This window comes from Ruegeria sp. AF8 (assembly GCF_056541825.1).
In genome coordinates this window covers 1-114,175 of sequence record NZ_JBQFYW010000003.1, presented here as the reverse complement: position 1 = coordinate 114,175, position 114,175 = coordinate 1, and the positions used below count along the sequence as shown (strand labels likewise).

General features: G+C 58.7%; 109 protein-coding genes, 2 tRNA genes, 2 pseudogenes and 1 riboswitch (1 of these 114 cut by a window edge). Of the genes and pseudogenes, 46 read left to right on the top strand and 67 right to left on the bottom strand.

What is annotated here, in order from left to right:
* The 4 genes from nusA to pip all read right to left on the bottom strand — a co-directional run.
* A protein-coding gene (gene nusA, locus ACR0AO_RS07835; RefSeq protein WP_480602096.1) for a transcription termination factor NusA crosses the window boundary here: on the bottom strand, nt 1-1,488 show its 5' portion. The gene continues 129 nt to the left of window position 1, outside the view; the window shows 1,488 of its 1,617 coding nt (coding positions 1-1,488); it begins with the start codon at nt 1,486-1,488; the stop codon falls past the left edge of the window.
* A complete protein-coding gene (gene rimP, locus ACR0AO_RS07830) occupies nt 1,488-2,081 on the bottom strand; it encodes a ribosome maturation factor RimP (RefSeq protein ID WP_480602094.1) in 594 nt (197 codons plus the stop codon). Before rimP ends, nusA begins: the two co-directional genes overlap by 1 nt.
* Nucleotides 2,082-2,252: 171 nt before the next feature.
* Nucleotides 2,253-3,074, bottom strand: coding sequence for an ABC transporter substrate-binding protein (locus tag ACR0AO_RS07825; protein ID WP_480602092.1), 822 nt, complete (start codon nt 3,072-3,074; stop codon nt 2,253-2,255).
* A complete protein-coding gene (gene pip / locus ACR0AO_RS07820; RefSeq protein ID WP_480602089.1) occupies nt 3,071-4,048 on the bottom strand; it encodes a prolyl aminopeptidase in 978 nt (325 codons plus the stop codon). The genes ACR0AO_RS07825 and pip overlap by 4 nt, the downstream gene beginning before the upstream one ends.
* Nucleotides 4,049-4,096: 48 nt before the next feature.
* Here pip and ubiG point away from each other — a divergent pair, with 48 nt between their 5' ends.
* Together ubiG and ACR0AO_RS07810 are read left to right on the top strand one after the other, a co-directional pair.
* Complete coding sequence (gene ubiG / locus ACR0AO_RS07815) at nt 4,097-4,846, top strand: bifunctional 2-polyprenyl-6-hydroxyphenol methylase/3-demethylubiquinol 3-O-methyltransferase UbiG (protein WP_480602085.1); 750 nt, start codon at nt 4,097-4,099, stop codon at nt 4,844-4,846.
* A gap of 10 nt (nt 4,847-4,856) precedes the next feature.
* Entirely contained in the window at nt 4,857-5,291 is a 435-nt protein-coding gene (locus tag ACR0AO_RS07810) for a hypothetical protein (protein ID WP_480602082.1), read from the top strand.
* Nucleotides 5,292-5,505: 214 nt separating this feature from the next.
* Here the strand turns inward: ACR0AO_RS07810 and ACR0AO_RS07805 are convergent, their stop codons facing one another.
* The 4 genes from ACR0AO_RS07805 to ACR0AO_RS07790 are packed head-to-tail and all read right to left on the bottom strand — an operon-like array spanning nt 5,506 to nt 7,814.
* Nucleotides 5,506-5,946, bottom strand: coding sequence for a MarR family winged helix-turn-helix transcriptional regulator (locus tag ACR0AO_RS07805; RefSeq protein ID WP_480602080.1), 441 nt, complete (start codon nt 5,944-5,946; stop codon nt 5,506-5,508).
* Nucleotides 5,947-5,960: 14 nt separating this feature from the next.
* Nucleotides 5,961-6,791 (bottom strand): carbon-nitrogen hydrolase family protein, encoded by an 831-nt coding sequence (locus tag ACR0AO_RS07800; protein WP_480602077.1) that lies wholly within the window; start codon nt 6,789-6,791, stop codon nt 5,961-5,963.
* Nucleotides 6,791-7,048, bottom strand: coding sequence for a glutaredoxin 3 (gene grxC / locus ACR0AO_RS07795; RefSeq protein WP_480602074.1), 258 nt, complete (start codon nt 7,046-7,048; stop codon nt 6,791-6,793). Before grxC ends, ACR0AO_RS07800 begins: the two co-directional genes overlap by 1 nt.
* Before the next feature lie 37 nt (nt 7,049-7,085).
* Nucleotides 7,086-7,814, bottom strand: a complete 729-nt coding sequence (locus ACR0AO_RS07790; RefSeq protein ID WP_480602071.1) for a double zinc ribbon domain-containing protein — start codon at nt 7,812-7,814, stop codon at nt 7,086-7,088.
* A gap of 16 nt (nt 7,815-7,830) precedes the next feature.
* Here ACR0AO_RS07790 and ACR0AO_RS07785 point away from each other — a divergent pair, with 16 nt between their 5' ends.
* Together ACR0AO_RS07785 and hemH are read left to right on the top strand one after the other, a co-directional pair.
* The gene (locus ACR0AO_RS07785; RefSeq protein ID WP_480602068.1) at nt 7,831-8,661 is read left to right on the top strand and encodes a methyltransferase domain-containing protein; all 831 of its coding nucleotides are present in this window, start codon (nt 7,831-7,833) and stop codon (nt 8,659-8,661) included.
* A 54-nt stretch (nt 8,662-8,715) separates the two neighbouring features.
* The gene (gene hemH / locus ACR0AO_RS07780) at nt 8,716-9,765 is read left to right on the top strand and encodes a ferrochelatase (RefSeq protein WP_480602066.1); all 1,050 of its coding nucleotides are present in this window, start codon (nt 8,716-8,718) and stop codon (nt 9,763-9,765) included.
* 75 nt (nt 9,766-9,840) lie between these two features.
* On the opposite strand, the gene ACR0AO_RS07775 is transcribed toward hemH, so the two are convergent.
* On the bottom strand, nt 9,841-10,023 hold the full coding sequence (locus ACR0AO_RS07775) for a hypothetical protein (RefSeq protein WP_480602063.1): 183 nt from the start codon (nt 10,021-10,023) through the stop codon (nt 9,841-9,843).
* 139 nt (nt 10,024-10,162) lie between these two features.
* Nucleotides 10,163-10,762, bottom strand: coding sequence for a L,D-transpeptidase (locus ACR0AO_RS07770; RefSeq protein WP_480602061.1), 600 nt, complete (start codon nt 10,760-10,762; stop codon nt 10,163-10,165).
* 170 nt (nt 10,763-10,932) lie between these two features.
* Here ACR0AO_RS07770 and dalA point away from each other — a divergent pair, with 170 nt between their 5' ends.
* Nucleotides 10,933-11,460: a divisome-associated lipoprotein DalA gene (dalA, locus tag ACR0AO_RS07765; protein ID WP_480602057.1), complete on the top strand. Its 528-nt coding sequence runs from the start codon at nt 10,933-10,935 to the stop codon at nt 11,458-11,460.
* A 111-nt stretch (nt 11,461-11,571) separates the two neighbouring features.
* Here dalA and ptsN read toward each other — a convergent pair whose 3' ends face one another.
* The 7 genes from ptsN to ACR0AO_RS07730 form a co-directional block, all read right to left on the bottom strand.
* Nucleotides 11,572-12,036: a PTS IIA-like nitrogen regulatory protein PtsN gene (gene ptsN, locus ACR0AO_RS07760; RefSeq protein ID WP_480602055.1), complete on the bottom strand. Its 465-nt coding sequence runs from the start codon at nt 12,034-12,036 to the stop codon at nt 11,572-11,574.
* 61 nt (nt 12,037-12,097) lie between these two features.
* Nucleotides 12,098-12,661, bottom strand: a complete 564-nt coding sequence (gene hpf / locus ACR0AO_RS07755; protein ID WP_480602053.1) for a ribosome hibernation-promoting factor, HPF/YfiA family — start codon at nt 12,659-12,661, stop codon at nt 12,098-12,100.
* 252 nt (nt 12,662-12,913) lie between these two features.
* The gene (gene lptB, locus ACR0AO_RS07750) at nt 12,914-13,672 is read right to left on the bottom strand and encodes an LPS export ABC transporter ATP-binding protein (RefSeq protein ID WP_480602050.1); all 759 of its coding nucleotides are present in this window, start codon (nt 13,670-13,672) and stop codon (nt 12,914-12,916) included.
* A complete protein-coding gene (locus ACR0AO_RS07745; RefSeq protein WP_480602047.1) occupies nt 13,672-14,163 on the bottom strand; it encodes an LptA/OstA family protein in 492 nt (163 codons plus the stop codon). Before ACR0AO_RS07745 ends, lptB begins: the two co-directional genes overlap by 1 nt.
* Nucleotides 14,164-14,166: 3 nt before the next feature.
* Nucleotides 14,167-14,766 (bottom strand): LPS export ABC transporter periplasmic protein LptC, encoded by a 600-nt coding sequence (lptC, locus tag ACR0AO_RS07740; RefSeq protein WP_480602041.1) that lies wholly within the window; start codon nt 14,764-14,766, stop codon nt 14,167-14,169.
* Nucleotides 14,767-14,776: 10 nt separating this feature from the next.
* A complete protein-coding gene (locus ACR0AO_RS07735) occupies nt 14,777-15,745 on the bottom strand; it encodes a KpsF/GutQ family sugar-phosphate isomerase (RefSeq protein ID WP_480602038.1) in 969 nt (322 codons plus the stop codon).
* Nucleotides 15,742-16,356 carry a ribonuclease D gene (locus ACR0AO_RS07730; protein ID WP_480602033.1) on the bottom strand — a complete coding sequence of 205 codons (615 nt, stop codon included), beginning with the start codon at nt 16,354-16,356 and terminating at the stop codon, nt 15,742-15,744. Before ACR0AO_RS07730 ends, ACR0AO_RS07735 begins: the two co-directional genes overlap by 4 nt.
* 271 nt (nt 16,357-16,627) lie before the next feature.
* Here ACR0AO_RS07730 and ACR0AO_RS07725 point away from each other — a divergent pair, with 271 nt between their 5' ends.
* The 8 genes from ACR0AO_RS07725 (at nt 16,628) to ACR0AO_RS07690 (ending at nt 25,011) form a co-directional block, all read left to right on the top strand.
* Nucleotides 16,628-17,056 (top strand): Lrp/AsnC family transcriptional regulator, encoded by a 429-nt coding sequence (locus ACR0AO_RS07725; RefSeq protein WP_480602027.1) that lies wholly within the window; start codon nt 16,628-16,630, stop codon nt 17,054-17,056.
* Between the two features lie 114 nt (nt 17,057-17,170).
* A complete protein-coding gene (locus ACR0AO_RS07720; RefSeq protein WP_480602024.1) occupies nt 17,171-18,277 on the top strand; it encodes a saccharopine dehydrogenase family protein in 1,107 nt (368 codons plus the stop codon).
* 3 nt (nt 18,278-18,280) lie between these two features.
* A complete protein-coding gene (amaB, locus tag ACR0AO_RS07715; RefSeq protein WP_480602021.1) occupies nt 18,281-19,792 on the top strand; it encodes an L-piperidine-6-carboxylate dehydrogenase in 1,512 nt (503 codons plus the stop codon).
* A 129-nt stretch (nt 19,793-19,921) separates the two neighbouring features.
* Nucleotides 19,922-20,638: a transglycosylase SLT domain-containing protein gene (locus ACR0AO_RS07710; RefSeq protein WP_480602017.1), complete on the top strand. Its 717-nt coding sequence runs from the start codon at nt 19,922-19,924 to the stop codon at nt 20,636-20,638.
* An 8-nt stretch (nt 20,639-20,646) separates the two neighbouring features.
* Nucleotides 20,647-22,734 (top strand): flagellar biosynthesis protein FlhA, encoded by a 2,088-nt coding sequence (gene flhA / locus ACR0AO_RS07705; RefSeq protein WP_480602014.1) that lies wholly within the window; start codon nt 20,647-20,649, stop codon nt 22,732-22,734.
* Complete coding sequence (locus tag ACR0AO_RS07700) at nt 22,731-23,504, top strand: flagellar biosynthetic protein FliR (RefSeq protein ID WP_480602011.1); 774 nt, start codon at nt 22,731-22,733, stop codon at nt 23,502-23,504. Before flhA ends, ACR0AO_RS07700 begins: the two co-directional genes overlap by 4 nt.
* Nucleotides 23,501-24,589 (top strand): flagellar type III secretion system protein FlhB, encoded by a 1,089-nt coding sequence (gene flhB / locus ACR0AO_RS07695; protein WP_480602008.1) that lies wholly within the window; start codon nt 23,501-23,503, stop codon nt 24,587-24,589. Before ACR0AO_RS07700 ends, flhB begins: the two co-directional genes overlap by 4 nt.
* A gap of 29 nt (nt 24,590-24,618) precedes the next feature.
* Nucleotides 24,619-25,011 carry a hypothetical protein gene (locus tag ACR0AO_RS07690; RefSeq protein WP_480602005.1) on the top strand — a complete coding sequence of 131 codons (393 nt, stop codon included), beginning with the start codon at nt 24,619-24,621 and terminating at the stop codon, nt 25,009-25,011.
* 17 nt (nt 25,012-25,028) lie between these two features.
* On the opposite strand, the gene ACR0AO_RS07685 is transcribed toward ACR0AO_RS07690, so the two are convergent.
* From ACR0AO_RS07685 to ACR0AO_RS07645, 9 genes are read right to left on the bottom strand one after another with little or no spacing between them, the layout of a single operon-like run.
* Nucleotides 25,029-25,559, bottom strand: a complete 531-nt coding sequence (locus tag ACR0AO_RS07685; protein ID WP_480602002.1) for a flagellar basal body-associated protein FliL — start codon at nt 25,557-25,559, stop codon at nt 25,029-25,031.
* 9 nt (nt 25,560-25,568) lie between these two features.
* Nucleotides 25,569-26,306 (bottom strand): flagellar basal body L-ring protein FlgH, encoded by a 738-nt coding sequence (gene flgH / locus ACR0AO_RS07680; RefSeq protein ID WP_480601999.1) that lies wholly within the window; start codon nt 26,304-26,306, stop codon nt 25,569-25,571.
* Nucleotides 26,306-26,722: a flagellar basal body P-ring formation chaperone FlgA gene (gene flgA / locus ACR0AO_RS07675; protein ID WP_480601997.1), complete on the bottom strand. Its 417-nt coding sequence runs from the start codon at nt 26,720-26,722 to the stop codon at nt 26,306-26,308. Before flgA ends, flgH begins: the two co-directional genes overlap by 1 nt.
* Nucleotides 26,722-27,507, bottom strand: coding sequence for a flagellar basal-body rod protein FlgG (gene flgG, locus ACR0AO_RS07670; RefSeq protein ID WP_480601995.1), 786 nt, complete (start codon nt 27,505-27,507; stop codon nt 26,722-26,724). The genes flgA and flgG overlap by 1 nt, the downstream gene beginning before the upstream one ends.
* Nucleotides 27,508-27,528: 21 nt before the next feature.
* On the bottom strand, nt 27,529-28,239 hold the full coding sequence (locus ACR0AO_RS07665) for a flagellar hook-basal body complex protein (protein ID WP_480601993.1): 711 nt from the start codon (nt 28,237-28,239) through the stop codon (nt 27,529-27,531).
* On the bottom strand, nt 28,239-28,511 hold the full coding sequence (locus tag ACR0AO_RS07660; RefSeq protein ID WP_480601991.1) for a flagellar biosynthetic protein FliQ: 273 nt from the start codon (nt 28,509-28,511) through the stop codon (nt 28,239-28,241). Before ACR0AO_RS07660 ends, ACR0AO_RS07665 begins: the two co-directional genes overlap by 1 nt.
* Nucleotides 28,512-28,514: 3 nt before the next feature.
* Nucleotides 28,515-28,805, bottom strand: coding sequence for a flagellar hook-basal body complex protein FliE (fliE, locus tag ACR0AO_RS07655; RefSeq protein ID WP_480601988.1), 291 nt, complete (start codon nt 28,803-28,805; stop codon nt 28,515-28,517).
* Between the two features lie 12 nt (nt 28,806-28,817).
* Nucleotides 28,818-29,204, bottom strand: coding sequence for a flagellar basal body rod protein FlgC (gene flgC, locus ACR0AO_RS07650; protein WP_480601986.1), 387 nt, complete (start codon nt 29,202-29,204; stop codon nt 28,818-28,820).
* Nucleotides 29,205-29,218: 14 nt separating this feature from the next.
* Nucleotides 29,219-29,608 (bottom strand): FlgB family protein, encoded by a 390-nt coding sequence (locus ACR0AO_RS07645; RefSeq protein WP_480601983.1) that lies wholly within the window; start codon nt 29,606-29,608, stop codon nt 29,219-29,221.
* Between the two features lie 87 nt (nt 29,609-29,695).
* Between ACR0AO_RS07645 and ACR0AO_RS07640 the strand changes: the two genes are divergently transcribed.
* The 6 genes from ACR0AO_RS07640 (at nt 29,696) to ACR0AO_RS07615 (ending at nt 36,949) form a co-directional block, all read left to right on the top strand.
* A complete protein-coding gene (locus tag ACR0AO_RS07640; protein ID WP_480601980.1) occupies nt 29,696-31,033 on the top strand; it encodes a FliI/YscN family ATPase in 1,338 nt (445 codons plus the stop codon).
* Between the two features lie 95 nt (nt 31,034-31,128).
* Nucleotides 31,129-31,971 (top strand): OmpA/MotB family protein, encoded by an 843-nt coding sequence (locus ACR0AO_RS07635; RefSeq protein ID WP_480601977.1) that lies wholly within the window; start codon nt 31,129-31,131, stop codon nt 31,969-31,971.
* Nucleotides 31,972-32,068: 97 nt separating this feature from the next.
* Entirely contained in the window at nt 32,069-33,364 is a 1,296-nt protein-coding gene (locus ACR0AO_RS07630; RefSeq protein WP_480601974.1) for a flagellar hook protein FlgE, read from the top strand.
* 40 nt (nt 33,365-33,404) lie between these two features.
* Nucleotides 33,405-34,844, top strand: coding sequence for a flagellar hook-associated protein FlgK (flgK, locus tag ACR0AO_RS07625; protein ID WP_480601971.1), 1,440 nt, complete (start codon nt 33,405-33,407; stop codon nt 34,842-34,844).
* A gap of 3 nt (nt 34,845-34,847) precedes the next feature.
* Nucleotides 34,848-35,855, top strand: a complete 1,008-nt coding sequence (locus tag ACR0AO_RS07620) for a flagellin (RefSeq protein WP_480601969.1) — start codon at nt 34,848-34,850, stop codon at nt 35,853-35,855.
* On the top strand, nt 35,852-36,949 hold the full coding sequence (locus ACR0AO_RS07615; protein ID WP_480601966.1) for a flagellar basal body P-ring protein FlgI: 1,098 nt from the start codon (nt 35,852-35,854) through the stop codon (nt 36,947-36,949). Before ACR0AO_RS07620 ends, ACR0AO_RS07615 begins: the two co-directional genes overlap by 4 nt.
* Before the next feature lie 92 nt (nt 36,950-37,041).
* Here the strand turns inward: ACR0AO_RS07615 and ACR0AO_RS07610 are convergent, their stop codons facing one another.
* Nucleotides 37,042-37,656, bottom strand: coding sequence for a helix-turn-helix domain-containing protein (locus ACR0AO_RS07610; RefSeq protein WP_480601963.1), 615 nt, complete (start codon nt 37,654-37,656; stop codon nt 37,042-37,044).
* 169 nt (nt 37,657-37,825) lie between these two features.
* Here ACR0AO_RS07610 and lpdA point away from each other — a divergent pair, with 169 nt between their 5' ends.
* The 8 genes from lpdA to ACR0AO_RS07570 all read left to right on the top strand — a co-directional run bounded on the left by lpdA (nt 37,826) and on the right by ACR0AO_RS07570 (nt 47,618).
* Complete coding sequence (lpdA, locus tag ACR0AO_RS07605; RefSeq protein WP_480601961.1) at nt 37,826-39,208, top strand: dihydrolipoyl dehydrogenase; 1,383 nt, start codon at nt 37,826-37,828, stop codon at nt 39,206-39,208.
* Between the two features lie 11 nt (nt 39,209-39,219).
* Nucleotides 39,220-40,161: a lipoyl synthase gene (gene lipA / locus ACR0AO_RS07600; RefSeq protein WP_480601957.1), complete on the top strand. Its 942-nt coding sequence runs from the start codon at nt 39,220-39,222 to the stop codon at nt 40,159-40,161.
* Nucleotides 40,162-40,185: 24 nt separating this feature from the next.
* The gene (locus ACR0AO_RS07595) at nt 40,186-41,592 is read left to right on the top strand and encodes an alanine/glycine:cation symporter family protein (protein WP_480601954.1); all 1,407 of its coding nucleotides are present in this window, start codon (nt 40,186-40,188) and stop codon (nt 41,590-41,592) included.
* A gap of 71 nt (nt 41,593-41,663) precedes the next feature.
* Nucleotides 41,664-42,077: a universal stress protein gene (locus ACR0AO_RS07590; RefSeq protein ID WP_480601952.1), complete on the top strand. Its 414-nt coding sequence runs from the start codon at nt 41,664-41,666 to the stop codon at nt 42,075-42,077.
* Between the two features lie 29 nt (nt 42,078-42,106).
* Nucleotides 42,107-43,204, top strand: coding sequence for a glycine cleavage system aminomethyltransferase GcvT (gene gcvT, locus ACR0AO_RS07585; protein ID WP_480601948.1), 1,098 nt, complete (start codon nt 42,107-42,109; stop codon nt 43,202-43,204).
* A 16-nt stretch (nt 43,205-43,220) separates the two neighbouring features.
* Nucleotides 43,221-43,586 carry a glycine cleavage system protein GcvH gene (gcvH, locus tag ACR0AO_RS07580; protein ID WP_480601946.1) on the top strand — a complete coding sequence of 122 codons (366 nt, stop codon included), beginning with the start codon at nt 43,221-43,223 and terminating at the stop codon, nt 43,584-43,586.
* A gap of 72 nt (nt 43,587-43,658) precedes the next feature.
* The gene (gene gcvP / locus ACR0AO_RS07575; RefSeq protein WP_480601943.1) at nt 43,659-46,517 is read left to right on the top strand and encodes an aminomethyl-transferring glycine dehydrogenase; all 2,859 of its coding nucleotides are present in this window, start codon (nt 43,659-43,661) and stop codon (nt 46,515-46,517) included.
* A 102-nt stretch (nt 46,518-46,619) separates the two neighbouring features.
* Nucleotides 46,620-47,618, top strand: a complete 999-nt coding sequence (locus ACR0AO_RS07570) for a helix-turn-helix domain-containing protein (protein ID WP_480601939.1) — start codon at nt 46,620-46,622, stop codon at nt 47,616-47,618.
* Here ACR0AO_RS07570 and ACR0AO_RS07565 read toward each other — a convergent pair.
* The 8 genes from ACR0AO_RS07565 to ACR0AO_RS07530 form a co-directional block, all read right to left on the bottom strand.
* Nucleotides 47,612-49,240: a bifunctional aspartate transaminase/aspartate 4-decarboxylase gene (locus ACR0AO_RS07565; protein WP_480601936.1), complete on the bottom strand. Its 1,629-nt coding sequence runs from the start codon at nt 49,238-49,240 to the stop codon at nt 47,612-47,614. The genes ACR0AO_RS07570 and ACR0AO_RS07565 overlap by 7 nt on opposite strands.
* A gap of 13 nt (nt 49,241-49,253) precedes the next feature.
* The gene (gene aspT, locus ACR0AO_RS07560; protein ID WP_480601933.1) at nt 49,254-50,939 is read right to left on the bottom strand and encodes an aspartate-alanine antiporter; all 1,686 of its coding nucleotides are present in this window, start codon (nt 50,937-50,939) and stop codon (nt 49,254-49,256) included.
* A gap of 27 nt (nt 50,940-50,966) precedes the next feature.
* Complete coding sequence (locus ACR0AO_RS07555) at nt 50,967-54,110, bottom strand: efflux RND transporter permease subunit (RefSeq protein ID WP_480601930.1); 3,144 nt, start codon at nt 54,108-54,110, stop codon at nt 50,967-50,969.
* Nucleotides 54,111-54,114: 4 nt separating this feature from the next.
* Nucleotides 54,115-55,251 (bottom strand): efflux RND transporter periplasmic adaptor subunit, encoded by a 1,137-nt coding sequence (locus ACR0AO_RS07550; RefSeq protein WP_480601928.1) that lies wholly within the window; start codon nt 55,249-55,251, stop codon nt 54,115-54,117.
* Nucleotides 55,252-55,520: 269 nt separating this feature from the next.
* The gene (locus ACR0AO_RS07545) at nt 55,521-55,778 is read right to left on the bottom strand and encodes a hypothetical protein (RefSeq protein ID WP_480601925.1); all 258 of its coding nucleotides are present in this window, start codon (nt 55,776-55,778) and stop codon (nt 55,521-55,523) included.
* A 405-nt stretch (nt 55,779-56,183) separates the two neighbouring features.
* The gene (locus ACR0AO_RS07540; RefSeq protein WP_480601923.1) at nt 56,184-56,357 is read right to left on the bottom strand and encodes a hypothetical protein; all 174 of its coding nucleotides are present in this window, start codon (nt 56,355-56,357) and stop codon (nt 56,184-56,186) included.
* Between the two features lie 353 nt (nt 56,358-56,710).
* Nucleotides 56,711-59,131, bottom strand: coding sequence for a GcvT family protein (locus tag ACR0AO_RS07535; RefSeq protein ID WP_480601919.1), 2,421 nt, complete (start codon nt 59,129-59,131; stop codon nt 56,711-56,713).
* A complete protein-coding gene (locus ACR0AO_RS07530; RefSeq protein ID WP_480601917.1) occupies nt 59,128-60,624 on the bottom strand; it encodes a trimethylamine methyltransferase family protein in 1,497 nt (498 codons plus the stop codon). The genes ACR0AO_RS07535 and ACR0AO_RS07530 overlap by 4 nt, the downstream gene beginning before the upstream one ends.
* A gap of 150 nt (nt 60,625-60,774) precedes the next feature.
* Between ACR0AO_RS07530 and ACR0AO_RS07525 the strand changes: the two genes are divergently transcribed.
* Together ACR0AO_RS07525 and ACR0AO_RS07520 are read left to right on the top strand one after the other, a co-directional pair.
* Nucleotides 60,775-61,218 (top strand): SRPBCC family protein, encoded by a 444-nt coding sequence (locus tag ACR0AO_RS07525; RefSeq protein ID WP_480601913.1) that lies wholly within the window; start codon nt 60,775-60,777, stop codon nt 61,216-61,218.
* Nucleotides 61,211-61,912, top strand: coding sequence for a maleate cis-trans isomerase family protein (locus tag ACR0AO_RS07520; protein ID WP_480601911.1), 702 nt, complete (start codon nt 61,211-61,213; stop codon nt 61,910-61,912). The genes ACR0AO_RS07525 and ACR0AO_RS07520 overlap by 8 nt, the downstream gene beginning before the upstream one ends.
* A 152-nt stretch (nt 61,913-62,064) precedes the next feature.
* Here the strand turns inward: ACR0AO_RS07520 and ACR0AO_RS07515 are convergent, their stop codons facing one another.
* The 7 genes from ACR0AO_RS07515 to ACR0AO_RS07485 all read right to left on the bottom strand — a co-directional run bounded on the left by ACR0AO_RS07515 (nt 62,065) and on the right by ACR0AO_RS07485 (nt 67,050).
* Nucleotides 62,065-62,370: a hypothetical protein gene (locus ACR0AO_RS07515; RefSeq protein WP_480601908.1), complete on the bottom strand. Its 306-nt coding sequence runs from the start codon at nt 62,368-62,370 to the stop codon at nt 62,065-62,067.
* A 24-nt stretch (nt 62,371-62,394) separates the two neighbouring features.
* Nucleotides 62,395-62,994, bottom strand: coding sequence for a cob(I)yrinic acid a,c-diamide adenosyltransferase (gene cobO, locus ACR0AO_RS07510; protein WP_480601905.1), 600 nt, complete (start codon nt 62,992-62,994; stop codon nt 62,395-62,397).
* A gap of 58 nt (nt 62,995-63,052) precedes the next feature.
* Nucleotides 63,053-63,988 (bottom strand): DMT family transporter, encoded by a 936-nt coding sequence (locus ACR0AO_RS07505; RefSeq protein WP_480601902.1) that lies wholly within the window; start codon nt 63,986-63,988, stop codon nt 63,053-63,055.
* 53 nt (nt 63,989-64,041) lie between these two features.
* A complete protein-coding gene (locus ACR0AO_RS07500) occupies nt 64,042-64,704 on the bottom strand; it encodes an HD domain-containing protein (protein ID WP_480601898.1) in 663 nt (220 codons plus the stop codon).
* Nucleotides 64,688-65,788 (bottom strand): chorismate synthase, encoded by a 1,101-nt coding sequence (gene aroC, locus ACR0AO_RS07495; protein ID WP_480601896.1) that lies wholly within the window; start codon nt 65,786-65,788, stop codon nt 64,688-64,690. Before aroC ends, ACR0AO_RS07500 begins: the two co-directional genes overlap by 17 nt.
* 95 nt (nt 65,789-65,883) lie before the next feature.
* Complete coding sequence (locus ACR0AO_RS07490) at nt 65,884-66,324, bottom strand: 6,7-dimethyl-8-ribityllumazine synthase (protein ID WP_480601893.1); 441 nt, start codon at nt 66,322-66,324, stop codon at nt 65,884-65,886.
* A gap of 72 nt (nt 66,325-66,396) precedes the next feature.
* Nucleotides 66,397-66,546, bottom strand: a riboswitch (FMN riboswitch).
* A 57-nt stretch (nt 66,547-66,603) separates the two neighbouring features.
* Nucleotides 66,604-67,050: a c-type cytochrome gene (locus tag ACR0AO_RS07485; RefSeq protein ID WP_480601890.1), complete on the bottom strand. Its 447-nt coding sequence runs from the start codon at nt 67,048-67,050 to the stop codon at nt 66,604-66,606.
* Nucleotides 67,051-67,557: 507 nt separating this feature from the next.
* On the opposite strand from ACR0AO_RS07485, the gene petA reads away from it, so the two are divergent.
* From petA to ACR0AO_RS07470, 3 genes are read left to right on the top strand one after another with little or no spacing between them, the layout of a single operon-like run.
* Complete coding sequence (petA, locus tag ACR0AO_RS07480; RefSeq protein ID WP_480601887.1) at nt 67,558-68,118, top strand: ubiquinol-cytochrome c reductase iron-sulfur subunit; 561 nt, start codon at nt 67,558-67,560, stop codon at nt 68,116-68,118.
* A 12-nt stretch (nt 68,119-68,130) separates the two neighbouring features.
* Nucleotides 68,131-69,462, top strand: coding sequence for a cytochrome b (gene petB / locus ACR0AO_RS07475; protein WP_480601884.1), 1,332 nt, complete (start codon nt 68,131-68,133; stop codon nt 69,460-69,462).
* 18 nt (nt 69,463-69,480) lie between these two features.
* A complete protein-coding gene (locus ACR0AO_RS07470; protein WP_480601881.1) occupies nt 69,481-70,275 on the top strand; it encodes a cytochrome c1 in 795 nt (264 codons plus the stop codon).
* A gap of 577 nt (nt 70,276-70,852) precedes the next feature.
* Here ACR0AO_RS07470 and mtaB read toward each other — a convergent pair.
* Both mtaB and dapF read right to left on the bottom strand, forming a co-directional pair.
* Nucleotides 70,853-72,118 (bottom strand): tRNA (N(6)-L-threonylcarbamoyladenosine(37)-C(2))-methylthiotransferase MtaB, encoded by a 1,266-nt coding sequence (gene mtaB / locus ACR0AO_RS07465; RefSeq protein WP_480601878.1) that lies wholly within the window; start codon nt 72,116-72,118, stop codon nt 70,853-70,855.
* On the bottom strand, nt 72,115-72,957 hold the full coding sequence (gene dapF, locus ACR0AO_RS07460; RefSeq protein WP_480601876.1) for a diaminopimelate epimerase: 843 nt from the start codon (nt 72,955-72,957) through the stop codon (nt 72,115-72,117). Before dapF ends, mtaB begins: the two co-directional genes overlap by 4 nt.
* Before the next feature lie 207 nt (nt 72,958-73,164).
* Here dapF and ACR0AO_RS07455 point away from each other — a divergent pair.
* Nucleotides 73,165-73,240: transfer RNA gene (locus ACR0AO_RS07455), tRNA-Lys, on the top strand.
* Between the two features lie 179 nt (nt 73,241-73,419).
* Here ACR0AO_RS07455 and ACR0AO_RS07450 read toward each other — a convergent pair.
* The 4 genes and pseudogenes from ACR0AO_RS07450 to ACR0AO_RS07435 form a co-directional block, all read right to left on the bottom strand.
* Nucleotides 73,420-73,704: pseudogene (locus tag ACR0AO_RS07450) on the bottom strand (transposase); the annotation flags it as partial.
* A gap of 313 nt (nt 73,705-74,017) precedes the next feature.
* Nucleotides 74,018-74,467 (bottom strand): hypothetical protein, encoded by a 450-nt coding sequence (locus ACR0AO_RS07445; RefSeq protein WP_480601870.1) that lies wholly within the window; start codon nt 74,465-74,467, stop codon nt 74,018-74,020.
* An 18-nt stretch (nt 74,468-74,485) separates the two neighbouring features.
* Nucleotides 74,486-78,313 (bottom strand): hypothetical protein, encoded by a 3,828-nt coding sequence (locus tag ACR0AO_RS07440; protein WP_480601867.1) that lies wholly within the window; start codon nt 78,311-78,313, stop codon nt 74,486-74,488.
* Between the two features lie 163 nt (nt 78,314-78,476).
* Nucleotides 78,477-79,322, bottom strand: a complete 846-nt coding sequence (locus ACR0AO_RS07435) for an SDR family oxidoreductase (protein ID WP_480601863.1) — start codon at nt 79,320-79,322, stop codon at nt 78,477-78,479.
* Between the two features lie 87 nt (nt 79,323-79,409).
* Here ACR0AO_RS07435 and ACR0AO_RS07430 point away from each other — a divergent pair, with 87 nt between their 5' ends.
* Nucleotides 79,410-80,042 (top strand): class I SAM-dependent DNA methyltransferase, encoded by a 633-nt coding sequence (locus tag ACR0AO_RS07430; protein ID WP_480601860.1) that lies wholly within the window; start codon nt 79,410-79,412, stop codon nt 80,040-80,042.
* 6 nt (nt 80,043-80,048) lie between these two features.
* On the opposite strand, the gene ACR0AO_RS07425 is transcribed toward ACR0AO_RS07430, so the two are convergent.
* Genes ACR0AO_RS07425 through ACR0AO_RS07415 form a run of 3 tightly spaced genes read right to left on the bottom strand, consistent with a single transcriptional unit; the run spans nt 80,049 to nt 84,045 of the window.
* On the bottom strand, nt 80,049-80,828 hold the full coding sequence (locus ACR0AO_RS07425) for a carnitinyl-CoA dehydratase (protein ID WP_480601858.1): 780 nt from the start codon (nt 80,826-80,828) through the stop codon (nt 80,049-80,051).
* Entirely contained in the window at nt 80,825-82,882 is a 2,058-nt protein-coding gene (locus ACR0AO_RS07420) for an acetate--CoA ligase family protein (protein WP_480601856.1), read from the bottom strand. The genes ACR0AO_RS07425 and ACR0AO_RS07420 overlap by 4 nt, the downstream gene beginning before the upstream one ends.
* A 2-nt stretch (nt 82,883-82,884) precedes the next feature.
* The gene (locus ACR0AO_RS07415; RefSeq protein WP_480601854.1) at nt 82,885-84,045 is read right to left on the bottom strand and encodes an acyl-CoA dehydrogenase family protein; all 1,161 of its coding nucleotides are present in this window, start codon (nt 84,043-84,045) and stop codon (nt 82,885-82,887) included.
* 75 nt (nt 84,046-84,120) lie between these two features.
* Between ACR0AO_RS07415 and ACR0AO_RS07410 the strand changes: the two genes are divergently transcribed.
* Nucleotides 84,121-85,059: a GlxA family transcriptional regulator gene (locus tag ACR0AO_RS07410; RefSeq protein ID WP_480601851.1), complete on the top strand. Its 939-nt coding sequence runs from the start codon at nt 84,121-84,123 to the stop codon at nt 85,057-85,059.
* Here ACR0AO_RS07410 and queF read toward each other — a convergent pair.
* The 6 genes from queF to ACR0AO_RS07380 all read right to left on the bottom strand — a co-directional run bounded on the left by queF (nt 85,056) and on the right by ACR0AO_RS07380 (nt 89,245).
* Nucleotides 85,056-85,523: a preQ(1) synthase gene (gene queF, locus ACR0AO_RS07405; RefSeq protein ID WP_480601849.1), complete on the bottom strand. Its 468-nt coding sequence runs from the start codon at nt 85,521-85,523 to the stop codon at nt 85,056-85,058. The genes ACR0AO_RS07410 and queF overlap by 4 nt on opposite strands.
* A gap of 10 nt (nt 85,524-85,533) precedes the next feature.
* A complete protein-coding gene (gene queE / locus ACR0AO_RS07400; protein ID WP_480601846.1) occupies nt 85,534-86,247 on the bottom strand; it encodes a 7-carboxy-7-deazaguanine synthase QueE in 714 nt (237 codons plus the stop codon).
* Nucleotides 86,244-86,600 (bottom strand): 6-carboxytetrahydropterin synthase QueD, encoded by a 357-nt coding sequence (gene queD, locus ACR0AO_RS07395; protein ID WP_480601841.1) that lies wholly within the window; start codon nt 86,598-86,600, stop codon nt 86,244-86,246. The genes queE and queD overlap by 4 nt, the downstream gene beginning before the upstream one ends.
* On the bottom strand, nt 86,600-87,292 hold the full coding sequence (queC, locus tag ACR0AO_RS07390; RefSeq protein WP_480601839.1) for a 7-cyano-7-deazaguanine synthase QueC: 693 nt from the start codon (nt 87,290-87,292) through the stop codon (nt 86,600-86,602). The genes queD and queC overlap by 1 nt, the downstream gene beginning before the upstream one ends.
* A 181-nt stretch (nt 87,293-87,473) precedes the next feature.
* Nucleotides 87,474-88,463 carry a sterol desaturase family protein gene (locus ACR0AO_RS07385; RefSeq protein ID WP_480601836.1) on the bottom strand — a complete coding sequence of 330 codons (990 nt, stop codon included), beginning with the start codon at nt 88,461-88,463 and terminating at the stop codon, nt 87,474-87,476.
* 26 nt (nt 88,464-88,489) lie between these two features.
* Entirely contained in the window at nt 88,490-89,245 is a 756-nt protein-coding gene (locus tag ACR0AO_RS07380) for a class II aldolase and adducin N-terminal domain-containing protein (RefSeq protein ID WP_480601833.1), read from the bottom strand.
* Nucleotides 89,246-89,370: 125 nt separating this feature from the next.
* On the opposite strand from ACR0AO_RS07380, the gene ACR0AO_RS07375 reads away from it, so the two are divergent.
* Nucleotides 89,371-90,246 (top strand): LysR family transcriptional regulator, encoded by an 876-nt coding sequence (locus ACR0AO_RS07375; RefSeq protein ID WP_480601830.1) that lies wholly within the window; start codon nt 89,371-89,373, stop codon nt 90,244-90,246.
* Between the two features lie 101 nt (nt 90,247-90,347).
* Here ACR0AO_RS07375 and ACR0AO_RS07370 read toward each other — a convergent pair whose 3' ends face one another.
* Nucleotides 90,348-90,776, bottom strand: a complete 429-nt coding sequence (locus ACR0AO_RS07370; RefSeq protein ID WP_480601828.1) for a VOC family protein — start codon at nt 90,774-90,776, stop codon at nt 90,348-90,350.
* A 110-nt stretch (nt 90,777-90,886) separates the two neighbouring features.
* Here ACR0AO_RS07370 and ade point away from each other — a divergent pair, with 110 nt between their 5' ends.
* The 6 genes from ade to msrA all read left to right on the top strand — a co-directional run bounded on the left by ade (nt 90,887) and on the right by msrA (nt 96,681).
* Nucleotides 90,887-92,689 (top strand): adenine deaminase, encoded by a 1,803-nt coding sequence (gene ade, locus ACR0AO_RS07365; RefSeq protein WP_480601825.1) that lies wholly within the window; start codon nt 90,887-90,889, stop codon nt 92,687-92,689.
* Nucleotides 92,686-94,149, top strand: a complete 1,464-nt coding sequence (locus ACR0AO_RS07360; RefSeq protein WP_480601822.1) for an AMP nucleosidase — start codon at nt 92,686-92,688, stop codon at nt 94,147-94,149. Before ade ends, ACR0AO_RS07360 begins: the two co-directional genes overlap by 4 nt.
* Nucleotides 94,150-94,279: 130 nt before the next feature.
* The gene (locus tag ACR0AO_RS07355) at nt 94,280-94,567 is read left to right on the top strand and encodes an HU family DNA-binding protein (RefSeq protein ID WP_117871130.1); all 288 of its coding nucleotides are present in this window, start codon (nt 94,280-94,282) and stop codon (nt 94,565-94,567) included.
* A 147-nt stretch (nt 94,568-94,714) separates the two neighbouring features.
* Nucleotides 94,715-95,593, top strand: a complete 879-nt coding sequence (locus ACR0AO_RS07350) for a DMT family transporter (RefSeq protein WP_480601820.1) — start codon at nt 94,715-94,717, stop codon at nt 95,591-95,593.
* A 129-nt stretch (nt 95,594-95,722) separates the two neighbouring features.
* On the top strand, nt 95,723-96,169 hold the full coding sequence (msrB, locus tag ACR0AO_RS07345; protein WP_480601817.1) for a peptide-methionine (R)-S-oxide reductase MsrB: 447 nt from the start codon (nt 95,723-95,725) through the stop codon (nt 96,167-96,169).
* Entirely contained in the window at nt 96,169-96,681 is a 513-nt protein-coding gene (msrA, locus tag ACR0AO_RS07340; RefSeq protein WP_480601814.1) for a peptide-methionine (S)-S-oxide reductase MsrA, read from the top strand. The genes msrB and msrA overlap by 1 nt, the downstream gene beginning before the upstream one ends.
* 41 nt (nt 96,682-96,722) lie before the next feature.
* Here msrA and ACR0AO_RS07335 read toward each other — a convergent pair whose 3' ends face one another.
* The 7 genes from ACR0AO_RS07335 to ACR0AO_RS07305 all read right to left on the bottom strand — a co-directional run bounded on the left by ACR0AO_RS07335 (nt 96,723) and on the right by ACR0AO_RS07305 (nt 108,064).
* Entirely contained in the window at nt 96,723-98,726 is a 2,004-nt protein-coding gene (locus ACR0AO_RS07335) for a hydantoinase/oxoprolinase N-terminal domain-containing protein (RefSeq protein WP_480601810.1), read from the bottom strand.
* Nucleotides 98,727-98,798: 72 nt separating this feature from the next.
* A complete protein-coding gene (gene queG, locus ACR0AO_RS07330) occupies nt 98,799-99,836 on the bottom strand; it encodes a tRNA epoxyqueuosine(34) reductase QueG (protein ID WP_480601807.1) in 1,038 nt (345 codons plus the stop codon).
* Nucleotides 99,837-99,902: 66 nt separating this feature from the next.
* Entirely contained in the window at nt 99,903-100,568 is a 666-nt protein-coding gene (fzlA, locus tag ACR0AO_RS07325; RefSeq protein ID WP_480602619.1) for an FtsZ-binding protein FzlA, read from the bottom strand.
* 58 nt (nt 100,569-100,626) lie between these two features.
* Nucleotides 100,627-101,367: a monofunctional biosynthetic peptidoglycan transglycosylase gene (mtgA, locus tag ACR0AO_RS07320; protein ID WP_480601804.1), complete on the bottom strand. Its 741-nt coding sequence runs from the start codon at nt 101,365-101,367 to the stop codon at nt 100,627-100,629.
* A 272-nt stretch (nt 101,368-101,639) separates the two neighbouring features.
* Complete coding sequence (gltB, locus tag ACR0AO_RS07315) at nt 101,640-106,172, bottom strand: glutamate synthase large subunit (protein WP_480601801.1); 4,533 nt, start codon at nt 106,170-106,172, stop codon at nt 101,640-101,642.
* On the bottom strand, nt 106,169-106,603 hold the full coding sequence (locus ACR0AO_RS07310; protein WP_480601799.1) for a GFA family protein: 435 nt from the start codon (nt 106,601-106,603) through the stop codon (nt 106,169-106,171). Before ACR0AO_RS07310 ends, gltB begins: the two co-directional genes overlap by 4 nt.
* A gap of 27 nt (nt 106,604-106,630) precedes the next feature.
* Nucleotides 106,631-108,064, bottom strand: coding sequence for an NAD(P)-dependent oxidoreductase (locus ACR0AO_RS07305; protein WP_480601796.1), 1,434 nt, complete (start codon nt 108,062-108,064; stop codon nt 106,631-106,633).
* A gap of 231 nt (nt 108,065-108,295) precedes the next feature.
* Between ACR0AO_RS07305 and ACR0AO_RS07300 the strand changes: the two genes are divergently transcribed.
* Nucleotides 108,296-109,099, top strand: coding sequence for an undecaprenyl-diphosphate phosphatase (locus tag ACR0AO_RS07300; RefSeq protein WP_480601793.1), 804 nt, complete (start codon nt 108,296-108,298; stop codon nt 109,097-109,099).
* On the opposite strand, the gene ACR0AO_RS07295 is transcribed toward ACR0AO_RS07300, so the two are convergent.
* Nucleotides 109,100-110,083, bottom strand: a complete 984-nt coding sequence (locus ACR0AO_RS07295) for a complex I NDUFA9 subunit family protein (RefSeq protein WP_480601790.1) — start codon at nt 110,081-110,083, stop codon at nt 109,100-109,102. It abuts the gene before it with no gap.
* Between the two features lie 212 nt (nt 110,084-110,295).
* Between ACR0AO_RS07295 and ACR0AO_RS07290 the strand changes: the two genes are divergently transcribed.
* The 3 genes from ACR0AO_RS07290 (at nt 110,296) to ACR0AO_RS07280 (ending at nt 113,444) form a co-directional block, all read left to right on the top strand.
* Nucleotides 110,296-110,382 (top strand) — tRNA-Leu (locus ACR0AO_RS07290).
* A gap of 530 nt (nt 110,383-110,912) precedes the next feature.
* A complete protein-coding gene (locus tag ACR0AO_RS07285) occupies nt 110,913-113,048 on the top strand; it encodes a tetratricopeptide repeat protein (RefSeq protein WP_480601786.1) in 2,136 nt (711 codons plus the stop codon).
* A 198-nt stretch (nt 113,049-113,246) separates the two neighbouring features.
* Entirely contained in the window at nt 113,247-113,444 is a 198-nt protein-coding gene (locus tag ACR0AO_RS07280) for a nitronate monooxygenase (protein ID WP_480601783.1), read from the top strand.
* Between the two features lie 513 nt (nt 113,445-113,957).
* On the opposite strand, the pseudogene ACR0AO_RS07275 reads toward ACR0AO_RS07280, so the two are convergent.
* Nucleotides 113,958-114,175 (bottom strand): annotated as a pseudogene (locus ACR0AO_RS07275) (IS110 family transposase); the annotation flags it as partial.

The window sequence follows — 114,175 nt, the reverse complement described above, 5'->3', positions numbered from 1 at the left end:
GCCAAAGGGTTCCAGAATGCCGTCATCCTTGACGCGCTGCCCATCGACCGTGGTCCAGCCCCCGGCCAGTTCCCAGTCGGCGCAGGTGGCGAAATCTTCGAGCGTCTTGACGTCATCCTTGGCCAGCGCTTCGACCATCTGGGGTGTCAGGCCCTCGAATTCAATGAGGCTGTCCTCGGCGCCCAGGCTCCGGGCGCTGTCCAGCGCCGCCTTGGCCTGTGCTTCCAGATAGTCGCGCGCGCGGGCCTGCAATTCGTTGGCGGTGCCTTCGTCGACACCGTCGATCACCAGCAATTCGTCCAGTTCGACATAGGCAACCTCTTCGAGGTTGGTGAAACCTTCCGAAACCAGCAACTGGGCAAAGAACTCGTCCAGATCGAGGCTTTCCATGAACAGCTTGGTGCGCGCCTCGAATTCCTTCTGGCGCCGCGCGGATTCTTCGGCCTCGGTCATGATGTCGATGTCCAGGTTGGTCAGCTGGCTGGCCAGACGCACGTTCTGACCGCGGCGACCAATGGCGAGGGACAGCTGTTCTTCAGGAACAACAACTTCGATCTTGCCGGCTTCTTCGTCCAGAACCACCTTTGAGACCTCGGCAGGCTGCAGAGCATTCACCAGGAAAGTCGGCTGATCTTCGTTCCACGGGATGATGTCGATCTTTTCGCCCTGCAACTCGTTCACAACGGCCTGCACGCGGCTACCGCGCATACCGACGCAGGCGCCCACAGGGTCAATCGAGCCATCATACGAGATAACGGCGATCTTGGCGCGCGAGCCGGGGTCACGGGCCACGGCCTTGACCTCGATGATGCCGTCATAGATTTCCGGCACTTCCATCTTGAACAGCTCGGCCATGAATTCCGGCGCGGTACGCGACAGGAAGATCTGGTGGCCGCGCACTTCGCGGCGGACTTCCTTGATGTAAGCACGAACGCGGTCATTCGGGCGATAGCTTTCACGGCCGATCTTGTCGTTGCGGCGCAAAACGGCTTCGGCCCCGCCCAGATCGATGATGACGTTGCCGAATTCCTCGCGCTTGACGACACCGTTGATGATGGTGCCCGCGCGGTCCTTGAATTCTTCGTACTGACGATCCCGTTCGGCTTCGCGGACTTTCTGCAGGATCACCTGCTTGGCCGACTGTGCAGCGATCCGGCCCATTTCCACCGGCGGCACCTCTTCCACGAAAACGTCACCGACTTCGGGATTTTCCATATACTGACGCGCCTGTTCGACGGTCATCTCGGCCTGATAGTTCTCAAGCTCTTCATCCTCGACCACTGTACGGACGCGGGTAAAGGTCGCCTTGCCGGTCTTGCGGTCGATGGAGACACGGATATCCATCTCGGCGCCGTAGCGGCTCTTGGCGGCGCGGGCGAGACTTTCCTCCATCGCCTCGACCACCAGACCGGGGTCGATCATCTTTTCGCGGGCCACGGCCTCGGCGGTTTGCAACAGCTCCAGCTGGTTTGCAGAAGTGATTGCCATCAGTTCGTCTCCTCTTCGGACCCTGTTTCGGTCACGATCTCGTCGAATTGGTCTTCGTTCAAAGCGCCGCTTGCCTTGCGCTGGCGCAGCATTTCCTTGATCAGGTCATCGGTCAGAACCAGTTTGGCGTCGCTCAGCCAATCGAATTGCAGGCCGATGGTGATCGTTTCGTCCCCTTCGGGGATGTTGATCAGAACCTCGTCACCTTCGACCCCGGCCAACTCGCCCTTGAACCGGCGGCGGCCGTCGATCAGCTCGGCGGTTTCCAGCTTGGCCTCGTAGCCTTCGAACATCTCGAAGTCCTTGAGCCGGGTCAGGGGCCGGTCGATGCCGGGGCTGGACACTTCCAGCGTGTAGGCGTCGAGGATCGGGTCTTCGACATCCAGCGTCGCACTGACCGCGTTCGAAATCTCGGCGCAATCGTCCACTTCGATACCGCCATCGGCCTTGTCAGCCATGATCTGCAGCGTCGTCTGCTTGCCGCTCATCAGACGGATGCGGACGAGTTCAAACCCAAGATCTTCGATCACGGGAGTAATGATCTCGGCCAGTCGCCGGTCAATGGCGGCTTTTGCAATCAGGTCGTTGGTCATGTCGTCCAAACACAAAAAAACGGGCGCGCGGCCCGTCGATCTTATCCGGTGGAGCCCCGAGCCTTAGGCCCGACGCGCCGCTGTTGAAAGGGCATATACGCGCCGGAAATCGAATCTGCAACCCCTGCCGTAGTTCGAAAGCGATTTATCGGAAACAGGCGGGGTCGAAAGTCAGACGATCCACCACCGCTCTGCAATGCGCCCGTCGTCGAGAACGCCGCGCTGCCCGATCTGGCGGGGTATCCCAACCGTTGGGGCGACAGCAAGCGCCATGTCTTTGTCGGACGGAAAAAAGCGCAACCCCCGTCGGGCACGCAGGCCGTCGGGCAGAGGCAGAGCGGCCACGTCGACATAGCCGTCCCGCAACGCCTCGGCGCGGACCCGGGCGTCGGAGATCACGATGATCTCGATCCCGTCGACCCATCCGGCCTGGCCTTGCTTGTAATGTCCGACGACCTTGCGCCCCAGAAAATGCCGCCCGTCCTGCGCCCGCTCGACCCGGTAACAGCCGGTGCCGTTCGCATCTTGCAAAGGGGAAACGCATTGCCCCTCGCGGGTGATGGCAAAGCGGCTGTCGGCGAGCAGGAAGGGCAGGCTGGGATTCGCCTCGGCCAGTTCAAGGCGCAGACGGTTCGGGGCCAGGGCTTCGGCGCGGCCGAAATCGGCCAACGTTGCAAGCACGTCCGCCGCGAACAGAGATGCGCCGTCATGGAACCGCGCATCGTCACGCAGATCGAATGTCCAGGCCCGGGCTTTGGCATCTGTCTGCCAGCCGGTGGCCAGCTCTCCGCGCAGGGTGCCGTCGGGCGCGACTTCGGTCAGCGTGTCGAACACCGCGCCGCGAATGACCTGTTCCAGACTGTCATCGCGCGGAACGGCCAGCCGCAGAGTGCCGCCTGCCTTTGGCGATCCGGCCTGCGCGACACCGGTTGCCGCCAGCAGCGCGGCGGCTGCACCGGAGGCAAACAGAGCGCGGCGGTCGATCCGGGTCATGCCACGCCCTCCGCAATGCTGTCCATGATGCGGATGAGTTCGGCGCTGATACCCGGTTCGGACAGGGCATGACCGGCGTTGCGGATCATCCGCAATTCGGAATTGGGCCAGGCCTGATTGAGGTCCCAGGCAGAGTTGGGCGGGCAGATCATGTCATAGCGTCCCTGAACGATATGGCCGGGAATATGCGCGATCCGATCCATGTTGGCCAGGATCTGACCGTCGGAGTCCAAGAAGCCATTGTTCAGGAAATAGTGGTTTTCCAGACGCGCGAACGCACGGGCATAGTCGCCGGGGCTTTCGCCCGTCACGCCATTTGTATGGATTGAGGCCAGGGCGTTCTCCCAGTTTGACCAGGCGCGGCCATAAAGGATTTCGGTTGCCCGGTCGCCTGAGAACAGGCGCTTGTGATAGGCGTGGATGGGGTTGTCGCGCTCGTGCCTGGGCAGAAGTGTGACGAATTTCTCCCACGGTTCCGGCCAGAACTTGCCCGCGCCGCCGCCATAGAACCAGTCGAGTTCAGCCTGTGTCATCAGAAACACGCCGCGCAACACCAGACGGTCAACGCGCTCGGGATGGGCTTGCGCATAGAGCAAAGCCAGTGTCGCCCCCCAGCTGCCGCCAAAGGCTGTCCAGCTTTCGATATCGAGTTCGCGGCGAATCCGCTCGATATCGGCGACCAGATGCCATGTCGTGTTGTTTTCCACCGAAGCGTGGGGCCTGGACCGCCCGCATCCCCGCTGATCAAAGAGAATCACCCGATAGATCAGCGGATCGAAATACCGCCGCATCGCGGGGCTGCAGCCGCCGCCGGGGCCGCCATGCAGGATGACAACCGGTATCCCGTTGGGATTGCCGCATTGTTCCATATAGATACGGTGCCCGTCGCCAACATCCAGCATCCGCTGATCGAAAGGTTCAACCGGCGGGTAAAGATATTGAACTGCGCGCTTTTGGTCCGGGTACTTGTCCATTATGGGCCTATATAGTCCTTAATCGTAAAAGAGCATACGGAGACAGGAATGCAAGCGCATCCGAACACGGTGGACCCGTCCGAAGTGGCAAAATTCGAGGCCATGGCCGCCGAATGGTGGGATCCCCATGGGAAATTCAAGCCGCTGCATATGCTCAACCCCTGTCGTCTGGATTATATCACGCAACAGATCGCGGGCGAGTTTGACCGCGATCTGACATCCCCGAACCCGTTTTCCGGCCTGCGCCTGTTGGATATCGGCTGCGGCGGCGGTTTGCTGAGCGAGCCGATGGCGCGGCTCGGGGCCGAGGTGGTCGGGGCCGATGCCGCCGAAGGGAACCTGCCTGTGGCCCGTGTGCACGCCGAGCAATCGGGGCTGGCGATCGACTATCGCCACACCACGGCCGAGGCGATGGCTGAGGCGGGCGAGCAGTTCGATGTGGTGCTGAACATGGAAGTGGTCGAGCATGTGGCCGATCCGCTGAGTTTCCTGTCCGCCACAAAGGATCTGCTGCGCATAGGAGGGCTGCAGATCTGCTCGACCATCAACCGTAACCCGAAATCCTATGCGATGGCCATTGTCGGGGCCGAGGTGGTGATGCGCTGGCTGCCGCGAGGCACGCATGACTGGTCCAAATTCATCACCCCGGACGAGCTGTTCGATTTTTTGCGTCAGGCCGGGCTTGACCCTGTGGATCGCAAAGGGTTTGTGTTCAATCCCATAACCTGGAACTGGTCGATTTCCGATCGGGATCTGAGCGTGAACTATGTGACGGCGAGTGTGAAGCCGGTGTCGTAGGATCTACCACATGACAGTTGCCCGTTTCTTGAAGTGCATTGCACTTGCAGTATCGGTAATCGTTTTCTCAGCTTCGGTTTACAAGAGTAAAAGGCAGGTCGAGGGGTATTGTATCGAGACTGGGCGAAGACTTTCAGATGCAGATAGTCTGGAGCGCGCGAGGAGTTATGCTTTGCAAAGTAATCCTTTAAGAAAGGATCCAGTACTTAAATCCGCTGATTTCAAAATTCGCCTGCTTTCTCCATCGGAAGTCCGGGATGAAGAAAAAGTACCGTTTTGGGTGAAGCGTTCCGGTGGATTCCGAGCATATACGCTGGTAAATTATGACAAGGCGGGGCTCGAAAAACTCGATCTACAACTTTTGAAAAAAGGGCGCGTACTATACGTATCCAACTGTGGCGCGGTAAGATCCAACGTTCGAGAATTTAAATGGAGATTATTGTGATATCGTTTAATGAAACTGGCACATGATACACTTGGGGTGCAAATAGTTTGGCTGCCACCTGATGGCGCGGAATTGCTCACCTGGCCCTTCAGGGAAATCGTCGATCACAAACATCCGAAATGGTTTCTGCAGGTCAAGCTCAACGGTTATGTCAGAATCCCAAATTTCATTTGCCCTATGTTTTGCTCCTTCGACGCAGTCGGCGCTAAGTCCCTCACTCCTCCTCCAGCCTGATCCGCAGATCGCGCAGCACCGGCAGCGTTGCGCGGACGCGTTCCAACCCCAGCTCTCCGACCACCCGGTTGATCAGCGGGCCGATGGCCGAAATCGCCTGATCGCGGGCCTGCCGTCCGGCGGGGCTGATGGCGACCATCTTGCGGCGAGCATCGTCCCAATCGGGGCGGATATGGATGTATCCGGCCCATTCCAGCTTCGCGAGCGTATTGGTCATGGCCCCGCGGGTCACATGGAAAGCGCTGGCCAGTTGCGCCGGGCTGCGTTCGTCCCCGACAAAGGCCAGATGATTCAAAACGGAGAAGTGAGAAATTTCCATGCCCTTGGGCAGAACACGGCTCAGCCGGTTCCGCAACAATTGATCTGCGGTCAAAATCTCGCTGAACAGCGCGACCGCCAGGGCATTGGTATCGTCAGGCATATTTCCAATCTGGATCAGGGACCGTCGAACGGACGGAGATGGGTCAGAGACGGCACGCGGCGCCGTGCTTCTGTAACAGCATTATCATCCAGCTCAAAATAGTGAATACCGGGTTCGGTGCCTGCGTCGATCAGCACCTCTCCCCAAGGAGCGACGACCAGGCTGTGCCCATGCGTGAAACGGGTCTTGCCGCGCGTCTTCGGATGTGTGCCGGTCTGGCACGGCGCGAGGACCCAACAACCCGTTTCGATGGCGCGGGCGCGCAACAGCGAGTGCCAGTGCGCAGCGCCGGTGACCGGCGAGAACGCCGCCGGAATGGTCAGAACATGCGCACCGGCTTGGGCCAGTGCGGCATAAAGATGCGGGAACCGCACATCGTAACAGATGGTCATCCCGATCTTGCCGAATTCCGTATCGGCGATGACTGCTTTCGATCCCGGTCGATAATTCGCCGATTCGCGGAAGGTTTCCGATTCGGTTACCTGAACGTCGAACATATGGATCTTGTCGTATCGGGCAACGATCCTGCCCGTTGGGTCGATCATGAACGAGCGGTTGGCAAATCGTCCATCCGTGTCATGGGTCTTGATCGCCAGAGATCCGATCAACAGCCAGACGCCAAGTTGCGCGGCATGCGCGCGCAGACCGGACAGGGTTATGTCGTCTTCTTCGAGTTGCAGCACCTCGCGCTGGCGCGTGGTGCTGGTCGACACGCAATTGGTCACCTCGGGCGTCAGGATGAATTTCGCACCCTGCCGCGCCGCCTCGGTCATCATGCCGCACACCATCTCTAGGTTCGCGGCAGGGTCATCCGACGAGGTGATTTGCAGCAGGGCAGTTTTCATCAGGCGGCCAGAAGCGGGTCAAGCTTGCCCGCGCGCTCCAGTTCATAGAGGTCGTCGCACCCCCCGACATGCGTCTCCGCGATAAAGATTTGCGGCACGGTCCGGCGTCCGTTCGCCCGCTGGACCATCTCGGATTTGCGACCCGGGTTGGCCAGCACGTTGATCTCGGTGAACGAGATCCCTTTTTGGTTCAAAAGCCGTTTGGCCGCGTGGCAAAAGCCGCATAGCGGCGAGGTGTAGATTTCGACCGTTTTCATTTCCGTTCCCCAGAGATTTGACGCAATCTAGGAGGAATTAGGTATTCTTGGCAACGCGTGCCAGTACCAACACGCAAATATGATTTGCGCCTGCGTCAAGGCAGGCGCGCGCGCAGGCCTCCAGTGTCGCACCCGAGGTCATTACGTCATCGACTAGCAATACGTCCCGCCCCACCATACGGCCTTTGTGCCTGGGATGGGCTGAAATGGCCTTGGCTAGGATTTGCGCGCGCGCCGCACTGGTTTTGCCGTCCAGAATCGGAGTGCGCCGGGGACGGACCAGAAGATCGGGACACACCGACAGCCCGGTTTCGCGGCTCAGGTGCCGGGCCAGCAATGCAGATTGGTTGTATCGGCGCTTCACCAGCCGCGACCAGTGCAGCGGGACCGGCGCAATCAGCATGTTTTCGCGAAAGATTTCACGCCCTGCGCGCGCCATCCACAGCGCCGCAGGGCGGGCGAGTTCCGGTCGGTCGCCGTGTTTCAGCGCAAGGATCATCCGCTTCGCGCGATTCTGATACAGCAGGGCCGCGCGCCCGTCGGCCCATGGTCGTGGGGATCGCATGCAGTCATCGCATTCAATTCGGTGGCCATCCAGTTCGCCGGGCAGCGGGATGCCGCAGCTCTCGCAGATGGTTCCGCCGATGAATGGCGTGTCGCGCCAGCAGCGTCCGCACAGACCGAAATCCGAGGTGACCAGATCTCCGCAGCTCAGGCAGCGTGGCGGATAAATCAGTTCGACAGCGGTTTGAATCCGGGTCCACATGCGTTAACTGCGCCTCATGAAGATGCCAGCGCCCAATGCACCAGCCCTGTTCGACCGGGCAGCCCTAGCCGCCCATCGCGCCCGCGCAGAGGATGAGGCCCTGTTCCTGCACCGTGCCGCGATCGACGAAGTGCAGGATCGGCTGTCTATGGTTAACAGATCGTTCACGTGCCCGGCGGTCGTGACGCCGTTTCCGCACCTTTGGCAGAAAGCGATCGCCGGGGCAAAGATCGTCACAGACAAGACACTTTTGGATTTGGAGCCCGGCTCGCATGATCTCGTCGTTCACGCGATGGCATTGCATTGGGCGAACGATCCCGTGGGGCAGTTGATACAGTGCGCCCGGTCGCTGAAAGCGGATGGGTTGATGCTGGCTGTGTGCCTTGGCGGCGCAACCCTGAACGAGCTTCGGACGGCGCTGGGACAGGCCGAAATCGAAGTAACCGGTGGTCTTAGCCCGCGGATTGCGCCAATGGGTGAAATCCGCGACATGGGAGCATTGTTGCAACGGGCGGCTCTCGCGTTGCCGGTTGCGGACAATCTGACCCTGACGGCGGAATACCGGGACATATGGCATCTTATGCGGGATCTGCGTGCGATGGGCGAAACCAACGCTCTGAGCAACCGGCTGAAACACCCGACACGGCGCGCCGTATTCGAACGCGCGGCCAGCATCTATTCCGAGAATTTCGCCGGACCCGCTGGCAGGCTGAACGCGACGTTTGACATGATCTGCCTGACTGGCTGGGCGCCCGACGAAAGCCAGCAGAAACCACTACGTCCCGGGTCCGCCCGGACAAGTCTGGCGCAGGCGCTGGGCACGAGCGAGAACAAACTGTCCGATTGACCAGCCGGAATTTCCCTTTATCCCAGGCGAAACTGAAAATTCAGGAAGTTCGATATGTCCGATGCTACCCGACCAGCGCATGCCCCGACGGAACATCCCAAGGTAAAAACGGGACGGGTTGGTATTCTGCTGGCCAATCTCGGAACGCCCGATGACTATTCTTACTGGCCGATGCGGCGATATCTGAACGAGTTCCTGTCGGATAAGCGGGTCATCGACTATCCTGCGTGGAAGTGGCAACCCATCCTGCAAGCCATCATTCTGAGCAAGCGGCCGTTCAGCTCCGGTGCCGCCTACAAGTCGATCTGGAATCATGACAAGAGTGAAAGTCCGCTGATGACGATCACCAAGAACCAGACCGCCAAGCTGCACGCGGCGATGGAAGCCCGCTATGGCGATCGTGTGGTGGTGGATTTCTGCATGCGGTATGGAAATCCGTCAACGAAATCCAAGGTGCGCGAACTGGCGGCGGCCGGTTGTGACCGCATCCTGTTTTTCCCTCTCTATCCGCAATATGCCGGTGCGACCACGGCGACCGCGAACGACCAGTTTTTCCGCGCCCTGATGGAAGAAGCCTGGCAACCGGCCAGCCGCACCGTTCCCGCCTATTTCGGCGAGCCGGCCTATATCGAGGCATTGGCGCAATCGGTCGAACAAGCCTATGCCGGGATGGAGAACAAGCCGGATATCCTGGTCTGTTCCTATCACGGTATGCCCGAGCGGTATCTGCAGCAGGGTGATCCATATCATTGCCAATGCGCCAAGACCACGCGGTTGCTGAAGGAGCGGCTGGGCTGGTCGGAAGATCGCCTCGTTTCAACCTTTCAGTCGCGGTTCGGTCCCGAAGAGTGGTTGAAACCATATACCGTCGACCATGTGGCGGAACTGGCACGGCAAGGAAAAAGAAACATTGCCGTCATCGCCCCGGCCTTTTCTGCCGACTGCATCGAGACGCTGGAAGAGATCAATGAAGAGATCCGCGAAAGCTTTGAAGAGGCGGGCGGGGAAACCTTTACCTATATCCCCTGTCTTAACGAGGAGGACGCACATATTGCGGCGCTGGGTAAAGTTATCGAGGACAATCTCAAGGGCTGGTTGGATTGAGCCAATCAAAAAAAGGTCATGAAAAAAGGCGGTGGAAGCTCCACCGCCTTTTTCCGTCAGATGACTTGCGTCGTCTTAGCTTGCAGCAACAGCCGCGCCAACCAGAACCAGCAGGATCAGGGGCAGTATGATGCCGCTCGAAGAACCCTGAGTTTCTTCGACGATGACAGGTGCCTCAACAACCGGCTCTTCCAGGTTGCCGGCAAATGCGGTCGAAGCAGCAGCGGTCAGCGCAGCGGCGAGAACGAGTTTTTTCATTTTAACCTCCAGAATTCGCGCGATTCCCAATATTTGAACCACGCACCCAAGACTTACCTCGTGGCTTTTTCTAAGCAGCAAAGCGAGGGGATTGCAAATGCTACTTGCGTGTTCAGCGACTTAGCGGACGAAAATGTCGTCAAATTAGCAACACCTGAGTGCCCACTTTTGCCATGCCGAACAGCTCTTCGATATGCTGGTTATACAACCCGATACATCCGTTCGAAGACCGCCGTCCGATTTTGCGCGTGTCGTGCGTTCCGTGAATACGATAGTATTTCCAGCTCAGATATAAAGCGTGAGTTCCCAATGGGTTGTCGGGGCCTGGTGGGATGTAGTCTGGCCATTCCGGGTTGCGCTTCTTCATCGACGGCGTTGGTGACCAGCCGGGGCCTTCAACTTTTCGAATGACGCTGGTTCGGCCCCTGCGGGTCAACTCATCCGTTAGTGGCACCGAAGAGGGATAGAGCTTGTACACCGACTGATCCTCGGACCAGTAGTGCAGCGCCCGGGAAACGGTATCGACCAGAATCGCACCGTTCCTGGTGTCAGAGAAATAAGGTTGCCATCTAAGGGCGCGGAAGCCTGAAATATTGCGGCGCACTGGCGCTTCCGGCTCGGGCGCGGGCCTCAGCGGGTCGCCGGGGATATATTGCGCGATTGCCGGGGTTGCCAGAACCGATGCAGCCCCGGTCAGGAAATTGCGCCGCGATGGCAAGTGAAACCGTTTTTTAACCATGGTCCAGGACCTTTGTTGAGTTCATCTCATGGAAATTTTAGGCAGTTTATTGCCAGAAAGCCTCAGTCGCAAATCAAACCGGCATTTTCCAGCCAGTTTGCTCAACTGGACGTTTGCCCAGACGTCTCTACCGCGCTATGCCCTTTCCGATGCAAAGAACCGGATTGAACATGGCGCGATTAATTTCTCTTTTGTTGGTGTGCTTTGTGGCCCTTGCCGCCTGTACGGATACGAGCCAAACCCGTCTGGGTGCCGATGGCAGGCCGTTGCCGAAACCGTACAAAATTCGGGGAAGCGCCGACAAACTACAGTTTCGGATGCTGGATTCGGTCAATGCCTTGCGGCAGGCGTCAGGCTTGCAACCGGTACAGTTGAATGCACAACTCAACGCCGCCGCCGAAACCCATGCGCGCGATATGTCCAGACAGAATCGGCCCTGGCATTTCGGCTCGGACGGGTCATCGCCGTTGGACCGGGCAATAAGGGTTGGATATACAGGCACATTTCTGGGCGAGGCGATTTCCGAAACCTACGAAACCGAGCTTGAGACCCTTGCCGCCTGGATGGATGCGCCCGGCCCCCGCTCGGTGATTATGAACCCCGACGCGACACAGATGGGATTCGCCTGGCATCAGGAATCCGGTGGCAAGCTTTGGTGGGCGCTGGAGATGGGAGCGGGCGGTTGGACCGGTTCGTGATCGTTCGCGCGTCGGAAATTTGAGACTGTCCTGCCGCCGCGCGGGCCGGTTTCCATCCTGCTGCTGACTGCGGCTCGCGATAGCGCCCAGAGCTGTTTGAGTGTCCCGTTTTCAGGCGGCCTGCACTGAATGCGGCTCGGTCAGGATGGTATACAGCTTATCCGGAACGGGATTCGACCGGAGTTTCGTGCAAATTGAGGTATCCCTCAACGTGCGCGAAACCAGGGCCAGCGCTTTCAGGTGTTCAACGCCGGCCTCCTCGGGCGCAAACAGTGAAAACGCGAGATCGACAGGCTGCCTGTCGACCGCACCGAAATCGATCGGTTTTTCGAGCATCACGAACACACCGGCGACATTTTCCAGCCCCGCCATCCGGGCGTGAGGCAAAGCGACACCGTGTCCGACGCCCGTCGGCCCAAGGCTTTCCCGCTCGAGCAGAGAATCGACCACTGTCTGAGCGTCAAGTCCAAGTGCCGAAGCCGCGACGTCACCGATTTCCTGAAACAGCCGCTTTTTGCTGGACGCGGCGGACAGGACACGGACTGCCTTTGGGGCGAGGATGCTCGAAAGCTCCATTGATTTTGCTCCACGGATGTGCCGCCGGATTTCCGGAGGCACATCTCAATTATCTTGCCTATTACGGATCGATCCAGCCGATATTGCCGTCATCGCGGCGATAAACGACGTTCAGTCCGTCCTTGTTCTCATTCCGGAACACCAAAACCGGGGCGCCCGCGAGTTCCATCTGCATTACGGCCTCACCCACGCTCAGCGACGGGATTTGGGTTTCCATTTCAGCGACGATCATCGGCTGAAGCGACTCCGGCTCTTCAGCCGCACCCGAGTCGTCCGACGCGAGGATATAGGATGACGCACCAAAGAGTTCAACCGGCTCGGACCGATCCTTGTGGTGGTCCTTCAGGCGGCGCTTGTAACGGCGCAGCTGTGTTTCCATCTTGTCGCAGCACCCCTCGAATGCCGCATAGATTTCGGTGGCGTGCGCCTTGGCCTGGGCTGTCAGCCCTGTTGATAGATGTACGGTCGTTTCGCATACATACTCATGCGCTGAACGGGAAAAGACGACATTGGCGTCGGTCGGCCGTTGGGCGTACTTACCCACGACCTCGCCCAGCTCAGTCTGCACGTGGGTCTGCAGCGCTTCGCCGATGTCGATCTGTTTACCGCTGATTTGATAACGCATGTGATCTCCTTCACAATTCGCACCCGTTCTGACACCACGCAAGATGGTGGCCTGTGACTTATCGGGTGTGGGATAAAGACATTTCCGAGGATAGTCTACTATCGTACCCCTTCGTGAAGGGACATCGAGATCCGGACTGGAACCGAAGAAATGCCATAACCCAATTGAGGCAAGAGACGCGCGGAGAGTCAATCAAAACAGATGTGCAATTTCAAGATTTCTGCCCTGCACGGCGCGATGATCTGCCATCGGTCAGGAAATCCGGAAGTTTTCACCCAGATAGACCCGGCGCACATTTTCGTTTTCGACGACTTCCGTGGGGGTGCCGGACATCAGAACCTGACCGTCATGCAAGATATAGGCGCGGTCCACGATTTCCAGCGTCTCGCGCACATTGTGATCAGTGATCAAAACACCGATTCCCCGTTTTTTCAGATCGGCCACAAGGTGACGGATATCGCCGACACTGATCGGGTCCACGCCTGCGAAAGGTTCGTCCAGCAGCAGATATTTCGGATCGGCGGCCAGGCAGCGCGCGATTTCGACACGGCGTCGCTCACCGCCTGAAAGTGCCAGAGCAGGGGCGCGGCGCAAATGCTCGATCGAGAAATCCGAAAGCAGTTCCTCCAGGCGTTCCTTGCGCTTGTGAGCGTGCTTGACCGTGATATCCAGCACGGCGGCGATATTGTCTTCGACGCTCAGGCCGCGAAAGATCGACATTTCCTGTGGCAGATAACCGATGCCCATTCGGGCCCGACGATACATCGGCAATGTCGTCGCATTCTGCCCATCGATGGTAACTGTTCCCGCCTCGGGAAAAACCAAACCGGCCACCGTATAGAACGTCGTTGTTTTACCAGAGCCATTTGGCCCCAGCAGGGCAACCACCTCGGACCGGTCGAGCGACATCGAGACGTTCCGGATCACCGTCTTTTTGCGATAGGATTTTCGCAGCTTCTCGATCTTCAGCCCGGAAGAACCTTCGGCAACTGTCAGTTTCGGGCGATTCATCAGTTGCTGCCCGTGTTCAGGATCGTTTTCACCCGGCCCGCCATCCGGGCGGTACCGGTCTTGAGATTCACCGTCATCTTGCTTGAGGTCAGCGCGTTTTCGCCTTGCGTCAAAAGCACATCGCCACTCATCACGATGACACCGGTATCGATGGAATAGTCGGCGCGCTGCGCCTGGGCCGCATCCGGCCCGCTGACCAGAACCACGTCACCTGTGGCCTCCAGCCGTTCGATTCCTGACTTCTCCTGATTGTAGATGACCAGAACCTGCTGTGCGGAAAGCCGCATTTCGCCTTGTCTGATAAAGACGTTACCCTTGAATTCTGCCGACCCGTCTTTCTGATTGACGTCCAGCGTGTCGGATGTGACCTCAACCGGCAGGGTTGGGTCCGCCTTGACCGATCCGAATGCGACATTGGCCTCTTGCGCAAATGCGGGAGCAGCCCCGAAACCCAGGGCAAGACAAAGTATCAGCACACGAAAAACGGTCACGAGTTATCTTTCCGGTTTTTGAGGGTCATATATCAGCTTCACCCCGTCTGTAAAAAGAATATGGAGCGGCGCATCCTTTTTTTCAGCCCCGAACTCCATCGCACCGGCGGTAAAATCGCCGATCGGTCCGGTTCCGGTGATTGTTGTCGGAGAGCGTCCCCGAATTTCATCCAGTGAGGTGTTCAACTGTTCCGTGGTCACCCGGATCCCGTCGGATGTTGTGATGACGACATTGCCGGAAAACGTGGCCGTTCCCCGATCCGGGCGCAGGGAGCCGAGTTCAGAGGCCAATGCCATTTCGTTTCCATTCGCCAACCGGTATCGCGCCCGCAGATTGCTCGCTTCGGCGGGGCGGTCGTCGGTGCCCGGATGGGCGACGCTGGCAGATATCAGGATTTCCTCACCCTTGTCGGTCACACCGGAAAAAAACGGCTGTGTGATCTGCTGCCCGCTCAGCCGTTCGTCCATCTCGCGCCCGGAAAACGGGGTCGAGACATTGGTGTCGACACTGCGTGACAGCAAAAACACGGTGGACAGCAAAGCAATGGCCGCAAGCGGCAGCAGTACCTTGAAGAACTGCACCCTGCGGGAATAGCTGTCCAATTTCGCCTCCTTAACCCAGGCCCACGCGCAGGCAGTCGTGGATGTGCAGCAGCCCCAGCGCCTCGGGCGGCCCGTCTTCCTCGACAACAAAGAGCGACGTGATCTTGCGCTGGTTCATGATCGCGACGGCCTCTTCGGCCATTGCGTGCGGGGCAATCGTGGTTGGATCGGCGGTCATGACATGCCGGGCGGATTGACCCAGCAGACCGTCCATGTGACGGCGAAGGTCACCGTCGGTGATGATACCGACCAGATGGCCGTTCGTATCGTGCACGCCGGCCACACCAAAGGCTTTCTGGCTGATTTCTATCAGCGCGTCACTCATGGGCGTGTCGAGGGAAACCAGCGGCAGTGCATCGCCGGAATGCATCAGGTCGCGAACCCTGCTCAGCCGCGCGCCCAGCTTGCCGCCGGGGTGGAATGCGCGGAAATCTTCGGGCTTGAAATCGCGGTATTTCATCAACGCGATCGCCAGCGCGTCGCCCATTGCCAGCGTCAGCGTGGTCGAGATCGACGGGACCATGCCAAAACCGCAGGCCTCGCCTAGCGACGGGATCAGCAGATGCACGTCGGCCTGTTTCATCAGCGTGCTTTCCGGTTTGCTGGACAGGCCGATCAGCGGGATGCCGAAGCGGCGGGTGAAGGCCAGCAGGTTTGCCAGCTCGGGCGCCTCGCCCGAATTCGAGATTGCCAGTACCACGTCGTCTTTCGACACCATGCCCAGATCGCCATGGCTGGCCTCGGCCGGGTGCACGAAATAGGCGGGTGTGCCGGTGCTGGCCAGCGTGGCCGCGATCTTGTGGCCGATATGGCCCGATTTGCCGATGCCACTGATGATGATGCGGCCCGTTGCCTGCAGAATCAGCTGCACGGCCTCGGCAAAATGCTCGTCCAGCCCTTCGGCCAGAACGTCCAGCGCGCGGGCTTCGTCGGTGACAACCTGTCGGGCGGTTCTCAGAAATGCTTCGGTATCGGTCATGAGTGCGCAAAAATATCCGTTTCGGGCCAGCCGGCGAGGTCAAGCTTCGCACGCATCGGCAGGAAGTCAAAACAGGCCTGCGCCATTTCGACCCGGCCTTCGCGATCCAGCCGCTTGTTCAGTTCTTCGCGCAAGCGGTGCAGGTACAATACATCTGAGGCGGCATAGTCCAGCTGCGCTTCGGTCAGGGTTTCCGCGCCCCAGTCGCTCATCTGCTGTTGTTTGGAAATATCGACCGCGATGAGTTCCTGGCACAGGTTCTTCAGCCCGTGCCGGTCGGTATATGTCCGCACCAGACGGCTGGCGATCTTGGTGCAGTATACCGGAGCGGCCAAGGCACCGAACGTGTGATACATGGCGGCGATATCGAAGCGGCCAAAGTGGAACAGCTTGAGTACTTTGGGGTTTTCAAGCATGGCACACAGGTTCGGTGCTTCGGTCCGGCCCTTTTCGACCTGAATGATGTGACTGTTGCCGTCACCGCCGGACATCTGGATTACACACAGCCGGTCGCGATGCGGGTTCAGCCCCATCGTTTCGCAATCAATGGCCACCACCGGGCCCAGCTCCAACCCATCGGGCAGGTCGTTTATGTACAGGTTGTTTGCCACGGAGATGTCCTTTGTGCCGTCACGGACCCGAGATAGGCGGTTTGACAGGCAAACTCAACTCTGGCGAAGGACGAGCATTCGCGCCCTTCGAACAGCTGATGCCGGAACGGTGTTGCATTCTCCGGGCTGAGTTTGACATTTTCTGAACGGCGTTTGGGTTTTGCAATAACCTTGCGGGCGGCTTATGTGGAACCGGTTGTGCCGGATATCCGGAAAAGCCGGGCGCATCGGTGCCGTTGGGTTGATATATGACGATGTCAGGAGAGCCTGAATGGATAATTTGGACCGCCGGATAGTCGCCGCATTGCAGCACAACGCGCGCGAGTCGACCACCGGGATCGCGGCCAGGTTGGGTGTCGCCCGTACGACCGTGCACGAACGTATCACCCGGATGGAAGAGCGCGGCGAGATCGCCGGATATTCCGTGGTTCTGCGGGAACCGCAAGACGAAAGCAAAGTGCAGGTCGTGGTTCTGCTGGAGGTGCAACAAAAGGAAACGTCCAGAATCATCAAACGGCTGGAGACCTATCCGGAGGTCAAGCTGTGCCTGTCAATTAATGGCGAGTTCGATCTGCTGCTATCGGCAGAAGCACCCCGGATCGAGGACCTGGATGTGCTGGTCGATGAACTTGCCGGGATTCCGGGCGTGCTGCGCACCAACACCAGCGTGGTGTTTGGGCGCCGAATTGACCGAAGATGACAGATTGAAGGATTTTTCGTCAATTAGACGGTTATAGGATTCATTTCGTCAATCTGCTCCCTACAGATCGAACAACGGTTACGTCACACTTTCCGGCAAAGAAGGAGACGTGCCATGCAATGGAATATCTGCGTCGTCGGGGCCGGGAAGATCGGCCAGATGATCGCCACTTTGCTCAAGACCTCGCCCAACTATTCCGTCACCGTTGCCGATCACGATCTGGCGGCGCTGGCGGTGCTTAAGAAGATGGGCGTTGCCACCAGACAGATCGACGCCTGCGATGAGGCCGGGCTGGCCGAGGGGCTGAAAGGCTTTGACGCGGTGGTCTCTGCCGCGCCGTTTTTTCTGACACCGGCGATTGCCAAGGCGGCCAGCGACGCGGGCGCGCATTATTTTGACCTGACCGAGGACGTGGCGGCCACCAACGCTGTGCGCGAGCTGGCCAAAGACAGCGAGACTGCGTTCATGCCGCAATGCGGTCTGGCGCCGGGCTTTGTCGGTATCGCGGGGGCGGCTCTGGCCAGTGAATTCGACACGCTCGACAGCCTGCACATGCGGGTAGGCGCACTGCCGCTCTATCCGACCAACGCGCTGAAATACAATCTGACGTGGTCGACGGATGGTCTGATCAACGAATACTGCAATCCCTGCGATGCCATCGTGAACGGCGAGCGGGTCAAGACTGCACCGCTGGAGGATTACGAAATCCTCGGCCATGACGGGGTGGAATACGAATGCTTCAACACCTCCGGCGGTCTCGGCACCCTGCCCGAAACGCTTGAGGGCAAGGCGCGTGCGGTGTCCTATCGCTCGATCCGGTATCCGGGTCATCGCGACATCCTGAAACTGCTGCTGGGCGATCTGGGGCTGGAGCGCCGCCGCGACCTGCTCAAGGAGATTTTCGAGGCCGCCCTGCCGCGCACCGATCAGGATGTGGTGCTGGTATATTGCACCGCCAAGGGCAAGATTGACGGGCAGCTGCGGGAAAAGAGCCTGATCAACAAGTCCTTCAGCCGCATGATCGACGGTCAGGTCTGGAGCGCCATCCAGATCACCACCGCCGCCGGTGTGCTGGGTGTGGTTGACCTGATGCGGACCGGCGCGTTGCCTTCGCGTGGCTTTGTCCGGCAGGAGCAGGTGAAGCTCTCCGATTTCCTGAATACCGAATTTGGCCGCCTCTACCGGGCGGGAGACGTATCCGAACAGAACAAGGCAGCCTGAAACATGAAAGACGTCGTTATGACCGCTGAAACCACCCTTTCGAACCTGGGCCTGACCGCTGCCGAACTGACCGGCGGTACGCTCAAGATACATTCCCCCATCGACGGCAGCCTTTTGGGCGAAGTGCACGAAACACCCGTGGCCGAGATGGGTGCGATCATCGCCAAGTCAAAAGCCGACTTCAACGCCTGGCGTACCGTACCTGCCCCCCGCCGGGGTGAATTGATCCGTCTGCTGGGCGAAGAGCTGCGCGCCGCCAAGGATGACCTCGGCGCGCTGGTGAGCTGGGAGGCGGGCAAGATCACCTCGGAAGGCCTGGGCGAAGTGCAGGAGATGATCGACATCTGCGACTTTGCCGTGGGCCTCTCGCGCCAGCTCTACGGCCTGACCATCGCCAGCGAGCGTCCGGGCCACCGGATGATGGAGACCTGGCATCCGGCAGGCCCCGTGGGCGTGATCTCGGCCTTCAACTTTCCGGTTGCCGTCTGGTCGTGGAACGCAGCGCTGGCGCTGGTATGTGGCGACCCGGTGATCTGGAAACCGTCCGAGAAGTCCCCGCTGACCGCACTGGCCTGCCAGAAGATCTTTGAACGCGCCGTGGCCCGGTTTGGCGATGCGCCCGACAACCTGCTGCAAACCCTGATCGGCGGTACCGATCTGGGCAAGGCCCTGGTCGAATCGGAGGATGTGCCGATCATTTCGGCCACTGGCTCGACCCGCATGGGCCGCGCCGTGGCGCCCATCGTGGCGGCGCGATTCGGCAAGTGCATTCTGGAGCTTGGCGGCAACAATGCCATGATCGTCGGCCCTTCGGCGGATCTGGAAATGGCCGTGCGCGCCATCGTGTTCTCGGCCGTCGGCACCGCCGGTCAGCGCTGCACCACGCTGCGCCGTCTGATCGTGCATAACTCGATCCGTGAAGAATTGGTGGGCCGTCTGAAAAAGGCCTATGCCGGTCTGCCCATCGGCAACCCGCTGGCCGAAGGCACGCTGATCGGCCCATTGGTGGACGAGGCCTCGGGCGCGGCAATGACCGCGGCGCTGAAAGCGGCAGAAACCGAAGGCGGCACTGTGTTCGGCGGCAACCGCGTGACCGAGGGCGTGCCCGCCGGTGTCTACATGGAACCCGCCATCGTCGAAATGCCCGGCCAGAGCGATGTGGTAAAGACCGAAACCTTCGCCCCGATCCTCTATGTGCTGGGCTATGACGATTTCGGACAGGCGCTGGAAATTCAGAACGACGTGCCGCAAGGCCTGTCGTCGTGCGTCTTTACGCTGAACATGCGCGAAGCGGAGCAGTTCCTGTCCGCGGCAGGCTCGGACTGCGGCATCGCCAACGTCAATATCGGCCCCTCTGGTGCCGAGATCGGTGGTGCATTCGGGGGAGAGAAGGAAACCGGCGGCGGGCGCGAAAGTGGCTCGGACGCGTGGAAGGCCTATATGCGACGTCAGACGAACACGGTGAACTATTCTGCCGAGTTGCCGCTGGCACAGGGCGTCAAGTTCGACATCTGATTGTCACCCGTCGCAATCAAACCCGCCTCGGTATGCCATCGGGGCGGGTTTTCTTTTTCACGATAACCCTCTGTAAACAGGTGGCTGGGTAGCGTTCCGGAGATCGCAAGAATCCCCGGAACCGGCAGAATGCCCTATATCCATGTTTTTCGACTGCTACTGACGTTGCTGATCACTTCGGTGGGGCTGATCTGGGTTGCCGCATCGGGTCAGGCGTCGACAAACACTGCCGATTCCGCAACTTGCGATGTGGCGGCAAAACAGGCGGCGCGGGTCGAGGGCGTTCCGCTGGATGTGCTGCGCGCCATAACCCGCGTCGAAACGGGGCGGACGCGAAACGGGAAGCGGATGCCGTGGCCCTGGACCGTGAACCTGGAGGGCAAGGGGTTCTGGTTCGATACCGAGGCCGAGGCCAAAGCATATGTCGCCAAGGTGGTCAAAACCGGGGCGCGCAGTTTCGACGTCGGTTGCTTTCAGATCAACTATCGCTGGCACGGTCACGCGTTCCGGTCCGCCGAATCCATGTTCGACCCGCAGGACAATGCCCGATATGCGGCCCGGTTCCTGAAAGAGCTCCATGCCGAACTTGGCTCGTGGCGCGCGGCGGCTGGTGCCTATCATTCACGCACGAAATCACTGGCGGCCGCATATACCAAACGGTTTGAGGCAACTCTGGCGGCGCTGGGCGACGCGCCCCATGTGCAACCGGCTGCGCCTTCCGCCGATCCTTTCACCCGCGCGGCCAATCCGTTGTTTGCCGCCCCCGGTGCCGACGGTGGCGCGACCGCATTGGGATCGCTGGTTCCGGTGGCAAACAGGCGAACCGCCTTTATCGCATTGAACTAAGGGTGCACATGCCGAAACTTGATCTCAGCGCTGTGTTTTCTCCCACCGTCCTGCTGGCGCTGGCGTTGATGGCAGTTATCGTCATGATGATCCTGCCGATGCCGGCCTGGGTGTTGGACATCGGGCTGGCCGCCTCATTTGCCTTGGCGATTCTGATCTTCACACTCACGTTGTTCATCGAGCGGCCGCTGGATTTTTCGTCTTTCCCAACGATCCTGCTTGCCTCGCTGATGCTGCGTCTGTCGCTGAACGTGTCCTCGACCAAGCTGATCATCGGGCAAGGGCATTCAGGCCCGAACGCTGCCGGAGATGTCATACAGGGCTTTGCGCAATTCATTATGAGCGGCAACATCTTCCTGGGCCTTGTCGTGTTCGGTGTCCTGCTGATCGTCAACTTCATGGTGATCACCAAGGGCGCTGCGCGCATGGCCGAGGTCGGCGCCCGGTTTGCACTGGACGGGATGCCCGGCAAGCAGCTTGCCATCGACAGCGACATGTCGGCAGGCGCCATCGATCACAAGCAAGCCAAAGAGCGGCGGGAGCTTGAGCAACAGGAAACCACTTTTTTCGGTTCGCTTGACGGGGCTTCGAAATTCGTCAAGGGCGATGCCATTGCCGGTCTGCTCATCACCCTTCTCAATCTCGTCATGGGGTTGATCATGGGTGTTGCCGTTCATGGAATGCCCCTCTCCGCCGCTTTTGAAACCTATGCGATTCTGACCGTGGGCGATGGGTTGGTATCCCAGATTCCGGCAGTAATCATTTCAATCGCATCAGCCCTGTTGCTGGCGCGCGGGGGCGCACAGGGGGCCACGGACAATGCCATTTTCTCGCAATTGGGACGCCACCCTCCTGCATTGGCGACGGTCGCCGTTCTGATGGTCCTTTTTGCGCTGGTGCCGGGCCTTCCGTTCGTCCCTTTCATTCTGGGGGCCGGTGTTCTTGGATTTTCCGCGTTTTCAATTCAGAGACAGCGAACGGTCGAGGCCGAGCGAGTCAGCCGGGCTCCTTCTGCCGAACAGCAGCCGGCCATTCCAGCCATCGGGGATGTGCTGGACCTTGACGACATTCATCTTGAATTCGCACCCGATCTTGTCGCGATGGTTCTGGATCCGGGGACCGGGCTGGATGCCCGGATCGCCAATATGCGCGTTCATGTCGCCACGGTCTTTGGTCTGATCCTGCCTGAAATCCGTTTGACCGATCAAAGCGAATTGCCGACAGGAACCTATGTCATTCGGGTGCATGGGGTGGAACAGGCCCGCGGCGTCTTGAATCCGGATCTCGTACTGGCGCTGGTGCAGGAAGGCTCAGATGCGTTGCCGGACGGCAAGGATGTGACAGAACCGGTTTATGGGGCGCCGGCGCGCTGGCTGCGGCCGCAGGACCGAGAGGAGGCCGCCATGTCGGGTGCGACCATCGTGACGCCGCCCGAAATTCTCGCCACGCACTTGCTTGAGATCATAAAACAGAACTTCGCCCGGCTTCTGACCCTGAAATCCCTGCGACGGATCCTGTCGGAAATGACGCGCCTCAGCGACCCCGTCCGTGCCGAGGCCAACCGCAAACTTCTTGACGAACTGATCCCGGACAAGGTGCCGATCGACACGCTTCACGCTGTTCTGCGGTTGCTGCTGGAAGAGCGCGTCTCGATCCGCAACATGCCGTTGATATTGGAGAGCGTGGCCGAGGCGCGCCTTCTGGTGACGCAACCCGAATCGATCTGTGAGCATGTCCGCCAGCGGCTCGGGTTCCAATTGGTGGCAGAGATGAAACGCGATGACGGCACGATCCCGCTGATCCAGCTTGCACCCGAGTGGGAGGACACATTTGCCAGCTACCAGATCGACGCAAATCCGGTGGGTCTGGATGTCGCTCTGCCACCGGATCTTTTCAACAAGCTGGCCGATGGTGTGGCCGACCGGATGATGCGGTCTGCGGACCAGGGAGTGTATCCGGCATTGGTTACGTCTTCACAGCGCAGACGGTTGCTGCGCACGATACTGCGTGCGCGAGGGGTGTCGAACCCTGTACTGTCTTTTGAAGAAATCGGATTTGAGGCACGCCCTGCACTGGTCGGCATGGTGGCCACATGATCGTAGTGGAATCCGTATTGCTGCGTGAATTGGCGGGCGGGCTTTGGCACCTGTTTGCAATCTTTCTGAGAGTGTCTGCGGTGGTTTCGATGATGCCGGCATTTGGCGAACGTATGATCCCCGCGCGCGTCAAGTTCGCCACTGCCGTGGTTTTTACACTGATTGTGGCGCCCGCCACGGAAGTCGAGGTTGATCACTCAGGGTTGCGGGGGCTGGCTGCTCTGGTCGGAGCCGAGATTGGCATCGGCCTTGCGCTGGGCGTCGCTTTGCGCCTGTTCGTATTGGCGCTGCAAACCGCCGGATCGATTGCGGCACAGGCTACGTCACTGTCCCAGATTCTGGGTGGCGCGGCTGTCGAGCCGGTCCCGGCAATGGGGTATCTGCTGGTGATCGCAGGCCTTGCGCTGGCCGCGATCATGGGGCTTCACGTGCGGGCGGCCCAGTTTCTGATCCACAGCTATTCGATGTTTCCTGCCGGGGCGTTGCCCGTTGCCGCGGACCTGTCGGCGTGGGGTGTGCGGCAGGTCTCGCAAAGTTTCTCGCTGGCGTTTGGCCTGGCTGCTCCGTTCGTCATCGCGTCGTTGGTCTATAACCTCGCGTTGGGTGTCATCAACCGGGCGATGCCGCAATTGATGGTGGCTTTCGTGGGTGCGCCGGCCCTGACCTTTGGCGGGATTCTGCTGTTGTTTCTGTGTGCACCCCTGATCCTGACCGAATGGTCCGATGCGTTGTTTGTGTTCATGTCGAACCCTTTGGGTGGCAGCCCGTGAGTGGCGCGGATGACGATACGGACAAGTCCTTCGACCCGACGTCTCAAAAACTGCGGAAGGCGCGCGAAAAAGGAGAAGTTGCAAAATCCACCGACGTTTCGATCGTCGCGGGCTATGCCGGGTTGCTGCTTGCCTTGGCGGCAATCGGCGAAGTGTCAATGAATCAATTGGGCACGCTGTTTGCGGTTCTCATCGATCAGTCCGAACGGCTTTCGGATTTGTTGCTGTCCGGTCCGTCTCAGGCTCCGGTCTCGGGCATTATGGGGCGCATTGCGCTGGCGGTTTCGTTTTTGTTCGTCATCCCGGCCGCAACCGTGTTGCTCAGCACCATTGCGCAGCGGGCCTTTGTGGTGGCGCCGGACAAACTCAGACCCAGGCTTTCGCGCATATCCGTTCTGTCAAACGCCAAAAACAAGTTCGGTCGCGGCGGTCTGTTTGAGTTTTTCAAAAGCTTCTCCAAGCTTTTGATCTATTCGATATGCCTGGCGCTGTTCTTGCGGGCAAATCTTGTGGAAATCGTTGGTTCCAGCGCCATGCCGGCGCGGGGTTCGATTGTTTTCATGGCCGGGATGCTGACCCGTTTTCTGTCCATAGTGATTTCCGTGGCCCTGGTGATCGGGGCAGTTGACTACCTTTGGCAGCATGCCGAGCATATCCGCAAGAACCGCATGTCGCGCAAGGAGATCATGGATGAAACGAAGGACGCAGAAGGCGACCCTTACATGAAGCAACAGCGCCGGCAACGGGGGCAGGAAATTGCCATGAACCGCATGTTGGCGGAGGTTCCGGCAGCGGATGTGGTGATCGTCAATCCGACTCATTTCGCGGTCGCGTTGAAATGGTCCCGTGTGCCCGGCTCCGCTCCGGTTTGCGTGGCAAAGGGAGTCGATGAAATCGCGGCCTCCATCCGTGCCACCGCAACCGATTCCGGTGTCCCGATTCATTCCGATCCGCCCACGGCCCGGGCATTGCACGCGTCCGTCGAGATCGGGCAGGAAATCCCGGAGGAACATTACAGACCGGTCGCCGCTGCAATCCGTTTTGCCGAAGCGATGCGCAGAAAGGCGAAAGGGCAGGTCAGGTGAATTTACGGCAAACAAGAGACGCGAAAACCGTGAGTGAGGCTCTGTTCCTGTCCGAACTGGAAAAGGTACGGCCCGTTCTGGAAGAAGAACGGAAAACACTGCGCCAACTGGCCCTCCTTGATGCTCAAAAGGCAGAGATCCAGGAAACGCGGTCTCAGCCTTCGGAATATCAAGCGGTAGGTGCCGATCTTCTTTGGTTTGGCTGGGAATCCCGGACACGGCAGGAACTGAATATGGCGTTGGCGCGTGTGCGGGCCAAAAAGCTGGCTGCCTTGGACCAGCTTCGTGACGCTTTCGGGCGCAAGACAGCGCTCGCAGAGCTTGCGCAAAGGCGAGAGCAGCAAGTGCGTCGGCGTGATCAAGACGCGCAATTCGAAGAGCTTGCCCGGTTCGCATTGACCAATATTTGGTCCGAGAAATAGGAAGTCCGGCCCGACGCTCAGGTGTCCTGCCGGGCGATGCTCATGATCAAAACGCGCGATACATCATCTCCCAGGTCTTGCCTGGCGACGTTCAACAATGTGACCTTGAGATAATCAAGATTGTCTGACGCCGTGAAGATACCGTCAAATCCGCCCTTGTTGGAGTGATCGAAAAGGACCTGCAGGAACCCATCCCTCAGCTTTGGCTCCAGGGCATAGAATTTTTCGCTGATGCCCGGTTTGGCCTCAAGGCCAAGCGAAACCGTAACGAGGGCGGCAATCCGATCCTGTTCAACCACCGGAACAACGAATTGCCTGGTCAATTTCAGATATTCGGCGTCGCCAGTTTGCGCGGGCAGCTTGTCGTTCGATGTGCTCTTTTTATTCATCTGCCCAGAGTGGTCAGATTTTGGGGTTCCTTCCTGACCCGCATATTCTGTTTCCGGCACCACGCCGTCAGGTTTTGTCGGACCAAGGATCAACCCCGCGCTCGCACCCGCGCCCAACCCGGCGATGAGAAAAAGTAAAGGCAGCAACTTTCTTGTCATTCGGAAACCTCAGAAAGGAAGCAATGCGTCCAGGATCTGTTGGCCGTATCGCGGCTGCTGGACATCGGTGATTTGACCACGGCCGCCATACGAAACACGTGCTGACGCGATTTTGTCATAGGTAATCTCGTTTTGCCGCGAGATATCCTGAGGGCGAACGAAACCCGAAACCAACAGTTCACGCATCTCGAAGTTCACCCGCAGCTCCTGCGAACCAGAGATCGACAGCACGCCGTTGGGAAGGACATCGACAACTGTGGCGGCCACTCGCAGGGTCAGTTTTTCTTTACGCTTGACCGATCCCTTGCCTTTGCTCGAGCTTTCGGAATCGACCGACACCGCCTCGTCAAAGGAAAACCCCTCGGGCACTTTGTCCGCTGCGCGTTGCGGCAACCCCAAAAGCTGGGGAACGGCCAAGGTTTCGGATCCGGTTCGCGAACGGTTGGTGTCGTTGGAAATTTCGGCTTTTTCGTCAATCTCGATGACTACTGTCAGAATGTCACCTTTTTTGATGGCGCGTTGATCACCCAGCAAAGAGTTTTGCCCGCCGCTCCAAAGCGAAGACCGGTCCACTGACCGTTGGGGTTGGCTGTGTGTCGGCAAACCAGGCCATAGCATCGCAACATGCTCGGGGGATTTTTCATTTGGCGTGAAGCTGGGAGGCTTGCCGAGATGATCCATCCGGCCGCAGGCGGAAACCGCAAGCGCAGACAGCAGGACGGTTCTGAGAACGGGATTGAAATCCATTATTTCACCTCGATTTTGCCATCCGCTCGGATCAGGCCGTTCAATGTGGTGCGGGATGACAGATTCATGACCCGGATGAATTCGCCGACCGCCCCACGCCCCAATGCCCGGCCCTCGGCGGCGATGGAAAGCGACCCGCGAACAAACACGATGGTTACCAGTTCGTTGCGATCTACCACGGCAGGCAGGCCGATATCGGAATTCCGGATGGGTCGGCCAGGATACAAGGCCACGCGCGCCTCTTTGCCGATAACTTCGACCGGATCGTGGGCCATCCCGCTGATCTCTCCGGGTTGCAACGTGATGTCTTCCACCTGGATGATTTGCTTGGCACGGATGGTTCGGGTGGGTGCAACCGTATCTGCCCAGCCGAGATTGGCGAACGCGAGAACGAGTATGAGAACGGCGCTTCGCATCAGCGTACCTGGGTCGTCGCGCCCATCATCTGATCGATGGCGGATATCACTTTGGCGTTCATCTCATAGCCCCGTTGCGCTTCGATCAGCTCCGTAACTTCGCGCACCGCATCGACAGAGCTATCCTCAAGGTACCCTTGGCGCAATGTGCCCAGCCCGTCCTCGCCCGGTATTCCAATGACCGGCGCGCCGGAGGCTTCGGTCTCTTTGAACAGGTTGCTTCCGATCGCTTCGAGCCCCTTGGCGTTCGAGAAACTTGCAAGCATCAACTCTCCCAGCAGTTGCGCTTCGGCCGCATCGTCGAAAAAGGCATAGACCTGACCGGAAGCGTTGATGGAAATCGACCGGGTGTCATTCGGAATCGTAATCTCGGGCGAAACAGCGAACCCGTCGGACGTCACGATCAACCCTTCGGCGGAGCGTTTCAGGCTGCCGTCCCGGGTATAGGCCGATTGCCCGTTCGGCATCGTCACTTCCAAATATCCGCCTCCGTCAATGGCGATATCCAGATCGCTGCCGGTTGCCGATAATGTCCCCTGCGCCAGTTCCACCGTTACCGCCGCGGATCTGACGCCAAGACCAAGCTGGACGCCCGTTGGCAAGACCGTGCCATCCGCCGCATTCACAGTTCCTGCGCGCGTCATCTGCTGATAGTGCAGATCCGCAAATTCGGCCCGCCGGGCGTTGTAGCCGGTGGTGTTCATGTTGGCGAGATTGTTCGAGATCGTCTCGACCCGCATCTGCTGGGCCGTCATGCCGGTGGCGGCGATCTTCAAGGCGCGCATCGTGGATTCTCCTCACAAAGTTCAGCGCATCAGGGATTTGATGGCACTGCGAACGCGTTCGTTTTCGGATTCGAGAAAACTCTGCCCCAGTTCGTAAGCCCGCTGGATTTCGATCAGGCGCGTGGCCTGTTCGATGGCGTTGACATTCGAGCCTTCGAGAAAACCATGAAGGATTCTGGGATCATCGACGGGCGCCAACTCGCCTTCGACCTTGAAAGCCACGCCGCTTTCGCGAGTCATGGTGCCTGGGTTCTCTGCCATGTAGACACCGATTTGCCCCAAGGGCTGCCCGTTGATACTGAGAGTTCCATCACTGCCGACATTCAGGGAAACCGTGTCCGGAGGAATGAAGATCGGGGCGCCGTTGGTATCGAGGACACGATTGCCATCGGGCGATACAAGGTCGCCGCTGGCATCGGGAGAGAAGCTGCCGGCGCGGGTCAGACGATTGCCCGATTGCGTTTCCAGCATGAAATACCCGTCGCCCTCGATTGCGAAATCAAACTGCCCGTTGGTCTGCGTCAGGACACCCTGATGTGTCGCGGTGTTGCGAACCTGCGCGCGCGCCATCGATAGCGAAGGGTGGCGTCCGTCGTTTTGGATGAATTCAGAAAACACCAGACCCTGCTGCCTGTATCCGGTAGTGTTGGCGTTTGCGATATTGTTTGCGACGACACGGATTTCGTTCATCAAGCCGGATTGCCGGGACAGGGTGACATAGGACGTGTCCATCAAAAACCTCCCGAGATAAGGGGGACGAGTGTGGCCTGAAAATACGTCACAAGCGTCTGGGTCATGAATCCCATCGAGATCCAGAACACCGCAACGATAGCGATGAGTTTCGGGACGAAAGTCAGGGTCATTTCCTGAATAGACGTCAGTGCCTGAAACAAACCCACCGCCAGACCGGTGACAAGAGCGACCGCCAGGATAGGGACCGAGGTGATGACCGCGATCCAAAGCGCCTGGCGCACGAGGTCGAAAAACAACCCTTCGCTCAACATTGTTCAGACCGGCATGCGCAGGATTTCCTGATAAGCCTCAACCACCTTGTTGCGTACGGTCACGGCGGTTTCGACGGCCAGCTCGGTCTGCGCCAATGCCTGAACCAGTGAGTGTGGGTCGGCCTGTCCGGTCATCGCCGCCTGCGCCATCTGTTCGCTGTGCTGCAAGGTGGCGGCAAAATCCATGCCCGTCTTGCGCAGGCTTTCCATCGCACCGTCGTGAGATGGATCGGCCTGTGTGGCCGGGCGTGCCGAGGCATAGTTCTGCGCAGCGGTCAATGAGCGGATATCCATTCTGGTCGTCCTTTATTTTCTCAACAAATCCATCAGGCTGGCCGACATTTGCCGCGCCTGGTCGAACAATTTCAGGTTGGCCTCATAGCCGCGCTGAGCTTCGCGGGCGTCAGCGATTTCAATCATCAGATCCACATTCGAGCCCTGGTAGTGACCGGATTCGTCTGCCATCGGATGGTTTGGATCATAGATGCGGCTCGGCTCTCGGCGATCCAGGCGAACGCGCCCGGTCCGGACCATGTCACCATCCTCTGCCCGGACGGCTTCGAAAGGCACGGTCTTGCGGTGGTATCCGGGGGTGTCGGCATTCGAGATATTTTCTGACACGTGACGCAAACGGGTGGCCTGTGCGCGCAATGCGCTGGCAGATACGGCAAGAGATTTTGATAGTTCACTCATTTTCCGGGCTCACCTCAGACTTTGCCGAGACTGACACGGAGTACGTTGAGAGAAGACCGGTAAATCGCCAGAGCACGGTCGTGTTGGCGTTTGACATCGACGGCTTTCAGCATCTCCACTTCAATGGAAACGTTGTTGCCATTCGGATCCTCCGGAGTGCCAGTCCTGAATTCAGGCCAGTCCTGGGCTGAGGTGCCGCCGCCGTTCAGGTGCCTGGCGCGCGATGCGCGCATCTCGCCGTGCAAGAACGGTGCCTCAAACGCTTTGTCGAAGGTCTCGATATCCCGGGCCTGAAAGCCGGGCGTATCGGCATTGGCCATGTTTCGGGCGACGACGGCCTGCCGTTTTCCGGCATGTGATGCCATGGCGTACGCTGTCTTAAAGACGTTCAGGTCAGAGAACATCGGGGCTTCTCCCTCGATCGGTTTCAATCAAGGCTTAACCCCGATTCCTTTAGAAACCGTTTTCGAACATCAAAGGAACAACCCGGCATGAAAGCACCAGATCCTAAGTTGTTGAAAGCGGAGTTTGAGAGGCTGACTTGCGTGCGGCGAGTGGGCCGGGTGGCCGGCGTAGCCCGTGGCGTGATCGATGTGGAAAACCTCGCTGATTCCGCATGTATCGGTGATCACCTGGTTTTGCGGCGAAAATCCGGCACACCCCTGACCGGCGAAGTCATCTATGTCGGCCGTGGATCGGTACACATGCTGCCCCACACCGCGCCCGAAGGGGTCAGCCTTGGCGACCGTGTGGCGCTGGAACCCGGTACCGACTTTGCGCCGGGCATGCATTGGGTTGGCCGCGTAATCGACGCCTTTGGCAAACCATTGGACGGCAAGCCGCTGTTGCGTGGCGAACGGGCGCGCGACCTGATGCAGTCCCCTCCGCCCGCCGTTGAGCGCAGGGCGTTGGGCGCGCGCATGGCAACCGGGCTGGCGGCCCTCAATACCATATTGCCGGTTGTGCGCGGCCAGCGGCTCGGATTGTTCGCGGGGTCCGGCGTCGGCAAGTCCACGTTGCTCGCGACACTGGCCAAATTCATGCAGGTCGATGTCGTGGTCGTCGCACTGATTGGCGAGCGCGGGCGCGAGGTCAATGAATTCGTGGACAAGACCCTGGGCCGCCAGGGCATGGCGCGCGCAGTTGTCGTTGCCGCGACCTCGGATCAATCCGCGCTGGTGCGCAGGCGTTGCGCCTGGGCCGCCATGTCTGTGGCCGAGTTTTTCCGGGATCAGGGCCTGAACGTTTTGTTTCTGGCCGATTCGGTCACCCGTTTCGCCGAGGCACATCGTGAAATCGCAATTGCGGCCGGAGAATCGCCGGCGTTGCGAGGCTACCCTCCATCGGTGACATCCCTGATTTCGGGATTGTGTGAACGCGCGGGTCCGGGAACCGAAGGACAGGGGGATATCACCGCCGTGTTCAGTGTGCTGGTGGCGGGTTCGGATATGGACGAACCTGTCGCGGATATCCTGCGCGGCATTCTTGACGGGCACATTGTGCTGAGCCGTGACATAGCGGAACGCGGGCGATTTCCTGCGATTGATGTCAGCCGTTCGGTGTCGCGCAGTTTGCCCGATGCCGCCAATCCCGAAGAAAATGAGCTGATTGCCGAGGTGCGGAAGCTGGTTGGCCGCTACGAACAATCCGAAGTCATGATAAAGGCGGGTCTGTACAATGTGGGTTCGGATCCTCAACTTGATCAGGCCATTAGCGCGCATGAAGAACTTGATGCGTTTTTTGCCAGAACCGATCCGAATGATTCTGCCGCCGGTTTTGAGCGGTTGTCGCTCATTTTGCGGCGCTCGAAATCGCATCAGACAAAGTGAGCGGAGCCATGCAGAAACCCGACATTTTTATACGTTAGATATGCCTTAATACTCATTCTGCTATCTCTGTTTTCGGGTGAAAAAAGGTGGTGGATATGGGTGCGCGAACAAATGCGGCGCCAATCATCATCAAGAAGAAACGCGGTGGCGGGGGTGGTGACAGTCATCACGGCGGCGCGTGGAAAGTCGCTTATGCGGATTTCGTGACGGCCATGATGGCCTTCTTCATGTTGATGTGGCTGTTGAATGCGACAACCGAAAAGCAACGCAAGGGGCTGGCGGATTACTTCTCGCCAACCATTCCGGTGAATCCTGTATCAGGCGGTGGCGATGGCGCATTTGGCGGTGACAGCATGTTTTCCGAAAAGACCCTGGTTATGGACGGATCAGGTGCAACCCGCCGCAATCCGGCGGATGCAAAACGTGCGCGCGGATCGAGTGGTGTAGCCCAAGAAGGCGCCGACCTGCAAAAAACCGAGGACTTCACAACTCTCGAAGCCAGATTGCTTGGCAAAAGCGGCGAAAGCCTGCTGTCCAAGAAACAGTTGGAGCATATCGTGACGAAGGTCACCGACGAGGGTCTGGTCGTCGAATTATTCGCCACCGAGGGCACGCCGTTGTTCAAGACGGATTCGGATCAGCCCACCCGATTGATGCAGGATCTGGTTCGGGCGGTGGCAAGGTCATCCGATGTCGTCACCAATGGGATTGCGATCGGGGGTCACACCCGGACGTATCCGGTGATTCTCGTAAAAAACCCGGTCTGGGGCTTGTCATCGGCACGCGCGGGTCAAACGCGCGAGATGCTGGAACGCTTTGGCGTGGCACCGGCGCGGATTCAAAGAGTCACCGGACATGGCGAGAGAAAACCAGCCGATTACAATCCGATGGCGGCTCGGAACAACAGGATCGAAATAATTTTTCTGCGCGATTCATAATTTGAACTAGACGCAGTTTTTTCATTAGCGCGCTGTTAAGGCCCGGTGCGCTAAGCGTTGCAACACAGTTCAAGAAAGGCAGCAGAAGGGCGCGCTGATGACCATTTCCTCTTCGTTGAATGCCGGTGTTGCGGCGTTGAAGGCCAACGCCAACAAATTGGCGACCATTTCGGACAACATCGCGAATTCGTCGACCTTTGGTTACAAAAGGGTCGAAACGGATTTCCATTCCATGGTCACGTCAAGTTCGGGCGGTACATATTCCGCAGGTGGCGTTCGCACGACGAGCCAGCGTCTGATCGACCAGAGAGGCTCGTTGGTCACCACCGGCAACTCCACCGATCTGGCGGTGCGGGGGCGCGGGATGCTGCCGGTTGCACCCAGTTCGCAGATTTCATCCGGCACAACTGATATGTTGCTGACGACCACCGGCTCTTTCCGAACCAATGAGGATGGGTACCTGGTTACGGAATCAGGGCTGGTGCTTTTGGGGTGGCCAGCAGCTGCTGACGGTTCGATTCCAAACTTTCCGCGGGACACGCCGGCGGGGTTGCAGCCCGTGCAGTTAAGCGTGAACCAGCTTTCGGGTTCTCCGACCACGGAAATGACACTCAGGATGAATTTGCCGGCAACCGCGACCGAAGCGGATTCTCCAGGTGAAACGCAACCCCTGTCGGTCGAGTATTTCGACAATCTGGGTAAATCCGAAAGCATCGACATAGAACTGGTGCCCACGGTTCCGGCATCCGGTGTCAGCAACGAATGGACGATGACCCTGCGAGACACCGGATCGGGTGGGGTAGTGATCGGAGAATATACGCTGACCTTCGACGACAGTCGTACGACCGGCGGGACGCTTGCAAGTGTCGCTGCGGTGTCGGGCGGAGCTTATGATCCGGCGACTGGCAGCGTTCTGGTCAACGTTGCCGGCGGGGCGATGGAGATCAACATCGGCCAATTGGGGGATTCGAACGGGATCACCCAGCTTTCTGATACGTTCGCGCCGGTGTCAATTACGCGGGATGGCTCTGCCGTGGGAACGATGACCAGCGTCGAGGTGGATGAAAGCGGTTATGTATACGCGTTCTATGATACCGGGGTCAGCCGCCGCATGTTTCAGATCCCCCTTGTCGATGTACCAAATCCAAATGGATTGAACGCGCTCGACAGCCAGACCTATGCGCCGTCGCGTGAGAGTGGAACTTATTTCTTGTGGAATGCGGGCGAAGGCCCGACGGGTGATCTTGTTTCCTTCGCGCGCGAGGAATCGACCACCGACGTGGCCACTGAACTGACCGCGATGATCCAGACACAACGTGCTTTTTCTTCCAGTGCCAAGGTCATTCAGACCGTCGACGAGATGCTGCAGGAGACGACGAACATCAAGCGCTGAAACTCATCAATCTGAGGGGACCTGAGAAATGAGCCTTTCCATGGCATTGCAGAGCGCGCTCAGTGGCCTGACCGCCGCCAGCCGCGGGGCCGCGGTTGTGTCTGACAATGTTTCGAATGCCCTGACCCCGGGGTATTCGCGGCAATCTCTGGAACTCGCGAGCAGTCCGAATTCCGGCAGTGGCGTTCATGTGGTCGGCATCACCCGTCACGACGACCCGGTTTTGACAGCAAATCGAAGGCTGGCCGACGCAGGTTACGCCAACACTTCGGTCACGGGCGACTTTTTCAGCTCGTTTGAAGGCCTGGTTGGAACGGCGAATGATCCCTATTCCGTCGCAAGCCGCTTGGCGAGCCTGGAAAGCAGTCTTATTGCTGCGGCCAGCGCGCCCGATTCCAAAACCCGTCTCGATCAGGTTGCAGCAAGCGCGCGCGCGTTGACAGGCGTCATCAACGACGCATCGGCAGGGGTGCAGGATCTCCGGTCGGGTGCCGACAAGAGCATCGGGCAACAGATTGATCAACTCAACTCCGCACTCAGGGAAATCGAAACACTCAATGCGCGAATTCCGGCGATCCAAAACTCCGGCGGAAACATCTCGGCCTTTCTGGATCGGCGGCAATCACTAATCGATAAGGTGAACGAGATCATTCCCGTGAAAGCCATCGAACGCAAAAACGATCAGATTTCACTTTATTCGAGCGGTGGGGCGGTTCTTTTGGATGGCCGGGCAGCGCAACTGACCTTTTCATCTGTGGGCGCAATTCTGCCGCACATGACCGTCGATAACGGCCTTTTATCGGGACTGGAGATCAACGGTACTCCGGTTCGCACATCGGGTAAAAACTCCCCGATTTACGGCGGCAGCCTTGCCGCTTTGTTCGAGGTTCGCGATGATCTCGCGGTCGAAGCGCAGGCAGATCTTGACACGGTGGCGCGCGACCTGATGGAACGGTTCGAGACGTCCGGCCTGGACCCGACGCTCGGCACAACCGATCCCGGGTTGTTTACCGACGGCGGGAACAGGTTTGATCCCGGTTCTGAAATCGGTCTGGCCGGAAGAATTCAGTTGAATTCCGTTGTTGATCCCAACGCGGGCGGCGAGAGTTGGAAGCTGCGCGACGGACTTGGCGCTGTGTCACCGGGAGAGCAGGGCGACGCGCGGTTATTGAACATGTTTTCTGATGCATTGACCGATTCCCGGACCATGCCGTCCTTGCGGTTTGGCACCGGCGGGATGTCTGCTGCGGATATCAGCGGGGCATTGCTGTCAAAAACCGGGCAGGGGGTGCAGGACGCCGCCGGACGGGTCGCTTACACGACAGCGGTGCAAACCGAGTTGCAGCGCATCGAAGGCGAGCAGGGAGTGGATACGGATGTGGAACTGCAGGATCTGATGAGGATCGAACAATCCTATGCTGCCAATGCTAGGATGCTTCGGGTCGTTGATGAACTGATGGATACGCTGTTGGGGTTGTAGATCATGGCTTTGAATTCGATTGGTGATCTTGCCAGAGGGTACACGCTGAAATCGCGCAGTACCGCCATCAAGCAAGAAATTGAAACTCTGTCCCATGAGTTGTCTTCGGGTCAGGTTTCGGACTTGTCCGCAAGGCTGAGGGGGGACTACTCCCAGATTGCGGCCATCGACAGCAGCCTGGAACGGTTGGATGGGTTTCGCGTCGCCACAGCCGAGGCCGGGCTGATCGCGAGCGGAATGCAAAAAAGCCTGTCGGTCATTAATGACAGTGTTTCGGATTTGTCCGCAGCGCTTCTTTCCTTTGGCTCTTCCAATCAGACGGTCACCTATGAGCAAGCGAGTGTTCAGGCGCAGAACGATCTGGATGCTGTTTTGTCGGCGTTGAACACGCGCATTGGCGGGCGTTCGCTGTTTGCTGGCATGGCGACGGATACAACGCCGATGGAATCGACCGAAACGCTTCTGACGGCGTTGCGCGCAGAGATTTCAGGGCTGACGATTGCAGCCGATGCCCAGCAGGCCGCGCAGGACTGGTTTGATGACCCCGCCGGCTTTCACACCACGATGTATCGTGGATCCGATACAAGCCTGGCTTCGATGCGTTTATCCGACGATGATCAGGTCAATCTTCGGGCAAAAGCGGATGATGACGTGTACCGGGATGTATTGGGTGCCATGGCGCTGGCGGCATTGGCCTTTGACCCCGCATTGGATCTGCCGCCCGATCAAAGGGCTGAGTTGCTCACATCGATGGGTGTGGAACTGGCCAATTCAAAGGATTCCGTGTTGAATGTTCGCGCCGAAATCGGAGCAGCCGAAGCGCGTGTGGAGCAGGCGCAAACCAGGAATTCCGCAACCCGGACCAGTCTGGAATTTTCCAGGGGGGGGTTGATCGGCGCGGACCCCTATGAAACGGCCACGCGGCTTCAGGAGGTGCAGTACCAACTCGAGGCCCTGTACTCGGTCACAGTTCGAAATGCCAACCTGTCTTTGGTGAATTTTCTGAGATGAGGGTTCTTCTTTTTCTTTTTACTCTGCTCTTGCCGGACCTTGCTGCGGCGAACGCGATCCGGCTCAAGGATCTAGTCGAATTCGATGGGGTCCGGGGGAATGATCTGGTCGGATACGGTCTTGTGGTCGGATTGAATGGCACCGGGGATGGGTTGCGCAATTCGCCTTTCACCGAAGAGATCATGTCGAACATACTGGAGCGTTTGGGTGTTAATGTGACTGGTGAGCAGTTTCGCCCGAAAAACGTAGCCGCGGTATTGGTGACGGCGAGCCTGCCGCCGTTCTCGCGCGTCGGGGGCCAGATCGACGTAACGGTTTCAGCCATCGGAGATTCCAAAAGTCTGCTGGGTGGAACCTTGATCATGACACCACTCAATGCCGCGGACGGGCAGATCTACGCGGTTGCCCAGGGAACGATCCTGGCCGGTGGAGCGTCCGCGGAGGGCGACGCCGCATCGGTCGTACAGGGCGTTCCGACATCCGGCGTCATCCCCTCAGGGGCACGGGTTGAGCGTGAAATCGAGTTTGACCTGAATTCATTGACGCAACTTCGGTTGGCGTTGCGCGAGCCCGACTTTACCACTGCAGGCCGAATCGAGCTTGCAATCAATCGCGAATTCAACAGGAGGGTGGCCATCATGCGCGACTCTGGCACTGTCCAGATTGATGTATCCGCGACGCGGTCGCTTTCCACGGCTCATGCCATAGGTCAGATCGAAAACATTCTGGTCGAACCGGAGCGAAAGGCGCGTGTTGTTGTCGATCAGCGCTCGGGAACGATCGTCATGGGGGATGACGTGCGGATTTCCCGCGTCGCGGTCTCTCAGGGAAACCTGACACTGCGTGTCGAGGAATCGCCGATCGCGGTACAACCGAACCCGTTTGCCAATGGTCAGACTGTGGTTGTGCCCCGTACGACTGCGGATATCGAAGAGGAAGAAGGCACTCGCCTTGCCGAAGTTCCCGACAGCACGTCGTTATCTGATGTGATTGCGGGGCTAAACGCATTGGGGGTTTCACCACGTGACATGATCGACATTCTGAAAACGATCAAGGCGGCGGGCGCGTTGCATGCGGAGTTCGTTGTGCGGTGAAATCATAGCTTTCGGTCTGATGTGAAAAAACCAAAAATCACACTTGACGATCCTTCATGCTCCGGTGGGTTGCGGGGAAGGTGACTGCACGGTCAATCCGCCAAAGAAACCCAAAGAACACGAGCATCTTCTTTACTGGTCGACACGCAGCCGTGCCCCATGCCGCTATCATAGTAAACACAATCTCCGGCTTTCATATGCAGGGGTCTGTAATGTTCGGTAAATAGCGTTACCTCGCCACTCATGACGAGCATGAACTCTTCGCCACGGTGGCGCACCCAATTGTCGAATTCGGTCACGTCGCGGGCCTTGATGGTGCTGAAATAAGGCAGCATGCGTTTGCTGGTCAGTTCTGTGCACAGCAGTTCATGATCGTAGGTGCGAGTTTCCTGATGTTCGCCGTTGCCGGAGCGGGTGAAATCGCGACGCCCCGAGATGTCGCTTTTGGCGGATTGCACAAAGAGCTGAGGGGTTTCCAATTCCAGCGTTTGCATCAGCCGTCTGATGATATCGAAACTCGGTCGCGTCTGGTTGTTTTCGATCTTTGACAAGGTTGATCGTCCGATCGCCGCCGCCTTGGCCGCCTCTTCGAGCGTCAGACCCTTCTCTTTGCGGGCGTCGCGAATCATTTTCCCTAGTATTTCGCCGTCCGGCGCCTCAGCCGCTTCGTTTACAATTCCGATTTCCTCGGTTTGAACGGGTTCCATCGTCAAAATCCCCTTGTTTCCCTGCAATCTTAGCTTTGATGCATCGCTTAGTCAAAATTTCCCGATGAAATCATATGTTGCTTAAAGGGAAAAAGTTTCCTATAGGAGACATGCCGCTGCATACAATGGCGACATTCCAGAATTGAATCTTGTTTTCGGAGGGGAATCTGTGAGCGTGTACGATCTGGTGATCATCGGTGGCGGACCGGGAGGTTATGTGGCGGCAATTCGCGCCGCGCAGCTTGGTATGAAGGTGGCCTGCGTCGAAGGCCGTAGCGCTCTGGGTGGCACTTGCCTGAATGTCGGATGCATTCCCTCCAAGGCACTGCTGACTTCTTCGGCCAAATACGCCGAGCTCTCCCATCTCTCCTCGCACGGTATCGCGGTCGAGGGGGCCAGCATTGATCTGCAATCGCTCATGGCACGCAAGGACAAGATTGTCGGGGATCTGACCAAAGGGATTGCGTTTCTGTTCAAGAAAAACGGCGTCGATCTGATCGAAGGATGGGCGTCGATTCCGGAGGCTGGGCAAGTTGCGGTCGGGCAGGAAGTGATCGAGGCAAGGAATATCCTGATCGCAACGGGATCCGAGCCGACGCCGCTGCCGGGGATCGCGTTCGACGAAGAGAATGTGCTCAGTTCAACCGGGGCCTTGGCGCTCGAGACGGTTCCGGACCATCTGGTTGTCGTCGGCGCGGGTGTCATCGGCTTGGAGCTGGGCCAAGTTTGGGCGCGGCTGGGCGCAAAAGTGACCGTTGTCGAGTACCTGGACCGGGTGTTGCCGGGCATCGACGGCGAAATCGCGAAACTGGCACAAAGAGCCCTGAGCAGGCGCGGGCTGAAGTTTCAATTGGGGCGTGCCTTGAAGTCTGTTGAGAAGGCGGGTGACAACCTGTCTTTGACCCTGGAGAGGGTTGGCAAGGACAAGGAAGACGTCATTGAGGCCGATAAGGTTCTGATCGCGGTCGGCCGCCGCCCTGTGACGCGTGGCCTGGGATTGGAGGATCTTGGCGTCGCTGTGAACCCGCGCGGGTTTATCGAGGTGAGCAAAACCTTTGAGACCACGGTCCCGGGAATTTACGCCATTGGCGACTGTGTGCCGGGGCCGATGCTGGCGCACAAAGCGGAAGAAGATGGCGTTGCGTGCGTCGAAATGCTGGCGGGTCAGGCGGGGCATGTCGACTACAACACAGTCCCCGGCGTGGTCTATACGGACCCCGAAGTTGCGTCCGTCGGTCAAACCGAAGAGGCGCTGAAAGAGGCCGGCGCGGAATATAGCGTCGGAAAATTCGCATTCATGGCCAACTCCCGCGCGCGCTCGACCGGGGAAACCGATGGCGCGGTCAAGGTTTTGGCGGACGCGGACGGGAAAATTCTTGGCGCCCATATCTGCGGCGCGCATGGCGGCGATCTGATTGCCGAACTCGTACTCGCGATGACCAAGGGCGCGACCGTGGCCGAGGTCGCGGCCACCTGCCATGCGCATCCGGCGATGGGTGAGGCCGTCAAGGAAGCCTGCCTTGATGCCATGGGCCGGGCCATTCACGCGTGAAGGTCTGACAGATGAACGTACCCCGTCTCCGCCATCCCGAGAAAGCCAAAAAGGTTGACAGTGCGATCCCGCGTAAGCCTAAGTGGATACGCAGGAAAAAGATCGAGAGTGGCGAGTATTATGAAACCCGTCGTCTGATGCGCGATCACGAGCTGGCAACAGTTTGCGAGGAGGCCGCCTGTCCCAATATTGGTCAGTGCTGGTCCAAGCGGCACGCCACGATGATGATCATGGGCGAAATTTGCACAAGGGGATGTTCGTTCTGCAACGTGGCGACCGGCCGCCCAGATGAATTGGATATGTTTGAACCGGGCCGGGTGGCGGCAGCGGTCAAAAAGCTCGGTCTCCGCCATGTCGTGATCACTTCGGTAGATCGGGATGATCTGCAAGATGGTGGAGCCGGGCACATTGCCCAGACCATTCGTGCTGTGCGTCACCAGAATCCTGAAACAACGATTGAGGTTTTGACGCCCGATTTCCTTGGCAAGGGCGAGGCGGCCAACGCCGTTTTCGACGCCGTGCCGGATGTGTTCAATCACAATCTGGAAACCGTGCCACACCTCTATCCGACGGTGCGCCCGGGCGCTCGTTACTATGCGTCCCTGCGTTTGCTGGATGATGCAAAACGTGCGGCGCCTGACATTTTCACCAAGTCGGGGTTGATGGTCGGTCTCGGGGAAACCCTCAATGACGTGCGCCAGGTGATGGACGATCTGCGGGCCGCAAACGTCGATTTTCTGACCGTCGGCCAGTACCTGCAACCGACCCCGAAACACCACCCGATCGACCGGTTCTGGACCCCGGAAGAATTCGCCCAACTGGAACAGATCGCCAGGTCCAAGGGCTTTTTGCACGTGTCGGCCACGCCGCTGACACGGTCGTCTTTTCACGCAGACGAAGATTTCGCCGCCCTGAAACGCGCTCGTCAGCAGATGCTGGTGGCAAGGGCATAAACTTAACGCAATGGGAGGGAAACCATGGAAGCGTTAAACTCAATAGTCGGCTGGATAAACGGCATCGTGTGGGGTGTACCCATGCTCGCTCTTATCCTCGGTGTCGGCTTTTTCTTGCAGGTCGGGCTGAAATTCATGCCGATCCTGCGCATCGGCACCGGCTTTCGCCTGCTGTTCCAAGGCCGTGAGGGTCAGGGCGCGGGGCAGATCAGCCCGTTCAACGCACTGATGACCTCGCTTTCGGCGACCATCGGGACGGGCAATATCGCAGGCGTGGCGACTGCTGTCTTCCTGGGCGGTCCGGGAGCATTGTTCTGGATGTGGATGACCGCCCTGGTGGGCATGGCCACAAAATACGCCGAGGCCGTCTGCGCCGTAAAATACCGCGAGCAGGACGAGTTGGGCAACTTTGTCGGTGGCCCGATGTACTACATCAAGAACGGGTTGTCGTCGAACTGGCACTGGCTGGGCTGGGCATTCGCCCTGTTTGGCGGGATCGCTGCATTCGGCATCGGCAATGGCGTTCAGGCCAACGGTGTGGCACAGGTTCTGGAAACGAATTTCGGCCTGAATACCTCGGTCACCGGTGTGATTTTGATGGTCCTGACCGCAGCCGTGATCCTGGGCGGCATCACCCGCATCGGTGCGGTTGCCGGTAAGCTGGTTCCGTTCATGGCCATTGCCTATATCATCGCAGGTCTGCTGGTACTGCTGCTGAACATTGGTTCGATCGGTGCAGCAATTGCCGACGTCTTCGCATATGCCTTCACGCCATGGGCGGCAAAAGGCGGTGCGGCGGGTGCAGCGGTCTGGCTGGCGATCCGTTTTGGTGTGGCGCGTGGCGTCTTTTCGAACGAAGCCGGTCTGGGGTCCGCCCCGATCGCTCACGCAGCCGCCGAAACCAAAGGCCCGGTGAACCAGGGCCTGATCGCGATGCTGGGTACGTTCATCGACACCATCATCGTCTGCTCGATCACCGGTCTGGCGATCATCTCGTCGGGTGCGCTGGACGCGTCGGTCGAGCTGTTCAATCAGGATCCGGAACTGGGTATCTCCGGCGCGGCCCTGACCTCGTTGGCTTTCGAGACCACCCTGCCGGGCATCGGTGGCTATCTGATCGCCATCGCTCTGTCGATTTTCGCCTTCACCACCATCCTGGGTTGGTCGTTCTATGGCGAAAAATGCGTCGAGTTCCTGCTGGGCGTCAAGTCTCTGATCCCCTACCGGGTGCTTTGGATCGTCATGATCTATTTCGGTGCAACGGCCGATCTGGGCTTCATCTGGCTGCTGGCCGATACGTTGAACGCGATGATGGCACTGCCGAACCTGATCGCACTGGCGCTGCTGAGCCCGATCGTCTTCAAGCTGACGAAAGAGTTCTTTGCCAGCGGCGGAAAATCGGAAGAGCCGGGCGGTTCCCCTGCCGAATAATCAATGACCGGGGGGCCTTTTTGCTGGCCCCCCGCTTCCTGAAATCGAATTCAACTTCGAGGACCTGACCGATGGCCAAGAAAATCCTGCTTCCGATTGACCACACGGACGAAAATTCGTGGAAAAAGGCGCTGCCGCTCGCATTGGAGCAGGCAAAGTTCTATGGCGCCGAGCTGCATGCGGTTTCCGTCGTTCCCGAGATCATCAAATTGCCTAACCTGCCGGCGAATTACGGTTCTGGCGCCAAGGAACATGTCCGCAACGCGGTTCAGGCAATTCTGGACAATGGAGGGGCTTCCGAAGTCGCGGTTCATATCCAGGAAGGCAGCGTCTATCGCGAAATCCTCAAGCTTGCTCACCAGGGTGGGTTTGACATGATCGTCATGGCCTCGGCGGAAGGCGATTTCCCCAATTTCGAGATTGGACCAAACCTTGCCCGTGTTGTTCGCAACGCTCATTGTACGGTCATGGTCGTTCGCGGCTGACCCGGATTAGACACTGAAAGGTTCTTGTCATGACTGACGCGCCCAAACGCACCCCACTTTATGACCTGCATGTCGAACTTGGCGGCAAGATGGTCGATTTTGCCGGCTGGGAAATGCCGGTGCAATATCCCATGGGCATCATGGGCGAGCACAAGCAATGCCGTGAAAATGCTGCTGTTTTCGACGTATCTCACATGGGTCAGGTAGTCCTGCGCGGCGAGAACGTGGGAGAAAAGCTGGAGTCGATATGCCCGCAGGCCTATGCGACGCTGAAGGAAGGCAAAGCACGCTATGGCTTCTTTACCAATGAAGAAGGCGGGATCATGGATGACCTGATCGTGTCGAACGCGGGCGATCACTACTTCGTCGTGGTGAACGCCGCGTTGCGCCATCAGGACATTCCGCATATGCGCGACAATCTGGACGGCGTCGAAGTGACTGAGATCTTCGACCGCGCATTGGTCGCCGTACAAGGCCCCAAGGCCGAAGACGTTGTCGGCTCCCTGTGCCCCGCCGCCCGTGAACTGAAGTTCATGGAAACCACCGTTGCGGACATTAACGGTGTCGAGTGCCGCATCTCGCGTTTGGGTTATACCGGTGAAGATGGGTACGAGATCTCGATTCCCGAGGACAAGGCCGTCGAAATCACGCGGGCCTTTCTCGCGCATGATGATTGCGAACCTGCAGGCCTCGGCGCGCGCGACAGCCTCCGGCTTGAGGCGGGGCTTTGCCTTTATGGCAACGATATCGATCAGACGACCTCGCCGATCGAGGCAAGCCTGTCCTGGGCGATCCAGAAACGCCGCAAGGAAGAAGGCGGCTTTCCCGGAGCGGCGCGCGTTCAAAAGGAATTGGCAGAAGGTGCCACGCGCAAATTGGTCGGTATCAAACCCGAAGGCCGTGCGCCAGCGCGCCAGGGCGTCGAGATTCAATGCGCTGACGGCAACATCATCGGCCAGATCACGTCGGGCGGTTTCGGCCCAACCGTGGGCGGCCCGGTTGCGATGGGCTATGTCTCAGCAGGCCACGGCGAGCCGGGCGAAAAAGTGAACCTCATCATTCGTGGCAAGGCACAACCAGCGGAAATCGTCGCCCTGCCTTTCGTCACCCAGAACTACAAGCGCTAAGCCAGGAGAAAGACTAATGGCAACCTATTACTCGGAAGAGCATGAATGGATCACGGTCGACGGTGACATCGCCACATTGGGCATTACCCAGCACGCGGCAGATCAGTTGGGCGAAGTCGTCTTTGTCGAACAGCGCGATGCGGGCGAAGAGTTCGAAAAGGGCGGTGAAATCGGTGTGATCGAATCCGTCAAGGCCGCGTCAGAGCTTTATGCGCCGATTGACGGTGAAATCGTCGAGGTCAATGAGGTTTTCGCAGACAATCCGGGCGCGCTCAACGAAAGCCCGGAAGGCGATGCATGGATTTACAAGATCAAGGTGGCGGATGCTTCGCAGCTTGAGGATCTGATGGATCTTGATGCCTACAAAGCGTTGATCGGTTGATCGTCGCGTCAATTTCCTATTTTCCCGGCGGAAAATTCCGCCGGGGCCAAGTTTCGAAACAGGAGTGCTGACATGGCCTTCAAACTGACCGATTACGAAGCCTATGACTTTGCCAATCGCCGTCACATCGGACCGTCCCCGCGCGAGATGGCCGATATGCTTCAGGTGATCGGCTTCAAGACGCTGGACCAACTGATCGACGCGACCGTTCCGCCGGCAATTCGCATGAAAGAGCCGCTGGACTGGGGGCCGGCGATGACCGAGCGCGATGCGATGTTTCACATGCGCGAGGTTGCGTCCAAGAACAAGGTTCTGACGTCTTTGATCGGGCAAGGCTATTATGGCACGACAACCCCGGCACCAATCCTGCGGAACATTCTGGAAAACCCTGCATGGTACACGTCGTATTCACCCTATCAGGCGGAAATTTCGCAAGGCCGTCTTGAGGCGATGCTGAACTATCAGACCATGGTCAGCGACCTGACCGGTCTGGACATCGCCAACGCTTCGCTGCTGGACGAAGCCACTGCCGCCGCCGAAGCGATGACCATGGCCAAGCGCGGCGGACGGTCCAAGGCAAACAACGCGGCGTTCTTCGTTGACAAGAACTGTCACCCGCAGACCATTGCAGTAATCAAGACCCGCGCACAGCCGCTTGGTATCGACGTGCAGGTCGCGGACCCCGACGATCTGGACCCGGGCGCCGTTTTCGGCGCGATCTTCCAGTATCCCGGAACCTATGGCCATGTACGTGATTTCACGAAGGAAATCGCCGCGCTGCACGAGCACAAGGCGATTGCCATCGTGGCTGCGGACATTCTGGCGCTGGCCCTGTTGAAATCGCCGGGTGAAATGGGTGCGGATATCGCTATCGGCTCGACCCAACGGTTTGGCGTGCCCATGGGTTATGGCGGACCACACGCTGCCTATATGGCGACCTCGGACGCGCTCAAGCGGTCGATGCCCGGCCGTATCATCGGCGTTTCCGTCGACGCGCGCGGCAACAAGGCATACCGTCTGGCACTGCAGGCCCGCGAACAGCATATCCGCCGCGAAAAGGCCAACTCCAACGTCTGTACCGCTCAGGCGCTGCTTGCGGTTATCGCCTCGATGTATGCGGTTTATCACGGCCCCGACGGCATCAAGGCGATTGCCCAATCGGTACACCGCAAGACCTCGCGTCTGGCGGCAGGTCTGGAAGAGCACGGGTTCAAGGTCGAACCGGAAGTGTTCTTTGACACTATCACGGTTGAGGTTGGTCACCTGCAAAAGGTCGTCATGGAGGCTGCTGTCGCGCGCGGCATCAACCTACGAAAGGTCGGAGAGGACCGTGTCGGCATCTCGCTTGACGAACAGACCCGCCCGGAGACCATCGAAGCCGTCTGGGGTGCATTCGGCGTCGACAAGAAAGACGACAGTCAGAAAAACCGTCTGTATCGCCTGCCCGACTATGCATTGCGCGAAAGTGAATATCTGACTCACCCGATCTTCCATCTGAATCGGGCCGAGGCGGAAATCACCCGCTATATGCGGCGTCTCGCCGACCGCGATCTGGCGTTGGATCGGGCGATGATCCCGCTGGGATCGTGCACGATGAAGCTGAACGCGACCATCGAAATGATCCCGGTCACCTGGCCGGAATTCGGAAACCTGCACCCCTTCGTTCCCGAAGATCAGGCGCAGGGCTATCACGAAATGATCGCCGATCTGAACGACAAGCTGTGCCAGATCACCGGCTATGACGCCATTTCGATGCAACCGAACTCGGGTGCGCAAGGTGAATATGCGGGCCTGCTGACGATCCGCAACTTCCACGCGGCCAAGGGTCAGGGGCATCGCAACATTTGTCTGATCCCGACCTCGGCGCACGGAACCAACCCTGCGACCGCAAATATGGTGGGTTATCAGGTTGTGCCGGTGAAGTCAGATGACAACGGCAATATCGACGTGGCCGATTTCCGCGCCAAGGCCGAAAAACACTCGGATCACCTCGCGGCCTGCATGATCACCTATCCTTCGACGCATGGCGTGTTCGAGGAAACGGTACAGGAGGTCTGTCAGATCGTTCACGATCATGGCGGTCAGGTCTATATCGACGGGGCCAACATGAACGCGATGGTGGGTCTGGCGCAGCCGGGCAAGATCGGGGGCGATGTGAGCCACCTGAATCTGCACAAGACCTTCTGCATTCCGCATGGCGGCGGCGGCCCCGGCATGGGTCCGATCGGTGTCAGATCACATCTGGAACCCTACCTGCCCGGGCACCCCGAGTTGAATCAGGCCATCGGCCCGGTTTCGGCTGCGCCGTTTGGATCACCGTCGATCCTTCCGGTCAGCTGGGCGTATCTGCTGCTGATGGGCGGTGCGGGCCTGACGCAGGCGACCAAGGTGGCGATCCTGAACGCCAACTATATCGCGGCGCGGCTCAAGGATGCGTACAAGATCCTCTATACCTCGGAATCCGGACGTGTGGCGCATGAGTGCATTCTCGATACCCGGCCGCTCGCGGATGATGGCAATGTGTCCGTGGATGACATCGCCAAGCGTCTGGTTGACAGCGGTTTCCACGCACCGACCATGTCCTGGCCGGTTGCGGGCACGCTGATGGTGGAGCCGACCGAGTCCGAGCCCAAGGCGGAACTGGACCGTTTCTGTGAGGCAATGCTGTCCATCCGGCAGGAGGCCCAGGATATCATCGACGGAAAGATCGACCCGGAAAACAATCCGCTTAAGAACGCACCGCACACGGTTCGCGATTTGGTGGGGGAATGGGATCGTCCCTACACCCGCGAGCAGGCGTGCTTCCCTGCGGGCAGCTTTGTCGTCGACAAATACTGGTCGCCGGTGAACCGGGTCGACAACGTGTTCGGTGACCGCAATCTGGTGTGCACCTGCCCACCGATGTCGGACTACGAAGACGACGCGGCCTGATCCCTGGCCGCTGGTCCCGCCGGAGCGATCCGGCGGGGCGATTTATTGCAACAGGCATGAAACGGTCGACCCGCCGCGCGACTTCCGTGAAAGGAGGCAGACATGATCTACTGTGAATCGAGTCCGCAACTCTCGTCTCCGGTGTGCGGACTGGCAACGTCGAACCCCCGCGCGAGTGCGATCGATATTATCGTGCCGGGCAATTCGCCCGTAGCCTCGGCTCAGATGGTCGTTGACCTGTTTCGGGCAGCGAACGAATTGGTGCATGGCACCCCTTACGAGATCACGGTGCAGAAATTGTCGTCGCAATCGGCCGAGGATGCCCGATACTGGGCAAACCGCTCGGTCATTTTTCTTGGCGACATTCACGAACGCTGGCATCTGACCCCGGATGAGCGAAATCGGACATGCCAGATCCTGCGACTGGCAAACCGATCGGTTCTGATCGGTGGGGCAATTTTTCTGTTGTGTGAAACCGGATTGCAGGAACGTCATTCCGTTGCAATCCACCCGAACTTTTCTGCTGCCGCCGCCGAAGAGCAATTGGTCGAACGTGTTCCGGGCGCACATTCCGCGATGTCCGGGTCGGTGTGCACTGCCGTCAGCAGCTTCGCGGCCCTACGGCTTTTGCTGGAATTTGTCGGTGAGGATCACGGTCAATTCACCGCCGGGGCCTTGAGTGATTATTTGGGGTTGAGCGCGGAAGTTCGCCAGCAGCAAAGCAAGGTTTCGATGTCGCTGGTGCACCTTGCGCAGGGGGACCACCTGATCGAAAATTGCCTGGAGGTGATGCGCCACCATCTGGAGGAGCCGCTGAAGATTGGCGAGCTGGCCCACCAGCTTGGCGTTTCCACCCGGAAGCTACAGCGACGCTTTCTGGACCTGACCGGATCAGGACCTCTGAGCGCCTATCGCGCCCTTCGGATCGAACGGGCGTATCAGTTGCTGGAACATACAAACCTGCCGCTTTCGGAAATTGTTGTCGCCACCGGATTTGGCACCTGTTCCAATCTGGCCCGGTGGTTCCGCCGTGAATATGGCGAAACCCCACAGACCGTACGCCGCCGCTCGTTCCGGGGCAGGCGGGCTTCAAATCACTGATCGGGTCCGCCGTGCAGAGGTTGATTTTGCGCGGCGCGATAAGCCTGAACATATCCCCGGGCAACGGCCCTGACGGCGCGCCCGATCTTGGCATAGGCTTCGTCCGGCAAGTTTGCGAATGACACACGCGCCGACCAGTCCGGCGCGTCGAAACCACCTCCGTTGAGCAGAACGATGGCATGATCCTCGGCCAGCTTGAAGGCGATATCCAGCGGGTGAACATTCTGCTTGATCCACTGAACCACGTCTTCGCCGATGTATTGGCGCAACCAATACTCGAAATCGATGATACCGTAGTAGGCGTCGTAGTGTTCGTCAGGGGTTACATCAATGCCAAGTGACTCGGTCAACAGTTTGAACCGCCGATGGACGATTTCTATACAGGCGGATTGATACGCTTTTTTGGTGTCCACCAGTTCGCATAGGGAAAATAGGCACATCATGACTTGCTGCGGCAGCGACAGACCCGCGGTGTGATTCAGTGCCACGTCGCGGCTGTCCGCAACGATCCGGTCAATGAAACGGATACTCCGTGGTGTCAGGCTGAGCGTCCCATAGCGCCGGTCCAGTATCTGCTTGGTCTCTTCCGGCAACCGGGCCAGTTTTTCATCCAGAATGTTGTCCTGTGCCACGGCAATCAGGCCGAGGCGCCATCCGGTACAGCCGAAGTATTTCGAATAGGAATAAACCCCGATCGTATTTCGAGGCAAATGCCCCAGCACGGACTGAAAGTCATGTACGAATGTACCATAGACGTCATCCGTCAGAATGATCAGATCGGGCCGGTGGTTGGTGACCAGATCGTCCAGCTTGGCAAGTGTTGCCGAATTCATGGCGACAGAGGACGGATTGCCCGGGTTGACCAGAAAGAAGGCTTTGATCCGGGGGTCCTTCAGCTTGTCGATCTCGGCGTCGGAATACTGAAATCCGTCCTCTTCGCGGGACGAGACGTGAAGGACCTCGAGGTCATAGTCTTCAAGCTCGGGCATTTCGAGATATGGGGTAAAGATCGGAGTACCCAGCGCGATCGTATCACCCGGATTCAACAGGCGGTTGTTCTTGAGCGCTTTGAAGATATAGCACATCGCAGCTGTTCCGCCCTCAACCGCGAACAAGTCAAGCTTTTCCGTGGGGCGGTGGCCGGCGCACATCGACCACATCAGATATTCATGCGCGACAACCGCGTTGTGGTGCAGAATCCGGTCGGGAACCGGATAGTTGTCGCCGATAATCGAATCCGTAAGCTCGTGAACAAACGCGTCCGGATCGAATTCAAAGGCCGAGATTGCGTGTTCGACAATCTCTGCCAGCGTATCGGCGCCCGGCATATCGGAATGATCGGCCAGCCAAGCCCGTAGCCTGTCGGCGCAACCCGGTTGTGCGGGCATGCCGCCAATTCCCGCCGGGTTGTCCATCACCCGTTTCGCTTCGGTAATCGCGAATTGTCCCAGCAGGAAAAAGGCCTCGCGCGGGCGGGTGGCAATCCAGTTCGGATTGCCACGCCCGGCATTCAGAAAGGCATGGTTCGAGCGGCGCGAATCGTCGCTGGCCAGTTTTATTAGTTCATCCTTGATCTCGAACGGGCTGAGGGCTTCGAAATCGTGCAGTTTCAATTTGTCCATATCGAATTTCCTTTTAAATTCGCGCCATCACGATGACGACGATCATGCCAAAAATAGTCAGAAGCGTGTTGCCGATGGCATAGGGCATGCCATAGCCCAAGGCGGGAATTCGGCTTTGGGCGGCTTCCTGAATCATGCCCAATGCGGCTGTCGTGGTTCGGACACCGGCGCAGGCCCCGAACAGGATCGCCGGGTGGAACCTGAAGACGTAATGGCCGATGTAGACCGAAAAAATCATTGGAACGGATGTCGCCACGATCCCCCAAAGCAACAAAGCGATGCCCGCCTGACGCAGGCCGTCAACAAAGCCGGGCCCGGCGGAAATTCCCACCACGGCGATAAAGACATTCAGACCCAACGTGTTCATCAGCCACAATGCGGGCGAGGGGATGCGGCCAAAGGTCGGGTGAACGGTGCGGAGCCAGCCAAGCAGCAATCCGGCCAACAGCGCGCCGCCCGTGGTCGACAGGCTGATGGGCAGGCCGTCATATACGTAAACCAGCGTACCGACCAGGCCGCCCAGAAAGATGCCCCACCCGACGAAAGCCAGATCGGTCGTTTCAACGGGGCGATCGGCATAACCCAGTGCATTGACCGCAGCCTCGACGTGCCGTTTGCTTCCGGTCAATGTCAGTATGTCACCGCGATGCAACTCGGTTTTGGGCAGGATCGGCAGTTCCACCATATTGCGTGTGATCTTGGTCAGGTATACGCCTCGGGCCACCGAGGTCTTGCCAAGCTCTTCCAGATTTTTGCCGTGCACGCGCCTGTTTGTGACAAGAACATCCAGCTTTTCCGTTTCGTAGCTGAGAAGGCCGGGAACGTCGGCTTCGTCCATGGTTTTTTCCAGATGCTCGACAAGATCCTCTCGATGACCCGAGAAAACCACGACATCCCCGACCTTCAGCTCGGTTGCCCCGTCGGCCTCGATCACTTTGCCGTCCCTGCGAAGCCGTTCCACAAAGATGCGCTCATCAGAAAGCAGATCGTGTAAAGGTTTGCCCAAAAACGGGCTGCCTTCGGGTATCACAAAGGCGCGCGCCTCAATTGCGTGATAGGCGAAATGATCATCCGTTGTGTCGCCGTTTTGTCCGCCGCCCAATTGTTGTTCGTATTCCTTACAGGCCGCCACCAGATCGATCCTCAGCAGACGTGGCCCGAACTTGGCCAGAATCAGCGCCGACCCGATGGTTCCATAGATATAGGTCACAGCATAGGCTATAGGGATCTGGTCCGTGTATTTCGAGACATCCTCACTCGAAAATCCCATCTGGGTCAGCTGGTCCGATGCAACGCCAATCGCGGCCGAGATCGTTTGCGACCCGGCATAAAACCCGGCGGCATAACCGATTTCCAGTCCGGCAACTATTGCCGCCAGAAGTGGGACCAGAAGACAGACGGCCAACACGCTCAGCGCGAACAGGACCTGCCGGAAGCCGTCAGATTTGAAGCCGCGCATGAATTGAGGGCCAACGCCATATCCGACGGCGAAAATGAACAGAATGAAAAAGGTGGATTTCAGCTCGGGCGCAATATCGATACGCGCCTGGCCGATGACAACGGCGGCAAGCAAAGTCGCTGTCACGGTTCCCAGGCTGAACCCCTTGAAGCTTTTCGGGCCGAACAGAAATCCGATACCGATGGCCAGAAAAACTGCCAATTCGGGATGATCCCGTAACGTGCTCAGCAACCATTGCATATTGTCTTTCTCCCTGTGCGGAGGCGGTTAGCTTTCCGCCTCTTGTGCTGCGGTTCGGTCCGGCTTGCCGTGCACTTTTTCCCGGAACCATTGCGCGATTACATAAAGTGAGGGGATGATGAAAATACCGACCAGTGACGCGGCGATCATGCCTCCGAATACCGGTGTCCCGACGCCTCGGCGGGCCAGTTCCGACGCACCTTCGGCCGCAACCAGCGGATAGAGGCCGGCGATGAAGGCAAAGCTGGTCATCATGACCGCCCGGAAACGCGCTTTTGCGCCGTCGATTGCGGCCTCGACGATGCCCATTCCATGATCATAACGGTCCATGGCAAACTCGACGATGAGAATTGCATTCTTTGCCGCCAGCGCGATCAGAACGACAAGACCGATTTGAGCATAAAGATTGTTTTCCAGCCCAAGCAGCAAAAGCGCCCCCATCGCCCCGCACATGGCGAAGCTCACGGAAAGCAAGACGGCCAGGGGAATGGTCCAGCTTTCATACAAGGCCACGAGGAACAGATAAGCAAACAGCACCGCCAGACCCAAGACGACCTGTGTTTTGCCCGCTGCCTCGATCTGTCGTTGAGCGGTGCCGGTCCATTGATAGCTGTAGCCTTGCGGCAGGGTCTTGGTGGCGACCTGGTCCATTGCGGCAATGGCCTCTCCCATCGAGTGCCCGGGTGCGGGGCCACCGGCAATGGTAACCGAAAGGAAGTTGTCGTAGCGCACCAGAAACTGCGGCCCCAGGATCAGGTCCGACGTCGCCACGGCCCGGATCGGCACCATATCGCCGTCTTTGTTTCGTACGTGTATGCGGGCGATATCATCCACATTGTCGCGGAATTGTTCTTCGGCTTGCAGATTGACCTGCCAGGTCCGCCCGAACAGGTTCATGTCGTTGACATGATAGCCGCCCAGATTGACCTGCATCGCGCGGAATACGGCATCAACATCCACGCCGAGGGTCTGAAGCTTCTTGCGGTTGAGATCGAGATGCAGCTGCGGCGTTTGCGCCGAAAACGTTGTATAGACACCGTTCAGACGCGGGTCTTCGTTGGCGGCGGTGATCAGGCCCTTGGTTGTCGCGCCAAGATCAAGCACATCGCTTCCTTGCAGATCGAGCAACTGAAACTCGAACCCGGCACCGGTGCCAAGCCCCATTATCGGGGGCAGGTTGAAAGGAACGGCAATGCCTGCTTCAAGTCCCGCGAATTTTGTCCGAGCGTACCGCAATGAGGAGTGAACGGACAATGACGCGTCGGTCCGCTCCTCAAACGGTTTCATGATCGCGATCGCAAATCCTCCGTTGGATTTGTTCAGCCCGTCAACAAAGCTGAATCCGGTGACGGTCATCACATCCTGTACGCCGGGGGCGTTTTTGAGGATCTCGTAGACCTGCCCCATCACCTCGTCCGTGCGGTTGACGGACGCGCCTTCGGGCAAAATGACTTCGGTGAAATATGCGCCCTGATCCTCGACCGGCAAAAAACCGGACGGGGTGATCCTGAACAAAGACCCGGCGCCAAAGATCGCAAGGCCAAGAAGCAAAATGGCAAGAACAGAGCGCCGGGCCAGCCGCGTCACGATGTATGCATAGCCATCGCGCGCATTGTCGATACGTCGCGACAGCCACGCCAAAGGCCCTCGGCTGGGCTCCGAGTGCCGTTTCAGCAAAAGTGTGCACAAGGCCGGGCTGAGTGTCAGTGCATTCAGTGCCGAGATCAGCATCGAAAACGAGACCGCGACGGCAAATTGCTGAAACATCGTGCCCGTGATGCCCGGCACAAATGCCACCGGAACGAAAACCGACAGCAGGACGAATGTAATGGCAAGAATAGGCGCGGTGATCTGGTTCATCGCTTCGCCCGTTGCTTCGGCTACCGACAGGTCCGGGCGTTCGGCCATGACCTTTTCGACGTTTTCGATCACGACAATCGCATCATCGACGACGATCCCGATGGCCAGCACCAGCGCCAGCAACGAAACCGTGTTCAGGCTAAATCCGAGCGCCAGCATGAAACTGAGCGCGCCGATCAGTGACACCGGCACGGCAATCAGCGGGATCAGCGCCATTCGGAAACTGCCAAGAAACAGGAACACGACAATCACCACCAGAACGAAGGCTTCGAGCAGCGTCCTGATCACCTCTTCGATACTGGCTTTGACAAAGCTGACCGAACTGTAGGGGGCGCTCCATTTCACGCCATCGGGAAAGGCGCTCTCCAGGTTTTTCAATGCCGTTTCCACCGCTTCGGAGGTGTTCAGCGCATTGGCGCCCGGGGCAAGGTAGACGCCAATCATCGCGGTGGGACCGCCGTCGAAATGGGCAACAGAATCCTGAGTCTGCGCGCCCAGTTCCACACGGGCAATATCACCGACCAGCACGAAAGACCCGTCCGGGAGTGAGCGCACGACGATTTCCTCGAACTCTTCGGCGGAGGTCAAGCGGCCCTGGGTCTGGATGTTGAGTTGGAAGACCGGATCATCAGTCATCGGCTGTGCGCCCACGCGCCCCACGGCGGCTTGCGTATTTTGGGCCTGAACCGCGTTGATCACATCATCAACGGTCAATTGCAGGCTGGTCATCTTGTCCACGTCCAGCCAGATGCGCATTGAATAGTTCTGCGCCCCAAATATCACTGCATCCCCGACCCCAGGCGACCGTTTTATGCTGTCCAGCACGTTGATCGTGGCGAAATTCGAAAGGAAAAGGGCATCATGTTTCGGGTTGTCCGAGGTAATCGCAATCACCTCCAACAGCGCGGTCGATTTTTTCTTGGTGCTGACGCCTGCACGCGCGACCTCCTCGGGCAAGGATGACATGGCCAGGCTCACACGGTTCTGCACGTTCACGGCATTGATATCGGGGTCGGTGCCGGGTTCGAACGTAACCTGTAGGCTGTAGCTCCCGTCGGCACCGCTGGTGGATTTCATATACAGCATGTCGCTGACGCCCACGACCTGCTCTTCGATGACCTGCGCGACCGTTGCTTCGACCACATCCGCGCCTGCTCCGGGGTAAACGGTCGAAACCTGCACCTGTGGCGGTACAATGTCGGGTAATTGTTCAATCGGTAATTGCGTCAGGGAAATCAGACCGGCCAGAGTTATGATGACGGAAATGACGAGGGCAAAGCGCGGCCTGTGAATGAAAAGCTGCGAGATCATCTTCTCATCCCTTGTCGCCGCTACCCGCTGCCGCCGTCGCTGGAACGGCATCAACTTCGATCCCCGGATGGGCACGTTGAAGTCCCTCGGTGATCACACGGTCGCCTTCCTTCAAACCATCGCTGATTATCGCATCGGCACCTGCCACGCGGTCCAACTTGATATTTTGACGGGCGACTTTGCCGTCCTGTCCGACCGTTAAGACGAAATATCCAGACTGGTCTTTTTGCAGGGCCGTTGCGGGTATCACCAGGGATTTTGCCTGCGAAGAGTCCACAACCGCCACAAGCACCAGTTGATTGTCAAGCAACTGCCCATCCGGGTTGGGAAACTCGGCCCGGATCAGCACCGTATCAGTGCCGGTTTGAACCTGCGTGTCGACAACGGCTATCTTGCCGGTTTCCTTGTAAGCGTCACCATTTGCCAATGTGACTTGTACCGCAAGAGGCTGAGAGTCGGTTTCCAGAACACGTTTCTTGCGAAAATCAAGCAGTTCCGCTTCGGAAACCGGAAACTCGACATAGATGGGGTCGATGCTGGACAGGGACACCAGCGTTCCGCTTTCGGGTGCGACATACGCGCCGACCGAGATATTCGTCAGGCCAACGCGCCCACCAAAAGGAGCAGTGATCTTGGTATAGGACAGGTTCAGCTGAGCCGCCTGCAGGCTGCCCTTGAGTTGCAAAAGCTGCCCATCGATCTTGCCTTGATCCGCCTGAGCCTTTTGGACGATGTTCTCGGCCACATCTCCTTTGGCCAGCAGTTTTTGCTGACGGTCCAGTTCTATGTCAGCCAGTGTTTTTTCCGATTCCGCTGATTTGATCTGGCCTTGAATCTGCGTGATCTGCGCCTGGTATTCGTCAGGCTCTATCTGAATCAGCACATCCCCTTCGGCGACTTTGCCGCCATCTTTGAAGTCGATTGACTGAATGAATCCCGGAACCCTCGAGACGAGATCGACCTGACTGGTTGCCTTTACACGACCGGTAAATGATTGGGTGCTGGAAACCGATTTCAACGTCGCTCGTTCGACTGTCACTTTCGGTTTGACTTCAGGCTCCTGCTGCGCCTGTGCCAAGGCAACAGAGGTCGCGATGGCATAGCAGAAAAACCCCGTGATTGCCCGTCGGATCAGCAGCATTGTCACCATCGTGTGCTAAAAAGATTCAGTAAATCAGCGAATTACTAAAACGATATACAACGAGGTCAATTTGTCTAGGAAAAGCTGGCCGGGTTTTCCGAGGTGCAATTTCGGTTTGGTTTCAGAATTTTCGACCGTCTGAACGGGTGAAATTTCGGACCCCAAATCCATTTCCTTGCAACGGCAAACGCCCGCGGCGCTGTGTGCAACGCCCATCGCTTACATTGATCCATGTGTTGGATTTGCCGGAATACTTCAGGGGGTCTTTGCTATCGCCCGGTTTCCAGAAAAAGAACCAACCTTGCCTCGACGTGCATGAAATAGTCTTCCAATTCCATGGCTCGAAAAACAAGGTGGCCGCCATCACTGTTTGCTTCGGCAAATTTTTGGGCCTCAATTGCAAGGTCCTCCATCTTGCCGCACATGCCGATCAGTTGTCTGAGAGCGGCGATATTCGCAACGCCCGACGCGAGGATACTATCCAGGTTTTCGGCAATATTTTGTTTCGCTTCCGACAATGTCTTCATGATCAGAAACAATTCAGGGCTTAATTCCCCGTCGGTACGGCGAACCGCTATCGAAAAAGAATATGGCCGTGGTAATTGGTCCGACAATTTCAGCGCCGTATCGCATTCTAATTTTGGGCGACGAAAGAACCGGCGCCATAGGCGCCGGAAGTCCGTCAGGGAGAAACTTGTTCCACCCTATGCCTGCCTCGTCAGTCTGTCTGTGAACTTGATCACTTAAATGGTTTGCGGGCTTGATCGTGTCCGCCGGCTTCGGAATACGCGAACATCAACCAGACGAAGGGCGGCAAACAAAAAATTCCTAAAAAACAGGGTGATACGTGAAATTTTAAAAAAAGGTGTCAAATGTCAGTCTTCTGCAATTCCCATGCGATCGGGAAAGGCCTGACAGAAAAAAATTCGGGGTTATCGAGTGCCCGTATACACCGGGCCGTCATCTTCCATCTGAAAAAGCGACCTTGCAGATTGAATCGCATTTTTGATGATGTCGCGGAAATACTCGGCGCGCTTGCACTGGGCTTCGGCAAGAAGCTTGCTAATTTCAGCCTCAGACGGGGTTTTGTAGTCCATTTCGCTCATTGGTGTGCCTGTGTTTGTCATGCGGTCCGGCGAGTTTATGCGCAGGTAAATAGATCGTTTGCGTTGTCGTGATAACGATCTTTTCAAGAAGCCCGGTATGAAGGGGACGCATGGCTGGCGGCCCGGAGCTCGACGATGCCCCTGTCGCCGGCATCCTTCCATTCCATCGAATGGATCGCACCAAAAAACCCTCGGGATCAACACCTATGGCACCGGAATTTCCGTATCCCGAGCAATCCCAGAAGATGAAGGGCCGAGAAGCGCAGAGTAACCACCGTTGGTGGTGCGTGACGGGTAATTTCCCAAGCCCCGGCCTGAGGTGGTCCAAACCATTTTCGTATCAGCGAGGGTTGCTAATGCAACAGACGGGCATTTCCAGGATCATATTGCGCCGGATCGTGCCTTGTCGCACGAAAATCCTTGCCGAGGATGCGGACCTCACAATTATCGTGCATGGCAAGAGTGTCGCGCCGCACATAACCCAGGACGAGCATTTTACCTGTTCTGGCACCATAAGTGCCGGATGTGACATAACCGATTACCCTTTGGTTTCTCAGTATCGGTTCCGAGGCCAGCGGCAACGGAGAGGGCTCGAGAACTTCCAACCCGACCCACTGCCAGTCGGGCGGCTCGCCGACCTGAGCCAGTAGGGAGTCGCGGCCATGAAACACGCCTTTGTGGGGTTTGGCGAAGGCCTGCAGCCCTGCATCGAACAGCGTGTATTCGGTGCCGATGTCCGAACCCCATCCATGATATCCCTTTTCGATCCGCATAGAATTCAGCGCGTAAGAGCCGAATTGCCCGATCCCGAATGTTGCGCCTTGTGCCATCACCGCCTGATAGAGCGCAGGCAAGTCCGAACTGGCTGCGTGCAGCTCCCACCCCAATTCTCCCACATATGAGACCCGCATCGCGATCACGTCGATACCTGCAACCCGGATTTCAGCAACGGACATCCAGGGGGCAGCATCTGCAGATAAATCCGATTCGGACAGTTGCACCATCAGATCGCGCGATTTCGGACCCGTCACCATCAGGCACCCGTCCTTGTCGTGCCCCATGGAAAGAGTGACACCCTCGGCTGGCAAAACGGCATTCAGCCAGTCGAAGTCCCGCAGGCTCGCCAGAGTTGGACCGCAAAGCAGAAACCGATCATCGGCAAGCCGCGCAACGGTCGCCTCTGACCAAATGCGCCCCTTGGGCGTCAGCATGTAGCCAAGCCTGATGCGGCCCGGCAGGGGCATCGCACCGCAAAACACGCGGTCCAGATAGGCTGCGGCCTCCGGTCCTTCGACGGTGAATTTGGTGAAACCCCCGTGGTCCATAACGCCAACGGATTGGGCCACCGTCAGGCATTCGTTGCGTACCGCTTCGTGCCAGGGTTCCGCGTGAAAACTCAGATGCCCGGTATTCGGTGCTTCATCGGTTTCGAACCAGAATGCCCGCTCCCACCCGCCGATCTGGCCCATGACCGCGCCGGACTTTCTTAGATCGTCATATAGCGGCGTGCGTTGCAGCGGCCGTCCGGAGGCCATGTTCCGGTGCGGATAGGGAATGGCATATTGCAGGTCGTAGTGCTCGGATGCGCGGGCATGGGCATAGTCGGGTGTCGCCCAGTCGCCAAAGCGGCGCGGGTCCCAGGCCGCGAGATCCCATTCGGTTTCGCCCTCGGTGATCCACTCTGCCATTGCCTTGCCGATGGCGGCGGAATGGGTGATGCCGATCTGAACACCGGTGGCGTGATAAAAATTTGGCGCTCCGGCCGCTGGCCCGACAAGTGGCAAAGCGTCGGGCGCATAAGCAATCGGGCCATTGACGAAACGCTGCGCGCCGGCCTGGGCCAGCAGCGGCACATGCGCGATCGTATCTTCAAGGACGTCGAGGATATCCTCGACACTGTCGGGAAAAAGCTGATGCGCGAAATCGTCGGGCGGGCCGCTCTCGGGCCAGGCGGGCCGTCCGGCATGGGCATAGGATCCTAACAGAAAGGCGTTGCGCTCGCGCCTCAGATAGAACCGGATATCCGGGTCACGCACCAAGGGAAACAGATCGGGGTGCTCTTCGAGCGCGGTCAGGGGTTCGGTGACCAGATACTGATGCTCCAGCGTCACAACGGGCGTGCGCAGCCCGGCCATCGCTGCGACCCTGGCGCCATAGAACCCGGCGGCGTTGATCACGATTTCCGCCGAAATTGTGCCTTTGGCGGTCGATATTTCCCATTCGCCACTGGATTTGCGCGCGATACCGGTGACCGGGGAAAACCGCCGGACTTCCGCCCCCAGATCACGTGCGCCCTTGGCCAGCGCCTGTGTCAGTTGGCTGGGATCGATATCGCCTTCATAGGGGTCCATGATCCCGCCCAGAACGGTGTCATCGGGAGACCAGAACGGGTGCATCGCGTCCATCTCGGCGGGGCTCAGCCGGTGCAGATCGAACCCGGCGCTGAGGGCCACGCTTTCGATATGCCCGAACAGGTCCATGCGTTCGCACGTATGGGCGGGCCAGAACGCTCCGGTGTGGCGGTAGGTGATCGGGCAGTCCACCTTGTCGGCCAGATCCTTGTAGAACCGCCAGCCATAGTTTCCGGCGCGCATTCCCAGCCATGAGGTCGCATATGTCGGGATGTTGCCTGCCGCGTGCCAAGTTGACCCACTGGTCAGTTCATCCCGTTCCAACAGTACGGTGTCCGTCACCCCTGCCAAAGCGAGGTGGTAAAGGATCGAACAACCGACGGCACCGCCGCCAATGACAACGACGCGTTTGTGAGAGGTCATGGAATATCCTTGGCTAGCTGGATGTCGAATGCCGCACGAATTGCCGCCTCGCGGTCTTTCGGCAGATGCGTGGGAGGTTCGGCTGTTAACTCCGACACTCTGGCCCGTGCGCGGTCCAGCAATGCCGGGCTACCCGCATCCAGCCAATCCTGAACACTTTGCCTGTCTGCCAGCACGGGGTAGACATATTCGCTTTTCATCCGCGCCAGTGTCTGTGCCTCACCCAGATAGTGACCCGGCCCGCAGGCGACCGTTTCGATTACCTCCAGATCCAGCGCATCGTCGGCAAATTCGATCCCGCGCACGGATCGCAGGATTGCCCCGCACATGTCATCGTCTATGACCAGCGCTTCGGGCGAGGCGACCATAAGCGAGCCCAGCATACCAACGCTCAGATTGATCATGTCGGCCCCCGCCTGCGCGGCCAGAGCCACGGTATAGCCTTTTTCATATCCGGCCTGTGCATCCGGCACTTTTGAATCAGTCATTCCGGCGGACACGGTTGCGGGAACTCCAAGATTCAACAGCAACTGCGCGGCGGCCGCGTTGGCCACGGCGGCCTCGCCACTGCCGCCGGTCATTGCCCCGGTGCGCAGATCGCTGATGAACGGCATGAAGGCAAGAATGGTGGGAAATCCGGGATGCAGCACGTTGGCGATGATCAGCCCGGCCAGGGCCTCGGCAAGCCCCTGCGCCAATGCTCCGGCCAGCGTCACCGGGCTAGTCGCGCCGGCTTGGGCCGCTGTGCAGACTTGCAGCGGCATTCCGGCGCCAATTGCGGCCTTCATGGTTTCAAGACCTTCCGGCGCGAATCTCAGGGGCGAGACTGCGTGCACGATGACTCCCATGCAAAACGGCTGGCGTCGGAATGCGTCTTCCTGCCCCAACGCAATATCGAACATCCTAGCCACGCGGGCGACATGATCTGCATTGTCGAAACTCACTCCGATGGGTTTGGGGCAGGCCCTAAGACAGGCAAAGGCGGTATTTGCGTCAAGCGCCCAGGGTGTCTGCATATCCCGGGCAACGATAGGGCGGATGCCGTAGTGGATGTTTTCCGCGTGCCCGACAATCTGCATGAGCCGATAGAGATCCGTTAGATGCGCCTGTCGAAATCCACCCTCATTGTCGGGCACGTCAACTGCCGCGCCGCCTGTGCCTATGTGGACATGCCCGCCACCGATGGTCAGGCCGAAATCTTCCACAAATCCGGGGATGTTCACCCGGCGCGCTGATTGTGTGATGGTGTTTTCCACCAGAGTCTCAGGAAAGCATAAACGACCGTCGCCGCGCCGTGTCGCTCCGGCAGAGATGGCGAATTCAGCGATATCAGAAGGGCAATCGGCCATACCGATTTTTGCCAGGATCGTGAGCGCGGCCTCTGTGATCTGGTTGACCTGCCGGGGCCCAAGCGGCTGAAAGCGGCCGCCCTGCGGCGGTGGCGTTACCCGATTACCGCGTGGTTCCTGAAAAACCCGTGCCCGCCTAACCAATGCCCGCTCCGATCATTCGTTGTCCAATCAGGGAAAGTGGTGCGTGGATCGGTTGCTTTAGAAAAAACGACGCCTTGAGGTCGTTTTTTGTTGGTCTGCGTGGAGTGCGGTAGAATTTACTTGGCTGAAACCAAAGGAGAACCGTCAGCCATGCATGTCTTCAGAAGCATGATCCTTGAAGCTCCGATCGACCCGGTCTGGTCCACGGTCCGGGCATTTGATGGTGTTTCAAACTGGAATCCAGCGGTTTTGAATGCCCGGATGGAAATGGGGTCCGCCACCTCACCCGGAGGCATTCGTCATCTCGATATTGTGGATGGAACGGTGTTTCGCGAGACGCTGCTGGAGCTTTCGGATCTGGACCGGTTCTACACCTACGACATCCTTGAAAGCCCATTGCCCGTGCGGAACTATGTCTCGACGCATCGCTTTATGGCGATCACGCACACAAACCAGACACTCGGTATATGGGAAAGCCGGTTTGACTGTGCCGCGGAGCAGGAAACCGAACTGTCCGCCATCGTGGGCGACCAGATATATATCGGCGGCATGACCGGGTTGAACGAATACCTGAAAGGACAGAGACATGAGTGACACGCTTGCGCCCCGCGCCGTCATCGGCGTCATGACGCCCGCGATGAATACGGTCGTCCAGCCCGAACTTGAACTGCTGCGCCCATCCGGCGTGACCAATCAGATGCAACGATTTCGACTGGGTGGTGACAATATCTCGGGCGATTTGGACGAAGAGGCGAGAAAGCTGATGGATTGCAATCCGGCCGCCTTGTGCATCGGACTGACCACCGACGCCGGCCTTGGCGGCGTTGAGAAGCTGACCCGCCGCTGCGCCGAACTGGAAGATGAGGTTGGAGTGCCGGTATTGAACGCTTCGACTGCGGATTACGCTGCATTGCGGGCGCTTGGGGCCGAAAAGGTGGCTGTTGTGACGCCCTTCAGTCCCGAAGTCGACCAGAACGTGAAGGCAAATACAGAGGCGGCCGGATTTGACGTTGCCGCGATTGCGGGGACTTGCGCGCCATCCTTACCGGAAATCTGCGCGACATCGTTGGATGTTATTCGCACTGTGTTCCGCCAGGTCGCAGAATCGGATTGCGACGCCATCCTTCAGGTCGGAACCGCTTTGCCCGTGGTGTCACTGATAGCAGAGCTTGAGGCCGAACTCGGGAAACCGATTGTCGCCTGTAATGCTGCTGTCTATTGGCAAACGCTGCGAAAAACCGGCATCAACGATCCGGTCGAAGGCTACGGTTCGCTTTTGTCCGGTTGAGCGGGTCCGGCAATATCCGGCTCCGATCCCGGGGGTCATGTCCGATTGGAGCATTTGACGCGGGCGTTACGCCACCATTCGGGTTAGGTTTGGCCGATCCGAAATCCGCGATGATCGCAGGTCGGGATGACCATGCCGGCGCAAAGCTGCGCTTATCTGTGCCTGAAAAACAAAACCCAGACAGAGCAGGCGAGAACAACCAATCCCGCCCCTGTAACGAGGGAAACGGCTGCCATAAAGAGGCGCGGGCGTTTATCCCGCTCGATCACGTCGAACTGAAACCTGATCCTGCCGGTGGCAATGGCATCTGCTGCCATCGACAGGGCGAATGTTCCCAACGATGCGGTGCTTAACCCGCCCCAAAGGTTTTTCGACGCCTCTGACTCGCTGGCGCCCAGCAACAGGCCGAAGAGGACAAAGGACACGCCCGACAGAATCATCAGCCGGTTTGCGGTCATTTGTACCTCCGTCCTTGGACCAGATCAGAAATCTATGCCTCTTTGTGCCTTGATACCCGCCTCGAACGGATGTTTTTCAACGGTCATTTCGGTGACCAGATCGGCATAGTCCCTGAGCGCCTGCGGGGCGTCGCGGCCGGTCAGGAATACGCTGGTTTTCTTCGAGCGCGCCTCCAGCCCTTCGATGACAGCGTCGACGGTCAGGTATTCATAGCGCAGTGCGATGTTGATCTCATCCAGCACCACCAGATCGTATTCGCCGCTGGCCATCAGTTCGCGCGCCTTGCCGAACGCTGCCGTCGCCGCCGCGATGTCGCGGTCGCGGTCCTGGGTGTCCCAGGTGAAGCCCTCGCCCATCGTGTGCCATGTCACCAGCCCATGCTCTTCGAAAAAGCGGCGCTCGCCGGTTTTCCACTTGCCCTTGATGAATTGCACGACGGCGACCTTTTTTCCCCACCCCAGGGCGCGGATGACCACGCCGAATGCGGCCGAGGATTTACCCTTGCCCTTGCCAGTGTTGATCAGCACCAGCCCGCGATCGGGGTCGACCGCTTCGGACACTTTCTTGCGGTGCTGGGCCTGCACCTGCTGCATCTTTTCCTTATGGTTCTGTGCGTCGCTCATGGAGAATCCTCGTATCCTGTTGCGGCCCAACCTAGGGGTTGTGGCCGAAAGGTAAAGCTCAGGCTTTGGGGTCGGTGGCCGAGCGCGCCTTGCCGCGCTCCAGTCCAAGCTGGTGCTCGCGCCAGATCACCACGACGTTGCCCGCGATGACAAGCGCCGCACCCGCCAGCATGATCCCGGTCGGCAGCTCATCGAACCAGATATAGCCGATGACGATGGCAAACAGCATCGTGGTGTAGTCGTATGGCGCCAGCATCGAAGCCTGTCCGAACCGATAGGATGAGGTTACCAGTATCTGCGCCACGCCGCCGACCAGTCCCAGCATGATCAATGTCGCCGCCTGACCTGCCGTCGGCATTGTCCAGCCCCAGAAAGCGGTCAGTGCTGACAGCACGGTTGCGGTGGCGGAAAAATAGAACACGATGGCCGCAGGGTGATCCACCTGCACCAATTGCCGGATGTGGATCTGTACAAAAGCGCGGGCAACGGTGGCGCCGAGAACGCAAAGCGCCCCGATGGTTGCTGCGCTGTCCAGCGCGCCACCCCCGAGACGCGGCCACAGCATGATGAGAACACCCAGCAGTCCCAACGCCACGGCGCCGATGCGAATCAACCGGATATGTTCGCCCAGCATCAGAGCGGCGAGAATCAGGGTGAAAATGGGGGTGGCATATCCGATTGCCGTCACTTCGGGCAGCGGGAGCAGGCCAAGACCGGTAAAAGTCAGGCCCATCGCCGAGGTTCCAAGAACCCCGCGCCAGAAATGCCCCATCGGCCTTTTGACAACGAACCCTTTTTGCAATTCTCCACGCGATATCAGCCAGATGACGATGACCGGAATGGCAAAGAACGAGCGGAAGAACACCATCTCGCCCGGAGGGAAGTCATCCGAAAGCGCCTTGACCAGCGCCGACATCGCGGTGAACAGGACCAGCGCGCTGAGCTTGAGCGTCACGGCCAGAACCGGTCGATGCGATGTTAATGACGTTGCCATGCGCGCGACCCTGCGCCCGCGCGGCGAAAAGATCAACGCGCATATCCGCGGTTTCAGGCAGCGGTCCAGTCGGATGGCAGGGTGCAGCCGATTTCTTCGGCAAATGCGTCGAGGAATTGCAGCATCCGTGCAACCCGGTCCCGTGCGATTTTCTGGCCGCCCGGCGTCAGCATGTCCGATGGCAGGCTCAGCAGTTTGACCTTCCAATGGTCGACCGAATACCGCAGGTCATCGAGCGGTCGGTTTTCGGCAAAGGGATCGGCGGGATCGTACAGCGCGCGGCCCAGTGAGCCAGCAACGGAAAAGTTCCGCGCGATCCCGATGGCGCCCAGCGCATCTAGCCGGTCGGCATCGCGCAGGATGCGCGCCTCGGGTGATTCCGGGGTGATACCGGCGGAAAAGCTGTGGGCCGCGATGGCATGCCGCACGGCATCAATTTCCGGCTCGGAGAATCCCAGACCCGCCAAAATCGGAGCGGCGGCGTCGGCGGAGCGGCGCGAGGCATGTTGTCGGTCGGGAGCGTTCTTGGGTAAATTGACCAGATCGTGCAGATAACTTGCGGCCAGCAGGATGCGCTGGTTCGTCTGTGCATCCGCGATGGCGCTGGCATTGACCCAGACCCGGTCGAGATGCGCCAGATCATGCGCCGGATCCGCCGTCATCAGATCGCGCGCAATGTCCCGCAGCCGGGTGCGAAGCTCAGCCAATGTGGCCACGGTTCTCACCGATCTGGCCGCGATGCAGCAGCAGGTGGTCGAGGATCACGCAGGCCATCATCGCTTCGCCCACCGGCACGGCGCGGATGCCGACGCAGGGGTCGTGACGGCCCTTGGTGATGATCTCGGTCTCTTGCCCGGATTTGGTGATGGTTTTGCGGGTTTTCAGGATCGACGAGGTTGGCTTGACGGCAAAGCGCACGACGACATCCTGCCCTGTCGAGATGCCACCGAGAATACCGCCCGAATGGTTCGAGCTGTATTGCGGGCCGTTCTGGCCCATGAAAATCTCGTCCGCATTGGCTTCACCGGTCAGTTCGGCTGCGGCCATGCCTTCGCCGATCTCGACACCTTTGACGGCGTTGATCGACATCATCGCTGCGGCCAGATCAGTGTCTAACTTGGCATAAACCGGTGCGCCCAGCCCGGCGGGAACGCCGCGGGCCACGACCTCGACCACCGCGCCGACCGAGTTCCCGGACTTGCGCAGGTCGTCCAGATATGCGGCCCAGTCCTCGGCGGCCTGTGCGTCGGGTGTCCAGAACGGGTTCTGTTCGATCTGCGACCAGTCGAAATTGCCGCGGTCGATCTTGTGCGGCCCGATCTGGGTCATGTAGCCCCTGATCTGCACATTTGGAGCGATCTGTTTGATCGCCTCACGCGCCAAACCGCCTGCCGCCACGCGCGATGCTGTTTCACGGGCCGAACTACGCCCGCCGCCGCGATAGTCGCGGATGCCGTACTTCTGCCAGTAGGTGATGTCGGCGTGGCCCGGGCGGAACTTGTCCATTATGTCACCGTAGTCTTTCGACCGTTGATCGGTGTTTTCGATCATCAGCTGCACCGGCGTGCCGGTGGTTTGGCCTTCGAAAACGCCGGACAGAATCTTCACCGCATCGGGTTCACGTCGCTGGGTGGTGAACTTGTTCTGACCCGGTTTGCGCCTGTCCAGCCACTGTTGAATCATGCTCTCGTCGATTGTAACGCCCGGAGGGCAGCCGTCGACCGTAGCACCCAGCGCGGGCCCATGGCTTTCGCCCCAAGTGGTGACGCGGAAAAGGTGTCCAAAGCTGTTCATCGACATGGGGCGTGCTCCTTTGCGCGTCGTGATTAGCGGGCAAGTCCCGCAGCCTCAAGCGAATTTGCGGTTGGGGCGTTTTGACCCCAACCTTAGTCACGTCACGCAGCCGATGCCAATCCGGCGCGGGCTTGTGTGATCTTGAGCGCGGCTTGTGCGGCCTCGCGACCTTTTTCAACGAAATGCTCGCGGTAGATGGCGTTGTGGTGGTCAGTTTCCTGATATTGGTGCGGGGTCAGCGAGATCGACAGGACAGGAACGTCTGTGTCCAGCCCGGCGCGCATCAGACCGTCGACCACCGCTTGTGCCACGAAATCGTGCCGATAGATGCCCCCATCCACCACAAAAGCGGCACAGGCGACGGCGGCGTATTTGCCGGTTTGGGCCAGATCGCGCGCCAGCAGAGGCAATTCGAACGCGCCGGGAACGTCGAAGACATCGACTTGCTCGGCTGGGATGAGTTCCAGAAACCCATCAAGCGCTCGGTCAACGATATCTGAATGCCAGTTTGCTTTGACGAAGGCATAGCGGGTGTGTGTCATCATGATCTCCTTTCGCAACAGACACGTCACCCAAGGCGATCACGAGCAGACACGCCGTATTCACGGCGCGCTGCACGTTCTCTTTCATCCGGACTGTAACCGTCGGCTCTGGCCTCTCACCAGATCTGCTGACACTTTCGTTGCCGAAAGCCGCTCGCGGGCTTACGGAGCCGTGCCCCGCATACCGCCGGTGGGGAATTTCGCCCCGCCCTGAGAACGAGAGGAACTTGCCAAGGGCAAGCCCGGGCTGCAAGACATTTCACCAAAGCATGGGGATGACTATTCTGCGGTAAACGTTGCCAGATAGGCGGCGATGTCACCCGCACCTTTCTTGAGTTTGACACTCATGTTCGGTCGGGCAGTTTCGTCGTTCAGGAATTCCTGAATAAAACCGATGGGATCGGCCGCATAGGCGGTGATGTTCTCCTCGGTCCAGACAAGACCTTCGTTGCCGGCGCGGATCATGTCATCGGTGAACATGCCGATGGGCAGGCGTTCGCTGCCATTGAGATAGTCGTACTCGGTTCCGGCCACGCGGCCGAGAACACCATAGAGGTTCGGGCCGGTTATCCCGCCTTTGACCAGAACTTCGCCGTCCTTGATGATCGCGTGACAAGAGGAACAGCGGTTATATAGTTTCTTACCCTCTTCGGGATCTCCGGCGGCAATGGCCGGTGCCGATGCGGCGGCAGTCAGAATCAGGGTCGCCAGAGTGGTCTTGATCACGCCTAGTCTCCATCCTGTATATGCGTTCAACGCGCCATAACGCGGTTCTCGTATTAGGTGCAATGGGGAGAAAGTGGCAATTTCATGACATTTAATACCCATATAAAATGGATGTTTATGTGGTGACAACACAACCCAGAGAAGATTCATTAAATTTCAATCCACTGAGAGTCACAAGCTGGCGGTTGAGATCAAAATGGAGGTTTTGCATTGAGCTCCATGGCCGCTCGCGTCGCCTTGCGTTGAGGGAGGATATGCGAATCGCCTGTGCAGTGGTCTTTTTGTTTTCCGACCGGTTGCGCGCGAAATTTCATGATTCTCAAGCCCGGGATCTTGAATTTTGTGTCCGCATTGCGACATGAAAGGGCAGATGCGGGGTCCTGCGCGCCTATGACCGCTGGACGAACCGTTTACTCCCGGATAGATACGCGCGATGAGACGCCGCTTTGATGCGGTGCTGATGCATGTTTGCCCGCCCGCCGGGCGTTGGAATTCGGAGAAAACCTCGTGTCCCACGCAGAAGACCACGAAGGCACCCGCAGAGATTTCCTCTACTACGCCACGGCTGGCGCAGGTGCTGTAACCGCAGGGGCTGCCGTCTGGCCGCTCGTCAATCAGATGAACCCGTCAGCCGACGTTCAGGCGCTGTCCTCGATCCGCGTGGATGTGGGTGGCGTCGCGGAAGGTACCCAGCTTACCGTCAAATGGCTGGGCAAGCCGGTCTTCATCCGCCGCCGGGCACCCGCGGAAATCGAAGAGGCCCGCGCGGTTGACCTGTCGGAACTGCCTGACAACGACGACCGTAACGCCAACAAACCTGGCCTGGACGCCGCGGACGAAAACCGTTCGCTGGACGAGGATGGCGAATGGTTGGTGATGATCGGCGTCTGCACGCACCTGGGTTGCGTGCCGCTGGGCGATGGTGCCGGCGACTATCACGGCTGGTTCTGCCCCTGCCATGGGTCGCACTACGATACTTCCGGCCGTATCCGCAAAGGACCCGCGCCCGAGAACCTTGCGGTTCCGGTTGCCGAGTTCGTCGAACCGACCGTTATCAAGCTGGGATAAGGAAACGCGCTCATGTCCGGAATTCCGCACGACCATTACGAACCGAAGACAGGCGCGGAAAAGTGGCTGCACAGCCGCCTGCCCATCGTCGGTTTGCTTTATGACACCATCATGATCCCCACACCGAAGAACCTGAACTGGTGGTGGATCTGGGGCATCGTTCTGGCGTTCTGCCTGGCGCTGCAGATCGTCACCGGCATCGTTCTGGTGATGCATTACACCCCGCAGGTCGATCTGGCCTTTGCCAGCATCGAGCATATCATGCGTAACGTGAACGGCGGCCATATGTTGCGCTACCTGCACATGAACGGCGCTTCGCTGTTCTTTGTGGCGGTATACATCCACATCTTCCGCGGCCTGTTCTATGGGTCATACAAGGCCCCGCGCGAGATCACGTGGATCATCGGCATGCTGATCTATCTGTGCATGATGGGCACCGCTTTCATGGGCTACGTTCTGCCCTGGGGTCAGATGTCATTCTGGGGCGCGACCGTGATCACCGGCCTGTTTGGTGCAATCCCGTTTATCGGCGAAAGCATTCAGACCTGGCTGCTGGGTGGACCTGCCGTGGACAACGCCACGCTGAACCGCTTCTTCTCGCTGCACTACCTGCTGCCGTTCGTCATTGCGGCGCTGGTTGTCGTGCATATCTGGGCCTTCCACACCACCGGCAACAACAACCCCACCGGTGTTGATGTCCGCAAGGGTTCGAAAGCCGAGGCCGAGAAGGACACGCTGCCGTTCTGGCCCTATTTCGTGATCAAGGACTTCTTTGCCCTGGCGGTTGTCCTGGCTGTCTTCTGGGCCATTGTCGGATTCATGCCGAACTATCTGGGCCACCCGGACAACTACATCGAAGCGAACCCGCTGGTCACGCCTGCGCATATCGTGCCTGAATGGTACTTCCTGCCGTTCTACGCCATCCTGCGCGCTTTCACCGGCGAGGTCTGGGTTGTTCAGTTCGCCAGCTTCATCACCGGAGGCATCATCGACGCCAAGTTCTTTGGTGTGATGGCGATGTTCGGCGCAATCCTGGCCATGGCTCTGGCACCCTGGCTGGACACTTCGACCGTGCGTTCGGGCAAGTACCGCCCGATGTTCAAATGGTGGTTCTACCTGCTGATCATCGACTTCATGGCCCTGATGTGGCTGGGCGCGATGCCCGCGGAAGAGCCTTATGCGACCTTCTCGCTGATCGCGTCGGCCTACTGGTTCGCCTATTTCTTCGTGATCCTGCCGATCCTGGGTGTCATCGAAAAGCCCGAGGCACAGCCGGAAACCATCGAAGAAGACTTCAACGCGCATTATGGCAAGGCTGACGCCGACGCCGCGCCCGCCGAGTAAGAAGAGGGACAGAAAACCATGTTCAAGAAACTTGCAATCGGCGCCGCTGTAGCCCTGGCACTTGTTCCTGCCGCATCTTTCGCGGCAGGCGGTGGCGAACAGCACATCGAGGACTTCCAGTTCTCGTTCGAAGGCCCCTTCGGCACCTATGATCAAAATCAGCTGCAACGCGGCCTGCAGATCTATACCGAGGTCTGCGCAGCCTGCCATGGCCTGCAATATGTTCCCCTGCGGACCCTGGCCGACGACGGCGGTGTGGGGTTCACGATGGATCAGGTGCGTGCCTATGCGGCTCAGAACTTCACGGTCTACGACCCGGAGCTGGACGAAGACGTCCCCGCAAAGCCGGTTGACCATTTTCCGGCCAACACCGCAGCTGGCGCACCGGACCTGAGCCTGATGGCAAAGGCACGCGCGGGATTCCACGGCCCATATGGTTTGGGCATCAACCAGTTTTTCAAGGGCATGGGCGGCGCGGAATACATCGCCTCGCTGCTGCACGGTTATACTGGTGAGGAAAAGGAAGAGGCCGGCACCATCCTCTATGAAAACACCGCCTTCCCCGGCGGCTGGATTTCGATGGCACCGCCGCTGTTCGACGAGCAGGTCGAGTTTGCCGACGGTCACGAAAACACCGTCGAGGCCATGTCGCAGGATGTTGCCGCATTCCTGATGTGGACGGCAGAGCCCAAGATGATGGCCCGCAAGCAGGCCGGATTTGTCGGGGTCATCTTCCTGACCATCCTGTCGGTGCTGCTTTACCTCACCAACAAGCGCCTGTGGGCGCCGGTGAAGGGCAAGAAGCACAGCTGAACTTTTGCCTGACTGAATTCGGAAAGCCCTGTGCGCTGCACGGGGCTTTTTTTGTGAAAAGTAGAAAATGAAATTTGGTGCCAGGTGACGCGGCACGAAAATCGTGCTGTTTGGAGAAGCAAGTAGCTCCCAGGTTTCGGGGCTGATCATAAGACCGCTGCGCGTCTCATCGAGAGAAACGCAGAGAAGGTCCTACTATGTCCGACAAAATTAAACGAATTCGTGCGCCCAAAATGAAGCATCAAAATGGTCGTTGCTACTGCTGTGGGTTTTTGATGTGGACCGGAAGCTCATCCACACTCTCAAAGGCGACAGGAATTAACGTCGGCAGACTTGGGCGATTGCAATGCATTGCGGAGCACCTTGTACCGCGCTCGGAAAAAGAAGTGACAGTGCCGAAAACACTGTGGCGGCCTGTGTTTTTTGCGATCGACCCGACACCCGGCGGTAACTATTCTTCATCTCGACGCATACCGCCAAAAGGTCAGACGCAGGCTGTCGGCAGGGAAGTGGCACCCGAAAACCTAATGGAGTGCTTCGCCTACATAGGGCGCTGTTTCAAACCAAGATCAAGAGATCAACCGCCACAAGCTTGTAGCCGAGCTCTCTTAGCGCCAGTGATCGTTGCTGAAACAATACTTCCTTCGACCTGCGGTTCGGCAAAGTTCACCTCGGTAAACTGCTCGGTCCGGCCCATATACGGGTTTTCCATCAGAATGCGGTGGGTCTTGCCGATCTGCGCTTGCAGGTGCCGCTCGACCTGAGCATCGCCCGCCGCGCGCAGGCGGGCGGCGCGGTCCTTGATGACCTTGCCATTGATCTGCTGGGGAATGCGTGCCGCGGGCGTGCCATCGCGTTTGGAATAGGGAAAGACATGCAGCCAAGTCAGATCGCACTCGGCTACCAATTTCAACGAGTTCTCGAAATGCGCCTCGGTCTCGGTCGGAAAGCCCGCGATGATGTCCGCGCCAAAGGTCATCTCGGGGCGCAGCCTGCGCGCCTCTTCGGCAAAGCGGATGGCGTCGTCGCGCAGGTGGCGGCGTTTCATGCGTTTCAGGATCAGGTCGTCGCCATGCTGCAAGCTGAGGTGCAGATGCGGCATCAGGCGCGGCTCGGTCGCGATTGCCTGCATCACGTTCTCATCCACCTCGATCGAATCGATCGAACTGATGCGCAGACGCGGCAGGTCCGGCACCAGTTTCAGGATGCGCATCACAAGATCGCCCAGTTTCGGTTCCGCGGGTAGGTCCGCGCCCCATGAGGTCAGGTCGACTCCGGTCAGAACGACTTCGTTATAGCCGCGATCCACCAGCCGCTTGATCTGATCCACCACCACGCCCGCAGGGACGCTGCGCGAGTTGCCGCGGCCATAGGGAATGATGCAGAAGGTGCAGCGGTGGTCGCAGCCGTTCTGGACCTGCACATAGGCGCGCGAGCGGGTGCCGAAGCCGTCGATCAGGTGACCGGCCGTTTCGGTGACCGACATGATATCGTCGACCTGCACCGCCTCGGTCTGACCGATGAAGTTGGCGGCCATGCCGGTCCAGGTCTCGGGCTGCATCTTTTCAGTGTTGCCGATGACCGCGTCGACCTCATCCATGGCAGCAAAGGTCTGGGGTTCCGTCTGCGCGGCGCAGCCGGTCACGATCAACCGCGCATTGGGATTTTCCCGGCGTAGCTTACGGATCTCCTGCCGTGCCTTGCGAACCGCCTCGGAGGTCACGGCGCAGGTGTTCACGATCACCGCGTCGGTCAGGCCCGCCTGTTGCGAAAGTTCCTTCATCGCTTCGGTCTCATAGGCGTTCAGGCGGCAGCCCAGCGTGGTGAACTTGGGGGCGCTCATCCCAGAGACTCCAAAAACTCGGGAGTCAGCGCTCCAGAAAACACATGACAGGTCGGACCCGTCATCCAGACACCATCATCCCGCCAGTCGATCCAAAGCGTCCCGCCATCCAGGTCGACTTGCACCTTGCGCCCTGTCAGGCCCCGGCGCGCGGCCGCAACGGCAGTGGCACAGGAAGAAGACCCCGAAGCCAGAGTGATGCCTACGCCACGTTCCCAGACCCTCATTCGAATGTGATCCGTTCCCACAATCTGCGCGATCTGGACGTTGGTGCGTTCGGGATACAGGGGATGATATTCGTAACGCGCGCCGAACTCGGACAGGGGAATCGCTTCGGCATCGTCGACGAAAAAAGTGCAATGCGGATTGCCCATACCTGTCGCCGTCGGCGCGCCTTCGATAGGGAGTTCAAGAGTGTCGACCTCTTCGGACAGGGGAATCTCATGCCAATTCAGTTGTGGCGAACCCATGTTCACCGAGGTCAGTCCACCGCCTGCGTCCGCAGCCACCAGTGTACCGCGTTCCGTTGTGAGAATGAGATCGGACTTTCCTGTTTCGTCCATCAAAAATCGCGCAATGCAGCGCGTGGCATTGCCGCAAGCCGCCGAGGTCGATCCATCTGCGTTCAAAAAGACCAGATGCGCGTCTGCCGCCCCGTTCCGGATCACTGCCAGCTGGTCGTACCCGACACCAAACTGGCGGTGGGCGATTGCCCGGGCAAGCGCCGGTGAAACCACGATATCTTGCAACCGCGCATCGACAATCACAAAGTCATTGCCAAGCCCATGCATCTTCATAAAGGGCAGAGAGTTTTCGGTACGATGCTGCATGGCGGGCATATAGCGTCGTCATGTCGATGAATCCAGCGTATCGTGCAATTTCATCAAAAAAGGGGTTGACCGCCATTCCCGGTCTCCCTAATTAGGCCGCCTATCGGGTCGCGGAATTCAGTGATTTCAACAGCGACGCGCGGTGCAAAATAAGGTCTTGAACCCTACTGGGAAAATGTCTTAGAGAGCGCTACGGATCGCATGATCCAAAAAAGTGGGCCGTTAGCTCAGTTGGTAGAGCAACTGACTTTTAATCAGTGGGTCGCAGGTTCGAATCCTGCACGGCTCACCACTTTTTGAAATGTTTTCAGACGCTTACGGCGCGGGCAGTTTGTATGCGTTTTTACGTAGAGTCTGCCGGACGCAATACGGAAGCAACGCGTAAGTAAATCTGCGCGAATTTTGCGTGATGCGGCGTAGCAACATAATCATTCCGGCGCGGCGAAAGCGACGTCGGCGAAAGTGACCTTAAGTGGCGTCGATCATGACGGTGGTCTGTTCGCCATGGCCAGCAGCCAAACCAACCATCATCTGCGCAAAGATGCCCTTATCGCTCTAGCGCTTCCAACGGTTGTACAGCGTCTTGTGCGGACCGTATTCCTTGGGCGCATCACGTCAACGTAAGCCATTGCGATTGATGAAGATAATCCCAATAAGAACACGTCGATCATCGACACGAGGCTTGCCATGGGACTTTGGAAAGAAGGGCGCAAGACGCGCCATCTGCGCGTCGCTCAACCAGAAATGATCAGACATGTTCACCGCTCGTTTTTGAGCCGAGAATCATGCCGCCAGATAGAAATCAATGGGTCCTGACGCTAACAATCAAGCTGGACCACTTAGGCGGGGCCGACCACCATGTCGTGGCACAGGGCTTCCGAGGAGGAGTTCCGAATTCGCAACCGGTCTACAGAAAGAATGTGATTTACTGCTGTGTCCAGATTGACCATGGTCTCTGTGTGTCAGTTCCACCACCAACAGACGATCAAGCCTCATTAAAGAGCAGTGTTCGAATTCCATGATGCCGCTTGCACTGGCGCCAGCAGCTCTGAACGCCTTACGCGCCTGATCAGGGATCAGAGAATTCCATCGGTTCATAGGTGGATTGACCGTCATCCGAAACCGTCACCTTGTACGGTATGCCCATGCCGTTCCGCACAACGAAAAACACGACATTTCCGTCCTGTACGCTTGGGGGCGTGATTTCAGAGAAATTGGGAACGCCATAGCTGCGCAACCGGATCTCTCCGCCGCCGATGGGTTCGTCGGGATCTTCTGCTTCGAATTGGGTCATGTAATCGTCGCGGAATTCCTCGGGCGACAGGATAACCGAGTAGTCAAAACCTTTTTCAAGGTGATTCAGCAATTCGGCATACCCTTCCACGAGTTCAGGAGTGGCAAGGCCAGGCAACAACCTGTTGAGATCCTGGGCGGTCGAAACTTCGGTTTCGCCGACGATGACGACGGCGTCGCCAGTATTATTCACGTCCATGTGGACGGGGGGCAAATCATCCGGCATTTGCTGTCTCCAGTTTGGTTACTTCGGCTCTTGCATGTTCCAATTGGCTTTGACCCAGTTGTCCGGCAACGGCTTCATCTTGCCGCCGGGATCCTTGATGATCCACATCTGAACTTCACCGGTTGCTGGATGTGGTGCGGCAGCAAATCGGGTGCGTTCGTTCGGTCCACCCCAGTTCGTGTCGGCAAATACGATCTTGGGCGGCGGGAACCGCTCAAGCAATAGCGTATCGGTTCGTTGGCCGAGATTGTCGTCGTAGGCCTTGCGGAAATCCGCGCGGATCTCGTCTTCGTCAACCGGCTTGGAGGCTGCCCGCAGTTCCGCCATTCTGCGCTGTGACTTGTTCTCGATACACTTCTCTTTGACATCCGCCAGAGCTTCCTCGATGTGATCCTTCAATTCTTGCGGTGTCATGTCCTTGTCCGGCTGCTTTTCGAAGGCCTTACCCATCAGGTCGAAATCCATCCCGCCCCAGCCTGACATGATCTGTCGCATCTGTTCGTCGAATATCTCGGCCGCTTCGGATGCGGGCATGGCCTTTTCGGCGGCCTCCTTTCCGGGTTTGACCAATCGCTCATCGATCTTCTTGTCGGCATCGGGTGGCGAGATGGCCTTCATCCCTTCGGTGTCCGGGGTCAGGTTGAACGCATGGTTGCAATTGTCGCCATGGGTCGTAACCGGTATCAGCGAACCATCCGCTTTTTCCAGCCGTTTGGACATGGCTTTCAGCATGTCCGTTGCCCGCTTGGTGTTCGGGGCCGAAGAAGACGAACCCACAACGCCTTTGTCTTTGAACGAAACACCGTCCATCGCGTCATAAGTCTGGTCTGCAAATCCTCCGTGTTGGTTGAGATTCCATGGCTCGTAGGTCTTGCCGCCAGCATTGGTGGACTTGACCGAGTCGATGAAACTTGGATCGTCTATGACGGCCTTGATTTTGCGCCCTTCTTCAGAATCTGCCTTGGCACCCGCCGCGGACAACGCGATTTCGGTCATCGCCTTCTTGAACTCGGCCTCTGACGTTATGGCCTTCCGGGATTGCGGATTCGAGGGGTCTTTGGTGTAAACAAGCTCCATCTGACCGGCGGTCGAGTGGCCGTCGCCCTCGGCACCCCCTTCTCTTTCTCCGGCATTCCAGGATACGCGCAGTTTTTGCGCAACTTCGGTGGCGATCTTGGTTTTGATGCCCTTGTCCTTGTTCTTGGAGAACACGCCGCCGCCGCGCCAGGCTTTGGCCCCAACCGCGTCCTTCACCTTTGACAACCCGTTGCCACCGCCCAAAAGCGCGTTGTTGAGTTTCTTTTTTTCAACCGAGTCGGACAGGTTGGCCGAAGCTGTGGCAACGGAATATTCCAGACTGCGCATCAATGGGTGCTCGCCCGGCGGCAAGGTGCGGTTGGCCGGAATTTTGTCGCCGCTTTTTGGTGAATAGGTCCCTTCGGTGGCGATCTCGGCATAGTCTTTCATGACCGCCAGCGGATTCTTTTGACGTTTGGCGTTCAGCGGCCCAGTGGCAAAGCAAGATCCGACCGGCCCCTGCGTGACCGGCGTCATCATTGCCGACAGGACGGCGCGCCGCGCATCGTTCTGAGTGACCGACGCGGACTTGTCCTTGCCCAATGTGCCGCGAACGATGGCCCGGCTGGCGTGTTTGTCGGGTTTCTTGCAGTCGTCGAGAACACCCTGAACATCATCGGCGTTCTTTTTAGCGAAATCGCGAAACTCGTTGATCTGGTCGATCAGAACCGGGGTGCAGGTCTTGAGCGAACCCGGATGAAACATCAGATGATCCATCGCCTCTTTGGCGCCGGCCCCGTCAAGGTCGATCTTTCCGTCCTTCAACAAGGCGTTTGCCATCATCGCGCTGCGTTTGGTGGACACTTCCGCAATGAATTCGCGGTCTTTGCCTTTTTCGGGCTTGCCCAGCCCTCCCGTCTTATCCTTCTTGCTTGCGGCATCCGTCTGATAATAGGCCTTGAACCCATCGGCATAGGATTTGCCCAGCCGTGCGCCCATCATCAAAGCATTTTCAGCAAGTTGCTTGCGATCCCGATCCGATTCGACAGCAGGATTTCCGCCCTGACCGCCAAATCCATTGTCCATCATGTCAACGACAGCGCCGACATGCGCGGCGAACGCTTCGGGATCTTTCGCGGTACTGAGCAGGTCCAGCGCGGATTTGACCACATCAGGTTGCTTTTTATAGGCCGCAACCAGCGCGACAGACGCTTCTTTGCTCAAACCGGGATCTGCATTCTCTGACAGCGCGCCGGACGTCAGTTCATGCACCAGGCTGCGCTTTGCGGCTGCGGCGTCTGCGGATTGTTTCGCATCGTCACGAGCTTTTACGGCGTCATTGTACTGGTCGTCTTTTTCTTTGTGTTTTGCCTTTTTCTTGTCCTTGTCTTCTACAATGGCCTTTTGCTGTTCTTGCAACGCTTCAAGAGTTTTCTTGGCTTTGGCGACGCGGGCTTCATATTTTTCTTCACCCTTGTGGCGACCGAGCCGTTCTTCGGCTTTGTCCAGCGCGGCTTTCGCTTCCTGTACTTCTTTGCCGGCTCCCTTGACTTTCTCACGCGCCTCTTTGAGGTCGTTGTTGGCCTTGATCGCGTCGGCTCGAGCCTTCTGCCAATTTTTGTCCGCCTCGATCTTTTTCTGTATCAATCCGGCATAGGCGCCGGGCGATGCGTCGGCATCGCCGCCGCCATCTAGCGCGGCAAGGGTGTCGGCTACGGCGTCGAAAAGCTCCGGATTCGATTTCTTGATCTTTTTCAACTCTTTGCGCTGAGCGTCCGAGACACCGCTGTGATCCAGCCCATCGGGATCCTTGGGCTTGTCCTGCTGCGGCTTTGCCTGGGCTTCCGGTTTTTTTTCTTCCGGCTTTTGGTCTTGCTGTTCCGGCTTCTCATCGATGTCGGCATCGCTGTCATCCAGCTTGTCATCTCCCAGCACCGGGGACGCACCAACCGGGGTGTCCGACACGCCCTGAGCGGTTTCAGCGCGGGCGACCAGCGCGTGCATTGCGGCATGCAGTTTCTGCGCCATATCCAGCTTGTCCGCCTTGACCGCTTTGACAAATCCCTGGGCTGCTTCCTTGAGTTTGGCCGCCGCCGGCGATCCCGATGCGATCAAATCACGAATTTTGCTCTCAAGCTGTTTGAATTCCGCAACAAGGTCAGCTTTCGAAAGCTCCGTCACCTTCTCTTCTGATCCCTGATCCGCGGCAGCCGCCGGAGCTTTCAGAAGGTTGACTATTGCGGGAAACGCTTTGAGAGCGGTTGCAAAATCCCCACTATCGGCTTTCTGATTGGCGAGGTCCCAAAGGGCACCCAGCTTGTCGCTGCCGCCGCCGCCGTTCAAAGCATCCGCGACGAGCCCGCCAATCTTTTGTTTGGCCTGCGCCCACTTTTCCGCCAGCGGATCTGTGCCGCCATCGCTATCCGGCTCTGCATCAGGGGTAGGGCCATCAGTGGCCTGCGGCTGTTCCTCTACCTGCTCGCCATCGGCTTCCAGCAGGTTTCCTTCCGCGTCGAGCACTTCGACCTTGAAATTCAGCTTGTTGCTCTTGAGAAACTTCCGCAGCTTCTTGGCCAGCCCGGGCACCATGGTTTCGCATTGCAACTGCATCTTGGTTCCGTTGACCTGACACTGGCCCGACGCGACTTTCTTGCCATCACCTTCCCGTTTGGCGTTTCTGGCGAGAAACTCGGCCGGTTTTCGTTTGTCGAGAGCAAAGACGTGACTGTCGTCCGACGGGCCGGGATTGAACGCAAAGGCGATCGGTCCCTTCCGCGCCACTTTCACCAATTGAATTAACTTGTCGCCAGAAACGCCTACTTCCGCCACAGGACCTCTCCAATGCTGACAGCCCCTCAATGGTTGGAGCGTTTTGCAAGGCTAGGCGCTCAGCGGCGTTGTGACAACAGTCTTGATCGGTGGAGAGAGGGGTTGGAACGCAAGCGGCAGAAACGGTCCTTAGCAGCCGTTCAACCTCCCCAGTGGCAGGCGGTCAGATTTGATCCACCAGCGCCTCAAGCCCCACCCGGTAGTTAGGATAGATCAGCCTGATCCCCAGTTCTTCCTTGATCCGGTCATTTCGCACCCGCTTGTTTTCCATATAGAAGCTGCGGGCCATCGGGGTCATGTCGGCCTCATCGAACGGCACGGCGGGCGGCAGGGGAAGCCCTTGCAGTTCAGCCGCATAGCCGATCACATCCTGCGGCGGCACCGGTTCATCATCGCAGACATTGTAGACCGCGCCCGGATTGGGCCTGGCAATGGAAGCGGCGAGTACTTGCGCGATGTCATCCACGTGAATACGGCTAAACACCTGATTCGGTTTTATTATTCTGCGCAACCCACCCTTGCGCAATTTCGAGAACGGCCCCCGACCCGGCCCGTAAATTCCCGCCAGCCGAAAGATGTGCAACGGCAAGCCGGGAATGGCGCTCCACTGATTTTCGGCTTTGACCCGCCAACGTCCCCGCTCTGCGGTTGGGGCGGGTGGCGTGGTTTCATCCACCCAGCCACCATCGTGATCGCCATAGACTGCCGTGGTCGACAGATATCCAACCCACTTGAACTGCCCCGCGCGTGCCGCGATTTCGTCACCCAGCGCCGCCAGTACCGGGTCCCCCTTTTTGCCGGGAGAGGTCGAAATCAGAAGATGCGTAACGTCTTCAAAAGAGGGTTCTTTTCCTGGCCAGATGACCGGTTCCGCGCCGGAGTTCCGGATAGTGTCAACCTGTTCGGGGTTGCGTGTTGTTCCAATGATCTTCCAGCCCTGCGGCACCAGTCGGCGTGACAATGCGCGGGCGGAATAACCGTGTCCAAAGGAAAGAAGTGTGCCTGTCATGACATCTTGATGGGGCGTAATACCAGCCGATGCAAGCGCCCGATGGACGCACTTGATTCGAATCCCCGCTTGGGCCTTTCATGGGACATGAGCAAAAAATCACCTGACCTGCACGCCGCCTATGCGCTGGAAACTCCCGAAGGCCATAAACAGCTCTATGCTGAATGGGCCGGAGATTATGACGACAGTTTCGCCGCGCTCGAAGATTATCAGCTTCACATCCACACCGCCCGCGCCTTTGTCGCCGCCGGAGGGCAGGGGCCGGTGTTGGATGTGGGGGCCGGAACCGGGCTGTGCGGCGCGGTTCTGTCCGGCTTGGGCGTTGGCCCGATCGATGCTACCGACATCAGCCCTGAAATGCTGGCTGAAGCAATGCGGAAGGATATCTATCGCGACGCAATCGAAGCCGACCTGAATCTGGGTATTCCTGTACCAAGGGAAAGCTATTCCGGCATCGTGTCCTCGGGCACATTCACGCATGGCCATCTTGGTCCCGAGGCGTTGCCCGCATTGCTAAGGGTGGCCCGGCATGGGGCACAATTCGCGCTGTCGATCAATGCCAGACACTATGAAACAATGGGGTTTGCCAAGGCGCTGCAGGACCTGCAGGAAAGCAGAATCGAGAATCTGAAACTGCAGGAAGTTCGAATTTACGGTGATCTGGCGGCCGGGCCGAATAAGGACGACACGGCCTTTATCGCGCTGTTCGAAAGGGCCTGAGCGGCCTTATTTCCCTTTCCAGACCGGATCGCGTTTTTCGGCAAAGGCGCGCGCGCCTTCGAGGTTGTCCTCGGACCCATAGAGAATATCGACGGTGGCCAGCTGGCGCCTGGTGATCCGGTTCATGACATCCTGAAACTTGGAATCCTCGGCCTCGCGCACGATCTCCTTGATCGCCGCATAGACCAGCGGCGGGCCGCTTGCGAGCAGACGCGCAAGTTCCCATGCGCGATCCATCAGTTGATCGGCCGGGACGATCTCGTTCACCAACCCCCAGCGGTGCGCCTCGTCTGCGTCGAACCAGCGCCCTGTCAGCAGCAACTCCATCGCGATGTGATAAGGTATGCGTTTGGGCAGTTTCACACTGGCGGCATCGGCCACCGTGCCTGACCGGATTTCCGGCAGCGCAAAAGTGGCGTGGTCCGCAGCGACGATCATGTCGGCGCTCAGCGCCAGTTCCAGACCTCCTCCGCACGCGATCCCGTTCACTGCGGCGATGACCGGTTTGTTCATGTCCCGCAATTCCTGCAATCCGCCGAACCCGCCGACGCCGTAATCTCCGTCAACCGCGTCGCCGTCAGCCGCTGCTTTCAGATCCCAGCCGGGGCAAAAGAACTTTGCTCCGCCACCAGTCAGGATCGCCACCCGCAACTCGGGATCGTCGCGAAAGTCGCGAAACACTTCGCCCATGACCCGGCTTGTCCGAAGATCGATTGCGTTCGCCTTGGGCCGGTCAAGCGTAACCTCGAGGATCGCACCATCGCGCTTGGTCTTGACAGGGTTCATGAGTTTGCCTTTCGGATCAGAGCATCTACGGCGACCGCACCAGTTGCCGTGCAGATGAGGGGGTTGATTTCAACTTCGCCGACGGTCTCCGCATTGGCAATGACATAGGCCTGTACCGCCTCGACCGCATCCAGAACGGCTTCGAATTCGACACCGGGCTTACTCCGGTACCCTTTGAGCAGCGGCGCACAGGCCAGATTGCCCAACGCATCGCGAATTGCGTCTCGGCCGGACGGAATCAGCATCGAGATCGTATCTTGCAAAATCTCAGTCAGCACCCCGCCCGCACCAATTGTCAGGACATATCCATGCGCCGGATCGCGAGTGACGCCGATCAGCAATTCCGCGATTCCGCCCGTTGTCATTTCCTCGATCAGGACTTCCGCCGTTCCGACCCTGCGCGCGGCATCGGTCAGATCTTCGGCGCTGATGCCCAATAAAACCGCGCCATGTTCGGACTTGTGCGCCAGCCCGATCCCCTTGACCGCGAACGGGCCGGCAAGGGTGCAGGCGAGATCGGCCACCTTACCCACAGGCGCCACAAAGTTTCGCGGCACCGCCAGACCGAAGGCCGCCAGTTCGGCCTTGGCTTCGGCTTCGGTCAATACCGTGTCCGGGGACCGAGTGCCCGGCAGCACGATCGCCTCCGCGATTTCAGGGATTGGTCTGGCCGCCGCTTCGACCGCGGCCAATGCTTCGCTCAGCCCGGCGAAGGGAACAACTCCGCCCGCCATGAGAGTGCGGGCGACATCTTCGGGCATCAGTTCCGGCAATGTTGCCGTGACAGCATAAGGTCTGCCAGTGTCGCGCACACAGTTTACGGCGGCTTGCGTTGCGCATTGCCAATCGGTTGCATCGGTATGCGGATAATCCACAATAGCCATTGTTAGAGCCACATCAGGACCGGCCATCCCCGCCCATGCCCGTGTCATCGCCTGCGTATCGCGCCAGATATACGTGTGGTAGTCCAGCGGGTTCGCCAAAGCCACCATCGGCCCCAGCGCGGCGCGCAGCCCGGTTTTCTGAACCTCGGTCAGAGGTGGGAAATGCAGGTTTCGGCCCAACGCCATATCCGCCGCAAGGCTCGCCTCGCCGCCGGAACAACTGATGGTGCTGAGCCCGTTGCCATCCAGGCGGCCTGCTACGTGCAATAGCTTCAGGGTTTCGAGAAAGCTTGGGATATCGTCCAGACGCGCGATGCCCAGCCGGTCCAGAAACGCCTGCGCCCCGGCATCGCTGCCCGCAAGCGAGGCGGTATGCGAAATGGTGGCCGCCTGCGCATGGGCTGATTTGCCCATTTTCAACGCGACGACCGGAACGCCACGCTCAATTGCGCGAGTTGCAAATGCCTCCCACTTACGCAGATCGCCAAATCCTTCGATGTGAACCCCAATCGCGGTGACGCGGGGATCGTCCAGCAGAGCCGTGGCGATTTCGGCCTGATGGGTCTGGGCCTGATTGCCGCAGGTCAGCATGAAGGCCAGTGGCAAGGCCCGGCGCTGCATCGTCATGTTGATCGCAATGTTCGAACTTTGCGTCAGGATGGCGACACCCCGGTCGACCGGTTTCATGCCATGTTGATCCGGCCAAATCGCAGCCCGGTCAAGCGCGTTGACAAAACCATAACAATTGGGCCCGAGGATCGGCATATCCCCGGCAGCGGCGACAAGCTGCGATTGCAAATCCGCCGCACCGGCATCTTCGGCCACGGCCTCGGTAAAGCCCGAGGCGAAACAGACCGCGCCGCCCGCGCCGATGCGTGACAAAACGCCGACAGCTTCGATTGTCGCGTGCCGGTTGATGCCGACAAATGCCGCATCAGGGGGCGCGGGCAAGTCTTCCAGCCTTGCAAAGACGTGCTCTCCGGCGATTTCTGCGGCTTTCGGATGAACCGGCCAGATCGGACCCTCGAACCCGAGCTTGCGGGCCTGCCGGATAACCTCGGCACACCACGCGCCGCCGCCGATCACGGCCAGTGACCGGAAGTGCAGAGTGCGTTTCAGAGCCTCGATCTTTGTGGCTGCGGCGTCCGTGCCGGGCAATTCACCCGCCATGTTCATGCGCCGAGCGCCCGGAGCAGGTCGCGGCTGATGATGTGGCGCTGGATTTCCGACGTGCCGTCCCAGATCCGTTCGACCCGCGCGTCGCGCCAGAACCGCTCCAGCGGATAGTCATCCATCAACCCCATCCCGCCATGGATCTGGATCGCCGCATCGGTCACCCGCGCCAGCATTTCAGAAGCATAGAGCTTGGCCGACGCGATCTCGCGATTGGCGGGCAGCCCCTTGTCCAGCCGGTCGGCGGCGGCAAGTGTCAGCAGGTCGGCGGCGTCGATTTCGGTTATCATGTCGGCGATCTGGAAGGACACACCCTGGAACTTGCCGATCTTCTGCCCGAACTGCTCGCGCGTGGCGGCATAGTCCAGCGCATAGTCGAAAGCCCGCCGCGCGCGCCCCACCGACATGGCGGCGACCGTGATCCGGGTCGCGTAAAGCCAGGTGTTCATCACGTCGAACCCGCCATCGACCTCGCCCAGCACCTGTGCGTCGGGCAGGCGGCAGTCGTCGAAGTCCAGAACCATGTTCTTGTAGCCGCGATGGCTGACGGATTTGTATCCGTCGCGGATCGTGAAGCCGGGAGTTCCGCGATCGACCAGAAACGCGGTGATCCGCTTTTTCGGGCCCTTCGGGGTCTGATCCTCGCCAGTCGCAATGAAAACGATGATGAAGTCCGCGTGCTCGGCGCCCGAGATGAAATGTTTGGTGCCATTGACCACCCAGTCGCCACCGTCGCGAACGGCCGAACATTTCATACCCCGCACATCCGAGCCCGCGCCCGGCTCGGTCATTGCCAGCGCGTCCATGCGTTCGCCACGCACGGCGGGCATCAGATAGCGTTCGACCTGATCACCTTCGCAGGCCATGAGGATGTTCTGAGGGCGGCCGAAAAAATGGTTGAGCGCCATGGAACCGCGCCCCAGTTCCCGCTCGACCAGCGCGAATTCCATATGGTTCAGCCCAGCGCAGCCGACGCTTTCGGGAAAGTTGCAGGCATAAAAGCCCAGTTCAATGGTCTTGCGCTTGATCTCATCGGCGATTTCCTTGGGCACTTCGCCGGTGCGTTCCACGAGTTCTTCATGCGGATAGATCTCCTTTTCCACAAAACTGCGGACGGTCGAGGCGATCATTTCCTGCTCTTCTGACAGGCCGTATTGCATTTTGGTTCTCCGGGCTGAGTTGCAACAATCCTGACGTGGCTTGAATGATATATCATGCAGAGATAGATATTGGTCATGCAATTTTGGACAAAATCAACCTCTGCAACGCAGCATTTCGGCGTTCTGCTGTTTGATGGCTTTTCCAATCACTGTCTGGCGAACACGGTGGAGCCGCTGCGGGCTGCGAATATGTTGTCGGGGGTGGATCTCTATCGCTGGCAGTTTCTGTCGCTCGGTTCGGGTCCGGTCACCTCGTCCTCGGGATTGCAGGTCGCACCGCACGACACGCTGGCCAATGCCTCGGGCGACATGCTGGTGGTGATGCCTTCCTATGGATTTCTGGGACACGGCGGATGGAAGACACAGGCCAGTCTGCGCGCGGCTTCTGGCCGGTTTCCGTTTCTGGCCGGAATGGACACCGGAAGCTGGCTGTTGGCCGAGGCCGGGCTGCTTGATGGCCACCGCGCCACGATTCACTGGGAAGAACTGACCGGGTTCGCAGAGCGCTTTCCTGAAATCGACGTCCGGCGGGAAAGATTTGTCATCGACAACAGCCGGATCACCTGTTCCGGGGCGATGGCGGCCTTTGATCTGGTGATGCATCTGATCGGACGGGATCAGGGGCAGGCTCTGGCGTTGGAGGTCGCGCAGCTTTTCATGACACGGGATTCCGCGCGCTCCCATACAGGCGGAGCGGGATCGGCCAGCGGCTTTGTCAACAAGGCGCTGGCGCTGATGCAGGAACATCTGGAAACACCGCTTTCGATCCCCGAGATCGCCCGGCGCGTCGGCCGGACGCAAAAGGTGCTGGAATCCAGAATGCGCGCCGATCTGGGGGCCAGCCCGACGCAGGTCTACCGCCGCCTGCGCCTCAATCTGGCGCGCAAGCTGGTGGTGGAAACCGACCTTGCCATAGGCGAGATCGCACTGCGTTCGGGATATGACGATCCCAGCGCCATGACCCGCGCATTCCGAACCGAGTTCGGGACCACGCCCCGCGCGCTGCGCCGCTAGCCGCGCCCACGATAGGTCGGTACACCCTGATCCGGAATCCAGACGCCGGGCAGTTCGGGACCGGTCTGATAGAACACGTCGATCGGGATGCCGCCGCGGGGATACCAGTAAGCGCCCACACGCAGCCATTTCGGCTCCAGCACTTCTTCCAGCCGCTTGCCGATGGTGACGCTGCAATCTTCGTGAAACGCGCCGTGATTGCGGAATGACCCGAGGAACAGTTTCAGCGACTTGCTTTCGACCAGCCAGTCGCCCGGCACATAGTCGATCACGATATGGGCGAAATCGGGCTGCGCAGTTAGCGGGCAGAGCGAGGTGAATTCCGGCGCGGTGAACCGTACGGCGTAATCGGTACCGGCCTGGGGGTTCGGCACTTTTTCCAGCACCGCCTCTTCCGGGGAGTTCGGCAACTCGGTCTTGCCGCCAAGCTGGGTCAGGTTTGCATAGATATCTTGATTTGCCATTGTCAGAGCCTCATACGCCACGCTTGTTGCCCCAGACCAGGACATGCAGCTGCGGCAGGATGGTGGGGGCGTACCAGCGATCCCCCAGGGTTTTTTCAATCAGCCACTCATATCGGGTCATGATACCATCCATGTCGATGGCGGCATCTTCGGCTTCGGGCGGTGGCGGTGTGTGGTTGCCCGGTTGCAGATAAAGACGCAGTTGCGGGTAGCGCGCCGCAACATCGCGCGCCCAGTCATAGTCCGTCTGGTCAAATACCACGATCTTGAGCACTTTTTGCGTATTTGCCGCAGCGCAGGTATCGAACACATCCCAATCCACGGATTCGCCGGAGGATGGCGGTTTGGGGCTGAGGATCAGCGTTTCCAAAGCATCGAACCAATCCCGCGAGACCGAGCCCTGGGTTTCCATCACGAAAGCATAGCCTTTGGATTTGCCCAGCGCGATCATGGGTGCAAAATCCTGAATAGCAGGGTTTCCGCCCGAAATAGACACTGTCAGCGGTACGCCACCCGACAGGTGTTCGACCTCGGACATAATGTCTGCCGCTGTCATTGCCGCCCATTCGTGGCGAAACTGGCTGTCCACGGCGTGCAGGCTGTCGCACCACGTGCAGCGATAGTCACAGCCGCCCGCCCGCACGAAAACGGTGGGCACGCCGATGACTGCGCCTTCGCCCTGAATGGTGGGCCCGAATATCTCGGCGATGCGCAACGGTTTCATGGCCTATATTCCGCCCAGGTCTTGGGCGTTTCGCTGACCCGCACCGCGCTGGTTTTGGCCCAGCGTGCCTTGCAGAACTCATAGACCTCTTTCGCGAGTCGTTCCGAAGTCACCATGTCATGCCCGAATACGTCGTTGAGGTGCCGATGATCCAACTCGTCGTCGATCCAGCTTTTGAGAGGTTTCAGCTCGCGGTAATCCACCACGAAACCGCTGGCGTCCAGTTCGCGGGCACTCAGCTCCACCTCGATCACATAGTTGTGCCCATGCAGCCGAGCACAGGGATGGTCGTCGGGCAAATCGCACAGCTGGTGCGAGGCCGAGAAATGGAATTCCTTGGTGATCCGGTACATCACTGCGCCCCCACCGCAGCTTTCCAGAAATCCGGATCGGCATAGATGGTCGGGTCTTCGACCCCGGCAATATGAAATGCCTCGCGCCGTTCGACACAGGTGCCACAGCGTCCGCAATGGGTCTCGCCGCCCTTGTAGCACGACCACGTGTCGGCAAACGGCGTTGCGTGTTTTGCCCCTTCGGTCACGATGGCCGATTTCGGGATGCGGACGAAGGGCGTATAGAGCCTGACATTGGCGTAACCGTCCAGTGCCCGCGCCTGCATCGTCTCGAAGGCTTCGGTGAATTCGGGGCGGCAGTCGGGATAGATGAAATGATCGCCGCCATGCACCGCTGCCGCCACCGCATCCGCCTGTTTTGCGGCGGCAATGCCAAAGGCGATGGCCAGCATGATGGCGTTGCGGTTGGGAACCACGGTGACCTTCATGTTCTCTTCGGCATAGTGGCCGTCGGGCACATCCACATCGTCGGTCAGGGCCGAGCCGCTGAGATGCCTGCTGATATGGCTCATGTCGATCAGGTCGTGCGGCACACCCAGCCGTTCGGCCGCACGGGCGGCAAACTCGACCTCTTTGCGGTGGCGCTGGCCGTAATCGAACGAGATCAGCCCGATCAGCTGGTGCTCGGCAGCCACCTTATGCGCCAGCGAAACCGAATCCAGCCCGCCAGAGCAGATGACGATTGTCTTCACTTTTCAGATCCTTGTTTTGTAAGCCGGGTAGGCTGCGACCGGCGTCCGAACCATCCGGACCGGGTGCGTTTAGCAGAAGGACGATGGGTCCGTAAAGCCTTTGCATCCTATCGCTTTAACACAGGCAGAAAAGCGACCGGGGCCCACAATAGCACCCCGGCCCGATCTTGCGGCATTGATTTCAGGTATACATCTGTTTCTTGAATGCCCGGGTACGTTCCGTCGCCGCCGCGGTGCCGTCGTGATACGTGCCGAACCACTTGTCGAAAGGAATTTCCGAAGTGCCATAATTGCACTCGAAATACCTGTGGTGGAGTTGATGGAAAAAGTCTCCGGCGCGCGCAGCTTCAGTCTCTTTGGCCTTGAGCTTTTCAAAGCCCGAATGGGATAGAACCGGGCTCACTTGCTGAAAATACACGTGATACAGCAGATGCAGCGGGTGCGATGCCACCACCAGGTGGATGAAATAGGTCGAGAAGTACAGGGTGTTCTCGTACCAATGGTTCGAGATTCCGGACCACGGGCCGACATTGACGTTGCGATGATGCACTGCATGAACGTGTTTGTAGAGCTTCGGATGATGCTCCAGCCGGTGCACCCAGTAAAAATGCAACCCCGACCACATCGGAATGAAGAACATCCAAACCACGAACCAGACCGGCGCCTGCTCCCATGTGATTACCGGTGCCCAGCCATTGGCCATCGCCCAGTAGATGATCCACTGATAGATGGTCGCAACGGTCAACGCGCTGCCCAGTGTCCACCAGATGTTGTCCAGCACCTGGTTGTGAAACGCGAAGATACCATTGTTCCGGGTCAGGTCGCGCCGGTCGAATTTGGTGTGCATGCCCTGCCCCTTGCGCATGTAAAGCCACCAATGCAGCCCCCCGGCAATCAATATCTGGGGCACCATGTTCAACAACCAGACGCGAAACATCCAACCCGGCGCGAAGCTTTGCATTGTCTCAAGTGAGGGCAAAAAGAAGGCGTAAGAGACCAGCGCCAGAACCATGCACAAGGTTAGAGACGTGATCTGAAGCCACGCGGTGCTGTACCATTTCAGAACCGCAGCAGGTCTCGGGGGCCAGCTGAAAAGGGGGTTGAGCGGAACGGTGCCCTCAGGGAGATAATTCCAGCGACCGGCTTCTGGATCTTGGGAGGGGTCTGTCATGGCATCTACCTTCGGCAAAGGGAGGATCAACTCGCGTAATCAGAACTTTCGGCATCCAGGACGGCCTTGATTTCACGCAAATGCGCTTCTGCCTGACCGGGGTAATCTTCTAGCTCCTGCGCGGTCTTTTCCGCGATCTCATCCGACAGCACCCGCATTTTCTGCCCGGTTTGCAACGCCCGGACATAGGTTTCGGCCGCGCGTTCGAAATAATAGAGCCTGTTAAAGGCATCCGCCGGGTCTTTGCCGATCACGAGAACGCCGTGATTGCCCATGATCATCACGTTCTTTTTCGGGTCGGACAGCATCGACGCACAGCGTTCGCCCTCGCTGTCAAAGGCCAGCCCGCCGAACTGATCGTCGATCACGTAGCGGTTGTAGAAGGTTGCAGTATTCTGATCGATTGGCGGCAGGGTGCTGTCAGCCAATGACGCCAGAACGGTTGCGAATGTCGAGTGCACATGCATGACGCAACGCGCATGCGGACAATGGCGATGGATCGAGCCATGCAGGCCCCATGCGGTCGGATCGGGAGCGCCGGGTTTCTTCATCGTGTCCGGATCGTTGGCGTCGAGCAAAAGAAGATTCGAGGCCCGAATGCGGCTGAAGTGCATCTGGTTCGGGTTCATCAGAAACCGGGTGCCGTCATCGTTGACCGCCAGGCTGAAATGGTTGGCCACGCCTTCGTGCATGTTCAGCCGCTCGGTCCATCGAAATGCGGCGGCCATATCGACACGATCCTGCCAGTTGTCGATGTTTGGAAGCAGATTGGTGACGCTCATGTCTAATCTCCCGAAAGTGATGGCGGCGTTTTCGAACCACTGGAATCCTGCATTTGCCGTGCGGTTTTGACCAACGAAAAAAAAGCGGGTAATTCATTAGTGAAACTTATACCAGGATTATAACGATGCGGGCGCGGCTTCCACCTCTTGGCTGGCTACGGACATTCGAAGCAGCGGCGCGACATCTTTCCTTTACTGGTGCGGCGCGCGATCTGAACATGACGCAGAGCGCCGTCAGCCAGCAGATCAAGTCATTGGAAGGGTATCTGGGGCAACCGCTGTTTCACCGGCGTCCGCGCGCGTTGGAATTGACCGAAGCGGGGACCACCTATTTGCCCGTCGTCCGCGACGCGTTCCGGACATTGTTGCGCGGCACCCAGGCCGTGACCGGAGACCGGCAGGACACGGTTCAGGTTCAGTGCAACATCACCTTTTCCGTGAACTGGCTTGCGCCTCGCCTCCCGCAATTCAAGGCGATGCACCCGGAGGTGCATCTGAACATTTTCACCGAACTTTGGGAACCGCGTGAGATGGCCGAAGGCGCGGCGGTCGAAATCCGGTATTCGCTGCGCCCAGCGGATACGGTTCGCACCGAATTACTGATGACCGATCACTATTACCCCGTCTGCGCCCCCTGGTATTCCGTGACGCTCGGCAATCTGCATGAACAACCGCTCTATGACTGTTCGAACCTGCTGTCGAATTGGGCCGGTTGGGCCGAAGATCAGGGTCTGAACTGGGCCAATCCACCGATTACCTATGCCAGCACCTATCTGGTCGGCCTGGCTGCGGCCATGGCCGGAGGCGGGTTGTGCCTGGCCCATGACATGATTGCATCGCGGCTTTTGCAGGAGGGCCGCCTGAGGGCGCCGTTCGATCGCCGCGTGCCGATGCCCGAGGCATATTATCTGCTGCTGTCGCCGCAAGCGGAGGAGATGCCCGGCGCAACCGCATTTGCCGACTGGATACGGTCGGAAATCGCCGCCAGCACAGCGCGATAGTCAATACGGGATGCTCCCGCCCATTGCCGGCGCCGCATTGCGGCGCCTCCTCTGGTTGGGCCCGGCGTCAAGCGGGCAGGCCCGCTTGACGCGGCAGCGTATCAGGTCTGATCTTTCGCGCGGCTGGGGACCCAGGCATAGCCGTTTTCGCAAAGGATATACGCCTCGCGAAGGCCGTGCGGTTTGTCCGTCGCCTCTTGCAGTACCGTTGCTCCATATTCCCTGGCCTTTACGACGGAATTGTCGGGATCGGTATCATAGAGACGGATTTCCAGGCCGGCCCCTCTGGGCGGGTTTTCCGGCAAAATCCCGAGAAGAGGGTTGGAGTGATAGGTGCCGTCGGAATGCAACTGAAACACCTGGTTTCCATAAGTGACAATTGCGAAATCGTCAGTGACCTGGTGGCTTGCCATCGCAAAGACTGTCTCCAGAAAGGCGCATTCCGCCTTCACGTCGCGCACCAGAATGTTCAGTCCGATCCCGCTCAGGGATCGGCCGAACGTTTCCGCATCTGTGGTTTCATAATCCATGGTGGCAGATTCAACGCTCCTGGGCATCCGGTCAAGCCGTGGCGATGAAGGTTTGATGACGGGCGCATGGCAGGGGTTGCGCCCGACCGAACATTCGGGAAAGTTGAGCCATGGAACATGCACTTTTCCCAAGCTGGCCCGACGTCGCCCCCCGTCTCATCGCCGTTGCCGCCGGGCGCGAAGCCGCCGACACGGTCATTCGTGGCGGCATTTGGATCAACGTGCACAGCCGGGAAGCATTGCCCGATCACTCCATCGCCATTGCCGCAGGCCGTATCGCCTTTGTCGGACCGGATGCATCGCATTGCATGGGATCCGATACGCAGATCATCGAGGCGCAGGGCCGCTTCATGATCCCCGGGCTGTGCGACGCGCATATGCACATCGAATCCGGTATGCTGACCCCTGCGGAATTCGCCCGCGCGGTGATCCCTCATGGCACTACCTCGATGTTCACCGATCCGCATGAAATCGCGAACGTGCTGGGGCTGGAAGGTGTGCGCATGATGCATGACGAGGCGCTGATGCAACCCGTCAACATCTTTACCCAGATGCCGTCCTGCGCGCCGTCCGCACCTGGTCTTGAAACCACCGGGTACGAGATTTCGCCCGATGATGTGGCCGAAGCCATGGCCTGGCCCGGTATCATCGGATTGGGCGAGATGATGAATTTTCCTGGTGTTTCCAACGCGGATCCCAAAATGCTGGCCGAGATTGCGGCCACGCAACGGGCGGGGAAAACCGTTGGCGGGCACTATGCTTCGCCCGATTTAGGGCCTGATTTCGCCGCCTATGTCGCCGGTGGCCCTGCAGACGACCATGAAGGTACCTGCGAGGCGGACGCAATCGCCCGCGTGCGTCAGGGTATGCGGTCGATGATGCGGTTAGGTTCGGCCTGGTACGATGTGGAAAGCCAGATCACTGCGGTCACGGAAAAGGGCCTTGATTCGCGCAACTTCATTCTGTGCACTGACGATTGCCATTCGGGCACATTGGTCAATGACGGTCATATGAACCGGGTCGTTCGCCATGCCATCGCCTGTGGGTGCGATCCGCTGGTCGCGTTGCAGATGGCGACGCTCAATACCGCGAGCCATTTCGGGCTGGAGCGCGAAATCGGTTCTATCACGCCGGGACGGCGGGCGGATATCATCCTCAGTTCGGATTTGCGGGAATTGCCCGTCGAAATGGTCATGGCGCGCGGGCAGGTGGTGGCCGAAAATGGCAGGATCAGGGTCGATTGCCCGCATTTCGACTGGCCAGACACAGCGCGCAATACCGTGCATCTGGGACATGCGCTGTCCTCGTCTGACTTTGAAATCCACGCACCCGAAGGTGCGAACCAGGTACGCGCCAACGTGATCGGCGTGGTGGAAAATCAGGCCCCGACCAAGGCACTGAAGGCGGAGCTTCCGGTCGTTGACGGGCTGGTCGAGGGGATCGGCGACACCTGCCAGATCGCGCTTGTCGAACGTCACCGCGCCACCGGGGGAGTGACCAACGCCTTTGTCTCGGGGTTCGGTTACGAGGGCAGGGTGGCGATGGCCTCGACCGTGGCGCATGACAGCCATCACATGATCGTCGTCGGAACTGACCGGGATCAGATGGCTCTTGCCGCCAACCGCCTGGCCGAGGTCGGTGGCGGTATCACCATTTTTCGCGACGGTGAGGAACTGGCCTTGGTGGAACTGCCGATCGCCGGCCTGATGTCAGACAGCCCGGCCACCGAGGTGGCCGCCAAGGCGCAGACATTGGTTGAAGCGATGCTGGCCTGCGGGTGCCGCCTGAACAACGCGTATATGCAACATTCGCTGTTGGCACTCGTGGTCATTCCCGAACTTCGCATTTCGGACCTTGGGCTGGTCGATGTGCGCACATTTGAAATGATTGACCTTTTGGAACCGCGTGAATGACAAAGACAAAAACACCAGACGCACCGGCGGCCAAAGCCTTTTCCGATCCCGCAGCCGCCACAATGCGGCTGGAAGAGTTGTATGAACAGGCGACGGGATTTCTGTGCGAAAAGTTCTCCGAGGCAATCGAGAATGGTTCGCCCAGTGAACGCTATAGGGCGTATTACCCCGAAATCAGGATCAAGACGTCGTCTTATGCGCAGATCGACAGCCGTCTCAGCTTCGGTCACGTTTCCGAACCCGGACATCACGCCACAACCGTGACGCGGCCTGACCTGTTCCGGTCCTATTTGACGCAACAGATTGCGTTGCTGATCAAAAATCACAACCAGCCCGTCCTGATCGGCCCTTCCGACACGCCGATCCCGGTTCATTTTGCTGTCGCCAACAACCCGGCGCTTGTCGTGCCGCATCAGGGTGCGGCCAGATTCACATTGCGCGATGTCTTTGACGTGCCGGATCTGACGACGACCAATGACGATATCGTCAATGGAACCCATGTTCCCGAAAACGGAACCGGGCCACTGGCGCTGTTCACCGCGCAGCGGATCGATTACTCGCTGGCCCGGCTGGAGCACTATACGGCCACGGATGCCAGACACTTTCAGAACCACATACTGTTTACCAACTATCAGTTCTATGTCTCGGAGTTCGAAGCCTATGCGCGCGCGCAGTTGGCCAAACCGCACAGCGGATATACGAGTTTCGTTGCGACCGGGAATGTTGAGATATTCGATCCCGACGCGCCTATAGAAGCGCCGTTGAAATTGCCGCAAATGCCGACCTATCACCTCAAGCGCGCGGATGGTTCCGGGATTACTCTGGTCAATATCGGCGTGGGTCCGTCAAACGCAAAAACCGCGACGGACCATATCGCGGTTCTGCGGCCACATGCATGGTTGATGGTGGGCCATTGCGCCGGGCTGCGAAACACTCAGGCGCTGGGCGATTTCGTGCTGGCGCATGCCTATTTGCGCGAAGACAAGGTGCTGGACGACGACCTGCCGGTCTGGGTGCCGATCCCGCCGCTTGCAGAAATACAGATCGCTCTGGAAAAGGCGGTGGCCGAAGTCACTGAACTGGAAGGGTACGAGCTCAAGCGCGTCATGCGGACAGGAACGGTCGCGTCGGTCGATAACCGAAACTGGGAACTGCGCGACCAGTCCGGCCCGGTTCAGCGCCTCAGCCAGTCCCGCGCCATTGCGCTTGACATGGAAAGCGCCACCATCGCCGCAAATGGATACAGGTTCAGGGTTCCCTACGGCACGTTGCTTTGCGTGTCGGACAAGCCGCTGCATGGCGAATTGAAGCTTCCCGGCATGGCCTCGTCCTTTTATAACACACAGGTCAGTCGACATCTGGCGATTGGAATCCGGGCGATGGAGGCACTCAGGGGGATGCCGCTGGAGCGGTTGCACAGCCGGAAATTGCGTTCTTTCGACGAAACGGCCTTTCTGTGACGCAAAAAAGCAACGAAATCCCCCTATTTTTAGGGATTCGTGCGCTACTATTCGTTGTGTTCCCCCACAATATACCGTTACAGTTACGCGGTGAGGCCCTATGGATCGGGCACTGTAAGGAGACCAAGAAATGGCAAAGCCTATGACCAAGACTCAGCTGGTTGCTGCTCTCGCTGAGGAAATGGGAACCGACAAGAAATCCGCCAACTCCGCGTTGGAGGCCATCACCGGCCTGATCACGCGCGAAGTTTCCGCCGGCGGTGCAGTCACTCTGCCGGGTGTTGGCAAAATCTATTGCCGCGAACGCCCCGAGCGTCAGGTTCGCAATCCCGCCACCGGCGAAACCTTTACCAAGGAAGCCGACAAAGTGGTGAAAATGACCATCGCCAAAGCGCTGAAAGACAGCGTGAACGGCTGATCCGGTTCAAGCGAATTGGAACAAGGGTCGCCCCGGGGCGGCCCTTTTCTTTTGCAGCAGGCAAATATTGTTTAGGCGACAACAGAGCGCTTGCAGGCCATCAGAAAATGCGAAAAAGTCCCCCCATTCATTTTGGGGGCGCTTTTCGTGGATCTTCGCGCCATCGCCATGGGGCTGGCCTTTGCCTTCATGTGGTCATCGGCCTTTACATCAGCGCGGATCATCGTCGCCGATGCGTCGCCCCTGTTTTCGCTGGCATTGAGATTTCTGATTTCCGGTATTCTGGGCGTTCTGATTGCCCGGGCGATGGGGCAAAGCTGGCGACTGACCCGGTCACAATGGTACGCGACGATCCTGTTCGGAATTTGCCAGAATGCCCTTTATCTGGGTCTGAATTTCTATGCCATGCAGACAGTTGAAGCCTCAATGGCCGCGATCATCGCGTCCACAATGCCTCTGCTTGTCGCTTTGGCCAGCTGGGTCCTGTTCGGCGAAAAACTGCGGCCGCTCGGAATTCTCGGCCTTTTGGCCGGGTTTGCGGGTGTTGCCATGATCATGGGCGAAAGGATCAATGCAGGAATCGACCCGTTTGGTGTCACCCTGTGCGGTATTGGCGCCCTGGCCCTGACCTTTGCCACGTTGGCTGTGCGCGGGGCGACCTCGGGTGGCAACTTCATGATGGTTGTCGGGCTGCAAATGCTGGTGGGATCGGCCATCCTGTTCATCGCCGCTCCGGTCTTTGAGACGATCCGAATTCACCCGACCTGGCCGCTGGCGCTTGCGTTCGCCTATACGACATTCATTCCCGGTCTGACCGCGACATTCGTCTGGTTTCTTCTGCTTAACCGTATTGGCCCGATCCGGGCGGCGACTTTCCACTTTCTGAATCCGGTTTTTGGAGTGGCTATCGCTTATGCGTTGTTGGGGGAACGACTTGGTACCTTGGATGCCATCGGTGTTGCGATCACCACCGCCGGCATTCTTGCGGTTCAGCTCTCGCGGCAACCGGTCCCCAGAGTGGCCTAAAACGCCGGAGCGTTGGTTCCGACGCCCAATCTCATCGCCCGCACTTCCGCGCGAGGTGACTGAAATATGCCTTTGCTTTTCGCCGCAGAGCCCCATTTACTGCGAATACAATGCCAGACAGGAGGCGCAATGACCCGATACACAAAGAACCCCGAGGCCGTCGCCGCGCTTTCCCCCGAAGAGTTTCACATCACGCAACGCAGTGGAACCGAACGCCCTGGAACCGGCAAACACCTGTACAACAAGGAACCCGGTATCTATGTCGACATCGTTTCCGGTGAGCCTTTGTTCGCCTCGACGCACAAATACGAATCCGGCTGCGGCTGGCCGAGTTTCACAAAGCCGGTGGAACATGCTCATGTCGAAGAATTCGAAGACCGCAGCCTGGGCATGATCCGAACCGAGGTGCGTTCGAAACACGGTGACAGTCACCTGGGGCATGTCTTTCCCGATGGCCCGCGAGAGCATGGGGGGCTAAGGTATTGCATCAATTCGGCCGCGCTCCGTTTCGTGCATCGCGACGACATGGAGGCCGAAGGCTATGGCGAGTATCTGGATCAGGTGGAGGATATCTGATGAGCGAACAACGTGCCGTACTTGCCGGAGGATGTTTTTGGGGCATGCAGGATCTGATTCGCAAGCTGCCCGGCGTCAGCCGTACCCGCGTTGGCTATACCGGCGGTGATGTGCCAAACGCGACCTATCGCAATCACGGAACTCATGCCGAAGGGATCGAGATCTGGTTCGATCCTGCAGAGATCTCATTCCGCCAGATACTGGAATTTTTCTTTCAGATTCATGATCCGACAACCGTGAACCGCCAGGGCAACGACATGGGGATGAGCTATCGTTCCGCTATCTACTATGTGGATGCGGAGCAACGGCAGGTAGCGCTGGATACCATCGCCGACGTTGACGCGAGCGGATTGTGGCCCGGCAAGGTGGTGACCGAGCTGGAACCGGTCGGGGATTTCTGGGAAGCCGAGCCGGAACACCAGGACTATCTCGTCCGAATACCCCACGGGTACACCTGCCATTTCGCACGCCCCGAATGGGTGGTGCCAAAGCGGGCAGACGCCGCAGAATAGGCTCTGATCCTGAGATGGCGCGGATCTCGGGCCGCGCCTTTTCAGCCGATTGCGACGCGCGGGCGGCCGCTGGCCTCGACCGTGAGCATGCCTTCGACAAAGACCTGACGCCCTTCGACCTGCACGGTTTTGATATCACGTTCGACGATGATCCGAATGTCTGCGGCACCGGCTTCCTTTGCCGCGCCTTCCGCCTCGGAGCGGAGCACCGCTTCGAGCAGCGCCAGCGCTTCGTCCGAGTTTCCGTAGTCTTCGGGCCCTTCCTCCAGATGCACCCTGAACCGGCCTTCGGACGGGCTGGTGACCGTGCCTGCCCGCCGGAAAGTCACTCGGCCGACGACGGCCCCGATCGCGTTCGCCACACCCGCATGTTCCGGAAGGATCATGTTCGAACGCAACCTGTCCCCAACCGCCGGATAATAACTTGGCGCGGACGCACCCAACCCCACGATATCCACGTTGAACGCAGCGTCCAATGCCAGCAGGCCGCGGTGACCTGACAGGGCGCGCCGCGTCAGAACATGCCGGGCCAATTGCTCGGGCGGCAGGCCGAAGTTTTCGGCTTCTTCGGCAAAAGCAGTCTCTAAAAGGGTCAAACTGGTCTGTTCGGTCAATTGACCGATGATCAACTGCGCCAGATCCTCGGCACTTCTTGCCAGCTTTTCACCGGATCCGACGCGCTTTCTTGAATACAGTTCCAACGCTTTTTGGGCCGCTTCGGTATCCCATGCTTCCAGAGACCCCAGAACATGGCTGGCATCAGAGGGCGTCACGCCCGACACCTGAACGATGCCCCGGTCCACCAGCCGTGACAGAGCACCGTTTTCCATCCGCGTTCTCAGTAACCGGCCAAGCGGGAGGACCCGGTTGCCCAGCCGTTCCAGCAATATCCCTTCGCGTGGTCCGACACCTTCGGTCGGAACCCCTGGAACGATCCGTGCGAAACGGGCGTCATATTCGCCGACCGATGTTGAGCGCAACTGCTCGTCGAGAAAGTCGTGAATGATTCCCCCTTCTTCGGTGGCGATCAAAGAAATCGGCAAGACCCGTCGTGGTCCCAGAAATACACCGCCAGCCAGCCCGTCGGTCACAACATGAACCTGACTGTCGCCGCCCAGGCCATGGGTACGCATTGCGACCGCTTCGACCATTGTCCGAAAACCGCCAACCTGCGCACCCGCCGGATCGATTGCAGGCTTGCCATCGCGGATCAACGCTACATCGGTCGTGGTTCCGCCGATGTCCGAAACAATCGCGTTTTCCACACCGGTCAGCCAGCGCGCCCCGACGATCGAGGCTGCCGGTCCGCTCAAAATCGTTTCGATCGGCCGCTCGCGCGCCTGTTCGGCGCTCATCAGCGCACCGTCCCCCCTCACCACCATCATGGGCGCGGAAATTCCCAGATCGTAGAGGGTGTCCTGCGCCCGGCCGATCAGGCGGTCGATCATGCCGATAAGACGCGCGTTCAAAACGGCCGTCACCGCCCTTTTTGGCCCGTTCAGTTTGGCCGAAAGCTGATGCGAGCAGGTGACCGGGGCGCCGGTTGTCTCGGCGATGATCCGGGCCGCCTCCAACTCGTGCGCCGGATTGCGCGTGGCGAATTGTGCCGCGACAGCAAATCCGGAAATCCCCTTGTTGGTTTCAAGGAAATCCTTCAGCGCCGCGATGTCGAGCGGATGCACCTGGTTTCCCGCGTGGCTGTGCCCGCCGGAAATCTCCAAAGCCGGGTCGCCCTTCAACGCGTCGCGCAGCCCGTGTTTTTCGAGGTCGCCGTCGCGAAACCCGATATAGATCAGCGCGACCCGCCCGCCCTGACCTTCGACCAGCGCGTTGGTCGCTAGCGTGGTGGATAGCGAGGCCAGAGACACTTCATTTGCGGAAATACCGGCCTGTTCCAGAACCGCTGAAATCGCCTTGCCCACGCCGATGGCCAGATCGACCCGCGTCGTCAGGGACTTGGCCGAGGCGATGACCTGTTTCTCGTCCTTGACCAAAACGGCATCGGTGTAGGTGCCGCCAGTATCCACGCCCAAAGCCAATGCCATCGGGTTACTCCTTCTGTTCGCTGACGGGGGATTTACCGAATTGGCGTGACGCGTCCAGCCTGTTTGCGTCACTTATGACAATTGTTTCACCGCCCATCGCGCAGCATCCGCCACCGCCGGGTCGGAATCGTCCACCAAAGCCTGAGCCGATGGCCGCAGATTCGCCAATCCTGAATTCCCGATGGCGTAGAGCACATTTCGCACGAACCGGTCTCGCCCGATCCGCTTGATCGGAGAGCCGGAAAACATCGCGCGAAATGCGGCGTCATCCAGGGTTGCAAGCTCTTTCAGCCGTGGCGCCTTCAACTCTTCCCGCGCCGCATATCGTATGTCGCTGGCGGCGACGGCGAACTTGTTCCAGGGACAGGCCGCCAGACAGTCGTCGCAGCCGTAAATCCGGTTGCCCAGTTTCCCGCGCAGTTCTTCATCTATCGGGCCTTTGTGTTCGATAGTGAGATACGAGATGCAGCGGCGGGCATCCAACCGATAGGGTGCCGGAAATGCGTCGGTGGGACAACTGTCAAGGCAGGCACGGCACGACCCGCAGCGATCCCGTTCAGCATCATCAATCGGCAGGTCGATCGTGGTGAAAACAGACCCTAAAAAGGCCCAATTCCCCCAATCGCGGCTGACCAGATTGGTGTGCTTGCCCTGCCAGCCGAGGCCCGCCGCCTGTCCAAGCGCCTTTTCGGGAACCGGGGCGGTATCGACGAATACCTTCACCTCGCCGCCGGCCTCGGCAATCAGCCAGCGGGCCAGCCGTTTCAGGCGTTTCTTGACCAGATCATGATAATCCTTGTTCTGCGCATAAACGGAAATCGCCCCATGCTCTGGCTTCTCAAGAATCGCAGTCGGGTCGTGTGCGGGCGTATAGCTTTCGGCCAGCATGATCACCGACCGCGCCTCGGGCCACAAAACCGCCGGATCGCCGCGCCAGTGCGTGCGCTCGGCCATCCATCCCATCTGCCCGTGATAACCGGCCTCAAGAAAAGCGGTCAGACGGCCGGGAACCTGCGGCACATCCCGGGGTCGACAAATACGGCACGCCACAAACCCTTCGGCCAGGGCTTGTGAGAGCAGCTTTTCTTTCAGATCCGCATTATCCGCCATTTCGGCATGTCTTTCCGCGTAGTGGAGTGATCCACCGGGTCAAAGCCCACCAACATTCTGCGTATATCAGAAATCGAGATCGGCGTAGTGGGAAGGCGGACGAAATCCCGGAACCTGATCCGCCAGTATCGATCGGAAAGCCGGGCGCGACTTGATCTTGGCGTACCAGTCCTTGACCACCTGACTGCGATTCCAGTCCACATCCGAGATATAATCCAACGCCGACAGATGCGCGGCGGCCGCGAAATCCGCCAGCGTCATCTGATCGCCGGCCAGCCAGCGGCGATGGTCCAGCAACCACGCCATATAGTCGAGATGATACTTGATGGCGCGCGCGCCCTGCTTGACGTTCTTGCTGTCCGGATAGCCCTGACCGGTCACTTTCTTGTTGACCCGTTCATACAGCAGTTTCGAGGTCACCTCGTGGTGGAACTTGTCGTCGAACCAACCCACCAGCCGCCGCACTTCAAGCCGGGCCTCGGGGGTTTTGGGCATCAGCGGCGGTTCAGGCCGGGTTTCTTCGATATATTCGCAGATGGCCGCACTTTCGGCCATGACATGGCCATCCAGCCGAAGCACCGGCACCTTGCCTGCAGGGTTCCGACGCAGAAAATCCGGGTCGCCTTCCCAATAGCGCTCCTCGACAAGCTCGACTTCGATTTTCTTTTCCGCAAGCGACAACCGGACCTTGCGACAATACGGGGACAGGGGGACGTGAAACAGGCGCGCCATGAAATTCCGTTCGAACCAGTGACTGTCCCCCAGCAATAGCCTTGCTGGCCCTTGGGTTTCAATCCTCGAAACAATCCGCGCGACCATCTGCGCGAATGGTGGCCGCCCCGTCACGGATGGCCGCGGCCCGCCTGCGGGTTCGGACGGATGGATCGGTCACCGATCTCCGCCGCGGAGACGGCAGGATCGCCGCGATCCGCGCCGCCTGCGTCGGGGACAAATCGGCCGCCGAAACGCCAAAGTATTTCCGCGACGCCGCTTCCACGCCAAAGACGCCCTCGCCCATCTCGGCGACGTTCAGATAGACTTCAAGTATGCGCCGCTTGCTCCAGAACAGTTCGACCACCGGCGTGATCGAGGTTTCCATCGCTTTGCGAACCCAGCTGCGCCCCTGCCAAAGGAACACGTTCTTGACCACCTGTTGCGAAATGGTCGACGCGCCGCGCTCTCCGCCCTGTTCCAGTGCGGCCCGGATTGCATCGACGTCGAAGCCCCAATGCAGGCAAAAATTCGCGTCCTCCGCCGCAACGGCCGAGCGCGCCATGGTGGGCGCGATTTCCTCTATCGGCACCCAGTCGCGCTCAACCCGTCCCAGGCGCCTCCATTCGGCCCAGATGGTGTGAGTGACGGGCGGATTGGCAACCGAAAAAAGCGCGACAAGCGCCACAACCAGAACCGCCAAAACTGCCACCGCCCGGACCGCTATTCGCGCGACCCTGCGCAAAAACGCAGGGCGTTTGCCTTGTCGTGCGCCTGTATTCTTTTTGCCGCCTGTTTTGCGTGCTGCTTTCTTTGCCATGCCTCAGCTATAAAAGGCCCCGGCCACCGGGGGAAAGCCTTAAATCGCAACCAGCGCCGCTTCGTAAGCTTTCAAAACCGGGCGCACGCCCAGAAATGCCCGGGAACTTGTATGGTCAAGTTCCGGAAACAAGGCCGATACCTCGGCCTGCGTTTCCTGGGAAATAGCTTTCGCCGGCCGCCTCGTTGGCAAAGATCACCTCATGCTGCGCAATCTTCTCCTCATGCGCCTTTGGAGCGCATGAGGTTCAGATTTCGGCAATTCGGCGACTACTACTCGGCTGGCACTGCGGCCTTCTCGACACTCAGCGGATGGGGCAGCTTGTTGAGCATCTCTTTCGGGCAGACCTGCAGGAAATTCGCCTTCTCAACATCCCAGTGCTGCAGGATATCAGCAGCTTTTCGGCTGCCGGTTTCGCGGGCATGCTGTTCGATCAAACCCTTCAATTCGGCCTCCCAATGATCGGTGCCGATTGGGCAAGTCACCAAAGTTTCCATATTCATCAATACTTTGGCCTCGCCTTCGGGATCATGGATATATGCCATGCCACCAGTCATCCCGGCCCCGAAATTGGCACCGATTTCGCCAAGAATGACGGCGACGCCACCGGTCATGTATTCACACCCGTTGGTGCCGCATCCCTCGATGACAACGGTCGCGCCCGAGTTCCGCACCGCGAATCTTTCTCCCGCGCGTCCGGCGGCAAAAAGGAAACCGTCGGTTGCGCCATACAGAACGGTGTTTCCAATGATGGTATTTTCATCGGCGCGCAGGGCGCTGATCTGTGGCGGACGTACAACAATCGTGCCGCCCGACAAGCCCTTGCCGACATAGTCATTGGCGTCGCCGGAAACCTCCAGCTTGAGCCCCGGAGCGGCAAATGCACCCAGGGACTGGCCTGCCGACCCCTGCAGTTTGACATGCAGATGGTCCGGCTGGAACGTGTTTCGCATGCCGAAATTCTGCACAATATGACTGGAAACGCGCGTGCCCACCGTTCGGTGCGTGTTTTGCACAGCGTAAGACAGCTGCATCTTTTCACCGTCTTTAAGGAAGCGCGCCGCATCGCGTACGATTTCCGCATCCAGCGTGTCCGGAACAGAATTACGCTCTTTGTCGCGATCATAGACAATGTCATGTGCGCCATCGACAGTGATCAGCAGGGGGTTGAGGTCCAGATCGTCAAGATGCGCCGAACCCCGGCTGACCTGCGCCAGCAGATCGGCCCGGCCGATGATCTCGTCCACGGACCGCGCCCCGATCGAGGCCAGAATCTCCCGGACTTCCTGTGCATAGAATGTGATCAGGTTCACCACCTTGTCCGCGTTGCCGGTGAACTTGGCGCGCAGGGATTCATCCTGCGTACAGACACCGACCGGGCAGGTGTTCGACTGGCACTGACGCACCATGATACAGCCCATCGCAATCAGGGCGGCGGTGCCGATGCCGTATTCCTCGGCCCCCATCATCGCAGCCATGACGACATCGCGACCCGTACGCAGGCCGCCATCGGTCCGCAGGGTCACACGGTCGCGCAGGTTGTTCATTGCCAGTACCTGATGCGCCTCGGTCAGGCCCATCTCCCACGGCAGACCGGCGTATTTGATGGACGTAGCGGGTGAGGCTCCGGTGCCGCCATTGTGACCCGAAATAAGGATAATATCCGCTTTCGCCTTGGCCACACCTGCTGCAATCGTGCCGACGCCCGAAGACGCCACCAGCTTGACCGTCACTTTGCAGCGCGGGTTGATCTGTTTCAGATCATAGATCAGCTGCGCCAGGTCCTCGATCGAGTAGATATCGTGATGCGGCGGCGGCGAGATCAGGGTCACACCCTTGGTCGAGTGCCGCAGACGCGCGATCAGGTCGGTGACCTTCATGCCCGGCAGCTGGCCACCCTCACCAGGTTTCGCACCCTGGGCGACCTTGATTTCCAGCTCTTCACACTGGTTCAGGTATTCGGCGGTCACTCCGAACCGGCCAGAAGCCACCTGTTTGATCTTGGCCGACGGGTTGTCACCATTGGGTTCGGGAATGAAATGCGCCGGATCTTCGCCGCCCTCGCCCGAGTCGGACTTGGCACCGATCCGGTTCATCGCCACGTTCAGCGTCTTGTGCGCCTCGGGGCTCAGCGCGCCCAGCGACATGCCCGGCGTGACAAAGCGTTTGCGGATCGAAGTGATCGATTCCACCTCTTCCAGCGGGATCGGCTTGCCCAGCGGTTTGAAATCCATCAGGTCGCGCAGATGGATCGGCGGGTTCGACTGCATCTTGGCCGAATACTGCTTCCACAGCTCATATGAGGCTCTGTTACAGGCCATTTGCATCATATGCATCGAGGTCGCTTCCCACGCATGGGTCTCACCCGATTTGCGCGCCTTGTAGAAGCCGCCAATGGGCAGAACGTCCAGACCGCTGTCCCAGCCCTTGGTGTGGATTTCCTCAGCCTTGACCCGGATACCATAGATCCCGATGCCCGAAATACGGCTGGTCATGCCGGGGAAATACTCGGCCACTATGGCGCGGCTCAGGCCGACGGCCTCAAAGTTCAGACCGCCGCGGTACGAGGAAATCACCGAAATCCCCATCTTGGCCATAATCTTGAGCAGACCCTGGTCGATGGCTTCGCGGTAACGCGCCACGTTCTCGGTCAGCGTACCGTCCAGCAGACCGCGTTCGATCCGGTCGGCCAGCGAATCCTCGGCCAGATAGGCGTTCACCACCGTCGCGCCGCAGCCGATCAGCACGGCAAAGTAATGCGGGTCGATACATTCGGCCGACCGCACGTTGAGCGAGCAGAAGGTTCGCAAGCCCTGGCGGGTCAGATGGCTGTGTACCGCACTGGTGGCCAGAATCATCGGCATGGCCACCTTGCCCGGCCCGGAATGCTGGTCGGTCAGCACCAGATGCCCGGCACCCGAACGCACGGCCTCTTCGGCCTCGGACCGGATACGGGCCAGCGCGGCGTCCAGATGGCCCGCGCCCGGCTCGAAACTACAGTCGATCTCGACCAGAGGCGCGTTGAAGTTTTCGACCAGAATTTCCCACTGGGCGTTGCCCACGAACGGGCTTTCCAGCACGATGATCTCGGTCTGGCTGCTGTCTTCGTCCAGCACGTTCTTGAGGTTGCCGAACCGGGTCTTGAGACTCATCACCCGATATTCGCGAAGCGAGTCGATCGGCGGGTTCGTTACCTGGCTGAAGTTCTGGCGGAAGAAATGGCTGAGCGGGCGGTACATCTTGGATAGAACCGCCGACGGCGTATCATCGCCCATCGAGGCCAGCGCCTCTTTTCCGTCCTCGGCCATCGGGGCCAGGATCTGCTCCAGTTCTTCAACGGAATAGCCGGCGGCGATCTGACGTTTGCGCAGTTCCTCACCCGCGAACAACGCCTTTTCCGACACGCCATTCAGCTCGTCTTCCAGGTTGTTGATCTTTCCGACCCAATCGCCAAACGGCCGCGAAGCCGCCAGCAGATCCTTGAGCGCCTTGTCGTGATACAGCCGGCCCTCGGCCATATCGACCGCGATCATCTGGCCCGGACCCAACGCACCTTTCCGCACCACCGAGGCTTCGTCGACCGGCACCATCCCGGCTTCGGACCCGGCGATCAACAGCCCGTCCCCTGTCACCACATAGCGCATCGGGCGCAGACCGTTGCGGTCGAGACCGCCACAAACCCAGCGGCCGTCGGTCATCGCCAGCGCGGCGGGGCCGTCCCAGGGTTCCATAACCGAGTTGCAATAGGAATACATGTCGACCCAGGCTTGCGGCAATTCGACCGCCTGCTTGGACCAGCTTTCCGGCACCAGCATGGTTTTCGCCATCGGCGCATTGCGGCCCGCGCGCACCATCACCTCGAACACACAGTCCAGGGCTGCCGAGTCGGACGCGCCTCCGGGTACGATCGGCTTGATATCCTCGGCCAGATCACCAAAGAAGGTGCTGGCCATACGGATCTCGTGGCTTTTCATCCAGTTCAGATTGCCCTTGAGCGTATTGATCTCGCCATTATGCGCCAGCATGCGGAAGGGCTGGGCCAGCCACCACTGTGGGAAAGTGTTGGTCGAATAGCGCTGATGATAGATCGCAAAGGCGGACTCGAACCGTTCATCCATCAAGTCGGGATAGAATACCGCCACTTGTTCGGCCAGCATCATGCCCTTGTAGATGATCGACCGGCAAGAGAGCGACGCGATATATAGCCCTGCTATTCCAGCGGCATTGGCCGCCTTTTCGATCCGGCGGCGGATCACGTAAAGTTCGCGCTCAAAGGTCTCCTCGTCCACGCCCTTCGAATTCGACAGCAGAATCTGTTCGATCTCGGGACGGGTCGCGTTTGCCTTGTCACCCAGACAAGAGACATCGACCGGCACATGGCGCCAGCCATAGATCGAATAACCCATCCGCAGAACTTCGGTTTCCACGATGGTCCGGCACCGTTCCTGCGCTCCGAAATCCGTGCGCGGCAGAAACACCTGCCCCACGGCAACCAACTCATCCATACGCGGCTTGTGGCCGGTGCGCTCGATCTGGTCGTAAATGAACGGAACGGGGATCTGAACATGGATGCCGGCGCCGTCGCCGGTCTTGCCGTCGGCGTCAACCGCGCCCCGGTGCCACACAGCCTTGAGCGCATTGATCCCGGCCTCGACCACCTTGCGGCTTTTCTTGCCGTCGATGGACACCACCAGACCCACGCCGCAGGAAGAATGCTCTTCTTCCTCGGAATAGAGACCATTTTCGGCCATCCACTTACGCTTGGCTTCCTCGGCCCGGACCCAATCGGCGTCAATTTTGGTCATTGGCTGTCTCCTTTTTCCGACGGGGCATACATGGCCATGACCTCAGCTTCGGTCATCTGGCGGCGTTCGCCTTGGAACGCGTACCCGTCGGGCTTTTTGTCGATATAGAGTTCAAGTCTCAGCGGGTTCCCTGTGTCTTCGAACAGGCCCGCTGCCATTTGTGTTTGTCCGTGCATCTCGCCCGACAGAGTGATCCGGTACCAGAGCGCCGAACCGCATTCCGAGCAAAACGCGCGTTCAGCCCAATCGGATGAGGTGAAGGCCTTAACCGGGCCCAAAGCGGCATAGCCGGGTTCGGCCTGAAACGTCACCAGCATCGAGCTGGTCCAGCGGCGGCATTGATCGCAATGGCAGGCGCCCAACGAGTCTTTCGCCGGAGTGGCGGTCACGGTGACCGCGCCGCACATGCATTGGCCTTTCAATTCGGGCATCAGACCCTCCTGTCGCTGGGCGTTGGGTTACTCGGCTGCGACCGCAGCCTTGCTGTTGAAACGGTCAATAATCGCATCGGCGCAATCGCGGCCGTCACGGATCGCCCAGACCACCAGCGAGGCGCCGCGTACGATGTCACCAATGGCATAGACGCCGTCCATCTCGGTCTCACCGGTCTGGAACGCGGCCTTGACGGTGCCCCAACGGGTCACGGGCAGGTCGGGCTGACCAAATAGGGTGGGCAGGTCTTCGGGTTCGAAACCCAGCGCCTTGATCACCAGATCGGCCTCTTCCACGTAATCCGCACCTTCGATCACTTCGGGCGCCTGACGGCCCGAGGCGTCGGGCTGACCCAGACGCATCTTCTGAACCATCACGCCGGTGACAGTGTCATCACCTGTAAAGCCCTTGGGCGCGCTGAGCCATTCGAACACCACGCCCTCTTCTTCGGCGTTCTGGGTTTCACGCTGCGAACCCGGCATGTTGGCGCGGTCGCGGCGGTACAGACATTTGACCGAGATCGCACCCTGACGGATCGAGGTCCGCACACAGTCCATCGCGGTGTCACCGCCGCCGATCACGACGACTTTCTTGCCCTCGGCATTCAGACGGCCATTGTCGAAATCTTCAACGGCGTCGCCAAAGCTCTTGCGGTTCGATGCGGTCAGGAAGTCGATTGCCTTTTCAATGCCATTCAGACCGCTGCCCGGCATGGACAGATCACGGGATTTGTATACACCTGTTGCGATGATCACGGCGTCATGCTTGGCGCGGATCTCTTCGAACTTGGCGGCATCCACGTCGCAGTTCAATACGAACTCGACCCCGCCATCGGTCAGCAGGTCATTGCGGCGCTGGACGATGTCTTTTTCCAGCTTGAAGCCCGGAATACCGTACATCAGCAGCCCACCTGCACGGTCATAGCGGTCATAAACGGTGACCTGAATACCGGCGCGGCGCAGCATGTCGGCCGCGGCCAGACCACCGGGTCCGCCGCCGATGATGCCAACGCTTTCGCTGCGCTCGGCCGTCGGTGCCACCGGTTTGACCCAACCCTTTTCCCAGGCCGTATCAGTGATGTATTTCTCGACCGAACCGATGGTGACCGTGCCGTGCCCGGATTGCTCGATCACGCAATTGCCCTCGCACAAACGATCCTGCGGGCAGATGCGGCCACAGATTTCGGGGAATGTGTTGGTCGCCTGGCTGGTGTGATAGGCCTCTTCCAGTCGTCCGGTTGCTGTCAGGCGCAACCAATCGGGGATGTTGTTGTGAAGCGGGCAGTGGCTTTGGCAATAAGGCACACCACACTGGCTGCAACGGCTGGCCTGTTCGGATGCTTTCTCGACAGCATATTCTGCGTAGATCTCGTTGAAGTCTTCTTTGCGTAGATTTGCGGCACGCTTTTTCGGCATGTCGCGTTCGATCTGCACAAATTTCAGCATCGGTTGCTTGGCCACGGGTCAGACTCCATGAATTGGCTTGGTCGCGCCTGCATACGAAAACCCAAAAGGAATTAAAAGTCAAATCTACTGACCTAATATTAGATTTTCTTCGGAAGACATCAGAAAGCCGTCTGAAAAATTCCAATTTTGAGGCCGTATCGGACCTATTTCTGTTCTTTTCTTTTGTTACAAGACACTTATACCCAATAGGAAAAATTTTCACCGACGAACGGAACGGCAAGGCAGATGAGTCTTTTTCACTTGATTCTGGTAGCGGTTATTCAGGGTATTACCGAATTTCTGCCTGTTTCTTCGTCGGGGCACCTGATTCTGTTGCCGAATCTGACAGGGCTTCAGGATCAGGGTCAGACCATAGATGTTGCCGTGCATATCGGAACTTTGGGCGCTGTGGTCCTTTACTTCTGGTCTGATGTGAAGGTTGGCCTGGCCGGTCTGCCGCGCGCGTTGACCGGCAAGATGGACACACCGGGCTCAAGACTGGCGATGGGATTGATCGTTGCGACCATTCCCACTGTTGTCGCCGGAGCGGTCCTGCACTTCACCGGCCTGAGCGATGCGCTTCGATCGATGGCGGTGATAGGCTGGACAATGCTGTTGTTCGGGCTGCTGCTGTATTTCGTGGATCAAAAAGGCGCGCAGGTAAAGAAGACGGGCGACTGGGGGCTGCGCGACGCGTTGATCATGGGGTTGTGGCAAATGCTGGCGCTGATCCCTGGCACCTCGCGATCCGGTATCACCATAACCGGCGCTCGGCAGCTTGGTTATGAGCGTGCGGAAGCTGCGCGCATCGCGATGCTCATGTCCATCCCCACGATTTTTGCCTCGGGCATATTGCTGGGGGCGGAGGTGGCGGTCGATGCCAACGCACAACTGGCCCGCGACGGCGCCATCGCCGCCGCCTTTGCTTTCATGTCGGCGCTGTTGGCGCTGTCCCTGATGATGCGACTGCTGCGCAGCACCACGTTCACCCCATATGTGATCTATCGGGTTATTCTGGGCGTGGTGCTTTTGACGATCGCTTACAGCTGATCAGACTTCCAGGTTTTTGGCCGAGTTCTGAATATCGTCATACTGGCCAAACGGGCGGAACTTCCACAGATAGTCCGGCAAAACGGACTCCATCGGGGTCGGTTCAATCCCCAAATCCGCAAATCCACGCGCACCCTCGGAAACGACATTGTCGCGACGCAGGTTTCTGACCTGGTCGCGGGTCAGAATGTTGTTCGGGAACAGTTGGAAACTCACGAACTTGGCAATATCCAGCACGCCGGCCATGATACGCGCCGCCCAGAATGGCAGGCCGATCACGATGCGGCGGCGATGGACCGTCTCGAGCATCTGCGCCATCAGGTCGCGGAAACTGGCCACCTCGGGACCGCCGAGTTCATACACACCGGCCTCGGCCTGTCCAACCACGCCTTTGACGGCAGCCCGGGCCACGTCATCGACATAGACCGGCTGGAACCGGGTTTCGGCCCCCACCAGCGGCAAGAATGGCCCTATCGTGGTCATTGCGGCAAACCGGTTAAAGAACTGGTCCTCGGTTCCAAAGATCACTGATGGGCGCAGGATCACTGCGTGCGGCATGTGTTTCAGAACGCCTTCCTCGCCCAGGGCCTTGGATCGGGCATATTCGCTATCAGAATCCGCATCCGCCCCGATGGCCGAGATATGCACCATGCGGGCCACACCCTGTTCGGCGGCGATACGGGCCACCCGCTCTGCGCCCTGGGATTGCACGGCCTCAAAACCGTTCTTTCCCATTTCGTTCAGAACGCCGACACAGTTGATCACGGCATCCGCCCCGCTCATCGCAAGCGCCACCGAGGCGTCATCGCGGATATTGCACAATACCGGCTCGACCTGGCCGACCGCGCCATAGGGTTTTACGAACATCGCCTCATTTGGGCGGCGAACCGCGACGCGTACGCGCCACCCTTCGTTTGCCATGCGCCGCGCGATATAGCGGCCAACAAATCCCGATCCGCCGTAAATCGTGACCAGTTTGGACATTGAAGGGCTCCTGTTGTCTGGGTCTTGGTCCGATCTACCTTTCCTTCCCGCGTCAAACAAGGCGCAAAAACGCCGCGTAGGAAGGGAAACAGGGCGCTTGTTTACGCTATGGAATTGCATTGGCCGAATGTTACGAAAAAAACTTTCGAAAATCGGCTTGAATCCCATTGACGCCCCCCTTCAGTCAGCTTAAACGCCCCTTCACGACACCTGCCCAGGTGGCGGAATTGGTAGACGCGCTAGCTTCAGGTGCTAGTGTCCGTATGGACGTGGAGGTTCGAGTCCTCTCCTGGGCACCAGAATTTCCCAAAATACTATTTATTTTCAGATAATTGACGTGAAGTCACTTTTTTGGCCACCCAACAGGCCACCTAGTGCATGGCGGATCGCACCAGATCATTTACCTGATGGCGTGCATCTGAACCAAAAGGTTTTTCGCGACTAACGCGGCTAAGCCAAATGCGGATCATCTATTTGTCGTCCAACAATTGGGCTGCTTGTGATGCGCTCCCACGATCTTGAGGGCATAAAAAGCGCAATTCGGTTAGTCCCCGCGTGTGCAGGGAGCACTGGAGCAACGCGGTTGGTCGGTCCAAAGGAAGGAAGTGAACTGACTACCCTGATCGATATTCATGACCTCGGGTGGGCTTTGATGATGTGACCGCCCCCCGACGGCATCACGATTTTGGCGTACCCAAAACGCTTCAATCAAAGATAGCGCATATTCACTGTATGCAAAAAGGGTCAGCGAAGGTCGTGCAATGCGAGATTTGCCGTAAATGAGGGCAGATGCGACAATGGAGTTCGAATTTGAACCAGTGATCATCTGATGACCTATGAGAGCGTGACCGATTTTCTCTCCGGCAACGCCCCTTGGGCGGCAGGGTTCGCGGGCGCGATGTTGGCGCTGACTGCGCTCGCTGGAAAGCTCCTGAACCCAGAGAGGAAGGACGAGGTCGCGCTCTGGCTTCTGGGCGCGGTGGAAGATAGCTGGCACGCCACATTCACGAGCCTTTTCGACGCTGTCTTCGGCGAACGACACCTGTCGTGGAAATGCCTCTGGCGGTCGGCCCTGGCGTCGCTCATCGCGGTGTCCTTGATTTGGCTCTTTATGGGCAACGTGGGGTTCATTGAAGCACGGCTTCAGGCGGACCTGTCGCTCGGCTTGGTGCTTCTGCTGGCTTTGGGTGTCAACCTAGGAGCGGACTACGTTTCACTTCTCGAAACCCGTTGGCTTCTGGAGCAGATGGAGCGATTCGAGTCGATCTTCGTACAGGCGTTGGTTCTGCTCACTGATCTCCTGATCTCGGCGGCAATCATCTGGACCGCGATCTTCCTCTTCGTTCGTAGCCCACTTTATTCCGGCGAAGCCGAGAGTTTCGCCGAGATCCTCGGTGTGTTCTCGATCTTTTCGGTCCTGTTCTACTCGACGTTTCTGACAAGCGTCTGGACTTGGGCCTATGTCCTGACGAGCTGGATGATGCGGCTCTTCGTGCGTCTCCGGATCGCGCATTGGCTCGATGTCGAGAACAAGCCCGTGACGGTGCTGGGTTACGTGCTGGCGTTCGTGGTTTTTCTCGGATCACTTGCCGTCGTGACGCCGTTTCGTCAGGACGTGGACGGCCTTACCATGGCCGATCGTACACTGTGTTCCCTATTCAAGGGGCCGGTTTGCTTTGAGGTCGCTAAACTGACCGAAACCGAGCAGGTGCAACTCGATATGATTCTGAATGCCTGCGACAGCGGCCTTTCGCTGGAATGCGCCTACCACGCAACGGAGATCATCGATACGCGGGCAACCGACGCACGACGACTCCTGGAGGCCGCCTGCGAAGGCGGCCATACCGCGGCATGCTCTATCGCGGGCATTCAGTCGGCGGGTCTCAAGTGGAGCGATGGCGGCCAGGTTGATCCAAGTACCGCTCGTGATCTGATGGAAAAGGGGTGTACGCCGGATTTCCCAGTGGCGTGTACATTGCTCGGCGTTTTCCTCCTTGGCCAAGAAGGGGTCGCGGATTATCCCCTCGCGCGCTCGGCGCTCGAGACCGCATGCGATGCCGGAGATCCGGATGGCTGTGCATCCCTGGCCTTTTTCTTCAGTGGCGAACCGGGAACGATACATGATCCGGCCGAGGCGCACAGGCTCTATGGGCTGAGCTGCAATGGCGGATCGGAGACGGGTTGCGACAATTTGGGCTTCGACTATCTCGCCGGGCGGGGTGTCGAGCGCGACCTTGAGAAGGCGAAAACGATGTTCGAAATCTCATGTGGGCTCAAAAGCGCGTTTGGCTGCAACATGTACGGAGAAGCACTGGAGCAGGCCTGGGACGGCACGATGGACAAACAGGCAGCACAGGTTCATTTCCTTCAAGCCTGCGACCTAGGAAGTGCTGATGCTTGTACCAATGCCGGGAGGCTTCATCAGGATGCCCAGGATGATTCGGAGGCAGTGACCTTCTATGAGAAAGGTTGCAATGGCGGCAGCTCAGAAGGTTGTACCTGGCTCGGCTTCGCGTTCCAATTCGGCTTCGGCGTTGACAAAGACATCGCAAAGGCCGCCAAACTGTACGAAAGGGGATGTACGGGTGGCCATGCCGTAGGGTGCGGGAATCTGGGAATCTTCTACGACGATGGGGCCGGAGTCGAAGAGGATTCTGCAGAGGCACACCGGCTCTACTCACTCGCCTGCGAGGGAGGCGATAATGGTGCTTGCATAAACCTGGGCTTCCTCTACGAACTTGGAAAGGGCGTCGAAGCGGATGCTGAGGAGGCGGCACGCCTCTATCAGCAAACCTGTGAGGCGGGAGAACCTGTCGGGTGTCGATTGCTCGGCATTCTTCACGAACGCGGTCTCGGGGTAACAAAGGATCTGAATGCTGCGGAGGCCCTTTTCGTGCAAGCCTGCGATGATAATGACCAGCTTTCGTGTGATGCCCTGCAGAATCTTAGATCCGAGAGCGATTAGTAGCGCGCACCGGCTGCGACCCGACCGAAGTCGACGGTTCTTGAAGCACCGCCCCAAAGCCGTCAATGGAGCAGTCGCAGCGAAATATTGCTTTATTGCGCAATCTGTGAGCTCAACCAATTGTCGATTTGGCGGTCGCAGCGAATGTCCGGAAAAGCGTGCCGTTGATATGGGTGTAGATGTAGTTGTCGCGCAAGGTTGCGGGCTGGAGGTCATGTAAGGGGAATGATTGCGACCATGCCTCTCGTTCCCTCCGTTGTTGATCAAGTTGGCGATACTCCCGTCGTTGCCGCGGGCGGGATTGCGATTGGAAGAGGACTTGCGGCGGCGACGGCATTGGGCGCGGGAGCGGGCTGGATAGGCACGAGATTTCTTCCAAGTAACGAGGCGACATAGAAGCATTATCCATGTGGGCAGGACAGAGCGTCGGCTTGGCTAACAGGGTTCAGCGAGCAGCCGCCATAGTCGAAGAATTAATGATTGAAGCGACAAGCGCGATTAATGGATTGGTTGAGCAGACCACACGGTGATGGAGCCTGGATTGAACGACCGCTTCGTCCGCCTTGCGTGAATTCAACCCAGTCACAATTTTTCGCCTGCAGCGAATGCCAGGAAAGAGGGCTGCGATCGCGGCATAGTTGGACAGGGCTGAATGTCTTCTGTGGGTGGCTCCTGCATTGCAAGAGTTTTTTAGCGATTTTTGCGGTCGTTTCGTCAGTACTGTCGTCTGTCCGGCCTGTTTGTGTTTTGGCATTGCCTCCACTGGCCCTGATGAATTCCGCGAGCGAGGTTCCAATCGGCTTATCGACCTCAGAGGGCCGGAGACATTCCCGGAGTGTCCTTGCTCTTGGTTGAGTTACTTCCGCATCATCACTTCAACGTCTTGCATCTCGTGGGCAGTCTGCGCGGTCAGAACGCTGGCTGCCGGTATTCTTGTTTCTTTGTCAGCATTGCCCAGATGGAACGCGCTGCCTTGTTTGCCATCGCGACTGTTGCCAGCCGAAACGGTTTGTCGGCAATGATCTTGGCTGTCCAGAGATCGACCTTCTCTGGCGAACGTTTTGCCATCACAGCGCGCGATGTCATGCCTACGACCAACAGCTTGCGAATGTAGCGATCACCTTGCT

Coding starts and splice junctions, on each gene's coding strand:
- rimP (WP_480602094.1), bottom strand. CDS start 2,081: ATGACCAACGACCTGATTGCAAAAGCCGCCATTGACCGGCGACTGGCC.
- ACR0AO_RS07825 (WP_480602092.1), bottom strand. CDS start 3,074: ATGACCCGGATCGACCGCCGCGCTCTGTTTGCCTCCGGTGCAGCCGCC.
- pip (WP_480602089.1), bottom strand. CDS start 4,048: ATGGACAAGTACCCGGACCAAAAGCGCGCAGTTCAATATCTTTACCCG.
- ubiG (WP_480602085.1), top strand. CDS start 4,097: ATGCAAGCGCATCCGAACACGGTGGACCCGTCCGAAGTGGCAAAATTC.
- ACR0AO_RS07810 (WP_480602082.1), top strand. CDS start 4,857: ATGACAGTTGCCCGTTTCTTGAAGTGCATTGCACTTGCAGTATCGGTA.
- ACR0AO_RS07805 (WP_480602080.1), bottom strand. CDS start 5,946: ATGCCTGACGATACCAATGCCCTGGCGGTCGCGCTGTTCAGCGAGATT.
- ACR0AO_RS07800 (WP_480602077.1), bottom strand. CDS start 6,791: ATGAAAACTGCCCTGCTGCAAATCACCTCGTCGGATGACCCTGCCGCG.
- grxC (WP_480602074.1), bottom strand. CDS start 7,048: ATGAAAACGGTCGAAATCTACACCTCGCCGCTATGCGGCTTTTGCCAC.
- ACR0AO_RS07790 (WP_480602071.1), bottom strand. CDS start 7,814: ATGTGGACCCGGATTCAAACCGCTGTCGAACTGATTTATCCGCCACGC.
- ACR0AO_RS07785 (WP_480602068.1), top strand. CDS start 7,831: ATGAAGATGCCAGCGCCCAATGCACCAGCCCTGTTCGACCGGGCAGCC.
- hemH (WP_480602066.1), top strand. CDS start 8,716: ATGTCCGATGCTACCCGACCAGCGCATGCCCCGACGGAACATCCCAAG.
- ACR0AO_RS07775 (WP_480602063.1), bottom strand. CDS start 10,023: ATGAAAAAACTCGTTCTCGCCGCTGCGCTGACCGCTGCTGCTTCGACC.
- ACR0AO_RS07770 (WP_480602061.1), bottom strand. CDS start 10,762: ATGGTTAAAAAACGGTTTCACTTGCCATCGCGGCGCAATTTCCTGACC.
- dalA (WP_480602057.1), top strand. CDS start 10,933: ATGGCGCGATTAATTTCTCTTTTGTTGGTGTGCTTTGTGGCCCTTGCC.
- ptsN (WP_480602055.1), bottom strand. CDS start 12,036: ATGGAGCTTTCGAGCATCCTCGCCCCAAAGGCAGTCCGTGTCCTGTCC.
- hpf (WP_480602053.1), bottom strand. CDS start 12,661: ATGCGTTATCAAATCAGCGGTAAACAGATCGACATCGGCGAAGCGCTG.
- lptB (WP_480602050.1), bottom strand. CDS start 13,672: ATGAATCGCCCGAAACTGACAGTTGCCGAAGGTTCTTCCGGGCTGAAG.
- ACR0AO_RS07735 (WP_480602038.1), bottom strand. CDS start 15,745: ATGACCGATACCGAAGCATTTCTGAGAACCGCCCGACAGGTTGTCACC.
- ACR0AO_RS07725 (WP_480602027.1), top strand. CDS start 16,628: ATGGATAATTTGGACCGCCGGATAGTCGCCGCATTGCAGCACAACGCG.
- ACR0AO_RS07720 (WP_480602024.1), top strand. CDS start 17,171: ATGCAATGGAATATCTGCGTCGTCGGGGCCGGGAAGATCGGCCAGATG.
- amaB (WP_480602021.1), top strand. CDS start 18,281: ATGAAAGACGTCGTTATGACCGCTGAAACCACCCTTTCGAACCTGGGC.
- ACR0AO_RS07710 (WP_480602017.1), top strand. CDS start 19,922: ATGCCCTATATCCATGTTTTTCGACTGCTACTGACGTTGCTGATCACT.
- flhA (WP_480602014.1), top strand. CDS start 20,647: ATGCCGAAACTTGATCTCAGCGCTGTGTTTTCTCCCACCGTCCTGCTG.
- ACR0AO_RS07700 (WP_480602011.1), top strand. CDS start 22,731: ATGATCGTAGTGGAATCCGTATTGCTGCGTGAATTGGCGGGCGGGCTT.
- ACR0AO_RS07685 (WP_480602002.1), bottom strand. CDS start 25,559: ATGACAAGAAAGTTGCTGCCTTTACTTTTTCTCATCGCCGGGTTGGGC.
- flgH (WP_480601999.1), bottom strand. CDS start 26,306: ATGGATTTCAATCCCGTTCTCAGAACCGTCCTGCTGTCTGCGCTTGCG.
- flgA (WP_480601997.1), bottom strand. CDS start 26,722: ATGCGAAGCGCCGTTCTCATACTCGTTCTCGCGTTCGCCAATCTCGGC.
- flgG (WP_480601995.1), bottom strand. CDS start 27,507: ATGCGCGCCTTGAAGATCGCCGCCACCGGCATGACGGCCCAGCAGATG.
- ACR0AO_RS07665 (WP_480601993.1), bottom strand. CDS start 28,239: ATGGACACGTCCTATGTCACCCTGTCCCGGCAATCCGGCTTGATGAAC.
- ACR0AO_RS07660 (WP_480601991.1), bottom strand. CDS start 28,511: ATGTTGAGCGAAGGGTTGTTTTTCGACCTCGTGCGCCAGGCGCTTTGG.
- fliE (WP_480601988.1), bottom strand. CDS start 28,805: ATGGATATCCGCTCATTGACCGCTGCGCAGAACTATGCCTCGGCACGC.
- flgC (WP_480601986.1), bottom strand. CDS start 29,204: ATGAGTGAACTATCAAAATCTCTTGCCGTATCTGCCAGCGCATTGCGC.
- ACR0AO_RS07645 (WP_480601983.1), bottom strand. CDS start 29,608: ATGTTCTCTGACCTGAACGTCTTTAAGACAGCGTACGCCATGGCATCA.
- ACR0AO_RS07640 (WP_480601980.1), top strand. CDS start 29,696: ATGAAAGCACCAGATCCTAAGTTGTTGAAAGCGGAGTTTGAGAGGCTG.
- ACR0AO_RS07635 (WP_480601977.1), top strand. CDS start 31,129: ATGGGTGCGCGAACAAATGCGGCGCCAATCATCATCAAGAAGAAACGC.
- ACR0AO_RS07630 (WP_480601974.1), top strand. CDS start 32,069: ATGACCATTTCCTCTTCGTTGAATGCCGGTGTTGCGGCGTTGAAGGCC.
- flgK (WP_480601971.1), top strand. CDS start 33,405: ATGGCATTGCAGAGCGCGCTCAGTGGCCTGACCGCCGCCAGCCGCGGG.
- ACR0AO_RS07620 (WP_480601969.1), top strand. CDS start 34,848: ATGGCTTTGAATTCGATTGGTGATCTTGCCAGAGGGTACACGCTGAAA.
- ACR0AO_RS07615 (WP_480601966.1), top strand. CDS start 35,852: ATGAGGGTTCTTCTTTTTCTTTTTACTCTGCTCTTGCCGGACCTTGCT.
- ACR0AO_RS07610 (WP_480601963.1), bottom strand. CDS start 37,656: ATGGAACCCGTTCAAACCGAGGAAATCGGAATTGTAAACGAAGCGGCT.
- lipA (WP_480601957.1), top strand. CDS start 39,220: ATGAACGTACCCCGTCTCCGCCATCCCGAGAAAGCCAAAAAGGTTGAC.
- ACR0AO_RS07595 (WP_480601954.1), top strand. CDS start 40,186: ATGGAAGCGTTAAACTCAATAGTCGGCTGGATAAACGGCATCGTGTGG.
- ACR0AO_RS07590 (WP_480601952.1), top strand. CDS start 41,664: ATGGCCAAGAAAATCCTGCTTCCGATTGACCACACGGACGAAAATTCG.
- gcvT (WP_480601948.1), top strand. CDS start 42,107: ATGACTGACGCGCCCAAACGCACCCCACTTTATGACCTGCATGTCGAA.
- gcvH (WP_480601946.1), top strand. CDS start 43,221: ATGGCAACCTATTACTCGGAAGAGCATGAATGGATCACGGTCGACGGT.
- gcvP (WP_480601943.1), top strand. CDS start 43,659: ATGGCCTTCAAACTGACCGATTACGAAGCCTATGACTTTGCCAATCGC.
- ACR0AO_RS07570 (WP_480601939.1), top strand. CDS start 46,620: ATGATCTACTGTGAATCGAGTCCGCAACTCTCGTCTCCGGTGTGCGGA.
- ACR0AO_RS07565 (WP_480601936.1), bottom strand. CDS start 49,240: ATGGACAAATTGAAACTGCACGATTTCGAAGCCCTCAGCCCGTTCGAG.
- aspT (WP_480601933.1), bottom strand. CDS start 50,939: ATGCAATGGTTGCTGAGCACGTTACGGGATCATCCCGAATTGGCAGTT.
- ACR0AO_RS07555 (WP_480601930.1), bottom strand. CDS start 54,110: ATGATCTCGCAGCTTTTCATTCACAGGCCGCGCTTTGCCCTCGTCATT.
- ACR0AO_RS07550 (WP_480601928.1), bottom strand. CDS start 55,251: ATGCTGCTGATCCGACGGGCAATCACGGGGTTTTTCTGCTATGCCATC.
- ACR0AO_RS07545 (WP_480601925.1), bottom strand. CDS start 55,778: ATGAAGACATTGTCGGAAGCGAAACAAAATATTGCCGAAAACCTGGAT.
- ACR0AO_RS07540 (WP_480601923.1), bottom strand. CDS start 56,357: ATGAGCGAAATGGACTACAAAACCCCGTCTGAGGCTGAAATTAGCAAG.
- ACR0AO_RS07535 (WP_480601919.1), bottom strand. CDS start 59,131: ATGACCTCTCACAAACGCGTCGTTGTCATTGGCGGCGGTGCCGTCGGT.
- ACR0AO_RS07525 (WP_480601913.1), top strand. CDS start 60,775: ATGCATGTCTTCAGAAGCATGATCCTTGAAGCTCCGATCGACCCGGTC.
- ACR0AO_RS07520 (WP_480601911.1), top strand. CDS start 61,211: ATGAGTGACACGCTTGCGCCCCGCGCCGTCATCGGCGTCATGACGCCC.
- ACR0AO_RS07515 (WP_480601908.1), bottom strand. CDS start 62,370: ATGACCGCAAACCGGCTGATGATTCTGTCGGGCGTGTCCTTTGTCCTC.
- cobO (WP_480601905.1), bottom strand. CDS start 62,994: ATGAGCGACGCACAGAACCATAAGGAAAAGATGCAGCAGGTGCAGGCC.
- ACR0AO_RS07505 (WP_480601902.1), bottom strand. CDS start 63,988: ATGGCAACGTCATTAACATCGCATCGACCGGTTCTGGCCGTGACGCTC.
- aroC (WP_480601896.1), bottom strand. CDS start 65,788: ATGTCGATGAACAGCTTTGGACACCTTTTCCGCGTCACCACTTGGGGC.
- ACR0AO_RS07490 (WP_480601893.1), bottom strand. CDS start 66,324: ATGACACACACCCGCTATGCCTTCGTCAAAGCAAACTGGCATTCAGAT.
- petB (WP_480601884.1), top strand. CDS start 68,131: ATGTCCGGAATTCCGCACGACCATTACGAACCGAAGACAGGCGCGGAA.
- ACR0AO_RS07470 (WP_480601881.1), top strand. CDS start 69,481: ATGTTCAAGAAACTTGCAATCGGCGCCGCTGTAGCCCTGGCACTTGTT.
- mtaB (WP_480601878.1), bottom strand. CDS start 72,118: ATGAGCGCCCCCAAGTTCACCACGCTGGGCTGCCGCCTGAACGCCTAT.
- dapF (WP_480601876.1), bottom strand. CDS start 72,957: ATGCCCGCCATGCAGCATCGTACCGAAAACTCTCTGCCCTTTATGAAG.
- ACR0AO_RS07445 (WP_480601870.1), bottom strand. CDS start 74,467: ATGCCGGATGATTTGCCCCCCGTCCACATGGACGTGAATAATACTGGC.
- ACR0AO_RS07435 (WP_480601863.1), bottom strand. CDS start 79,322: ATGACAGGCACACTTCTTTCCTTTGGACACGGTTATTCCGCCCGCGCA.
- ACR0AO_RS07430 (WP_480601860.1), top strand. CDS start 79,410: ATGAGCAAAAAATCACCTGACCTGCACGCCGCCTATGCGCTGGAAACT.
- ACR0AO_RS07425 (WP_480601858.1), bottom strand. CDS start 80,828: ATGAACCCTGTCAAGACCAAGCGCGATGGTGCGATCCTCGAGGTTACG.
- ACR0AO_RS07420 (WP_480601856.1), bottom strand. CDS start 82,882: ATGGCGGGTGAATTGCCCGGCACGGACGCCGCAGCCACAAAGATCGAG.
- ACR0AO_RS07415 (WP_480601854.1), bottom strand. CDS start 84,045: ATGCAATACGGCCTGTCAGAAGAGCAGGAAATGATCGCCTCGACCGTC.
- ACR0AO_RS07410 (WP_480601851.1), top strand. CDS start 84,121: ATGCAATTTTGGACAAAATCAACCTCTGCAACGCAGCATTTCGGCGTT.
- queF (WP_480601849.1), bottom strand. CDS start 85,523: ATGGCAAATCAAGATATCTATGCAAACCTGACCCAGCTTGGCGGCAAG.
- queE (WP_480601846.1), bottom strand. CDS start 86,247: ATGAAACCGTTGCGCATCGCCGAGATATTCGGGCCCACCATTCAGGGC.
- queD (WP_480601841.1), bottom strand. CDS start 86,600: ATGTACCGGATCACCAAGGAATTCCATTTCTCGGCCTCGCACCAGCTG.
- ACR0AO_RS07385 (WP_480601836.1), bottom strand. CDS start 88,463: ATGACAGACCCCTCCCAAGATCCAGAAGCCGGTCGCTGGAATTATCTC.
- ACR0AO_RS07380 (WP_480601833.1), bottom strand. CDS start 89,245: ATGAGCGTCACCAATCTGCTTCCAAACATCGACAACTGGCAGGATCGT.
- ACR0AO_RS07375 (WP_480601830.1), top strand. CDS start 89,371: ATGCGGGCGCGGCTTCCACCTCTTGGCTGGCTACGGACATTCGAAGCA.
- ACR0AO_RS07370 (WP_480601828.1), bottom strand. CDS start 90,776: ATGGATTATGAAACCACAGATGCGGAAACGTTCGGCCGATCCCTGAGC.
- ade (WP_480601825.1), top strand. CDS start 90,887: ATGGAACATGCACTTTTCCCAAGCTGGCCCGACGTCGCCCCCCGTCTC.
- ACR0AO_RS07360 (WP_480601822.1), top strand. CDS start 92,686: ATGACAAAGACAAAAACACCAGACGCACCGGCGGCCAAAGCCTTTTCC.
- ACR0AO_RS07355 (WP_117871130.1), top strand. CDS start 94,280: ATGGCAAAGCCTATGACCAAGACTCAGCTGGTTGCTGCTCTCGCTGAG.
- msrB (WP_480601817.1), top strand. CDS start 95,723: ATGACCCGATACACAAAGAACCCCGAGGCCGTCGCCGCGCTTTCCCCC.
- msrA (WP_480601814.1), top strand. CDS start 96,169: ATGAGCGAACAACGTGCCGTACTTGCCGGAGGATGTTTTTGGGGCATG.
- ACR0AO_RS07335 (WP_480601810.1), bottom strand. CDS start 98,726: ATGGCATTGGCTTTGGGCGTGGATACTGGCGGCACCTACACCGATGCC.
- queG (WP_480601807.1), bottom strand. CDS start 99,836: ATGGCGGATAATGCGGATCTGAAAGAAAAGCTGCTCTCACAAGCCCTG.
- fzlA (WP_480602619.1), bottom strand. CDS start 100,568: ATGGCGCGCCTGTTTCACGTCCCCCTGTCCCCGTATTGTCGCAAGGTC.
- mtgA (WP_480601804.1), bottom strand. CDS start 101,367: ATGGCAAAGAAAGCAGCACGCAAAACAGGCGGCAAAAAGAATACAGGC.
- gltB (WP_480601801.1), bottom strand. CDS start 106,172: ATGACCAAAATTGACGCCGATTGGGTCCGGGCCGAGGAAGCCAAGCGT.
- ACR0AO_RS07310 (WP_480601799.1), bottom strand. CDS start 106,603: ATGCCCGAATTGAAAGGCCAATGCATGTGCGGCGCGGTCACCGTGACC.
- ACR0AO_RS07300 (WP_480601793.1), top strand. CDS start 108,296: ATGAGTCTTTTTCACTTGATTCTGGTAGCGGTTATTCAGGGTATTACC.
- ACR0AO_RS07295 (WP_480601790.1), bottom strand. CDS start 110,083: ATGTCCAAACTGGTCACGATTTACGGCGGATCGGGATTTGTTGGCCGC.
- ACR0AO_RS07285 (WP_480601786.1), top strand. CDS start 110,913: ATGACCTATGAGAGCGTGACCGATTTTCTCTCCGGCAACGCCCCTTGG.